This window comes from Vreelandella sp. ssv, from assembly GCF_059448525.1.
In genome coordinates this window covers 3109085-3224427 of the sequence record NZ_CM182545.1, presented here as the reverse complement: position 1 = coordinate 3224427, position 115343 = coordinate 3109085, and the positions used below count along the sequence as shown (strand labels likewise).

Below are 115343 nucleotides of genomic sequence, written 5' to 3'. Positions count from 1 at the left end.
TCAGGTCTCTAACTCTCGGGGAGCCATTAGCCAGCCTGACGATTTGGACGGTCTGAAAATCCGCGTTGTCGGTTCGCCGCTATTCCAAGATACCTTCTCAGCACTGGGTGCCGACCCCACCCAAATGAGCTGGACCGATGCTCAGCCAGCGTTGACGACAGGTGCGGTAGACGGCCAGGAAAACCCGCTTTCTGTGTTTGACGTGGCACGTATCGATCAAGTCGGTCAGGCGCATTTAACGCTTTGGAACTACATGAATGATCCGCTGATTTTTGCCGTCAATCAGCAGGTATGGCAGTCACTGGATGAAGAGCAGCAAACCATGCTGCGTGAAACTGCCAAGGAAGCCGGTGAGTGGGAAATCGCCATGACCCGTGAAGAAGAGAGCGCGCGTTTAGCCGCGATCCAAGAGCGCGGCGTGACGGTCACCGAGCTTTCAGACGAGCAGTATCAGGCGTTTGTAGAAGCCACCCAGTCAGTTTACGAAAAATGGGCACCGCGGATTGGTGAAGAGGTCGTAGAGGCTGCACAAACCGCCATCGACGCGCGTTAATTACCTTTGATGTTCTAACTCCCGGCCTTAAAGGGCTGGGAGTTTTTTTGCTGAGAGGTTGCCATGAAAGGCTTTCCTGATGCACGCCCCGAACGCTGGCTGGGCGCGCTGGCGTTAATCATTATCTCATTGATCAGTCTGGGTAATGTTATTACCCGCTATCTGACCGGCGGCTCTTTTTCGTTTACTGAAGAGTTTTCTGTATTTTTGTTGGTAGTGCTGACTTTTGCGGGTGCCTCGGTGGCGCTTCGGCGTAATCGGCATATTCGCATCGGTTTTTTGGAGCGCGCATTGCCGTCCAAGTACCGCCGTGCGCTGATTATTTTCCAAGCGCTATGCAGTGCCATTGTGCTGGGCTTGATCACTTGGTACGGCGGTAAAATGGCTTGGCAGGAGTATCAATGGGAGTCGCTTTCACCGGGGTTGGGGTTACCTCAGTGGTGGTATTTAGTCTGGTTGCCCGTGCTCTCTGCGGCCATGTTATGGCGCTTGTTCCAGCAAACCGATGACCGTTTGACGGGGAGGCTCACTGATGAGCCCTGATGTATGGATGATTCTGGCCTTCGCAGGTTTGCTGGTTGCGGGTGTACCGGTGGCATTTTCATTAGCGCTTTCCGGGTCCGTTGGCATCGTGCTGGGTTTGTCACCGGATATGCTCGCAACCTTGGGCACCAATACCTATAACAGTATTGCCAAGTACCCGTTGATTGCGATTCCGCTGTTTATTTTAACCGGCCTTATCTTTGAGCGTTCCGGCGTGGCGCTGCGCCTGGTGCGTTTTGCCCAGGCGCTGATCGGCCCACGTCATGGGGGCTTAGCACTGGTCGCGGTGTTGGTATGTATGATTATGGGCGGCATGAGCGGCTCAGGCCCTGCTGATGCCGCGGCGGTGGCGATGGTGATGCTGCCCAGCATGACCAAGGCGGGCTACCCGAAACCGTTTTCCGCCACGCTGATTGCCGCCTCTGCCTCGACGGCGATTCTTATTCCGCCTTCAGTGGCGCTGATTCTTTATTCGATCGTGGTGCCGGGCGTCGATTTGCGTGCCCTGTTCGCCGCAGGCCTGTTTCCCGGTATTTTGGCGGGATTGGCGTTATTGGTGCCTGCCATGATCGTCTCCAAGCGATACGGCTGGGAGGGCGGCACACCGGTAGAGGGCGCTGAACAACTCAGTGTGCGCAACACTTTTAAACAGGCGATACCGGCGCTGTTTGCCCCCGTGCTAATTTTGGGTGGCTTGCGCTCGGGCTTGTTTACCCCGACTGAAGCCGCCGTCGTGGCTGTCGCGTATGGCGCAATTGTTGGGCTTTTTTTAACTCGCGAGCTGTCATTACGAGATTTATGGGAGCTATTGGGCGAGGCCGCGATTATCTCCGGCGTGGTGATGCTGATTATCGCTCTGGCGGGTATTTTTGCCTGGGCGGGCACCATGTTGGGCACTTTCCGCCACTTGGCGGAGTGGATCATTAGCCTGACCGATAACGGCGTGCTGCTGCTAATTCTGGTGATGCTGGCGGTGCTGGTGGCAGGAATGTTGCTGGATGCGATCTCGATTTATCTGATCATGATGCCGATCTTGATCCCCGTAATGCAGCACTTTGAATGGAACCCGGTGTGGTTTGGCATTCTTTTGGCAATGAACATTGCCATTGGCCAGTTCACCCCGCCCGTGGCGGTCAACTTGATGGTGACCACCGAAGTAGCCAAAATTCGCTTGGAGCAAACCCTTGGTTGGGCGCTGCTGTTTGTGGTGGCTATGGGCTGTGCCCTGGCCCTGGTTGCTCTTTTCCCCGCTATTGCGCTGTGGCTGCCTACCATGTTGGGCTATAACGTTTGATGTGCTCAGTGGAAGGGGGCTCATTACTTTGGCTTTTTGTGAAACTGTCTTCGCTCAGAAGAGTTTGCGCGCGTCGAGCAAACAGCGAATATCATTATTCCCCATGCCAAATCGGTATAGGCATTAACGCTAACTAAACGTTACCGACCGCTAAACTACTATCTAATGAAGCGCGAATGCGTTTTAAATGTCGGTAGATTACGACGGTCGTTCGCCAAGCGCGCTTTTTTTCGCTATAAACTCTGTTTTTCGCTAAAGTAGTGTTAGCAGGCGCCAAATTAGCTGCTTGTAACAGATTGTCTAAGAAGCAGATTATCTGAGGAATGGAATGTCTTGGAAACGTTTTGGAGCAACCCCACCTGAGGGAACGGTTTATCAGGTGAGACCAAAACGGATTATGCTCAAGCATCAAGTACGCTCATAACATCAATATAAAGAGGTGTGTTCATGAAACGCCACGCATTTTCTACTGCGGCCTTCTCCGGTGCGCTACTCGCTGCCGCTGCCTTTGCCAGTCCGGCCATGGCGCAAGAAGACGAACAGTTCATTACCATCGGCACTGGTGGCCAAACCGGCGTTTATTACGTCGTAGGCCAGTCGATCTGTCGTTTAGTGAACCGTTTGGAAGAGGCAAATATTAAGTGTAATGCACCTTCCACTGGTGGTTCTGTCGCCAATATCAATGGTATTAAGTCTGGCGAACTGGATATGGGTGTCGCGCAATCCGATGTCCAGTATCAAGCTTACAACGGCACGGGAAATTTTGAAGGCGAACCCTATGAAGAACTGCGGGCTGTATTCCGCGTTCATGGCGAGCCCTTGACCCTGCTAGCGCGTGCTGATTCAGGTATCGAGACTCTCGATGATTTGGAAGGCAAGCGCGTCAACATTGGTAATCCGGGCTCCGGCCAGCGCAACACCATGGAAGTGGTGATGGACGCCAAGGGCTGGACTGAAGATACATTCTCTCTGGCATCTCAGCTTGATGCTGCCGAGCAAGCGGCGGCACTGGCCGATAATAACGTCGATGCCATGGTTTATGTGGTGGGTCACCCTAATGGCTCCATTCAAGAAGCGACCACCACCGTTGATGCTCGTCTGATACCGCTGAACGACGAAGACATTCAAGGTATTGTCGATGAATACCCTTACTACTCTTCCTCGGTAATCCCGGGTGGTTTGTATCGCGGAAATGACGAAGATGTCGAAACCTTCGGTGTGGCGGCGACCTTTGTCACCACCGCTGAAGCTGACGAAGAAGTTATCTACCAGACCGTTAAGGCGGTTTTTGACAACTTCGATCGTTTCAAGCGTTTGCATCCTGCCTTCGAGAATCTTGTGCCGGAAGAGATGGTGACTCAAGGGCTTTCCGCACCGTTGCATGAAGGTGCGGCGCGTTACTACCGTGAACAAGGCTGGATCGAGTAATCCAGAAGCCTAAGGTGTTACTGCCTTAGTAAGAAATGCGCGGTTACCTCAGGGTGCCGCGCATTTTGGTTTAGAATGTTAATAGGGCATTTCGATATGGCAATGATGCGTCAATCGACTCGGAGCGGGGCAGGCAGATGACAGACGATAAGAACAGGCCTTCGGGAGCCGGAGTAGACTTGGAGGATATGGTCGCCTCCAGCGATACGGGAGCCCGCAAACCAGCCGGCATGCCCGGGAAGCTCTTGGTAAGCATTGCGGCTGTGTGGTCTCTTTTTCAATTATGGATAGCATCGCCAGTGCCCTTCATTCTGGGGTTTGGCGTATTTAGTGCCACTGAATCCCGCTCTATTCACTTAGCCTTTGCGCTTTTTCTAGCGTATATGGCCTATCCGGCACTCAAGCGCTCGCCTCGTGATCGTATTCCGATTCAGGATTGGGTACTTGCATCGGCAGCGGCCTTTTGTGGCGCTTACATGTTTATGTTTTACGAGCAATTATCCCAGCGTCCCGGTGCACCGATACTGCAGGACGTTATTATTGGTATAGCTGGGATACTGCTGTTACTTGAGGCGACGCGGCGAGCGCTTGGCCCCCCGTTAATGATTGTGGCCTCCATTTTTCTTCTCTATAGCCTGGCTGGCCCTTGGATGCCGGGTATTCTTTCCCATGGTGGAGTAAGCCTCTTCGGCTTGATTAATCACCAGTGGTTGACTACTCAGGGGGTCTTCGGCATAGCTCTCGGGGTATCAACCAGTTTTGTGTTTTTGTTTGTGTTGTTCGGTGCCCTGCTCGATAAAGCGGGTGCTGGTAATTACTTTATCAAAGTGGCGTTTTCGTTACTGGGTCACTATCGCGGTGGACCAGCAAAAGCCGCCGTGGTCGCGTCGGCCATGACCGGTCTGATTTCCGGCTCCTCGATTGCCAATGTGGTAACCACCGGTACCTTTACGGTGCCGATGATGAAACGCGTTGGGTTTTCCGCGGAAAAGGCGGGTGCTGTCGAAGTGGCGTCATCGGTCAATGGACAGATTATGCCTCCTGTAATGGGGGCTGCCGCTTTTTTGATGGTCGAGTATGTGGGTATCTCTTATGTCGAGGTGATTAAGCATGCCTTCCTGCCCGCGCTGATTTCGTATATCGCGCTGGTCTACATTGTTCACCTTGAGGCCCTAAAGGCCAATATGAAGGGGCTTAAGAGCAGCAATCCTCCTAAGCCACTGGTCAATAAAGTGATCGGTTTCTTGGGTGGGTTGCTACTCATGATGGTGACCGCGTTGGCGGTCTATTACGGTCTTGGCTGGCTCAAACCGGTGTTGGGCGAGGCAACACCTTGGGTAGTAGGCGTGGGGCTAACGGTCATTTATGTTGCACTGCTCAAGCTGGCGTCAGGTTACCCCGAGCTTGAACTCGATGATCCTAATGAACCGATCTATTCGCTGCCGCAAACCAAACCCACGGTGTTGGTGGGCTTGCAGTATATCCTGCCCGTCATCGTGCTGGTTTGGTGTCTGATGGTCGAACGTTTGTCGCCAGGACTTTCGGCTTTCTGGGCCACTGTTTTCATGATTTTCATTATTCTTACCCAGCGCCCCATCACGTCAATATTTCGCGGACGCAGCGATATGAAGGCGGATCTGCGTGAAGGCGCGATGGATCTTTGGGATGGGCTAGTCACTGGTGCTCGCAATATGATCGGCATCGGTATTGCCACGGCCACCGCCGGTATCATCGTCGGTGCCGTATCCCAGACGGGGGTGGGCTTGGTGCTGGCCGAGGTGGTGGAAACACTGGCCATGGGCAACTTGATGCTCATATTGCTGCTTACCGCAGTGCTTAGTTTGATTCTCGGCATGGGACTGCCTACGACAGCAAACTATATCGTCGTATCGGCACTACTGGCACCGGTCATCGTCAACTTGGGTGCTGAAAATGGCTTGCTGGTGCCATTAATTGCGGTCCACCTGTTCGTGTTCTACTTCGGAATCATGGCCGATGTTACCCCGCCGGTGGGGCTGGCCTCCTTTGCGGCGGCAGCAGTATCAGGTGGTGACCCCATTCGAACCGGCTTCCAGGCGTTCTATTACAGCCTTCGTACCGCGGCGCTACCGTTCCTGTTCATCTTCAATACTGATCTGCTCCTCATCGATGTGACCTTCCTCCAGGGGGTACTGATCTTTGTGGTGTCGACCATCGCCATGTTGATCTTCGCCGCCGCGACCCAGGGCTTTATGATTACCCGCAACCGCTGGTATGAGTCCATCGTGCTGCTGCTGATTGCGTTCACGCTGTTCCGTCCCGGTTTCTGGATGGATATGATTCATGATCCCTACGAGTCGATTCCGCCCGCACAATTCGTCGAAGCGTTAGGCAATGTGGACGAAGACTCCACTCTGCGCTTGCAGATTGCCGGTCTGGATGATTATGGCGATCCCATGACCACTTATATGACCCTGCCGGTACCTGAGGGAGAAACAGGCCAGGAGCGACTCGATAATCTGGGCATGGAGCTCTTTATTGAGGATGGCACGGCAACCGTTGATATGGTGACCTACGGCAGTCAAGCGGCAGAGCTGGGTTTCGACTTCGATCAAGAAATCATCGAGGTGTTGGCCCCCGTCGACCGCTGGACGAAAGAGCTAATGTGGATTCCGGCCTTCTTGCTCTTCGGGTTGATTGTTTTGATGCAGCGTCGACGTCGTGATAACACGTCAGCCACTGCCACCGCATGAAGGAGAGTGCCATGTACAGCAAGATCATGTTGCCGGTGGACCTTAACGAGGAGTCTTCCTGGTCGAAGGCGCTGCCCACCGCCCTGACGCTATGTCGAACTTTCGGTGCCTCGCTGCATGTTGTCACGGTACTGCCGGACTATCGAATGCCGATGGTGGGCTCCTACTTCCCCAAGGACTTCGCCAAAAAAGCGCATGCAGCGGTCGGTGATGCGCTTCACGAGTTCATCAAGACGAATGTACCCGACGACATTCATGCGCAAAGCGTCATTGTGGATGGTTCACCTTGGGAGGCCATTATCAAAGCGGGTAAGAAACTGGACGTGGATCTCATCGTCATGGCCTCACACAATAAGCGTAAGTTTGTCGACTATGTGCTCGGGCCCAATGCAGAGCACGTTGTGCACCATGCCAAAATGTCGGTGATGATTGTAAGGTAGCTTATAGTAGAGTCACATTAGCGACGAAAACTCCGGGCAAATTGCTCGGAGTTTTTTTATGACGGGCGCATAAGTTTGGCCACATAGGTTTTTACTAACGCAGCAATTAAATTGGCGTTTTGAGTCCTTCTCGTGGATTTTTTGTACGCATAACCTTTCAGTCAAAGCCTCGGGGCTTCAGGTCAGCTACATTAAGTGAGTATTAACAAATAACGTTAAGCCATTAAATTGGCATTACTATATTAGCGGGTAACGAGTGTTGATGGATTAGAGGTAAATCCTGAATCCAGGATCTATATCAGGAACAACAGGAGTGATGCCATGAATGCGGCTACAACAAAAACAAACCACCATTCAGATCAGCCCAGCGTTAAAATTACTATTAATAAGGTCGGATTGGATCGGCCTAGAGCTTGGTTGGCCGCGGGTGTAGAAGATTTTCGCCGAGCAACGGTGGTCAGTCTTTCATATGGCATGTTTTGGGTTGGCTTAAGTATCGCCATCACCTTTGGTGCATTTACGTTGGGGTACTGGTATTGGCTCCTGCCCATGATTGCCGGCTTTATGTTTATCGGGCCCTTGGTCGCGGTCGGTTCGTATGGCATCAGCCGAGCCTTAGAACGAGGGCAAGTACCGAACCTGGGAGATGCATTCGGAAGCTGGAGGCCCCACGCCGGTCAATTGGCGATGATGGGGGTTATGATGATGATCTTCTTCCTGGCCTGGATTCGTTTGGCAACCCTGCTGTTTGCCCTGTTTTTTGGATTCGAAGTTCCTAGTCCCGCCACCCTTTACACTTCTCTACTCACTACCTCAGAAGGCTTGGGCATGCTTGCCGTTGGAACAGTGGCAGGCGGCATTTTAGCATTCGGTGCGTTTGCTATCAGCGTTGTAGCGATTCCCACACTGATGGATCAAGACTTAACCTTTATGGAGGGCATTGAAGCCAGCGTACGCTGTGTGGCGCGTAATTTCCGCGTGATGCTGCTGTGGGCGGTAATTTTAACACTGAGTGTTTTAGTGGGTGTGATGACGTTCTATATTGGTTTGGCGCTAATTTTGCCAGTGTTAGGCCACGCCAGCTGGCATGCCTATGAAGAGTTAGTGCGTTTTGAGCCCTTCGAGAAAATAAAGCCGTAACCCGATTGCAAACAGTTAATAACGCTTCGATTACGAAAAAAACAGTATTGAGCCTGACCTGTTTAAGTAGATAGCGTAACCTTTATGCTGTCTTCTTTTATTCCTGGGCGTTTGAGCCAGCGAGTATCCTATCGTGAGGTGCTGACTGTGAAAGCGTTGTTAATGGGGTGGGTCGTGCTGATGTTCAGCATTCCCCTAACGGGGCTTGCTAAAACAGCCGTCGATTTAGACGTACCAAGCGGGCCTGTGATTTTGACTGTGGGCGGTAACATTGGCCTTACGAATGTTGGCAATGAAGCGCAGTTTGACCGCGCAATGTTAACGGCTTTACCGCAGCACGAGTTTGAAACCAGCACGCCTTGGACTGAAGGCATTAACCACTACCGTGGGCCTTTGATGCGTGAACTGCTGGCAAGTTTGAACGCTGAAAGCGAGGCGGTACATGTCACCGCACTGAACGGTTACGAAGCTGAGATACCGGTTAGTGACTTTGAAGAGTATGAGGTTATTTTGGCCCTGGAAAAAGACGAGAAAGCGATTCCGATTCGTGAGTATGGTCCTTTATGGGTGCTCTATCCTTTTGATCAAGATGAAGCGCTGTTAAGCGAAAAAATTCGCTTTAGAGCGGTGTGGCAGGTTATGCATATTGATGTTCGCTAGCGCTTCAACTGCACAGGCCTCCAGCCTGCTGCGTTATCCCCGCCGTTTTAAGCTCGTTACCATCGTTGCGGTATCGCTTTTTGCCGCGGCGTTGGTCGTCGCTACCCTAGCCGCCTGGCGGCAGGAAAATCTTACTCAAAGCCTGCGTGAAGATACCGCGTGGGTTGTTTATAAGCTGGATCGTGATGCGGTACAGCTCTTGAACCATCTACTGGCGGTGACGCGAGAACCGCTAACGCCCGCGGCACACGATGAACTTAACCTTCGATTTGAACTGCTTTACAGCCGGATCACGCTGCTCAATGAGGGGGAGGTCAGTACGCTGTTGCAAGAGATCGATACTGCCCGAGAATTATTGGGTCAAATCCAGCAGCAGCTTGATGTGTTGGATTCAATGCTTGATCCCTACGTTGAGCGTGATCCCACTGGAGAGCTTAATCAACTGCCGGTGACAGCCCTTGAAAATGAGCTACAGGGGCTAACGCGACTAACTGAACGCCTGGTGATTGCGATTAACGGCTATTTGGCAGAGTCGGCGACCGAAGAGCGCGCGCAACTCAGCCTGCTATACAAACTGCTTATGTCGCTGATTATTGGTATGAGCTTGGCCGCTTTTCTGGTGATTGCTTTCCTGGTGCGTGAAATGCGTGAAAGTGCAGCAATAAGGCGGGAGCAGGAGCAACTAGGTCGACAGCTGGACGTTACCGCTAAACAAGCTCAGGCCGCGAATCAAGCAAAGTCAGACTTTCTCGCCATGGTGAGCCACGAGATCCGCACGCCGCTAAACGGCGTGATCGGCATGAGTGAGTTATTACGTGAATCGTCGAGTCCCGCTCAGGTAGAGGATTACGCCCACACGATTCACGATAGCGCCAATCAACTGCTGGCAATGATTAATGAGATTCTTGATTTCTCTAAAATTGAAGCCGGTCACTTAACGCTGGAAACATCGCCTACGGCACTCAAGCCGCTCATCGACAGCGTGATAGTACTGTTTGCGCCCAGGGCAAAAGTCAAAGGATTGGCCTTAACGGTTGACGTTGACCCGCTAGTGCCAGAATGGGTGTTGGTCGATGCAGGCCGTCTGCGGCAGATATTGCTTAACCTCATCGCGAATGCAATCAAATTTACGGACCGCGGAGAGGTTAGCGTAAAAGTATCCTCTACGGTGGAGCAACTGTTATTTGAGGTGATCGATACTGGCTGTGGCCTGAGCGTTCAGCAGCAGGAGCGTCTATTTGAGCCTTTTCAGCAGGCCGATGAATCAGTGGCACGCCGCTTCGGCGGAACGGGGTTAGGGCTTGCGATTTGCAAAAGGCTAAGCGAAGCCATGCAGGGGCGCCTGGGCGTTAAGAGCCAAATTGGCCAGGGAAGTACTTTCTGGTGCGAACTGCCTTTAGTCGTCACTGACCCGGTTTCAGCGTCACTGCCCTCGGTCCCCAAGCGCGACTTTTCGGGCACAACGTTACTATTGGTAGAGGACAACGCCGTTAACCGCAAAGTTGCGATTGGCTTGTTGTCGCGCTTGGGCTGCAATGTCGTATGGGCCGAAAATGGCCATGGCGCCTTGGCGATGGCTCAGTCGATGCAGGTGCATCTGATCTTTATGGATATTCAGTTGCCCGATATGGATGGGCTGCTGGTTACTCAGCGTTTGCGTGAACAGGGCGGCTGGTTGGCCAGTGTGCCTATTGTTGCCATGACCGCGGGAGGCGCCGAGGATGATCGCCAACGCTGCCTAGCGGCAGGTATGGATGATTACATTACCAAGCCGCTGTCGACTTCGGCGTTAAGTGACGTACTCGCATTGCAGCTATTTAATACCTCAGATACCGCTGATTTACCCACATTAGCGGTGACACAAACGCTAACCGGCAGGCAGCCACTGCTGAATGGCGATACCCTTGCCATGCTTAAAACGACGCTAGGTGAGACGAGCCTGATCCAACTGATCATGCTTTACCATCAGCAAGTCAGCGATTACTTTGCGCAATTGGCAGCCTGCCTAACAGCAACCCCTTTGACCTCAGAGCAGGAAAATCAGGTCGTGCGGCTTGCGCATCAGCTGCGCGGAGAATCACTTAGCATGGGGACCGACCAGCTTGCTGAGCTGGCGAAACGGCTTGAGACATTAGCCAAGGCAGAGCTTACCAGCGCTAGCCAACTGGATGAGGCTTTCAGCATGCTTAGGCTCTCAGCCGCGCATACCCATACCGCACTGGAGAGGTGGTGTCGTGACCACTTATACCGTTGAAAAGGGCATTATCACTGCGGCTAGTCAGCATCCAGACGCTTCCGACGCAGCAGCTGAGCTAGCTCAGGCCTTATGTCACGAGCATTTGGGCTTCGTACTGTTCTTCTGCAGCGCGGAGTATGATTTAGCCGCGCTAGCGGACGCGCTGGAAAGCAGCTTTCCCACCACGCCGCTAAGTGGCTGTACGACGGCTGGGGAAATAACCCCAGAAGGCTACGACCGCGGCTCTATTGTGGCGATTGGGTTTGATCGTCGTCTGTTTGCCATTGAATCGGCGCTGATTGATGATCTGGATCATTTCGGGCTGGCCAACGCTCAGCCGCTGGTCGATGCGCTATTGGAGCGTTGCCGCCAACGTGCCATCGCGCCGATTAATGAGCACAGCTTTGCGCTGACCTTATTGGATGGCTTATCCAGCCGTGAAGAGCAGGTGCTCGCCACCTTGGATGCCGCCTTAGGCCGCATCCCCAGTTTTGGCGGCTCGGCGGGCGACGACAATCACCTTAGCCATACCCATGTGTATACCGCTGGACGCTTTCATACCCGTGCGGCGGTGGTGGTGATGATCAACACCCGGCTGCCTTTTGAAGTGTTTTCAACTCACCACTTAATGCCATTGGCCCACAAACTGGTGGTGACCGAGGCGAACCGCGAGCAGCGGCGGGTGATTGAACTCAATGGTTTGCCCGCCGCCCAGGTGTATGCCGAGCTTGTAGGCGTTGCGCCTGCGCAGCTCAACACTGGCATTTTTGCCCGTTATCCACTGGCCGTTCGCATCGGGGGGCAGCACTATGTGCGCTCTATTCAGCGTGTTAATAGTGACAGTAGCTTGAGCTTCTACTGCGCGGTGGAAAACGGCATTGTGTTGACGGCTATGCAGCCAACACCGCTACTCGATGATCTCAAAGTAATGCTTGCTGGCGTGAGCGGAAGGCTGGAGGCGCCGAGTATGATTATTGGCTGCGACTGTTTTCTGCGCCGCATGGAACTCGAGGCGTTACAACAGCTGGACCAGGCGTCGCAGCTGCTGCGTCAAGCAGGCGTGGTGGGTTTCAATACGTACGGCGAGCAGCATCACGGCATGCATGTGAATCAGACGTTTACGGGGGTGGCGTTTGGGTCTCTTCCAGCTAACCACAAACTCTGACGGGGCGGATATCGAGGCGCTACGGGAAGAGAACCGTCGCCTGCGTAAAGTATGCCAAGCGCTCATGGAGCGGGTGGAAACTGGGGGTGACATTGATCCCGCTCCCTATGCAGCGTTTGAGCGCTCAGTGTTACTTGCCGAACAGGTGCGTGAACGCACCGACGCGCTGCACCGTACCTTAGACGAACTAAGCCAAGTCAATACGCGCTTACTGGCCGCGAAAGCCGAAGCCGAAGCGGCCAACCTATCCAAAACGAAATTTCTGGCGGCGGTCAGCCACGACCTACTCCAGCCACTCAACGCCGCTCGGCTATTTGCCAGTGCTTTAGAAACCCACTCGCTTCCTGACACCTCACAAGCCCTGGTCGGCCATATTGGCCGCTCGCTGAAGGATGTCGAAGGCTTGATAGGAACGTTAGTGGATATCTCGCGCTTGGATGCTGGCGTACTCCACGCCGATAAAGCGCCGTTCGCGGTGAGTACGCTATTAGATGTGCTAGCCGAAGAGTACCGCCAAGTGGCGGGGGTGCGAGGTCTGGCACTGCACTACGTGCCCTCCAGTGCGGTGGTCGAATCGGATCTGGCGCTGCTGGCGCGAGTGGTCCGCAACTTTTTAAGCAATGCGGTGCGTTATACCGAGCAAGGTCGAGTACTGCTGGGCTGTCGGCGACGGCAGAATGGTCTGGAAATTATAGTGGGCGATACTGGCCCTGGTATCCCCGAGCAGCAGCGGGAAGCGATCTTTCTGGAGTTTCGCCGCGCCAACCAGTCAAGCAGCGCCCATAGCCGCGGATTGGGGTTGGGGCTAGCCATCGTTGACCGGATCAGCGCCATGCTGGGACAGCCGATCTCGCTCACCTCTCGCCCTGGCGCGGGTGCGCTATTTTCGATCACCGTACCTTATGCAACGGTCATTCCCCCCGAAGTGGCGAGCACTCGTTTCACTCCGGTTGCAGAGGACCCATTAAGCGGTTGTGTCATTTGGGTGATTGATGATGACCTGGCAATTATAGAAGGCATGCAGGCGCTGCTGGGCAGTTGGGGGTGCAGAGTGCGCGCCGCTGCCACGGTGAGTGCATTGGAGGCCGCCAGCGACGGTGAGCGCCCAGGGGTGCTGCTGGTGGATTACCACTTGGGCGACCACCGTGAAACCGGTATTGACCTGGCCGCGCGACTGCAGCGCCGTTATCCAGGCCTCGCAGCGGTGGTGATTACTGCCAATCACGAGGCGGAGATTAAGCGGGTAACCCGTGAAGCGGGTATGCACTGCTTGCTCAAACCGCTAAAGCCACTGCGGCTGCGCATGCTGCTAGCCACACTGCTCAATAAAGCCTAACGAGTGCGGTTAGCCCGGTAAAAACTCAGATCCTCTTCACCTGCGATAACAATCGCGTGAACTCGGCTAGTGGCATTCAGTTTGCGCAAAATCGCCGAAACATGGGTCTTAACGGTGGTTTCGGCAATTAACATCTCCCGGGCAATATGCTTGTTCGACATACCTGTTGTCATACAAGCCAGCACCTCTAGCTGCTTATCGGTCAAACGCGCCAATCGCTCGCTGGTTGATGAAGTGCTGGTCACCGGCGGCTCCGAGGAAGCGCGCGGTGCAGGGCGACGCATGACATCGGGCGGCAAATAAAGCTGGCCTTCAAGAATCTGCGTTAACGCCGCCAGCAGCGTTTCCCGGGGTGTGGATTTGGGAATATAACCCACCGCGCCAAGGGTAATGGCATCGAGTACCAGTTGGCGCTCTTGATGCGCAGATACAATTGCCACCGGCAACCAGGGAAATGTCTCCCGCAGTGTTGTCAGCCCCTCTAACCCCTCCGCATCCGGCAGGCTCAAATCCAGCAGCAGTAGATCTAACTCTGTGTGTGCTTCAATCAGCGTTATCGCATTAGTGAGGCTCTCCGCTTCCAATAGCTGGCTGCCCGCCAAGCCCCCGCTAATCACGGTTTGTAGTGCGTCGCGGAACAGCGGGTGGTCATCGGCCACTAACAGGGAATACATGGCGTCTCCTACCAAGGGATGAGGGTAAATCCTGCCATTGGGCTATATCGCCTTTTGCTTTAGTGAACAACACTGTCAAAGCATCTTTAATAATCATAATACTCAGGAGCATGACAATGATCTACGCCAACCCTGGTGACGCCGGTTCACTGGTGTCATTTGAAAAACGCTATGGCAACTACATCGGTGGCGAATTTGTCGCCCCGGTCAAAGGCCAATACTTCGACAACATTAGCCCAGTCAATGGGCATGTATTTTGCGAAATCCCCCGCTCGACGGCTGAAGATATCGATAAAGCGTTGGACGCGGCCCACAAAGCGGCACCTGCCTGGGGGAAAACCTCAGTCCAAGAGCGCAGCAATATTCTGCTGAAAATTGCCGACCGCATTGAGCAAAATCTGGAAATGCTTGCCGTCGCGGAAACTTGGGATAACGGTAAAGCAGTACGCGAAACCATCAATGCCGATATTCCATTGGCCGTCGATCACTTCCGCTATTTTGCAGGCTGCCTGCGCTCCCAGGAAGGCACCGCGGCGGATATTGACGCCAACACGGTCTCTTATCACTTCCATGAACCGCTGGGTGTGGTGGGACAGATTATCCCCTGGAACTTCCCGATTCTGATGGCTGCCTGGAAACTGGCACCTGCGCTGGCAGCGGGCAACTGCGTGGTCTTGAAGCCTGCGGAACAAACCCCCGCATCGATTCTGAAAGTGATGGAAGTGATTGGCGATCTGTTGCCACCTGGAGTGCTCAATATCGTCAACGGCTTTGGTGCAGAAGCGGGTCAGGCACTGGCCAGCAGCAAGCGTATCGCCAAAATCGCCTTTACCGGTTCTACGCCTGTCGGTTCGCATATTCTGAAATGCGCGGCGGAAAATATCATTCCTTCTACCGTAGAGTTAGGCGGCAAATCCCCCAACATCTACTTCGCTGATATCATGAACGCCGAACCGACGTTTATTGATAAAGCGGTAGAAGGCTTGGTGCTGGCGTTCTTTAACCAGGGCGAAGTGTGTACCTGCCCCTCGCGCGCGCTGATTCAAGAGAGCATGTACGACGAGTTCATGGCCAAGGTGATCGAGCGCACCAAAACCATCAAGCGCGGTAACCCGCTGGATACCGATGTACAGGTAGGTGCCCAAGCTTCCCAGGAGCAGTTCGACAAGATCATGTCCTACATGGATATCGCGCGGGATGAAGGTGCTGAATTCCTTACCGGCGGCAATAAAGAGACCATGGATGACAGCATCAACAGCGGTTACTACATTCAGCCCACGCTGCTGAAAGGTAACAACCAGATGCGCGTCTTCCAGGAAGAGATCTTTGGCCCGGTGGTGGCAGTCACTACCTTCAAGGATGAAGAAGAAGCCCTGGCGATTGCCAACGACACCGAGTTTGGCTTGGGCGCAGGCGTTTGGAGCCGCGATATCAATGTCGCCTTCCGCATGGGCCGAGGTATTCAAGCCGGTCGCGTGTGGACCAACTGCTACCATCAATATCCCGCCCATGCGGCCTTCGGTGGCTACAAAAAATCCGGCGTTGGCCGTGAAACTCACAAGGTGGCGCTTGAGCACTACCAGCAAACCAAAAACCTGCTGGTCAGCTACGATATCAACCCGCTGGGCTTCTTTTAACGCCTGACGTTGTGTAGCTCAATAGCCTCCCAGCGCTGTTTGCCGGGAGGCTTTTTTGTAGCCCCGAATTGCCTAGCTAACATTTTTTAATCAGTCGTTCCTAACCAGCGGCGCGACATACGCTCGGCGTGGGTAAGGTTGTTGACGACCGCTAATTTGCCAGCTTCGCGCTTAATGCCCGCGCGTTTGATTTTCAATGCCATGCGTGGCGGTAATCCCACAAACATTACCCCCACGCCTTGCCCACCTAGTTCACGGCGCAGTGTATCCAGCGCCACCATCGCAGTGGTATCCAGGCTGGGCACATCACGCATATCCAAAATGACGATTCTCACGCTGTGATCAATGATCCGCAACGTGGCGATGGCTTTTTCTGCGGCGCCAAAAAACAGTGGGCCGCTAATTTTGTAGAGCGCTACTTCTGGCGGGAAGTGTTCGCCAGTGGTGGGTGAGGCAAGGCGCTGGGTCGTGGTTAGCTGCGCCATCCGGCGTATAAACAGCGCTGCGGCCAAGCCAATGCCAACGGCCACGGCGATCACCATGTCGAAGATCACCGTCAGTGCGAAGCAGATCACCAGTACCCAAACATCGCTGGCGGGGGCGCTCTTCAGCGTGTGCACAAAATGCCGCGCTTCACTCATGTTCCAGGCAATAATAAACAGCAGTGCGGCCAAAGCCGCCATCGGTACATACCCTAGCACGCCTGCCAGTGCGACGACGGCCAGCAGCACCACTAATGAGTGCACCAGCGCAGCGATCGGTGAAAAAGCGCCACTTTTGATATTGGTTGCGGTGCGTGCCAGTGCGGCCGTGGCGGTAATGCCACCAAAGAAGGGCACCACCAGATTGCCGAGGCCTTGGCCAATCAGTTCGGCGTTGGGGTCATGGCGGGTGCGGGTCAGGCCGTCGGCGACGACGGCGCACAGCAACGATTCAATCGCAGCGAGTAAAGCAATCGCCAGCGCTGGGCCCAGCAGTGCTTGAATCAACGCAAAGTCGAGCTCAAGCGGTGTGCCATCTGCATCAGGGAGATGCCAAGGGGCCACAAAGCTCGGCGCAAAGGGAGGAATGCCGCTGCCGCTTTCACCCTGGAACTCCCAGCTAAACCGCGAGGCGATGGTATCGACCTCAACGCCACCCATTAGCAGCAGCGAGGCCGCCAGCGTGCCCACCGCTAAACCGACCAACGGGGCAGGTACGGGGGTATTTAAGCGCGGCCAAATTAACAGCGTTGCTAAGGTAACAAGCCCGACGCTGATCTCCGCTAGCGAAAGCGTGGGTAGCGCTTGGCCAATCAGGACCAGGTTGGCTATGGTGCTGTCGCCCAGCTCGACCCCCGTCAAGCCCAAAAAGTCCGGCAGCTGTAACAGTGCAATCACCACGCCGATGCCCGCCGTAAAGCCAAGAATCACCGGGTAAGGGACATACTGAATGAGGCTGCCTAGTCGCGAAATCCCCAGCGCGACCAAAATAGCGCCTGCCATAAAGGTGGCAATCAGCAGCCCACCCAAGCCATGATTGGCAACAATCGGGAAGAGAATAACCACAAACGCAGCGGTGGGGCCGGAGATGTTAAATCGTGAACCGCCGGTTAGCGCGATAATCGCCCCTGCCACAATGGCTGTATAGAGCCCATGTTGGGGCGGTACCCCAGTGGCAATCGCCAGCGCCATGGAAAGCGGCACGGCGACAACGCCAATCGTCAACCCTGCCATCACGTCACGCTTAAATTTACCCAGCGAATAACCTTCACGCCAGGCGTTGAGTAACGCACTGCCAGGAATCGGGAAAGCGTATCCCGAAGGTCGATGTGCGCGGGACATGTGGCCAGCCTCCTAAGCATCAGGGAAATCAGTCTATTACGCTACTCCTACCCTGGAGTTCTCACAACAAGGCGTTAGTCGCGCAGTCGTTCACGCACAAAAATCCCGGCACAGGGGCCGGGATTAGGGGGGGTAACGTGGAGGCCGTTACATCTGCGCGTCTTCAGGCGGCTCGCCAATCGTGCCGGGCATCGCCTGCACATGGCCCATCTGCTGACCCGCCAGGGTGAGGAAGTGAAGATGGCGCTCGTATTCGCAGACCAAATCACCAATCACCTGACCACGGGTATAGCCGTTGAGATCCTTGTCCTGCCCACCTTCAGCCAAGTACACATCCAAGCGTACATAGAAGTCGTCGTCAGCCGGGATAAAGCTGGGAGTGCGCATGCGATGCGGACAAACTTGGTAAACAAAGCTGGTGGCTTCGCCAAAATCGACTTGTAGCGTCAGGTTGGCTAGCGTTTCACCCTCAACGTGCTCTTCGGTCACGTTGGCGGTTTGGCCACGGCTTTCAAGCTCCTGGGCGAACTGCGTCATCGCAGGGCGAATCGCATGCTCGATGGTTGCGGCCGCACCAGCGCGGTTAGAGGTATCCAGGGCGCGATCCAAACGCTCTTTCCAGTCGCCGCCAGGAGCGCTACCGGCAATCATGCGGCGTGCATCGGCCTTACTGCCTTCCATTTTCAGGGCTTTATACATGCCCACCATGACCGCAAAAATGACCAGTGAGAACGGCAGTGCGGTAATGACCACGGCACTCTGCAGTGCATTTAAGCCACCGGCCATCAGCAGCGCAATGGTGATCAAGCCGATCATCGCTGACCAGAAAATGCGTAGTTTAACCGGTGCATCATGGTTCACATCGCTCAAAATAGACGTGAAGTTGGCCAGTACCAGCGCACCGGAATCCGCTGAGGTAATAAAGAACACAATACCCAGTACGGTGACGACTGCCGCGGTGAGGCCGACGTAAGGGTAGTATTCAAGCAGTGTATAAAGCGTGGTTTGCGGGGTGTTTAGCGCCTGTTCGCCTAGCTCCACAACGCCTTGATTAGCGACCAATTCAATACCGCTGTTACCGAATACCGACATCCATACCATCATAAAGGCCAGCGGAATAAACAGTGCGCCGGCGACGAATTCACGAATAGTACGTCCACGTGAGATACGGGCCAGGAATAGACCGACGAAAGGCGTCCAGGCTATCCACCAGCCCCAGAAGAAGATCGTCCACCACATCTTCCACTCTTGTGCGCCCTCATCGGCAAAGGCATAAGTGTCAAAGCTGGCGCCTACAAAGCCCGATAGATAATCACCGGCGTTATTGACCACTTTATCCAGTAACACCAAAGTGTCGCCTGAAAAGAGTACAAACAGCATCAGCGCCAATGCCAGCAGCATGTTGAACTCTGATAAGCGGCGAATGCCTTTCTCAACCCCGGTCACCACCGAAATCGTTGCTAAAATGACCACCAGAACAATCAACATCACCTGCACGGTGAGGTTTTCCGGTACACCGAACATATAGGTGAGGCCGTAGTTAAGCTGCATTACCCCAATGCCGAGACTGGTAGCAATGCCGAATACGGTGGAGATAACCGCGGTTATATCGACCGCGTTACCAATCGGACCGTGGATACGTTTGCCCAGAATCGGATAGAGCGCGCTGCGAATCGCCAGTGGCAAACGGTGACGATAGCTGAAGTACGCCAGCGCCATACCCATCAACACGTACAGCCCCCAGCCAGAGAGCCCCCAGTGCAGATAGGTTTGAACGACGGCGTTACGCATCGCTGCCTGGCTTTCCGGGGTTAAATCCGGCGGTGCCAAGTAGTGAGCCACCGGCTCGGCAACGCTAAAGAACAGCAGGTCGATACCGATACCCGCAGCAAACAGCATGGCCGACCATGAGAGTAGCGAAAACTCAGGCCGAGAGTGATCAGGCCCCAGGCGAATGCTGCCAAAGCGCGACATCCCAATGGCAATAACGAAAACCAAGTAAGCCACAATGGCGAGCATGTAGTACCAGCCAAAGGTTTTGCTCACCCAGGCAAGCCCGGCGTCGAAAAAATCGCCAGCTTGCTCGGTAAATAGCATGGTCAGCACTAGAAAGATAAGTATGCCCGCCACACTGCCGTGGAAAACCACGGGATTGAGGCGGTCGCGGGAGGGAAGAATAGGGTTGTCTTTCGCCATGCAGGCGGACTCCTGTTTTGAAGGTGATGGTTAAGACAAGGTTTTATTTTGAATGAACGTTCAAATAAAATACGCGATTAAGCCTTCCCCTTCAAGTTAACCTCTCTTTTTGTGTGATCAATAAGCGTAGTGTGAGCGGTGAGAAAAACGCAAAGACGGACGCAAAAAAGCCCGGCAAGCCGGGCTTTCACACTAACGTTTAAAATTAATTAACGCTTATTCACTATCGACGCTGTTTTCATTGTCACCGTGGTGCTCGCGTGTGCCGTGCTTACCCCGATACTCTTCATGGGCTTCGTGCATGGCATTGCGCAGTGCTTCCTGCTCTTCATCAGAAAGGATCTCGGCGACCCGCTCGTGGTGCTCTTCACGCAGCGCGTGCATGGCTTCACGATGCTCAGCGTGAGCCTCGTTGAGCTCAGCCTGCTTCTCTTCAGAGATTTCAGCGCGCTGATATACCTCTTGGCGACGCTCCTCCATGCGCTCTTCCATACGCTCGCGATCAAAGCCTTGACCTTCATGGTCACCGTGGCTATCCGCTTGAGCGGTAAGCGCTAGCGGTGCAATAGCTATAGCCAGCAGGGCCGGGGCGAACAGTTGGCGAATTGATAGTTTCTTAGCATTTGAAATTTTCATTAGTTCTCTCCTGATGAGTTGACGATGCCAGTATCACCAGGTGGCGTGCAAACCGTTTGCAGATAGTGTGCAACAATCATGATCTTATTGGCTTGTTGCAGGTCGTAGTCGGTAGGTGAGGGGTCACCTAGTTTTCAAGGAGAAGCATAATGTCGCGAACCGAGCTATTTCGCGTGTGGCAACAGCGTTGCGCGTTGACTCACCTACGCCGAGTGACTGGTCTGGGGGCACTTGCCTTACTACTGAGCGGGTGTAGCGCTTCGCAGCACGTTAGCCAGGGTGAACCTGCGATTGAAGGCAATGCTCTAATTGAACCCCAACCCTTTACGCGTCTGGCGCCTGCCACTTACACGCCCGAGGCGTGGCCTCAGGCATTGAACGCTGACGTTTATCTACCCACCACGCCGGCCAATACGCGGCGACCCGCAGCGTTAATAGTGCATGGCGGCGGCTGGCGCAACCGCACCCCGGCAGATATGCAAAGCATCGCCGAGCAGTTGGCGGGGCAGGGCTATGTGGCGGTGAATATCGAGCACCGCTTTGCGCCGGAGTATCAATTCCCTAGCCAGTTGCATGACTTGCAGCAGGCCATGGCCTGGATTCACGCCAATGCCGATGAGTGGCAAGTGGATACCGATCGCATTGTGGGCGTTGGCTTTTCATCAGGTGCCCATCTGGTGAGTTTGCTGGCACTGGCAGGCGTAGAAGGACCGTTGGCTGAGCCATACGGTGGTGAGCAGAGCCGTCTGGCTGCGGTGCTGGCCGGTGGCCTGCCCAGTGATTTGCTCAAATTCGAGGATGGGCCGCTGGTGGTTGATTTTATCGGCGGCACCCGCGCAGAAGAGACCGAGACGTATCAGTTAGCTTCGCCTGCCTGGCAGATTACCCCTCAGGCGCCGCCGTTCTTCCTATTCCACGGAAAATGGGATCAATTGGTGCCGGTGGATCACGCCACGGACTTCTATCAAGCCCTGCAGGACAACAACATCGAAAGTGAACTCTACCTGCAGCGCTGGCGCGGCCACTTCGCTAGCTTTTTACTGCGCGGTGGCGCCATTGATGCAGGCATCGCTTTTCTCAATCGGCAGGTCGACCTCTAACCCTCCGGCTGATACTTATAGCCGACACCATATACCGAGCGGATGATTTCCAGTTCGGGGAGCGCTTCGTGGATTTTCTTGCGCAGTTTTTTGATGTGGCTGTCCACGGTGCGCTCTGAAACGATGCGGTTATCTCGGTACATGTGATCCATCAGCTGTTCGCGGCTGAAGATGCGTCCCGGTGCCTGCATCATTACGCGCAATAACTGAAACTCCACCGCGGTCAGGCCCAGGTCCTGCCCGTGGGCGAGCGCTTGCCAGCCATCTTCGTTTAAAACCACGGGGGCGTTTTGCACTTCACTGGGTGCCTCGGCTGCCGCTTGGCTGCGGCGCAGTACGGCTTTGACCCGAGCGACGACTTCACGAGGGCTAAAAGGCTTGCAGATATAATCATCGGCGCCTAGCTCTAGCCCCAGCAAGCGGTCGACCTCTTCTACCTTGGCGGTCACCATGATGATGGCAATGGCGGGCCACTGCTGGCGAATTTCCCGGCTCAAAGTGAGGCCATCTTTTCCTGGCAGCATGATATCGAGCAGGACCAGGGCAGGGGAGTGCTGCTTCATCCACGGCATCACTTCATCACCGTGGCCCAGGGTCGTCACCTCAAAGCCATGGGTGGTTAAGTAGTCCGCCATTAAGCGGGCAATCTTTGGTTCATCTTCGACAACGAGCAAAGAGGCAGCATGAGACATAGAGGTAGACTCGCTTAGCAATGAACGGAAAAGCATGGCTTAAAACTGTTTTATAAACATTCGTTCTTAAACAATTGTTTTGAAAAATATCAGACTGGGGACAACAGGGGAAAGCGCAGTGTCCAGCGCAGTCCACCTAGTGTTGAGGTGGAGGGCGTCAGCGTTGCGCCGTGGGCATTGACCAAAGCGCTTGCAATGGAGAGGCCCAAGCCACTGCCGCCGCTAGCGCGGTTACGCGACCCTTCCACTCGATACAAACGCTCGGTTAAGCGTGCCAGCTCTCCCTCCGGTACTCCCGGCGTACTATCTTCCCAGGTGACCACTGCCATTCCTTGTTGCTTCGTGAGCGTGACGCGGAGCTCTCCCGGCGGCTGGGTGTAGGCGCAGCTATTATCCAGCAGGTTGTTCCAGAGCTGGCGCAAGCGCTGGGCATCGCCACGAATCATGATGCCAGGCTCGATCTGTTCGGTCAGCGTCAAACCGCTGTCAACTAACCAGCGATCGGCGTCAGCCAGGCGGCTAGCCAGGCAGTCGCTAAGGTCCATCGGTGCTAGCTGTATATCCAGCGCGCCCGCGTCGCTTTGGGAAAGCAGGCGTAAATCTGCCACTAAGCGCTCTAGCTGACCCACTTCTTGGGCGAGTGAGCCTAGGTTCTCCTGATTCAGGGGCCGAATGCCATCCTGCATGGCTTCGATCTCTCCTCGCAGTACCGCCAGCGGCGTGCGCAGCTCATGGGCCGTATCTGATACCCAGCGGGCGCGGGCATCTCGGCTAGCTTCCAGCGTGGCGGCAAGCACATTGAAATCCCGCGCTAAGCGCGAGAGCTCGTCGCGGCCGCGTTCCGGTAGCCGGGTGTGGTAGTCGCCTTCGGTAAGGCGCAGGGTAGCGCCTGCCAGTGCTCGGGTACGACGTCCTAGCCACCAGGATAGCCCGCCTGCCAATAGCAATGAGGCAACGCAGAGTGATATGACGATAAGCACCAGATTACGCTGCTGGCGCTCCAGAAAGCGGCTCTCCATGCGCTCCATCATTTCCCGCGGCGGCCGGAATCCCAGCGACCCGATAGTGTTTTCACCGCTGCGCAGCGTTAGCCAATGCCAGTTGCCTGAGTTTTCGCGCCCGCTATGGGGTGGCACCACAAAGCGCCCATCCGCTCCGCGCAGACTGAAATCCCGTGCTTCGCCGAGCGGTGAGGGTCGGTCGCGATGCTCTTGGCCCAATTCAAAACGAACAATAAACGGCCAACGTTCCGGTGACTGCTCCAGCCACTCCCAGCTCTGTTGAGTTTCCCAGCGTGTGACAAGACCATCTGCCAACAGCGTGGCGCGGCGCTCCTGAGCTTGGTTGAGATAGTCGAGAAAGCCACGGTCAATACTGTAGGAGACGGCCAGAAACATACTGGCTGAGATCGCCACATTGACGCTAAGAATAATCACAAACAGCTTCAGGCCCAGCCGGGAGGGCCGCCATTGGCGTATCGCAGTGAGCACTGCCATTAATGAGCTCCCTCTTCTTGACTCGATTTGTTGTCGCTCAATTTGTTGCTGGGTGATGGCTGACGCGGGGCACTAAGCCGTTCGCGAACATTCTCCATGCCCAGGTAGAGGCAAGGCACCAGAATTAACAGGATAGCCGTAGCGAACAGCATGCCAAACCCTAGCGAGATCGCCATAGGAATCATAAAGCGCGCCTGCCGCGAGGTTTCCAAGATCATGGGTGCCAAGCCCAAGAAGGTCGTCAGCGTGGTCATCATAATTGGCCGTAAGCGGCGGGTAGCGGCTGCCACGATGGCACCCCGGGCATCCATGCCTTCGCGGCGTTTACGGTTAGCGTAGTCAATCAGCACCAGCGCATCGTTAATCACTACGCCAGAGAGCGCGAGCATGCCCAGCAAACTGATAATCGAAAGCCCGAATCCCATAATCATATGGCCGGCCACCGCACCGACAATGCCGAAGGGAATGGCGGCCAACACCAGCAGTGGCTGCAAATAACTGCGGAACGGAATGGCGAGCAGGGCGTAAAGGGCAGCAATCATCAACCACATGGAGGTCTTGAGCGTGGCCAAGTTGTCGGCGGTGTCCTGCTGACGACCGCCCATGCTCACCTCAAGCCCTGGCCAAGTGGCTTCAAGGTTGGGGAACACCTCCTCCTGCAACGTTGCCAGTACCTGGTTAATGGCCAGATCGCTTTCCGAGTCGGCGGTGACGGTAATAATCCGTCGCCCGTTGATGCGCTCAAGGCTGCTCGAGGCCTGACTGATGGTAATGTCGGCTACCCGCGAAAGTGGCACGCTGAGGCCATCAGGGGTGCGCACCGGCATGCGGTAGAGCTCATTCAGGCTGTCGCGATTGTCGTTGGGCAGTCGAACCTCAACGCTGATTTCGCTGCGCCCAACGTACTGTTCAAGTGCCGTAGCGCCTTGAAGAGGCCCGCGCAGCGCTTCAGCTAAATTGCTACCTGTGAGCCCCAGCGCGCGGCCTTCGGCAGAAAGACGCATCTCTAACTGTGGCTTACCGTCGCCCAGGCCGCTGTCGATATCGGTGAGCCCATAACCGCCCAATGTTTCCGCCAAACGTTCGGCGGCGGCTTCCAATACCTGCGTATCCGGATGGGAAAGGCGCAGGCTGAGCGCTGCGCCGCTGCCGGGGCCGCCGACGTCTGCCTCAAAGCGCACTGACTGAGCACCGAGCAAGTCACCGGTTAGGTCGCGCCACTCCCGGGCGATGCGCGACGGAGGCCACGCTTCCAGGCTCTCGCTGGCAATATCCAAACGCACTTCCAAACTTTCGCCATCTAAGCGGCTGCGTGTGCTACTGAAGCTAAGTGTCTCTTCGCGCTCGCTGAGGGCATCGGCGGCGTCGAGCAACTGTTGGCTCAGCTCACGACTAACACTGATATTGCTGCCAATGGGCAGCGTTACCGTTGCCTGCACCTGATCCGATTCGACCCGTGGCATCAGGGAAAAGCCCAAACGCCCGCTCATTGCCCAGGAGAGGGCGATCAGCAGAATGGCGATGCCCAGCGAAATGCTCAGCAGGCGCTGGTTCAGCGCGCGTTGCAGGAACGGCTCGAACTGACGATAGGTGAAATGGTGCAAGCCACCCTGGAGGCGCTGGCGAAGTGATTCAAGCGGACGCTGCCACGCCGGGGTTTGGCGCGGTTTTCGGCTATGCGCCAAGTGGGCGGGCAGTATGACGAGGGCTTCCAGCCAGGAGATCACAAAAACGGTCACCACCACCACCGGCACGGTGGCAAAAATCAGCCCTAAAAAGCCGGGTAAAAACAGCAGCGGCAAGAAGGCGACAATATTAGACAGAATGGCAAACGTGAGCGGTGTGGCGATCTCGCTGGCGCCTTTCACCGCCGCATCGCGCAGTGAATAGCCCTCTTCGCGGTAGCTGTAGATGTTCTCGCCGACAATGATGGCGTCATCCACCACGATGCCCAGGGCGATAATAAAGGCGAACATCGACATCATGTTCAGCGAGACGCCGATCCAGGGCAGAAACAGCATGGCACCCAGAAACGCCGTGGGAATACCCAGCGTGACCCAGAACGCCAATCGCGCCTCTAAAAACAGCGCCATCAGCACTAAAACCAACGCCAGTCCCATCCAGGCGTTTTTTAGCAGCAGACTAAGGCGGTCTTCGTAAATTTCCGAACTGTCGCGGGAGATAGCCAGGCTGACGCCTTTCGGCATCCCTGCGCGCAAGCGTTCAAGTTCACCGTTGACGGCTTTTGAAATACTGGTCGGGGTTTGATCACCGATTTGGTACACATCGACGGAGAGACCGGGTTGGCCGTTATAGAACTCCTCACGATCGGTCTCGGCAAAGCCGTTGCTGACCCTGGCGATCTCACCGAGTGTAATCGGAGCGCCCTGAGTGCTGGTGAGTATCGGCAGTTCAGCAAAGGCTTCAGCGCTATTGCGCCTCCCTTGATAGCGAATGAGCCACTCGCCTTCGGCCGTCGTTAGCTGGCCACTGGCAAGGTCAAGCGCCTCTTCGGCTATGCGGCTAGCCAACGCCTGATGGTCGAGACCAAAGCGCTCGATGGCCTCTTCATCCAGGTGGACTTGAATCTCCCGCTCACGGTTGCCGGAAAGCTCAGCGCGGGAGATGCCCGAGGTGGCTTGCAGCTCGCCGCGTACATCTTCAGCCGCGTCGTGGAGGGCCTCTAGGCCGACCTGGCCATAAACCTGCAGGCTGAGCACGCTGCGCGAGCGTCCCGCCAGGGTGAAACGCGGTGGGTCGGCGGCGCTGGGCAGCGTAGTGATAGCGTTAACTGCCTGCTGGATATCCTGATAGGCGCGCATCACATCAATGCCGTCAATCAGCGTGGCGCTGACGATGGCGCTGCCTTCGTTGGCTGTGGCGGTCAGCTCGTCAATGCCTTCGACATCGGCGATCGCGGCTTCCACCGGTAGCAGCAGGCTCTGTTCAACATCTTCCGGCGTGGCGCCAGGATAGCTAATCGTGACCTGAACGACTTCGGTGTTGAATTCGGGGAACACTTCCTTCTTAATCGCCAGCGAGGCCATTAAGCCGCCAACAATAAACAGCACCATCAGTAAGTTGGGTGCTACTCCGTGGTCGACCATCCATGCCAGTGGGCCACGTGGCACTTTCATGATTCGTCTCCCGGTTCATCTCCAGCTTGGGCCGGGGTGTCGTTGGGCCGGCGAATGCGCACTAGCTGGCCTTCTCTAGGCTGAGCCAAGCCCGCGGTGACAACCTGCTGGCCGGCTTCCAGACCACTACGAATCAAAGCGTTATCTTCCCCGCGATAGGCCAGTGTGACGGGAGTACGGCGCAGGCGATTCTCTTCGTCTACCCGCCACGTTACGTCACCGGGACGAAGCGCAGCAGAGGGCAGCGATATGAGCGGCTCTTGAATATCGGGATGAAAGGAGGCGCGTAATACATCGCCCAGGCGCAGGGCAGGGCCGTCGGTCTCTAGCGCCAGCGGATCGTTCACCGCGATAAGTAGCTGGGCTTGCAGGCCATTCTCTTCCAGGCTGGGCAACATCGACAACAGCGTGCCTTCACGTGCGGCGCCTTCGGGCCAGCCGCGGCTGGTTAATGTCACGCTGCTGCCCGCTTCCAGCCACTCCATCCACTCACCGGGCAGTGAGGCGCGCACCCAAAACTGCTCAACGCCCACCAGGTGTAATACCTCGGTGCCTTGACTGAGCAGACTGCCTGCGCCGACCAAGCGTTCCTGCACCATGGCCCGCCAGGGGGCGGTGAGAGTTGCGCGCTCTACATTCAGTGCTGCCTGATCGCGCGCCACGCGTGCCTGGGTGAGTTCAGCTTGTGCTTGGCGCAGCTGTGGTTCACGCAACACCAAGGCTTGGCGTTCGGCGGAGAGTTGGCGACCAAAGGATTCGTATTCACTGCGGGCGCGCTGCTGCTCTGCCTGCTCTAAAGCGAGTAGCGCCTGGGCATTAGCCAATTGCGCTTGGGCATCTTCCAGCGTCAACGCTAAGTCAGCTTGATCAATAAACGCCACGGCGGCGTCCCGCTCGACGACTTGGCCGGGCACAACGCCATCAGCGAAACGCTCTAATTGACCTGCCACTCGGCTTGCCAGCATTGCCTCTTGCTCCGCCTCAACGCGACCAAAACCGTAAAGATTTGGCGCCTGAGTGCTCGCGGTCACGGACATTACGTCTACCATTGTAGGTAGAGGTTCCGGCGGCGTTGTGCGCACAATGCGGGGTGGCTGCGATATGATCCACCAAGCCAGCACAAGGGTGCCAACAAGTATCGATAACGCAGCCACGGCACCTAAACGAACGCGGCCTCGTTGATAAGACGAGTGAGGGGAAGATAAACAGCGTTTTGGTGTCATTGCCGCGCGTCATCCGTTGGCTAGGGCGAAAAATCCAGAAAAATAAGCGTATGATGCTAGCATCACGCATTGTTAAGCAGCCATTAGTCAAATAATGTGCAAATAACATGCAATCAACATTTACTTGGCACTCACTCGCACAACTTTTTACTTACTGGGCTTTTACTTACATGGCTTTCATTCACTTGCTCATAATAGACTGACTGGTCTACTTTAATCGTATGAAAAATAATGTAACCCGCGACAAACTAATTGATATTGGTGCCCAGCTGATTAGTCAGCAGGGCTACAACGCGACGGGTATTAATGCCGTTTTAAAAACCTGCGGTGTGCCCAAAGGCTCCTTTTATCACTACTTCTCCAGCAAAGAGGATTTCGGACTGGCGGTGATCGAGCGCTTTGCGGCGACTTATGACGAAACACTGGTGGCACTGCTGGAAGATAGTGAGACGCCGCCACTTGAGCGCCTGAAACGGTATTTTGCGGCAGGTCGTGACCATATGCACGAGTGCGATCATGCCACGGGCTGCTTGATTGGCAACCTTGGTCAAGAGCTTTCGGGCCAGAGCGACACCTTCCGTGATGCGTTAAACCTCGTGCTTCAACGCTGGGAACAGCGCTTCGTGCGCTGCCTGCAGGATGCTCAGGTACGGGGTGATATTGCCAGCCACACCGCTCCCGAGGCGCTCGCCAGCTTTATTCTAACCGGTTGGGAAGGTGCCATTCTGCGTGCCAAAACGCTTAAATCCGTCGAGCCGATGGAGCAGTTTGAAACGATCCTGTTTCAGCAGGTATTAGCCCGTCCATCGCCATAACCTGGCGATGGACAAAGAGCCTATCAATTTTTAGCGCTTTTCTAGGCTTAAAAACCTTCCAAGACCAGTTTGCCGATCGTGCGGTTGCTCTCAATAAGGGCGTGCGCACGCGTTAAGTTCTCGGCGTTAATCGGGCCTAACACCTCACCCAAGGTGGTTTTTAGTCGTCCGTTATCGACCATGGTCGCCACCTCTGTGAGCAGATCATGCTGCTTGGCGAGATCGTCAGTGGTGAATAACGGGCGGGTAAACATCAGCTCCCAATGCAGCGACAGGCTTTTCATTTTGAGCTTACGTACATCGATCAGCTCCGGGTCATCAATAAGAGCCAGTTTCCCCTGGGGCTTGAGAGCTTCAATAATGGCATCAAAGTGGTGGCCCGTCTGGTTAAGGCTGATCACCATATCCACCCCGTCAAAGCCCGCCGCTTTAAGTTCTTGATCAATTGGCTGGTGGTGGTTAATCATCGCGTCGGCGCCTAGCGACTTCACCCAGGCCTGGCTTTCGGGCCGAGATGCCGTACCAATGACGGTAATATCGGTGAGTTGCTTCGCGAGTTGAACCAGTATTGAGCCCACTCCCCCCGCTGCGCCAATCACCAATAGGCTTTTGCCTTTTGTATCGCGCATGCCCAGCTCTAGGCGGTCAAACAGCAGTTCCCAGGCTGTAATGGCAGTTAAAGGCAGAGCAGCGGCTTCAGCATCAGACAGACTTTTCGGTGCCAGGCTGGCGATGCGCTCATCGACCAGTTGAAACTCAGCGTTAGAGCCCTGGCGCGCAATATTGCCCGCGTACCAGACCCGGTCGCCCGGCTGAAAACGCGTAACGGCGCTGCCAACAGCATCCACGATGCCTACCGCGTCAAATCCCAGTACACGCGGCTCGCCGGTTTCCGGCAGGGCACTGTTGCGCAATTTGGCATCAATGGGGTTTACGGAAATGGCGCTAACCGCAACGCGAATATCGTGAGATTCTGGCGTTGGGATAGGTAACTCAATCTCTTGAAGTGCATCAGGATGATCAATAGGCAGGCTTTGGGTAAAGGCAATCGCTTTCATGATGGTGAGTCTCGTGAGTTTAGGTTGCGCCATCATGCCTGGATGTCGTTTTGCTAAAAAGAGGGGTAATCTTGCTAACAGTTTCTAATAAATTTTGAAAATAGCAGGCCCCAGGGGGTTTAATGCGTGTCGATGATCTAAAGGTGCTTATCTATGCCGCCGAGTACGGCAGCCTTTCTGCCGCTGCGCGAGAGTTAGCGATTACCCCAGCGGTAGCCAGTGTGGCTATCAAACGTTTGGAAGACGCGCTAGGCACGCGGCTATTGGTGCGCTCCACCCGCAGTTTGCGACTAACCACCGCGGGCGCACTCTACCTTGTGCACGCTAAAGCGGCACTCAACGCACTCACCCAAGGCGAGAAAGAGCTCCATCGCGAGCGTCAAGAGATTGCTGGTGAGCTCAGCCTTGCCATGCCTTCCGACCTGGGTCGCAATGCGTTGCTGGGCTGGTTGGATGCTTTTATGGCCCAGCACCCGCAGCTGCATTTACGCCTGAGGGTAAGTGACCGCGTGAGTGATCTATTCCGTCAACCCGTAGAAATTGCTCTGCGTTACGGCGTGCCGGAAGACTCCAGTCTCGTCGCACTGCCGCTTAAAAGCGATAATTGCCGCGTTGTGTGTGCCTCTCCTGACTATATTTTGCGCCACGGCAGGCCCGCTTGCCCCGACGATTTACGTCAGCACAACTGTCTCTGTTTCGTGCTCGGTGATCGTGTCCATAACCAGTGGCAGTTCGGGAGTGACAATATCAGCGTAAAAGGCAATCGGGTGAGCGACGATGCCGAGTGTGTGCGGCGCTGGGCAGTGGCTGGCGAAGGCATTGCTTACAAATCCCAGCTAGACGTTGAAGAAGATCTTCGAAATGGTCGCCTGGTGGCAATGCTGGAAGAGTTTCCCAGCGAGCCAACGCCGCTCTACCTGGTATGCCCGCATCGCCTCTCATTGACGCCTGCCGTGATAGCGTTAAAAGACTTTCTTATCGAGCGGTTAAAAGAGTACAGCGCGCTAGCGACTGACGTCAGGGTTTAACATCAACTTGTATTGCGAATTACTGATATAGGCGTTTATAACAGCGCTACGCGACAACATTGTGTTATTTACAATGCCAGCAGACCAGGAGATCACCATGTTTCATGGGTTTGAAAAACAGGCGCGCCACGTTAATGGCGTCGAGATCGCTTTTAGAATGGGCGGTAGCGGCCCAGCACTATTACTGCTCCACGGCCACCCGCAGACCCATGTGATTTGGCACAAAGTAGCGGAAGCGCTTGCCCAGCATTTCACCGTTATCGCAGCGGATCTGCGCGGCTACGGCGATAGCAGTAAACCCGACGACGACCCCGAGCACCTTAATTACGCCAAGCGCGCTATGGCGAAGGACATGGCTGAGCTAATGAGCTCGCTGGGGTTTGAGCGATTTAAAGTGTTGGCCCATGATCGAGGCGCGCGGGTCGCCCACCGATTAGGGGTTGACCACGCTGAGCGAGTAGAGCGCATGGTGTTGTTGGATATCGCCCCCACGCTTGCCATGTATCGCGGTACCAACGAGGCCTTTGCACGCAGCTACTGGCACTGGTTCTTCCTGATTCGCCCCCAGCCGCTGCCGGAAATGCTGATCCAGAGCGATCCTGCCCAATACCTAAAAAGCGTGATGGGTGCCCGTAGTGCCGGTATGGCGCCTTTCTCTACAGAAGCGCTGGCCGAATATGAGCGCTGCCTGTCGCTTCCCGGTACCGCCACCGGTATTTGCGGCGATTATCGCGCCAGCGCTTCCATCGATTTAGTTCACGATCAGGCAGATATCGACGCTGGGGTAAAACTCACCTGCCCGATAAAAGTGATGTGGGGCGCAGAAGGCGCCATTGAAGCCTGCTTTGATGCGTTAAGCGAGTGGCAAAAAGTCGCCACCGATGTAGAAGGCAACGCACTCCCTTGCGGCCACTACATCGCCGAAGAAATCCCCGAAACACTACTTGAGGAAGCGCTGCCGTTTCTATACTAGCAAGGCTGACAATAGGGTTCAGATAAACCGGTCATAGCCTGGCGTCAGATCGGTTAATTTATTTACGACTTTAACGCTCAATACCGCTAACAATAAGCGCTGCATTGACGCCACCAAATCCGAATCCGTTGCACAGTACATGCTTAGTGGCGTGCGTCTGAGAAGTCGCCGTGACGAAGGTTAAATCCTGCATATCATCATCGCAGTGCTCAAGATTGATGGTGGGCGGAAGGTGCTGGTTATTGAGTGCCAATACAGAAAAAATACTCTCTATGCCCCCCGCTGCGCCTAACAGGTGGCCTGTAGCCGCTTTCGTGGCCGAAATAGGGATGGCGGGCAAGCGCTCGCCGAACACATTACGCAGCGAGGCAATTTCAGCCCGGTCGCCCACGGGCGTCGATGTGGCGTGGGCATTGATATGATCAATAGCATCAGTGGTAAGGTTCGCCATGCTAAGCGCCGCTTGAATTGCTGCTGCTGCGCCGGACCCATCCTTTGGGCCTGCCGTTAGGTGATAGGCATCCGCGCTGGTGCCATAGCCACTAATTACCGCTAGCGGCGTTGCTCCCCTTGCGACCGCATGGTCAAGCGTTTCGATCACCATAACGCCAGCGCCTTCTCCCATCACAAAACCGTTGCGGGCTTTATCAAAGGGCCTCGAAGCACGCTCAGGGGCGTCTGCCTCCGTGGAAACGGCCTTTAAGGCGTTGAAGCTGGCGAGTGAAAGCGGGTCAATACATGCCTCGGCGCCGCCGACGAGGGCAACGTCGGCTTCTCCACTGCGAATAATGCGCATACCGTCGCCAATTGCCTGCAGGCCTGCCGCGCAAGCCGTTACCGGGCATCCCAGCGGGCCTTGAAAACCATAACGAATGGACAGATTGCCCGCAGCCAAATTGGCTAGAAAGGCAGGCACTGTGAAGGGTGACAGTTTGCGATAGCCGCGCTCAACAAGGGTTTTTTGGGCTTGAGTAATGGTAGGGAAGCCGCCAATGCCAGAGCCAATGATGGTGGCCGTTCTGCGTTTTTGAACCTGCTCAACGGGAAACCAGTTGGCCTGTGACAGTGCCTCTTGGGCTGCAGCCAATGCGTAAAGGCTGAACAAATCCATTTTACGCTGCTCTTTGGGATCGGCTATGCCATCCAGGTCAATACCGCCGGTGGGGTCGTGGTCAATGCTCGGTACTACCCCAGCAATTTTGATCGGGATATTGCTTGTGTCGAAGCGGTCAATGGTGCTGATGCCAGACAGGCCCTTTATCAGTCGATCCCAACTTATATTGACGCTGTTTCCTAACGGGCTGACCATTCCCATACCGGTAATCACAATAGGTGAGTGCATAGTGACTCCTGAGTTTTTGATATGGTCACCCTAGCAATGGGCAATATATGATCAAGATAATATTTAGCTGACGAGGTAGATATGCCTTACCCCAAAAGCCATAAATCGAAAACCAAAGAGCGCATTTTGGCTTCGGCGACAGAGTTATTCAGCCGCAATGGGTTTCAAAAGGTATCGATTGGCCAGATCATGAAGCTAGCCAAGATGACACACGGCGCTTTTTATGCACATTTCGCTTCAAAAGAGGCTCTTTACAATGAGTCGGTCCGACTGACCATTGATAACAGCCGGGCGGCTAGACTGGTAAAAGGCCCACTTTCGTTACAACACCTAACCGAATTAGTCGCCAACTACTGCAATCTCCAAGAGTTGGAAGCTAAGCATAGGCCGGGGCCTGAAGCGGTACTGTTCAATGAAATAGGCAGTGAAAAAGCCGAAATCCGCACCCTGTTTGAAGCGTCATATATGAGTATGAAAAAGATGCTTGAAACGAGGTTGATAGCGCTGAGTAAGTTGAAACAACTCCCCTTTGCCCATGACAGAAAGGCGATTGCGGATAAGTCCCGCGTAATATTGGCCTCTTTGGTAGGGGCCGTCGCCATTGCCAAAAGTTTGCCGGGAGAGGCGGAACGTAAGCAGGTGTTGATGGCAACACAACGCCAGATTTTACTGATGCTCGGGGTCAGCGAAACTGAGGCAGAGCACATGATGCAAGAACATTAATTCGGCCATCTTCAAATGGGGCTTCCGAGATATTGCCAGAGCAGGCGTTGCCTTTTCTTCTCGACGCCGGATAGGCGATTCGGGAGACTGACCAAGACGAAGCGGGTAAAAAACTGGATAATGGGCCGCAATTCGCCTACTGCCCACCACTAGGCACACTCATTGCCCCGGATGCCCGCTCATGGAAATCAAAGTTAACTATCTCGACAACCTCCGTCTGGAGGCTAAGTTCGACGATTTTACGGTTATCTCCGACCAGCCAATTCGCTATAAAGGCGACGGCTCGGCACCAGGGCCGTTTGACTACTTCCTGGCGTCGTCTGCCATGTGCGCAGCCTACTTCGTGAAGGTTTACTGCAACGCCCGGGATATTCCTACCGAAAATATCCGTCTTTCCCAGAACAATATCGTTGACCCGGAAGACCGCTATAAGCAGATATTCAAAATCCAGGTTGAGCTACCGGAAGATATTTCTGAAAAAGATCGCCAGGGCATTCTGCGCTCCATTGACCGCTGCACGGTTAAAAAGGTGGTTCAGACCGGCCCCGATTTTCAGATCGAGACGGTAGAGAACATAGACGAGGATGCCCAGGCGCTATTGATGGGCGCACCAGAAGGCAGCAGCACCTATATCGAAGGTAAAGACCTGCCGCTGGAGCAAACCATCGCCAATATGAGCGCTATCCTGGCTAACCTCGGCATGAAGATCGAGATCGCCTCCTGGCGCAATATCGTGCCTCACGTGTGGTCGCTGCATATTCGCGATGCGGCCTCGCCGATGTGTTTCACCAACGGCAAAGGCGCGACCAAAGAGAGCGCGCTCTGTTCGGCGCTGGGCGAGTTTATTGAACGCTTGAGCTGCAACTTCTTCTATAACGACCAGTTCTTCGGTGAAGAAATTGCCAACAGTGAATTTGTTCACTATCCCAATGAGAAGTGGTTCAAACCGGGGCCGAATGACGAGCTGCCCGCCGAGATTCTTGACGAGCACTGTCTGGCGATCTATAACCCGGAAGGCGAGGTATGCGGCTCGAACCTGATTGATACCAACTCAGGTCGTGAAGACCGTGGCATTGTATCGCTGCCGTTTGTGCGTCAATCCGACGGCGAAACGATCTACTTCCCCTCTAACCTGATCGAAAACCTGTTCCTCAGCAACGGCATGAGCGCGGGTAACACACTGGTAGAAGCCCAGGTGCAGTGCCTGTCGGAAATATTCGAGCGGGCGGTGAAACGTGAAATTCTCGAGCAGGAGCTGACCCTTCCGGATGTGCCACAGGAGGTGCTGGCAAAATACCCCAGCATTGTTGAAGGCATTAACGCTCTGGAAGCCCAGGGGTTCCCAGTGCTGGTCAAAGATGCCTCCATGGGCGGGCAGTTCCCGGTGATGTGCGTCACCTTGATGAACCCTCGCACCGGTGGCGTGTTTGCCTCCTTTGGCGCCCACCCAAGCTTTGAGGTGGCGCTGGAGCGCAGCCTGACCGAGCTGCTGCAAGGCCGCAGTTTCGAAGGGCTGAATGACCTGCCATTGCCGACGTTTAACTCACAAACTGTCTCCGAGCCCAATAACTTTGTTGAGCACTTTATCGACTCGGTGGGCGTGGTTTCCTGGCGCTTCTTTAGCGCCAAGCCCGATTTTGAATTCAGCGAATGGGACTTCTCCGGCAGCAACGATCAAGAGGCCGAGACGCTCTTTGGCATCTTTGAGGAACTGGGCGCCGAAGTGTACATGGCGGTTCACGAAGACCTGGGCGCACCGGTCTGCCGCATTCTGGTGCCGGGCTACTCTGAGGTGTACCCGATTGAAGATCTGATTTGGGATAACACCAATAAGGCGTTGGATTACCGCGAGGATATTCTCAACCTGCATCGCCTCGACGACGATCAGCTCACCGACCTTGTCGAGCGGCTGGAAGAGAGTCAGATGGACGACCATGCCGACATTATTACCCTGATCGGCATTGAGTTTGACGAGAACACCGTGTGGGGCCAGCTAACGATCCTGGAACTGAAGTTGTTGGTCTATCTGGCGCTGCAGCGTCATGAAGAGGCACTGGATTGTGTGCAAATGTTCCTGCAGTACAACGACAACACCGTCGAGCGAGGCCTGTTCTACCAAGCGGTAAATGCAGTGCTGGAAATTGTGCTGGATGATGAGCTGGAACTGCACGATTACTTATACAATTTCCAGCGCATGTTTGGTGAGGAAACCATGGCAGCTGTGGTTGGCTCGGTAAGTGGCGAAGTGCGCTTCCATGGATTAACGCCGACTAACATGCAGTTAGAAGGTCTTGAGCGCCATCAACGTCTGATTGATAGCTACAAGAAGCTCCACGCTGCTCGGGCGTCGAAGGCCGGTCATTAAGCGTTAACCAAGACCAATGACAATTAATCTGCTGGTGCGACGGCACCAGCAGGATGGCTTTGATGACCATGAAACGGTAGTTAAGGGCTTTCTATGAAGCATAGAATTATCTTCGCAATTCTCATGTCGTTTACGCTATCGCTGATTATGTCTGCCTGGGTGACCTATGTGAATATTGGTATGCATGCTGACTTTATTGGCATTTGGATGCATGCATGGCTGTTGGCGTGGCCAGCCGCAGGGATCATCGCGTTTATCAGCGGTCCCTTTATCCATAAGTTAGCCCACCGCATTGCTGAGAAGATCTAACGAGCCATCGGATAGGCGCTTACAAGGAGTTATACCTAGCTTGATACAACACTCAGCGCGGTGACGGTCACTAGTAGCAACTCCATACTTATTTTCTGAATAATGCTCAGTCTTGCCTTTAGAATAGCAACGCCAAATAGGGTGGCCGTGACGGGTTCGACCATGGCCACCATGGAAGCGAGCGCTGGCGTTGGACGTTTTATCCCCGCGATATACAGCACAAAAGACACGCCTATCAGCGTTAGGCCGCTGGTGCTAATGGCATACAGCTTGGTTAACAGCACCACACCCACCATCACTAGCTTGATCAACATACTGATGGCACCTGCTATATTTCACCTTCCGTCCTTGAACAGTAAATCCTAGAAGAAATAGGTGTTTGATCACATTCTCTTTACTGAGTGAGGCTCTTGGTCTGCTTCCTGAAACCTAGCTTTTAACCCCGCAAAAGTAGTCGCTGTAAGCCTTGAGCGAAAGCCTCCTGGCCTAGCGCCGCTTTAGCCAAAGAACCAATAACACACCAAAATGGCGGTGGTGATGCCTGCAGCGTCAGCCACCAAGGCGCAGCCCAAACCATGACGAATACGGGTAATGCCGACGGCGCCAAAATAAACCGCCAGCACATAAAACGTGGTTTCGGTGCTGCCCTGTAGGGTGGCAGCGAGTAGGCCGGGAAAACTATCGACACCAAAGGTATTCATGGTTTCGATCATCATGGCGCGGGAACCACTGCCGGAAAGTGGCTTCACGAAGGCGGTGGGTAGTGCGTCTACAAAGCGGGTATCCCAACCAACCCCTTCGACCAGCCAGCGGATACCGCCTAAACCAGCATCAAGCACGCCACTGGCACGGAGCACGCCGACGGCCACTAGCATGGCAATCAAGTAGGGTAGAAGAGTAATGGTGAAGCTCAGTCCCTCTTTTGCGCCTTCGATAAAGGCGTCATAGACTTTCACTCCGCGCAATGCCGCTACGATTAAAAACATCATGACGATGCTAAATAGCGTCAGGTTGCCGACTAATGTAGAGGCCGCCGCCAGCGCTTGGGCAGACATACCCGCCAGTGTGGTGATCAATAGCCCCAACGCTAGGGCAGCCGCCACTAAATAGGCCAATACAACGGGATGCCAGAGCTTTAATCGCTGCATCACCGCCACCGCCAAAAGCCCGGCCAGGCTAGAGGCGCTGGTTGCGAGCAAGATCGGTAAAAATACCAGTGTGGGGTCGGCAGCCCCCTGCTGGGCGCGATACATGAAAATGGTGACGGGCAGCAGGGTGAGCGACGAAGTATTAAGCACTAGAAACAGGATTTGTGCGTTGCTGGCGGTCTCACTGCTGGGATTAAGACTTTGCAGCGAATGCATCGCTTTGATACCAATCGGCGTGGCGGCGTTATCCAGCCCGAGAATGTTGGCCGCGAAGTTCATGCTGATCAGTCCCATAGCGGGATGGCCGCGAGGTACCTCCGGCATCAATCGGCAGAACAGCGGGTCGAGCACTCGCCCAAGCAGCCGTATCAACCCTGCCTTTTCGGCAATTGAGAGAAACCCCAGCCACAGCGTCATGGTGCCGAGCAGCACCAGAATAATATCGACGCTTACGTCGGCCATGTCGAACAGCGATTGCACTAGGCGGGCAAACACTTCGCTATCCCCACCCACCAACCACTGCCAGAGCGATGCCGCAAAGGCCGCGATAAAAAAGCTTAACCAGATTCCGTTGAGCATGGCGGGAGAGCATCCTGAGCAGTGAAGCGATAGGTAGTTAAACAGACAATGCCGCTTATCCTAACCAATGAATGCCCGCTCTCGCTAACACGACAGGGAAAGAATAGGTTGCGCTGTTTATAGCAGAGCAGACCCTGACTCAGTATTGAGCCACATCCGTCTACACATTAACGCGCTCCTGGTAAGTATTTCGGCTATTTACTTGGTCATTGCATTTCGGCCGGGCGCAACAGCAGGACCGCTAGCGGCGGCAGAGTCAGCTCGACGCTGGCGATTTGCCCATGCAGGGGAGAATCTTGGGCAGTGAGCCCACCCAGGTTGCCCATGTTGGAACCGCCATAGCACTCGGCATCGCTATTGAGTCGCTCTTCCCAATCACCGGCAAGCGGCACGCCCAAGCGATAACCCATACGTGGTATCGGCGTCATATTGGCAACGACCAGCAGTGGTTCACCGTTAGCACTCCAGCGCAGCCAGGCAAAAACGCTATTGGTGTTGTCATTACCCACGACCCAGGTAAACCCGCGGGGTTCACTATCGCATTGGTGCAGGGCGGGTAGCTCGACGTAGCAGCGGTTAAGGTCGCTGAGTAAACGATGGACACCGGCATGACGGGCTTCGGCGAGCAGTGACCAGTCCAGCTCACGGTCATGGCTCCACTCACGCCACTGCCCGAATTCACAGCCCATGAACAGCAGTTTCTTACCGGGTTGCGACCACATAATGGCAAGATAGGCGCGGAGATTGGCGAACTTCTGCCACTCGTCGCCAGGTAGTTTGCCGATCAATGAGCCCTTGCCGTGTACTACCTCGTCGTGGGAGATAGGCAGCACATAGCGCTCGGAGAATGCGTAGACCATCGGAAAGGTCATGTCATGGTGCGAATGAGAGCGGTAAATGGGATCCTTAGCCATATAGGCCAGCGTGTCGTGCATCCAGCCCATGTTCCATTTGTAGGCGAAGCCCAGTCCACCTTCACTGGTCGGGCGGGTAACGCCGGGCCAGGCGGTTGACTCCTCGGCGATCACAATCGCGCCTGGCACTTCATCGTCGATGACGTCATTGAGGTGGCGCAGAAAGTCGATCGCTTCCAGGTTTTCGTGGCCGCCATAGCGGTTGGGAATCCATTCGCCTTCATTACGGGAGTAGTTACGATAGAGCATCGAGGCAACGGCATCGACGCGCAGTGCATCGACATGGAAGTGTCTCAGCCAATGCAACGCCGAAGCGAGCATAAAGCCATGCACTTCGCGACGCCCCAGGTTATAGATATAGGTGTCCCAATCTTGATGGAAACCCTCAAAAGGATGCTCATATTCGTACAGAGCGGTGCCATCAAAGCGTGCCAAGCCATGGGGGTCGGTCGGAAAGTGAGCCGGCACCCAGTCGAGAATCACCCCCAAACCCGCTTGATGGCACTGATCAATAAAGTTAGCAAAATCAGCGGGTTTTCCAAAGCGGGCACTGGGCGCAAATTGGCTCAGCGGCTGATAACCCCAGGATCCGCCGAACGGGTGCTCCATGATTGGCAAGAGCTCGACGTGGGTGAACCCCATTTCCAGTACATAGGGGATCAATTGTTCGGCCAGATCATGCCAGCTGTAGAGTTCGCCGTTATCGCCCCCGTGCTTACGCCAGGAAGCAGCGTGAACTTCATAGATGCTGATTGGACGGGAAGGATCATGGGCCTTTTCCCGCTGGGCGATCCATGCATCGTCATGCCAGATAAAGGGCGTGGTATCGGCCACTACCGACGCGGTAGATGGTGGAGCTTCAGTAGCCAATGCGACGGGGTCGGCCCGGAGGCCAATGCCCCCGTTAGCCTCGATAATCTCATATTTGTATGCTTCTCCCGGGCCCAGGCGCGGTACGAATATCTCCCACACCCCGGCGGCGATACGCAGGCGCATGACGTGTCGCCTGCCGTCCCAACTGTTGAAATTACCCACCACGGATACGCGTTGGGCATTCGGTGCCCAGACCGCAAAGCGCACACCATCAATGCCTTCCACCGCCATAGGCTGGGCACCCAGGCAGTGCCCCAAATGCCGATGATTGCCTTCACCTAGCAGGTAGAGATCCATTTCGCCCAGCAGCAAGCCGAAACTATACGGGTCCTCGGTTAGCTGTTCGCCTTGGGGCCAGCGAATTCGCAGCAGATAGGGAGCCGCATGGGGTAGCCGCGCAGCGAATAAGCCGGGGATTTGCATACCCGTCAGACAACAGCGGACACTGCCACCTTCGCGGTCGAGAACATCAACCCCCACTGCGCCAGGTAGGAATACCCGTAAGAATTGCCCTTTCCCATCGCTGTGAATGCCGAGAATGGCGAAGGGATCGCGATGGGTTCCTTGCGCTAGAGCCCCGGCGTCTTCCTCAGTCAACCACAAGCTGCGATCCAGAAGGGGTCGGGTGTGAATAGCATCATTCATGTGGCTCTCCTGGTCTGAGTTGTTCGATGAGGGCGGCTAGGCCTTGCAATGGCACACCCAGCCATTCTGGGCGATTGGCGGCTTCGTAAGCGATTTCGTAAGCTGTCTTTTCCAGCACAAAAAGATCCACTGCCGCAGCGGCTCCGCTGGCTTGCTTCCACTCGTGGGGCATGTCCATGGTGGCCAGCCAATACGCGTTGAGAAAGGCTTGGCGCCCTTTGAGTAGATACTGATCCACCACCGCGTGGCTGGTCTCGGTGTTCGCAAGGGTGCTTTCATTCTCGCTGGGACGGGCCTCTTCCACCTTGGCATAGGCGTAGTCGAAGGAGCGCAATATGCCAGCCACATCGCGCAACGGGCTATCTTTTGCACGACGCTCTTCCAAGGGCCTGGCCGGTTCGCCTTCGAAATCGATAATGTAGGCATCATCATGGGCTACCAGTACCTGACCAAGATGCAGGTCGCCATGGATGCGGGTGAGCAGGCTGCCTTCGGCGAGCGCCGCCATCATCTTGATAGCGTCCATTAGCGTGGTACGGCTACCCAAAATGATATCGGCGAGCCGCTGTTCGGCTTCGCTGGCAGTGTTCTTGTGTTGCTCGAGCACGTTTAGCGCTTCCTCAACACGCTGCGTCACGCGTTGTGTCCAGTGCTGCACATGGGAGGGACCGGCGACTTCGGGCGAGAATGCTGGGTCGTCGGTGGGCGTCGCCAGCACCATATGCAGCTCGCCCAGTCGACGCCCTAAGGTAGTGGCAAACTTTTCCAACTCCTCGAAGGCGCCATAGCGGACGTCGGCTTTTGGCTCGCTTGCTCGTTCATCGTCCGCCACCGCTTCACGAATGGCACGTTCCAGCTTGTTGCGCGTCCATGACCAGGCATCGCCCTGGTTGTCGATGAAGCCTTGCAGAATCATGAGCGTTTGCGTGGAGCCCTGTTCAAGCCGGGTGACTACGCCGTACAGGGGCACGGTATGCATAAAGCTCCGTTCAGTCAGGTAGCTACCGATCTCCGCTTCGGGATGAATACCTGGCTCCAGACGTCTAAACAGTTTGAGCACTAATTGATGATTGATGATCACCGAGCTATTGGATTGCTCGGCACTCTGCTGCACCACCTCGGGGTGCTCGGGTAGTGTCAATTCGGCGAAGGCAGCGGTTGGCAAGAAATGGATTTCTCCTTTCTCATAAGGCAGCACGGTGCCTAGGCGCATGCCTTCTAATACGGCCAGTGTAAAGGCATCCAGGGTGACCGCATCGGTGAGTAGCCCGACTTCGTGGAAACGACGAACCCTGGCCATGGCGAGCTGTTGCGGTAGCGGATTGCTCTGCTCATCCTCGCCTAGGAAAGCCAGCGGTAACTGATAGCGCTCGCTCCCTTTGTCATGTTTGACCTCCAGTTCGCTAAACAGCAGTGAATGCCCGCTGTGCTCAAGGCTGGCAGTGGCGTGTAAATGGACCTCTTCAATGCGTGCCTGTTTGGCAGCGAACCAGCGCCGCTTGGGCAGGTAGTTGGGCAGCGTCTCGCGTTCGAGTAAACGCCTGGGCGTCTCCTCAAAAATCTCATGAAGGCGCTTTTTGATAATTAGTGTGACGAAATCCGGCATCGGCTCGGGCACCGGCACATGCCACTCCGGCATGGCGGTAGCGGGGGCGAGTAAGAACCAGAAAAAACCGTAGGGCGGAAGCGTCAGTAGGTACGCCAGTTTTCCCACCGGTGGAAAAGCACTTCCGCCGACCATTTCGACAGGCACCTGACCCGCGAACGCGGAAAGATCGAGCTCCACGGCCTGAGCGCTGCTGGCCACGTTGGCCACGCACAGCAGTGTTTCCGTTTCACCGTTATCGAGCGTCATCTCACGCAAATAGGCGAGAATATGCCGGTTGGAGGGGTAGAGTGGCCGCATGGTGCCGCGGCTGAAAGCGCGGTGCTGACTGCGAACTGCCAGTAGCCGTCGCATGTTGCTGAGTAGCGAGTGCGAGTCGCGAATTTGGGCTTCGACATTGACCGTCTGGTAACCGTAGAGCGGGTCCATGATCGGCGGCAGCACCAGCTTTGCCGGGTCGGCTCGGGAAAAGCCGCCGTTGCGATCCACTGACCACTGCATCGGCGTACGCACACCGTCACGGTCGCCGAGATATATATTGTCGCCCATGCCAATTTCGTCGCCGTAATAGAGCACCGGCGTGCCCGGCATGGAGAGCAGCAGGCTATTGAGGAGCTCGATACGCCGCCGGTCGCGCTCCAACAGCGGCGCTAAACGACGGCGAATGCCCAAGTTGATTCTCGCGCGTCGGTCAGCGGCGTAGTGATTCCAAAGGTAGTCACGCTCCTTGTCGGTGACCATTTCCAGGGTCAGTTCATCATGGTTGCGCAGAAAAATTGCCCACTGGCAGGTGGCCGGGATTTCAGGTGTCTGGCGCAGAATATCCGTGATGGGGAAACGGTCTTCCTGGGCTAGGGCCATATACATGCGCGGCATTAAAGGGAAGTGGAACGCCATGTGGCACTCGTCGCCGTCGCCGAAGTAGGGGCGGGTGTCCTCGGGCCACTGATTGGCTTCCGCGAGCAGCATGCGGTCGGGATAACGCTCGTCTATTACAGCGCGGATTTTTTTGAGTACCACATGGGTTTCCGGCAGGTTCTCGTTGTTGGTGCCTTCGCGCTCGACCAGATAGGGAATGGCATCCAGACGCAGACCATCGACTCCCATGTCGAGCCAGTACTCCATAACGCTGATCACCCTGTCGAGCACCACAGGGTTATCGAAGTTGAGATCTGGCTGGTGTGAATAGAAACGGTGCCAGTAATAGGCACCTGCAACCGGATCCCAGGTCCAGTTGGATGATTCAGTGTCGAGAAAGATGATTCGCGTGCCGGGGTACTTTTGATCGGTATCCGACCAGACATAGAAGTCGCGTTCCGGCGACCCTGCAGGCGCCTGTCTGGCGCGCTGGAACCACTCATGCTGGTCGGAGGTGTGGTTGATGACCAGCTCGGTCAATACCCGCAGGCCGCGTCGGTGCGCCTCGGTGATAAAGCGCTGGGCATCCTCAAGCGTGCCGTAATCGGGGCTAACGCTGGTATATTCGGCGATATCGTAGCCATCGTCGCGACGCGGCGAGGGGTAGAACGGTAAAATCCAGATCGTGTTGACACCCAGGCTAACGATGTAATCGAGCTTTTGGATAAGCCCTTCAAAATCGCCGATACCATCGTCGTTGGCATCGAAGAAGGCCTTAACATGGACCTGGTAAATCACGGCATCTTTATACCAGAGTGGGTCGTCGAGGAAATCCATCGCCTCGACGGCGTGTGTTTCGCTGCTGGCATCCATCATTGGCTTACCCTCTCTGTTTTCATCGGTAGATAACAATCCACATCAGCTAGTCGGCTTCCCCGCCACTGCCATTGCTAGTAAACCGGGCGAATACGCCAAATGGCGAACGGCATAACGGCGGGCTCCAAGCGCATCGACTGCCATTTGCCATGCCAAGTCCATTGACGACCACTCATCAGATCCTCGCCATGAAGTGCCGCCTCATCGGGAAGGCCAAAAAGCGCCATGGGCAACGCAAATGCACCCTCCTGAGGCTCGAAGGGGTCAAGATTGACGGCGACTAATATGGCTTCATTGCTTAGCGAAGCGCGTTTGGCGAAGAGGAGTAAGCGGTCGTTGTGTACCACATGAAAGGACAAGCCAAGGTGGCTATGCAGTGCCGGATTCTCGCGCCTGATTCGGTTGAGCTGGGCGATCTCATAGATGATATTGCCGGGGGCGCTATAGTCGCGCAGGCGGAGCTGGTACTTCTCTGAATCGATGTACTCCTCCTTACCGGGCACAGGCGCGCCTTCGCAGAGCTCAAAACCTGAGTACATGCCCCACAATCCTGATCCCATAGTGGCTAGCGCCGCGCGAATCAGGAATCCTGCCCGCCCAGACGATTGCAAAAAGTAGGGATTGATATCCGGTGTATTAACGAAGAAGTTGGGCCGATAGGCGTCGCGCAGGGGCGACTCGTTGAGTTGTGTGAAATATTCGGTTAACTCTGCCTTGGTATTGCGCCAGGTAAAGTAGGTATAGCTCTGCGTGAAACCCAGCTTGCCCAGGCGCAGCATCATGGCCGGGCGGGTAAAGGCTTCGGACAGGAAAATCACTTCGGGGTCACGGCTGCGAATATCGGCGATTAGCCACTCCCAGAAGGGGAGTGGCTTGGTGTGCGGGTTATCAACCCGGAATATCTTCACCCCTTCATCCACCCAGCCTTGCACCACATCACGCAGTTCAAGCCAAAGCGAGGGGATAGCCTCTTTGGCGTAGAAGTCGACGTTGACAATATCCTGATATTTTTTAGGCGGGTTCTCGGCGTAGCGAATCGAGCCGTCGGGCCGCCAGGAAAACCAGCCTGGGTGCTCCTTTAGCCAAGGGTGATCCGGCGAACACTGGATAGCGAAGTCGAGCGCAATCTCTAAACCATGTTCGGCGGCAACATCCACCAGCTCGTGGAAATCCTCGCGGGTGCCGAGTTGCGGGTGGATGGCGTCATGCCCACCCTCGGAGCTGCCGATGGCGTAGGGGCTGCCTGGATCGTTCGGCCCGGCTTTAAGGCTATTATTAGGCCCTTTGCGATACGCCCGACCGACAGGATGGATAGGCGGGAAATAGAGCACGTCAAAGCCCATGTCGCGGATTAACGGTAGCCGCCTGTGGACATCCTTGAACGTGCCGTGGCGATTGGGATCGTCGGTTTCCGAGCGGGGGAATAGTTCGTACCAGCTGGCAAAACGCGCTTTAAGCCGTTCTACCTCGAGCGGATAGAGGGCGTCGCTTCTGGTTAAATGCGGACGAGTATCCGCTTCGTGCATCAATCTAGTCGTTTCATCATCTAATAGCAGCGCGACGCGGTCAGCATCATTTTTTGCCAGCCGACATTGTTCAAGGAGGTCAGCCAGTGATTCGTAAAGCGCTCCCTCGCTACGCTCGGCGGCTTGCGCTACCAGTCGCCTGCCTTCTTCAAGTTCGAGCCCGATGGGAACCCCTGCCTGGTGTTTCTTGGCAAGTTCGTAGTGATAAGTGGCATAAACATCCCACCAGGCTTCAATAATAAAACCATGGCGGCCCACCCGCTGAGGTGTGAAACTTCCTTCCCATATATCCAGCCCCAGAGGGGCGACCTGGCACATGGCAGTGCGCTGTTGCCGCCCCTCATCGTCGTGCCAGCAGATGGCGGCTGCCAGCACATCATGACCGTCGGCGAAGATGGTAGCTTTAACCACCACCGTTTCGTTAACGATGGCTTTGGTCGCAAAGCGTCCCTGGTCCAGGGAGGGGGTGACGGATTCAATGGCAATGCGCGGGGCATAGGTGGCCGCCAGACCATGGCTGGGGTTCTTCTCTTGCGCCGGGAGAGTCCCGGACGTGGGAAAGACAGGTGAACTCATCGCATGTTTCTCCTTGCGGCGTGAATACAACAGCGAAGGTATCCGCGCCGCCCTAGGTAACGGCGCCTTTGGCGTGCTGCACTAGCTCTAGCAGGGCAAGTGAGCGACCTTTCATCACATGTTCCTCACCAAAGGCGCGCTGGAAAGGGACTTCTTCAATGGTTTGGCTAGTGTCGAGGCGGCATAACCATCCGCTACCACTCGGTGCATCCGGTAACTGAAAAGCAACGGCCTCGTGATGCGCATTGAAGATCAGCAATAAAGTGACATCTGCACCTGCACGGCGTATGCCGGAAGGCTGTGCGCGGCCATCGAGTAATAGGCCGAGTGTGCGTGCCTCGGCATCTTCCCAGCGCTCGATATCCATTTCGGCACCATCCGGCGCCAGCCAGGTCACTTCCTTGAGTCCCATTTCCTCGTTGTACTCACCGGAAAGGAAGCGTCCACGCCGCAGGATGGGGTAGCGCAGCCGAAGCGCGATCACCCGTCGCAGGTATTCGATCATAGCGTGGGCGTCACCATCGAGATTCCAGTCCACCCAACTGATCTCATTATCCTGGCAATAGGCGTTATTGTTGCCCTGCTGGGAGCGTAATAGTTCATCGCCCGCTAGCAGCATCGGCGTGCCTTGGGAGAACAGCGTGGTGGCGATGAAGTTACGGATCTGACGTAGCCGTAATGCCTGGATGTCTTCATCGTCAGTAGGGCCTTCGAAACCATGGTTCCACGATAAATTGTGATCATGGCCATCCATATTGTCCTCGCCATTGGCCTCGTTATGCTTATCGTTGTAGGCCACCAGGTCGTAAAGGGAATAGCCGTCATGGGCAGTCACGAAATTGACCGAGGCGAAAGGCCGCCGACCACGACGCTTGAAGAAATCTGCCGACGCCATCAGCCGGGTTGCCAGCTCCGGCAATTGCCCTTCATCTCCCCGCCAGAAAGCGCGCACAGTATCCCGGTACCGATCATTCCACTCTGCCCACCCAGGAGGAAAGCCACCCACCTGATAGCCGCCAGGACCGCAATCCCAAGGTTCGGCAATCAGCTTAACCTGGCTGAGGATAGGGTCTTGTCGGCAGGAGTCGAGAAAGCCGCCACCCTCATCGAAACCATGGTGTTCGCGGCCAAGAATCGTCGCCAGATCGAAGCGGAAGCCGTCGACCCGCATCTCTGTTGCCCAGTAACGTAGCGAGTCGGTGACCATCTGCAACACGCGCTGGTGACTCAGGTTCAGGGTGTTGCCGGTGCCGGTGTCGTCGATGTAGTAACGCGGTTCGTCGGGCATCAGCCGATAGTAGGAGGCATTGTCGATTCCCTTAAACGAGAGGGTGGGGCCTAGTTCGTTGCCTTCAGCGGTGTGGTTGTAGACAACGTCGAGAATCACCTCAAGATCGGCGGCGTGATAGCGCGCCACCAATTCTTTGAACTCATGGATGCTTTCACCCGAGAGATAGCGAGAATGGGGTGCGAAAAAACCTAAGGTGTTGTAGCCCCAATAATTGCGCAGCCCCTGGTCTAAGAGGTGCTGGTCATCGACGAAAGCATGGATCGGCAATAGCTCCACCGATGACACTCCAAGCGAGCGAATATAGTCGATCACATCGTTGACCATCAGCCCTGCAAAGGTGCCGCGTAGCGCTTCAGGGACCGATGGATGGCGCATGGTGTAACCGCGAACATGGGTCTCGTAAAGAATGGTGTGATCCCAAGGCAGCTGTACCCCTCGCGAGCGCCCCCAGGTGAAAGCGGGATCGATCACCTTACAGCGTGGCATGAACGGTGCGCTGTCCCGTTCATCGAAACTCAGATCACCATCGGGATGGTCGATGGTGTAGCCGAATAACGCTTCATCCCACTTCAGTTCGCCGACGATTTGCTTGGCATAGGGGTCGAGCAGCAGCTTGTTAGGGTTGAAGCGATGGCCTTCTTCCGGCGCGTAAGGCCCATGCACGCGGTAACCATAGAGTTGGCCGGGGCGGGCGTCGGGTAGGTAGCCATGCCAGACTTCGTCGGTATATTCGGGCAGTTCGACGCGCGCCAATTCCTGTTCGCCGGTTTCATCAAACAGGCACAGTTCGACTTTGGTTGCATGGGCTGAGAACAGTGCAAAATTAACCCCTAGCCCATCCCAGGTCGCTCCCAGGGGAAACGACCAACCCTCGTGAACGCGTGCCTGCCGCATAACACTGGGGGATTCATCGGTGGCAACGGTGCTGTCGCTGTCCCGCGAGGCGTGGCTTGTATTCATCGCATTCGTCCTGGAGCCATTCGGCCATTCGAGTGTTTAGCTACGGTCAGTCGTCTTGGGGGGATTGATTTTCGATGTCGCTGGTGCTGCCTTTGTCGCTGTCTTGGCGTCTGGCTTTGACGTCTTGGCAGTTTTACGTTGTGTCTGGACGCTGCGGGCCTTCTTGTCAGGCGGCTGCTTCGGAGTCGCCGTGTTGCCCGTTTCGTCGGATGTCTGAGGCGGTTGTTCGCGATCCTGTAACGGCGCTTCCGCTTCTTCTTCCGACTGTTCAGCGGCGACAATCTTCATTGCCCTATCCCAATGGCGCTGTTGTTGTCCCTCTGGACGTCCTTCGGCTTCCCAAATGCTGTAGGCCAGTTGACGTACGCGCTCTTCGTCAGTCATGTCAGCTCTCCCTCTTTAGCAATATCACTGTGTGGCTATCTCTCTGCTTGGTACATAACTCTGCTTGGCACATACCGATGCTTGGCTATATCAATGTGCTGGACTGGCTCCTCCGGTACGGTCAAAGGCGTTTTGAACACGCAGGAAAACACCCCCGGGAAGTTCGGCGAGAAGAGTGGCGATGGGGATGCCATGGAGACCCACTTCAATGGTGGTCTCGGCCAAGACGCCCTGCCATAGACCAGGTTCCGCCGGCAAGCAAGTGTCCCCCCAGCGTTGCGAGGGGATATGCGGTTGCTCGGCTTCGCCCAGCAGATCGGTGGTCAACCGGGGGACTACCACCAGCAATTGGTAGCCGGCGTGTCGACGGGTAAAGGCCAGCACGTTTCCAGCATGGGCGCCGGTCGCTGAAAGGGGGTGGTAATCACCGTGGGTGAACAGCATGGGGTAATGGTGGCGTAAGGCCAGCAGCCGGGCGATGAAGGCTTGCTTTATACATCCATCGCGCCAGGTTAACAGAGCTGATTCAGGCGTCAGGCCCTCATCCAGCGACGCTTGGCGCAAGGCATGATCTACAGGGAGTCGATTGTCGGGGTCGACCAGACTGTAGTCCCAGAACTCCCCCCCCTGGTAGAGGTCCGGCACACCGGGTACGGTGAGGCGTAACACTGTTTGCACCAGGCCGTTAATGGCGCCCGGCAGATCCAGGGCGCGCGCTGCTTTAGCAATAGCGTCGCGTAGTGGGGGCGTGGTCAGTAAGTCTTCAAGAAAAGCGCGGGAAGCCGACTCATAGGCCTCGTCTGGCCATAGCCAGTGGCTGCGTAACTTGGCTTCGCGCAGCGCCTTTTGCTGCCATTGGCCAAGCCGCTGGGCAAAGGTTTGCATCTCTTCGGTGTCGAGCGGATCAAGTGTCGGTGACCAAGCTCCCAATAGGATCTGGTAAAGAATCAGTTCATCGCCCGGTGAGGGCGCGAGTCCATCGGGCAGCGAACGCCGCAGTGGTTCTGCCATTCGCCGCCAATGCTCGACGTGGGTGGCAAAGTGGATGGCCTGCTCACTAAGGGCTGCCAGACGAGCGCGCACATCCTCGCCACGTTTGTGGTCGTGGGTCGCAGTCGTCACCATGGTATGGGGGAAGTAGCGGGCACGCCACGCGTTTGCCGCGTGGAAATGCTCGATAGAGTGGTAGAAATTCTCGCCATCAAAGCCCACATCATTACGCGAAATCAACACCGCGCTGCGGTACCCGGCAGTATCCTCCACCGCCTTGGCGGCGACGGGTGAGGTCAACTGCTGGAAGCGCATAATGGCGCGTAGTCTCAGTTGGCGCTCTTCATCATTAGCGCAGTCACGCGGCGCTTCACCGCCCAGCCAGCCCTCTATTGCTTCAAGCACCGCCGTATCTGGTGGACTTAGCTCCTGACGAGCGCCGAGCATGGCCTGAGCGAAGAAGGGCTCATCGGCATCGGGGCGTCCAGTATCGTCGGCATAACAGCGATAGATCGGGAAATGGACGATTAATGCCTCAAGCGCTCGGCTAATCGCCGCCAAGGTAATATCACGACTCTCCAACCGGGCGCGGGCAACCGCATGCAGGGCACGGGCACAGGCCGTGAATTCGCTGGACAGCAGTGAAGTGAGTATCTCTCGCCGGGCGAGATGCACTTCTGCAGAAAAATCTGGATCACGGCCACTAACCTCATGCCATAGCTGACGAAGAAGTGCGGTGCTGGCGGGATCGTGTTGTATTCCCGAGGCCTCGTTCATAAATTCGTAGCCGCTGGTGCCGTCCACGCCCCAGTCGTGGTGTAACGTTTCACTATTACCCAGGATCTTTTCCACATAGAGGGCGACATGGCCCGATACATCGCCCTGTACAGCGCCCGGTCGTGTCTCCTGCACAGCATCCAGGCGCTGGCGCAGTCTTAAGCAGTAGCCCCGCGGGTCGGCAAGTCCATCAATATGGTCGACCCGAAGGCCGTCGACCCAGCCTGCTTCAACTAATCGTAACGGCAGGGCGTGGACGGCGTCGAAGACCTCTGGGTCTTCGATGCGCAGCCCGCCAAGCTCGGTAACATCGAAGAAACGCCGCCAGTTGATCTCATCAGACGCGGTGCGCCACCACGCTAAACGGTAATGTTGGCGCTCAAGCAAGGTATGAAGCCGAATGGCACCGTTGGGGCTGGCGCCGTTGAATAGCGCCAGAACGTCCTCAAGAGACTGCCGGGCAGTAGGTGATTCCATCACCTTGCTTAGCTGAGAACGCGCATCGCCTGCGGCGGTATAGGCATCGTCTTGCTGCTGCAGGGCATCGAAAAAAGCTGCCTGTTCGTGCACAGCGTTGTGTTCAGCAAAGCGCAGTATGTCGCCGTAATGACGCGGATCGATGGGGAAGCGGTGTTCGTGATAGTCGACATGGAAGGCGCCTGTTTCAGGGTCGTGGCATAGCACCAACTCACCTGATTGCAGCGTCTCGACATAAGGCTCCCCTAAAAACGGCACGAGCAGCTTACCGGCAAGCAGTGGGTCGGGGGAGTGCCAGTCGATATCAAAGTAGCTGGCATAGGGGCTGTCAACACCCCAGGCTAGCACCTCCTGCCACCAGCGGTTTTGCGAACCGCCCACGGCCAAGTGGTTGGGGACGATATCAAGAATAAGCCCCATGTCGTATGAATGAAGCCTTAACACGAGGCGCTCAAGCGCGGCCTCGCCGCCTAACTCAGGGTTGATACGTGTGGGGTCGATACCGTCATAGCCGTGGGGGGAGCCAGCACGCGACGCCTGCAGCGGGGAAGCGTAGATATGACTGATGCCAAGGCTTGCGTAATAACTTACCCAGTGTTCGGCATCCTCTAAGGTGAAGCCGCTATGAAACTGTAGCCGCACGGTAGCGAGTATTTCACTCATGGTTATGCCCCTGAGTCGTATTAGACTGTGAAGACTCACGGCGAGCTGACACCTTGCGCGCGCGAACAAGCTCCGCAAGCCGCTGACGGACTTCGTCTGAGGCCAGCAGTTGGTCCGCCTCGGCTGCCCAGCGCCGACGCCAGTTAGGGTGCTCATCCACCGTGTTGGGTAAATTGGCCTGCTCCTCCAGGCCCAGAACATCCTCCATGGGGAGTAATATCAAGGGCGCGGGAGTGCTGCCAAGATGGCGAGCACAGGCGTCGAGTACCTTCGATGCTGGGATGTCCGCCGCTTCCAGCGTTTCGGTGGTGGGCGTAACGCCAAGCAAGCCCAGCGTGCTGGCCAGCTTGGCGCGCTCCCGGCGCCGAGCAAGCTGTTCGCTGTCAGCACTTTGCGATGCCTTGAGCAGCCCTAGTTGGCTGCGCCATTCGATGTCGCGCCCCGCCCACCAGCCCGCCACTGTTGGCAGGTCATGTGTTGAGGTGGTGGCCATTGCCTTGGGGTTCCAGTCGTTGGCGGCAATATAGTGGTGCTCTTCATCCTGCTCGAACCAAAGCACCTGCATGCCCAATATGCCGCGTGCGGCGAGATGATGGCGAAAGCCAGGGGCAACGGTACCCAGGTCTTCACCAATCACGATGCCGCGATACCGCCAGGACTCCAGTGCCACCAAACGCAGCATGTCGTCCAGTGGATAACTCAGATAGCCGCCCGTAATGGGCGAAGCCCCATGGGGAACCAGCCATAAGCGCATCAGGCCAAGAATATGGTCGATCCTAACCCCGCCAGCATGGGTGAAGGCGCTGCGCAACATGTCGATAAAGCTACGAAACCCGGAACGCTGCAGGCCATAAGGCGAGAACGCAGCCAAGCCCCAGTCCTGGCCTTGGCCATGAAACAGATCGGGCGGGGCGCCAATGGAAACACCTTCTAACATGTCTTCTGGGCGGCTCCACGTCTGGCTTCCACCGCCATCGGCACCCACCGCCAAATCAGCAATCAGCCCGATTGCCATGCCGCTCTCGCGGGCCACGCGTTGCACACGGGCCATCCCAGCGGTCGTTATCCACTGTAAAAAAGCATGAAAACCTATTTCATGGGCACGAGCCTCGGCGAAACGGGCTAATTCGGGGTTGGCAGGGTCGCGCAATTCTGGGGGCCATTGGCGCCAGTCGCTGAGCCCAATTTCCTGATGTATGGCTTCGAAGCGGCAATGGTTTTCCAACAATTCGCCCCCCGCCCGACGAAATTCTTGCATCTCCCGACGCAGGCAAACGTTGGCTTCATCTTCACGAGCCATCAAATCATCGTAAAGATAACGTAGCCACGAGAGCTTGGCGTGTGACGCCTCGGGCCAGTCGATTAAGTCGTGGGCTTCCAGGCGGCGTAGCTCTTTCTGCAGTCCGTTACGGGCCTGAGCTTCGTGGACGCGGGGTTCGCCAAACAGGGTTTCGGCAGCGCTATAAAGCACGTTATATAGGAGACGTGTGGAGGGTGAGTAGGGGCTATAGCGTCCGGTATCGGCGCTAAACATGGCATGGGTTGGGCTGATGGCCACGGCATCCGCCCCTTGTTCGGCGGCACGGATGACGCAATGCTCCAGTGCTAAAACATCACCGATCCCGCCATCACCAGGACGGCGCAGCGCGTAAAGCTGTGCCGCTAAACCCCACAGGCGTGGAGTGGTTTCACCGCAGGCATCGCGTGGGGAGTAGCACTGGTGCGGAGCGACGGCCAGGGTCAATTCGGTATTGGCGATGTGTAGCCGGTGATAGCCGATGTCCGCCACGCCAAACATAGCTCCGTCATTGTCGAGGACTCCCTCTACACAACCCCCTTGTTCAAGTTGCAATGTAAAAGCGGTGCCGGGGGGCAGCGGTGAAGGCAGCGTGATGGGAGTATCACGGTCAACGGCGATCAGCGGTGGCCACTCTGCGGGGCTTTCCGGCGCATGCAAACGCTGTAGGCGTTGCAAACTTTCGTCCATGGCGGACTCACTGTCGGTAGAAAAGCCGAGTATTTCCAGCAAGGTATGCTGAACCTGCTCAGATAGCTGGCAAGGCTCGCCCTCGCTATTTTCCCATTCGAGCAACAATCCAGCCGCTTGTGCGAGTTGCCTCAGCTTATCTTTCATGCGCTTAGCTCCTCGTCACCAGGGTTTTGGCATAACCATGCGGCTGCGGCGCAGGGCGGTAACCGGCCACTCTGGGCAGCCGTCGCTACCCCTTCAGCCGTTTCATGGAGTAGCTGGCCTACCCCCAACCCAGAAGAGGTAGCCGGGTGTTTATCCAGGTTGATGACGATGACGAGTTGGGTTTTGTCATTCATCTGCCAACGGGCCACCACCGCTTTATCACCGACCTCGACAGCGCCTAGCGCTACGGCACCTTGCAGACGCGGCACAATATGCTGATGGCGCACCGTTAGCAGGGTGCGATAACGCTCCAGGCAGGCAGCATGGGGGAGCATTTCCCGCACGGCGAAGTCAGGAATTGAAGCTTCAAAGGTCGTTAGGGCGTTGGGGTCCGGTATGCGCTCGCGGCTCTCTTCGTCAAGAAAAGCGCTGAAGTCGGCAAACTCTGCCCGTCGCCCTTTGCGAACCGCTTGGGCAAGCTCCTCATTATGTTCAGTGAAAAATAGAAAGGGCCGTGTGGACCCCCACTCTTCACCCATAAACAGCAGCGGCACCATCGGCGAAAGCAGGAGTAGGGTCGTGGCTGCCGCCAGTGGTTCGGGATCGGTAAGTACGCTCAGGCGCTCGCCGAGGGCGCGGTTACCGATCTGGTCGTGATTCTGCAGAAATGCCACAAAGGCCGTGGGAGTAAGATGAGTGCTGGGCTCTCCTCGGGTGTGGCCATGGCGCGAGCGCTGGCCTTGAAAGATGAACCCTTCGCTCAGGCAGCGGGCTAACCGAGACGTAGCGTTGTCAACGAAGTCGCTGTAATAGCCTTCCTGCTCACCGGTCAGCAATACATGCATAACGTTGTGCCAGTCGTCATTCCATTGAGCAGTAAATTGACATTGGTTGAGGAGACTGGCGGTGTTGCCTTCGTTCTCCAGGACAAGATGAATATGCCGTTCGGGGGCGATCTGATGGCGTATTGTCTCGGCTAGTTCGGCTAGGAAATCCTGCTCGCTGATGGCGTGGACAGCATCGAAACGCAGGCCATCCAAACGATACTCCTCAAGCCACATCAAGGCGTTATCAATGAAGTAGCGGCGTACCATCGGCTGGCGAAAGTCGATAGAGGGCCCCCAGGGCGTGACCAGATCCTCGCGGAAGAAAGCGCCAGCGTAGTTTGCTAGGTAATTTCCGTCGGGGCCGAAGTGGTTGTAGACCACATCAAGAAACACCATGAGACCGATGGCATGGGCATCGTCGATCAATGCTTTAAGGTCGTCAGGGCTGCCATAGGAGGCCTCCACCGCGTAGGGGAGCACACCGTCGTATCCCCAGTTTCGTGCACCGGGAAATTCCGAGACCGGCATTAATTCGATGGCGGTTACACCCAGTTCAGCAAAATAGGACAGATATGGGCGAACGCCATTGAAGCCGCCGAACGTGCCGACATGCAGTTCGTAAAGCACGGTTTCGTGCCAGGGACGTCCCTGCCAGTCGGTGCTTTTCCATGCGTAGTGTTCAGGATCGATCACGACGCTGGGGCCATCTATATCACCCGCTTGGGCTCGGGCGGCGGGGTCGGGCACTAGACTGCCCTGCTCATCGTCCTCGTCGTCGTTCTCAACGAATATACGGTAGTGGTAGCAAGCGCCATGTCCACAGACCACCTCGGCCGTTAAGCAGCCGTCGTCAGCCTTAACCATCGTGGCGCCAGGCAGGCCCTCGACCTCCACGTCGACCCGGCTAGCACCCGGGGCCCAGAGCACAAACCGGGTCAGATCCTCACCCATTACCTGGGCACCGAGGACGGGTTGAAAGCTATTTTTGCGTAATCCGTTCTTTTGCGGCTTGGTACTTTGGAGTTGAGGCCTTTCAAACATCCTTTGTCACCTCCCTCATTAGGCCACTCTTGCCTCGCTCTCAGCCTGTTTAAGTGCCTGTAAGTAAAGCTTGCTATAGGGAGCGATGGACTGCTTCCAGTGGTAGCGTCCCGTCATCGCCGCCCCGCGCATGGCATTGAACAGATCGGTCGACTTATACACCGCGAAGGCGCGCTGAATGGCATGCATGTAGCTGGCGAACTGCATGTCGTCGAACAGAAAACCGGTGACGCCATCCTCAATGGTGTCGGCTAGACCGCCGGTGCGGTGGGCGATCGGTAGTGAGCCGAAACGCTGGGCATACATCTGGCTCAGTCCGCATGGTTCGAACCGTGAAGGCATAAGCAGGAAATCACTTCCGGCGAACAGGCAACGAGCCTGATACTCGTCGAAACCGATGTAGGCCGTGATGGCGCCTGGAAAACGAATGGCTAGCTTACGCAGGGCTTCCTCGACATGATGTTCTCCACAGCCCATAAAAACGATTTGGCCGCCCGCATGAACAATGGCCTTCGCGGCCTCGATGGTTAAATCGAGCCCTTTCTGATGCACCATGCGCGAGATCACAGCAAATAAAGGACCCTGGCTGGGGGTGAGTCCAAAATGGCGGCGCACATAATCCGCATTGGCCCCTTTGCCGCGCCAATCGTTAGACGAGAAGGCTTGGATCAAGTGACTATCGGTGCGCGGATCCCAGGATTCGTCGATGCCGTTAGGAATGCCGCTTAGGCGACCCTGCTCGGCTTTGCAGCGAAGAAGGCCGTCGAGCCCGCAACCAAATTCCGGTGTCGTGATCTCCTGGGCGTAGGTCGCACTGACGGTGGTCACTTGTGAGGCGTAGACAATGCCCGCTTTCATAAATGATAGATCGCCGTAGTATTCGACGCCTTCGATATGAAACGCCTCTTGGGGAATGCCTAGCACTTCAAGACGCGAAGCGCTAAATAACCCCTGGTAAGCCAGATTGTGAATAGTGAACACGGTTGGCATTGGCTGCCCTTGCCAGTGCAGATAAGCCGGTGCCAGTCCGCATGCCCAATCGTTGAGATGCAGTAGCTGGGGTTGCCAGTCAAGATTTGCCTTGCCCAGAGCGATATCGGCCGCCGCCCGCGAGAGTCTGGCAAAGCGGAGGTCGTTATCGCTCCAGCCTACATCCTGGCCATCGCCATAACCGCTTGAGCCGGCGCCATAGGGAGTACCTCCACGCTCATAAAGCTCTGGGCAGAGCAGTACATAAACGATCAGTCCGTCACGGCAGGTTAGCTGGCCAATATCACACGCTGGTAATCCCGCAAAAGCAGGTAAATGGCCAACGGTCGCAATGGCATAATCGGACTGAACCATTTCTCGATAAGCAGGAATCAGTACACGCACATCGTGATGTGCCGCCAGTGCACGAGGAAGCGCCGAAGAGACATCACCCAAGCCACCGACTTTAACGAAATCGGTAATCTCAGTGGTAACAAATAAGATACGTTGAGATGTGTCGAGTTTATCTTTATGGCAACGACCAATAATGTCGTAATTTCGATCGGTTACCGATTGATTTAAATAGTGTGGTGGCGTTGCTTGGTTATAACTAATAGGAGTGACTTTGAGTCTAGAACCCTCTTTTTTATCACTCTCTGACCTGCTCTCTTTCGATATGCTTTTAACGTTAGTTACCGCATCCCCAGCCACATCACCCATGCCCGACCTCCCTGGATTACCATGGTCAACATTGTCTGACTATATAGCTCATTATTAACTAGCAATTTCCCTTCAACTCCTTCGGCTACCCTGCCTCTGGGTTATACATCGGAAATCACTACTTAAGAACTATAGTTTAGCGATCATAGGTTAGCTAAACGAAAGGAAACCATAACTTAAATCAATTAACGTGTTAAATAAGGCTTGAAGGTGTTCGGATGATACAGTGCTGGAGCGTTTAAAAAAAGATTAAATGCTTTGGCTTTAAAGGGTTATTTTCGAATTTTAATAAAAGATAAAGTGCGATTTTTGTATGCGAATTTTGTTGAGGTTTTATTTCTTTTAGTAAGTTGAGTGGTTTTTAATAGGCGTAGACGACTGCTTTTACTTGCTTATTAAGCATTTAGGTGAGTTGAGAGAGAGGCAATACGAAAAAGCATCGCCCCGCAGTATTTATGCCGACAGTGAAAGAAAAAATAGAATCAGCGGCGGAGAGAGTAGCGAGAGAATAAACCCGCTGACCACGGCAATAGGCACACAGGCCACACCGCCGTGCTGCTGAATAACGGGCAGAGTGAAATCCATAGAGGTGGCGCCACCATAGCCAATCGCCAGTGCGGTGTGGCGATGAATTACCAGCGGAATCAGAATAAACGCCAGCAGTTCCCGGGCTAGGTCATTAAAAAATGCCACGCTGCCCATCAACGGCCCTAGCTGGTCGCCAATTAAAATAGCCGAAAGTGAATACCAGCCAAAGCCCGACGCCATGGCCAGCCCTTCGTTCCAGCTAAGTGAGAGCAGCGGAGCGGCGACTAACCCTGCCAGTAAAGAGCTGATCGCAAGGGTAACCGCAATTGCTAGCCCCATACGATTGAGCAAGATTTGCTTGAGAGGCATACCAGAGTTGCGCAACTGACAACCAATTAACACCAGCAGCATATAAAGTACCCATTCGGCGAGTAAATCTGCGGCATTAAAAAGCCCTTCACCTACCAGGGGGCTTACCATCAGGCCGAAGAGAACGCCGCCCACCACCACTGCTACCAACAGCAGTGATCCTCGCATGGCGGCGAGCTTGCTGGTGGGAGCGTTTTTCACCACCGGCGAGTTACCTGCTTTTAAGGTCAAACGGGACGATAACCACCACAACGCTGCTAAGTTAAATACCGCAGTAATGCTAAACAGCAGTAGCGCGTTGCCGCCCAAACGCGAAAGCTGGCTTGTCAAATTTTCAAGCCCGGCCAAGCTGACGCCCATAAACAGCAGAATCAAATATACCGAGGCATTGACGGCCTGATTTATCAGCTGCTGTAACTGCGGGGAGCGCACCCGAACCAGATAGCCGAGTACTAGGGGTAGCAGAACAATCAATAAACCCGAAATCATTTAGGGCGTCGTGCCCCCGTTTGGGTTGAAGTTGGTTAATGTCAGCTGCGTTTCACGGCTACCCTCTTTCTGGTATAGGGCTGAAAGAATCAGACCGGGCCAATCAGGGTGAAAGCTAAGTTGCAAAAGACGGTCAGGCTTCTCAATATCAATCAAGGTCACCTGCAGTACTTCAAACTCACCGGCAGGCACGCGGATGGTTGCAGGTGCGTTGTTATTCGTGTCGTCATCCGTGCCATTAACATAGTATTGAAAGTGCTCATCCCGGCCTTTTTGATCAACGAACTTAATCTCGCAGGGGGCGCTTTTAGTGCAGTTTTCGTGCCCCGCCCGGCGCGATAAATCAAACAGAGCCGTTTGCCGATCTAAGCTTGGAATATCACTTTCGTTCAATTCATAGCGATCACCGACACCTAACACTGAGTAGCTACTATTAAAGAAAAGCGCTTGGGTATTATCTCCATCCACTGCAAAACGGCTGGACTCCTGGCCGCGTGCCACGGTAATGGAAAAACGCATGTCACTTAACCAGTGGCTACCTTCGTTAGTGAGCTTATGTGTGATGGTCGCTCCCGGCCAACCTCGCACTTCAAGCCGGTATTGGGCCTCAAAAGGGCGTGGGTCGTTTAGTGTGTCTGCCGCTAAGGCCATGCCACATAGACAAAAGGCGGCAAAGCCAAACCCCATGCCCGCAAGCGCGCGGCTAGGTAGTCGTGCGAAAATATTGACCAAGGGGCTTTCCTCCATAAAAACAGTATCTTCCTAAGAGCCTTAAAGCCTGCACTTGGTTCCCAGCGCACTAGTATAGCCGGAGAAGGGCGTCAGTAGCCCGCGTCCGGATTGATGGTAGCGAGTTTTTCTCCCGCTTCAAACGAATGTAAGTAAGAGATGACTTGGTCGATAGCGTCATTAAGCGGTGTCGGTGCCGCCATATGCGGTGTGACAATCACCTTGGGGTGCTGCCATAACGGACTGTGTGTCGACAGAGGTTCCACCTGAAAAACATCCAATAGTGCCCCCCGCAAGTGGCCTGGCTTGTCAGCGCTGCCCAGCGCGTCCAGCAATGCCTGTTCATCAATCAAACTGCCCCGGCCTGGATTGATCACGCTGGCGCCGCTGGGCAATTGGGCCAATCGCTCAGCGTTGAGGATATTTTTAGTCGCTTCCGTGTCAGGCAAAATTGTAACTAAGCTTTGCACCTGGCCTAGCAGCTCGGTTAGCCCGTCATCGCCGTGAAAACAGTGCACGCCGCTAATTTGCTTGGGGGATCGGCTCCAGCCGAGTACCGGGAAGCCGGCCTGTTGCAACGCGCTGGCCACAAAACCTCCAATAGCGCCCAGGCCGAGCACGCCTACCGGCCACTGGGACTTTTCGACTACCGCTTGGGGTTGCCAGGTAGCGCTTTGCTGTTGTTCCGCGTAACGATCCATACTGCGATAAAAGTGCAGTACGCCATATAGGGCGTAATCCGCCATTAGGTCGCCCATGCCTGCGTCGCGCAACTTTACGATGGGGACATCGCGTGGCAGACCTGGTGTTTTCAGCAGGTAATCTACCCCCGCCCCTAAGTTAATGATGCCTTTCAGTTGGGTTTGTTCTTGCAGTAGATGCGCAGGCGCTTTCCAGACGGCGAGGTAGTCGGCGTCTTTGCGCTCTTCCGCTGGCGCCTCGCTGGTCAGTACGGTGGCCTGGGGTAGTGCTTCAGAAAGCGCTGCTTGCCACTGCGTAGCCTCATCAATATGTACAACAATTTTCATTGTTTATCTCCCGCTAAGGTGGTTGTCCATGTTAGCTATGATGAGGAGCGTAAAAGACGGCTGCAAGTGATTTAGCAATGAATTAGTTAGCATACCTCCTCTTGTTTGCCTCGCAAATTAGCGTGTTAGCAGCGTTTTTGGACGTCGGTACTAGGGGGCATATCTGAAAAATGTCTAACAACATGTCTTCAAATTAAACGTTCAAAGTTTAGGCTTACTAACAGCATCTTTTTTGTCACGCCTTCTCTTACAAAATATTAATAATATTCCCGCAGAACGGCGCTCAAACAAGGTCGCGTGGAATCTCTTCGTCCCAACTCTTGGAGAAAATGCGGCTATCGCCTTCGTAGGCATCCATGGTCGCCCGCAATCGAAAGCTTGTGGCGTTGGATGTCATCAAAGTGCGGGTCATGCTACGTACTTCCCAGTCGCCGCGTCGGAAACTACGCTCCCACTCGGTCCAGCCGCTGAGGCTGTTGTAGCTCCCGTAGGCGTAGCTATAGCGCTCGATGACCCGTGACGAGAGTTCTAGATCGATAGCATCGAGACGGAAAGTGCCTTCGTCATTGATGACTTCAAGTGTGGTTTGATCTTTGGCCAAATCGCGTATCACGCGCCACGTTTCCTGGCTTGGCTGTAATAAGGTTACCGCCAGGGGCGGAGCGCCCTCCGGCAGGCCGAATGGGGTAAGCGCGGCTTCTTCCTGAGGCCGGGGCTCACGGCTTGGCAGGATTAGCTGGCAGCCAGCAGGATGTACGGTCAGTCTGACGGGAACGGGCGACGGCCAGGCGAGCGGCCAGTAACTGGTTGACAGCGAGAGCCGCATAGCGTGGCCCTTAGGAAACTTCTGCGCGATGTGTTTTAGCCCTACCCGAACACGATAACGTTTACCAGGCTCAAGATGTTGAGGGAATTCGTCACTATCACGGTGTGTCAGGTTGAGCAGGCCATAGGAAATCCGGGTCGCTTTGTCGTCGTCGGCAATATCGCTGAGCCGAACCGCTACCATCGCCACCGGCTGATCGGCTTCTATATCGAGCTCGACAACGGGTTGGCCGCAAATCTCGATGTCTTGATCGAGTCGTGGTGTCTGGAATATCAGTGCCCCCCCGTCTTCGTCACGTTGATCGTGAGGCAGGTCCGGTGGCGCGTTATAAGAACACCATTTGCCAGCAAACAGGCCTACTGATAGCGGCGAACGAATGGTAAGAGGTGTATCGTCGTTGGCTACAAACGCTGCTTGTCCTCGGGGTACAGGCAGCAAGTCATGGCCACTGGTAAGACGGAAATGCTTTGGTTCGATATACGGTGATGGCCAGCTCGGTTCGGTAATCCAGCGGCCCGGTCGTTCCTCATAACGGGCCGATGGCGGAACCGAATCCTGCATCCATACGCGCAGCATGGGCTCATCCATGATGCCCGTTTCCTTGCCTTTCAACCAATAGTCCCACCAGCGCAGCGTTTCCTGCAAAAAACCGATGGCTGGGCCCGGAACGCCAAGGTGGGGATACTTATGTGACCAAGGGCCCACCAAGCCCTTACGGGGCACGTCGAGCCCCGCGAGCAACCGAAATACAGCATTACAGTAACCATCGGCCCAGCCGCTAACGGCATACACCGGGCAGCGAATGCGTGAAAAATCCTCACAGACTGAACCATGCTTCCAATAGTCGTCGCGGCGCTGATGTTGGAGCCACGTTGCCAGCCAAAGCCCGCTATGTTCCAGGCGCTCCATCCACATATCCCGCCAGCGGTCACCGACCAATTGCGGGTCGGGTGGGCAAGTATTGGCATCGAACATGGTCGAGGCCCACGACAGGTTATCACCCAGCAGGCAGCCGCCCATGTGGTGGACATCGTCGGCATAGCGATCATCGGTGGAGCATAGCGTGATAACCGCCTTCAACTCGGGCGGCTGAAGTGCGGCGATCTGCAGGCCGTTGAATCCGCCCCAGGAGATGCCGATCATGCCTATGTCACCGGTACACCAGGGTTGCTTACCCAGCCACTGCAGAATTTCGACGCCATCGTCGAGTTCCTGCTGCAGGTATTCGTCAGTCAGCACTCCGTCCGATTCGCCGCTACCGCGCATATCGACGCGCACCCCGGCGTAACCGTGGCCAGCCCAATAAGCGTGCGTCTGGGCGTCGCGCATGGCTGTCAGATCGCGCTTGCGATAAGGCAGGTACTCGAGGATGGCCGGGACCGGGTCGCTTTCCGCATCCACCGGGCGCCAAATGCGGATGGCCAGCCGACAGCCATCGGCCAGGGTGATCCAGTTTTCCTCTTCCTGCACGTTGCGCGGGAAATCGCTGACGATATGCATGGATCTACTCCTTATTGTTAACGCGACGCAACCTCGTCAGCTGATGATGTCTTCGAAGGCGAAATGCAACTGCTCGGCCAGCCGCGCATAGTTTTCTCCCAGCGCGAGATCGTCGTCTGCGCCCATCCACACGTAAGCCAGGGCGTAACTGTAGCTGTCTTGCTCAGGCAAAGAGGATAAACGCATACCGGCTTCGACTTGTAGCGCGATCACGGTGCCGGGAAAAGCCTTCTGCAGCGTTGCGATCTCCTCGGCACTGGGAACTTGGCTGACAGTGGCATCGCTGAAGAATACCCGGTAAAAAAACTTTCCGGCGACTTTAAAGGCCCCTTGCCGGTGCGGCATGTCAGGCAACTGCCCCAGAGCCAGATCCACCGTCACTTGCTGATGGCTGACCCCGTCGACCTTTTCAAATAGGTCACAATGCGACTGCGCGACGCGGGTATTGATCTCCAGCAGCCAGATACGGTCTTGCACTTCATCCCAAAAGTATTCGATATTGAAGGCCGCATTGTCATAGCCGATATGAGCCATGATCTGTCGCGTGAGATCCTGCATCTTGGTTTGAATGGCAGCGGGAAGGAGCGACGGATAGCGATAGTAGAAAAAGCTCAACACCTGTGGATAGCGAATCGAATCGACAATGCCATACGGGACAACATCACCCTGGAAGACGTAGCCCTCGACCGTACACTGCCAGCCACCGATGATCTCTTCCGCCATGCAGTAGCCGCCATCGACCGAGCGGATGTTCTCAGGCAGGTTAGCGTGCTCCAGTACGTAATTAAACGGCTCTGAAATCGTCCCGATGCTCCCACATAGCCGCTCTACGGCGTAGGAGAAGTCTTCGGGGCTTTCAATGCGAAAGCCCAATCGTGAGCCTGACGATTTGATCGGTTTGACGAAGAAGGGCATATACAGCCCGGCCTCGCCTATCCGTTGAAGGGCTTCTGGGTCGAAAGGATCAAAGGTGGTAAAGCGGGGGATGTAATCGCCTATCACCTCCTGCTGAACGAGCCGACTCCAGTACTTGTGCTCGCATTTGAGTAAACTTTCGAGACTGGTAGACGGCGTGCCGATTCGCTCACAGAGCAGCGGCAGCATGGTTGAGACGGGGAAATCCATATAGCCTACGATGGCATCAATAGGCTCACCAAATGCTTTCAGCTGGGTTTCGGCTCTGGCCAGCATGTCTTCGATAGGAAAGATTTCCGTCTCATTGACTTCTGCTGGTTCGATCACACCATGGAACCGATAATGTTCAGCCCCACGTAAATGCGCAATCCGTTGACGATTAAGTTCATCCAGCCCGACAACAAAAATATTCCGATCGCTCATGATCGCCTCCTGGCCAAAGCTCGGTTTTGTCAGCCCCAGCACCCAGATTCAGCGGTAGTAAAGGGTAGAGGCTTGCCTGTCCTGGACGACAGGTTAAGCATGAGGAAGTCCGTTTATTGAAGTATAGCGGCTTAACATTGCTACGCTTGGTTAAACGAATAAGAGAGCAGGAAGTGGACTGCTCTGCAGGAGATGTTTCGTCAGGCCGAGGAATCTTGATTAATCTGGCAGGGGAAGTTTCCAACTGTTATAAGTAAAATGTTGCAAGCGAAATGCTAGATTAAAAATCACGCGATACGACATTATTGCCGCTATCGGCAATGATTCAGTGTCCCTCAAAAGCGTCGTTAGGCGACGAAAGGGATATGGCCTCTCCCATTTTTTCCGCATCCGGTCACCTCGTGGCCATCGGCGGTGCAGAGGACAGAACCTCTGGCCTTGAAATCCTCAAGAAGGTCTTTTCCCTAGCTCCTGAGGGTTATCAGGAGGTTGCGGTCATTGCCACAGCCAGCGGTATCCCCGACCAGGTTCTACCCGAATACGAAGAGGCCTTCCTACGCCTGGGTGCACGTCACGTTCATTCGCTGAGTATCCAGGACCGAAAGTCGGCAACTGATGCTGAAACGGTGCGTTTGATCGAGCAAAGCGGCCTCATCTTCTTTACCGGCGGCGACCAGCTGCGGCTTACCAATGTCCTCGGCGGCTCGCCAGTTCTGAAGGCTATCCGCAAACGCTTGCAGAACGGCGCGGCGGTGGCCGGTACCAGCGCTGGGGCAGCGGCCATGCCGGGCACCATGATTTACAACGGTGCTGCCGCTGATGCCCTGCGCAAAGGTGGCGTCAACCTAACCTTCGGCCTGGGTTTCGTCGATGACCTGGTCATTGATAGCCACTTTCTTGAACGCGGGCGCTTCACTCGGCTGATGGAGATCGGCGCCAGCAACCCCGAACACCTGGGGGTGGGGCTGGGTGAAGATGCCGCGGTGATTATTCACCCCCACGGTATTCTTGAAGCCCTCGGTTCAGGACATGTCATTCTGATCGATAGCCGAGATTTGGCGAGTTCAAACATCGCCGACCTCGCCATGGGGGAACCCGTGGCCGTCGAACATATGGTCTTCCACGCGCTGGTTAGCGGCCACGGCTTTGACGTTGAGGCTCGACGCTATCTCGTCCCCCACGAACTTGTCGCCATTCTCGCGGAGGGGCGATGAATATTCTTGAACACCGGGCGCTACGCGGCCCGAACTACTTCAGCCGCTATCCGGCCATTTTTATGCGCCTCGACATTGGTGAGCTTGAAGAGCGGCCGAGCGACCTGGTGCCTGGTATCGTTGAACGGTTGACCGCGTTGCTACCGACCCTACATGAGCACCGCTGTTCGGTGGGCCATCCAGGGGGCTTTCTGGAGCGGCTGGAACGCGGCACTTGGGCTGGCCATGTCGTCGAACATATTGCCATTGAGTTGCAGAACCTGATCGGCTTCTCGGTGGGTTATGGCAAGACCATTGACAGCTATGACGCCGGTATTTACAGCGTAGTCTACCGCTACCGCGATGAGGCCTGTGGGCTGGCCGCCGGTGTCGAGTCAGTCGACCTTGTCGAGCGCTTGTTTTGCGGCGAAGCGATTGATTTGCCGGCCATCCTTGCCCGCCTCAGAAAGGTGCGTGACGATCACATGCTTGGCCCTTCCACGGCGGCCATCGTCAATGCCGCTACTCAGCGTGGCATTCCCCATACGCGTTTGAGTGAGGAAAACAGCTATATCCAGTTCGGTCACGGCTACCGCCAGCAGCGCATCCAGGCGACGGTGACCTGCCATACTGACCTTATCAGCTACGGTATCGCCGACGATAAGAAGTGGACCAAGCAAGCCCTCGGCGATGCCGGAATTCCAGTGCCCCAGGGGCGGGTGTGCGGTTCGTTCGACGAGGCGCTAGATGCCGTTCGCGCCATCGGCTACCCCGTCGCAGTGAAGCCGGTCATCGGCAACCATGGCCGCGGGGTGAGCACCAATATCCAGGACGATCAGGCGCTGTGCGATGCCTTCAATATTGCTTCGCAACGCAATCCGTCAGTGATAGTCGAGCAGCACATTCGCGGCGAGGATCACCGCCTGTTAGTCATTGACGGCAAACTCGTCGCCGCCGCGAGACGCCGTCCGGCCCATGTGGTGGGCGACGGGGTGGCGACACTCCAGGCACTGGTCGACGAGGAAAATCGCGATCCACGTCGCGGTGTCGGCCACGAGAACCTGCTAACCCAGATTCAGTTAGACGAGCAGTCGCTAGGTCTGATCGGCCAGCAGGACCTGACCCTGAAGAGCGTGATTCCGGTCGGCGAAATCGTCTTTCTCAAGGCCACGGCAAACCTTAGCACCGGGGGCACGGCGACGGACGTCACCGACGATGTCCATCCGGAAGTGCGCTACGTAGCTGAGCGCATCGCACGACTGGTAGGGCTGGATATCATCGGCATCGATCTGCTGGCCGAGACCGTGACTCGGCCGTTGGAAGAGCAGTCTGCCGCCGTGGTTGAAGTGAATGCCGGTCCCGGTTTTCGCATGCACCTTTCGCCTACCCACGGGGAGGGCCGTGATGTAGGTCGCCCGGTGATCGACATGCTGTTCCCCGACAGTGAATCAACCGGGCGTATTCCCATTGCCGCGGTGACTGGCACCAACGGCAAGACCACCACGGTGCGGCTGCTCTCTCACCTGCTGCGTCAGGCGGGACGCAATGTCGGCATGGCGTGCACTGGAGCCATCGAGATAGACAATCATGTCATCCTGCGCGGCGACTATAGTGGCCCCCAGGCGGCAAAGATCGTGCTACGCGAACCCACGGTCGAGTGTGCCGTGCTGGAAGTCGCCCGCGGCGGCATCATGCGCCGCGGCCTGGGCTTCGACGAGTGCGACGTGGGCGTACTGCTTAACATTGCCAGCGACCACCTGGGCGAGCACGATATCCATACGCTTGATGAGCTGGCGTGCTGCAAGACGGTGGTGATCGATGCCGTCCGTCAGGGCGGTACGGCGGTGCTCAATGCCGATGACCCCCGCGTGCTGGAAAGCCAGCAGTGGGCTCGGGGTGAGGTCATCTTCTTCACATTGAACCCTAACTCCCGCCCCGTTCGTCAGCATGTCCACGATCAGGGTGTCGCTTTTACAGTCCACAACGAGCGTATCGTGATGCGCCAGGGCCATGTTGAAGCCGAGGTGATCCCGGTGGTGGACGTGCCGATCACCTTTGAAGGCCATGCCCGCTTTAACGTGGCTAACGCCCTGGCGGCCAGTGCCGCCGCCTATGCTATGGGTCTTTCGATCGCCGATATTCAGATGGGCCTGCAGACCTTCAACCCCACCCCCGGTCAGAACCCTGGGCGTACCAACCTCATCGATGCTGACGGCATGAAGGTGCTGATCGACTATGGTCACAATGTGCCAGCGCTTGAAGCTCTGAGCGAACTGGTCGGATGTATTCCGGCCCGCCGACGGATCAGCGTGGCCAGTGCCCCAGGTAATCGTCGCGATGAGGATTTGTTCACCTTGGGTACCGTGCTTGCCAAAATGCACGACATCGTCATTATCTATGAAAACGATGCCCGTGGACGCCCCCCGGGGGACGCCGCCCGCCTGCTGCGCGAAGGCGCTGAGTCAGTCTCGGCCGGCTGCCGGATAGAGGTCATCATGGAAGAGCAGCGGGCCGTCGATCGGGCCTTCGAAGAGGCAAGGGAAGGCGACCTTCTAGTCTTGCTGATCGATGACGTCGAGGTCGCCATTGAGCGTATCAGAGGGCGTCGCTTCCAGACAGCCGCTTCTATGACACTCGGCGGAGAGCAACCATAATGGTCCCTGAAGCCCAGAATGACCGGCTGCTGACCCTGCTGCGGGTCGGTAGCATCTACGCCCCGGAACTGCTTGGGGCCACTGATATCCTAATCGCTGATGGTAGGATCGCGGCCCTGGGGCGTGATATCGAGATCCCAGTAGGCTGGTCAATCCGAGTAGTGGAGGCGCGCCATCTCACCGCCGTCCCTGCGTTTATCGACCAGCACGTTCACGTGACCGGGGGTGGCGGCGAAGGTGGCTGCGGCACTCGCTGTCCAGAAATAACCGTCCATGAGATCGCCTCGATGGGAATTGGCACGGTGGTGGGGGTGCTGGGAACCGACAGCATTAGTCGTTCCCCAGACGATCTGCTGGCCAAGGTACGTGGGCTGAAAGCTGAGGGTATATCGGCCTACATGTACACCGGTGCGTATCGCGTCCCGCCTCCCACCCTGACCGGCGATATTCAGCGCGATCTGGCCTGGATACCCGAGGTTATTGGTCTGGGCGAAATCGCCATCTCTGATCATCGATCTAGCCAGCCACGCCAGGATGAAATCGAACGGATCGTCAGCGACACCCGCGTAGGCGCCATGCTGTCGGGCAAACGGGGTATTTGCCATTTCCATCTTGGCGATGGAAAGCGGGGTCTGGAACCACTGCGCAGGTTGCTATCTGAGACCGAGATCCCCGCCGATCAAGTGATTCCCACTCACGTGAATCGTCACCCTGCCTTGCTCGAAGAAGCGGCGGACTATGCGTTAACGTTCAACGCCAGCGTCGATGTCACCGCCTTTGAAGACGCTGGCGATGGTCTGTCGGGTTTTGATGCCGTGTCTCGCCTACTCGAGCGCGGCGTACCGTCTGAACTCATCACCATGAGCTCCGACTGCAACGGCAGTTTGCCCGAATTCGATACCCAGGGGACCTACCTGGGAATGAAAGTCGCCAGAAACACGTCACTCATTGCCGATTGGCAGCGCTTGGTGCATGAAGGAGTATTGCCTCTTGAGTCAGCCTTAGGCTTGATTTCCACCAGTGTCGCAAGAGTCCTCGGTTTACACGCCCAGAAAGGACGTTTAACAATTGGATTCGATGCTGATGTGACGCTACTCGACAATGAACTTCAGCCGCAGCAGACGTATGTCGCGGGAAAATGTGTCTATGACTTGAGCCGAGTGGAAGGATAACCGTCTTAGTAGTAGCAAGCTGGCTAAGCCTAAATAATGATGTCCTATGAACTTTTTATTATAAAGCCTTTGACCGCTAACCAAGGGTGGGTGCTAGTATCGGGTCAAGACGACATTGGCGGGCCTGCTGCAACGGCAGCAGATGCAACCCCGACGCCTGATCGGTGGTGGCCAGGTCGATCCTGTGGCCCAGCGTTGTGTGCCTAACAGTAGGCAGCACGTTGGTTCTTGGTGATCCTTAATGGCGAGTTGCCCGATGACCCAGGTTTCCCTACCTTTCACGCGCGAAGAGTATGCTAACCGCCTGTGGAAAGTGCGTGCTGAAATGGCTAGTCGTGGTATTGACGTATTGATCGTCAGTGACCCTTCCAATATGGCTTGGCTAACCGGCTACGACGGTTGGTCGTTTTATGTGCATCAGTGTGTACTGGTGGGCCTTGAAGGCGAACCGGTATGGTTCGGGCGGCGCATGGATGCCAACGGCGCCCTGCGCACCTGCTGGATTGATCCCGACAACATTACCTACTACCCGGATTACTATGTGCAAAATCCGGATATGCACCCGATGGAGTATCTGGCGCAGTCGATCATGCCTGATCGGGGCTGGCACTTAGGTGTAGTAGGTATGGAGATGGATAACTACTATTTTTCTGCCAAGGCGTATCTGAGTCTGCTGAAAGAGCTGCCCCATGCACGCTTTATGGATGCCAACGCGCTGGTCAATTGGTGTCGGGCGATCAAATCGCCCCAGGAAGTCGCCTATATGCGCATTGCCGCCAAAATCGTGGAAGGCATGCACTCGCGTATTCTGGAAGTGATCGAACCCGGCCTACCGAAGAGCAAGCTGGTGTCGGAAATTTATCGCGTCGGCATCGAAGGCTTTGTGGATGAGAACGGCAAGGTATTTGGCGGTGATTATCCTGCCATCGTGCCCATGTTGCCCACCGGTAAAGACGCCGCCGCGCCGCATCTGACCTGGGACGACACGCCGTTTCGCAAAGGGGAAGGCACTTTCTTTGAAATTGCCGGGGTGTTTAAACGCTACCATGCGCCCATGTCGCGCACGGTATTCCTGGGCACACCGCCGACGGATTTTATCCGCGCGGAATCAGCCCTGTTGGAAGGCATCGAAAACGGCTTGGCAGTGGCCAAACCGGGTAATCGCACGGCGGATATTGCCATGGCGCTGGGTGCGGCGATGGATAAATACGGCTTTGACCGCGGCGGTGCTCGCTGTGGTTATCCCATCGGTATTTCGTACCCGCCCGACTGGGGCGAGCGCACCATGAGCCTACGCCCCTCGGATGACACTATTCTGGAACCGGGCATGACGTTCCACTTTATGCCGGGGCTCTGGGAAGAAAACTGGGGCTTGGAAATTACCGAAAGCATCTTGATTACCGACGATGGCTGCGAAACCCTGGCCAATTTTCCGCGCCAGCTGTTTGTGAAGTAGTGCTGATATAGCTGCCCGTAACATAAAGGATTTTTTTCATGACGACGATGCGACCAAGTCCCATTTCCGCCACCGTTGATTTTGATGCCGATGGCGTGCAGCACGGCTTCTTAAAGCTGCCGATCTCTACCGATGAGTCTGCTTGGGGCGCGGTGATGATACCGGTGACCGTGGTTAAAAACGGCGAAGGCCCCACGGCACTGCTGACCGGTGGCAATCACGGCGATGAATATGAGGGCATCACCTCGCTGCTGAAACTCTCATCAACCCTGAAGGCAGAAGACGTTACCGGTCGCGTGATTATCGTGCCGTGCATGAACACGCCAGCCGTCATGGCGGGCAAGCGCACCTCACCTATGGACAAGGGAAACCTCAATCGTAGCTTTCCCGGCGACCCTAACGGCAGCGTTACGCCGCAAATTGCCGACTACTTCACCCGCGTATTGGTGCCAATGAGCGACGTGGTGCTCGACCTCCATTCGGGCGGCCGCACGCTGGATATTCTGCCGTTTGGCGCGTCGCACGTATTGGATAACAAAGCGCAGCAGCAGTCCGCACTGGAAGGCGCGAAAGCCTTCGGCGCCCCTTACGCTATGGTGATGTTTGAGCTGGATGCGGAAAAACTCTTCGACACCGCCTGCGAGCGCCAGGGCAAAGTGTTTGTCGCCACTGAGCTTGGTGGCGGCGGCACTTCCACCCCACAAAGCATTGCCATTGCCGAGCGCGGCGTGCGCAATTTCCTGATTCACTACGGCTTGGTAGAAGGCGAAGTGGAAATGCCTGAAGGTGGGCAAATGTATCTCGATATGCCCGACGCCAGCTGCTACGTACAGAGCCAGCGTTCGGGCGTGTTAGAGCTGTTGGTCGCGCTGGGTGACGAGGTGAAAAAAGGCCAAACCATCGCCTATGTCTACGACATGACCCGCAGCGGCACCGATCCGGTTGCCTATAAAGCGGAGCGCGACGGCATTTTGATGGCCCGCCGCGCGCCCTCGCTCATCAATATGGGGGACACCCTGGCGGTGATTGCCGATGTTGTCGAACGCCTGGAGGCGTAGCTCCCGGCATGATGAAACTTGACCGCTATGATCTGAAAATTCTCGACATCCTCTCCCGCGATGGACGGATCACCAAGTCGAAACTGGCCGAGGCGATCAACCTCTCGGTCAGCCCCTGCTGGGAGCGGGTAAAACGGCTAGAAAAAGCCGGTGTTATCCAGGGCTACAGTGCGCGTATTGATAGCGAGGTATTGGTGCCGCGCAATCCTGTCTGGGTGCAGATCGAACTTAAACAACACAACGCCGAAAGCTTCGCCCGCTTTGAAGCGCTGGTGATGCAAACCCCCGAAGTCACCGAGTGCGTCGCGGTGGGGGGCGGCGTGGATTACTTGGTGAAGTTTGAAGCGCGCACCATCGATAGCTACCAGCGCCTGATGGATAAGTGGCTAGTGTCCGAGGCCGGTATCGAGCGCTACTTCACTTATATCGTTACCAAAACCGTCAAGCGGGTACCCATCGGTATCGATATCGACGACGTGCTTTAAATCACTTCTTTCAGCATTGTGGTTAGCCCACCAAAAAAAAGCACTGCCAAACGTCTTTTGACAAAAAAAGTCGCGTAATAAGCCTCGATTTTCAAAAACACTTCGTGGCTCCTCTCCGTTAACCTGGGTGCATTCAACGGCAAGGCAATGAGCTTGCTGACAATGCCACACAGTGACTGCAGTGCTCGGTTAACCAGGCTGCATTAAGGGGAGGTTTCCATGACCACACTATCGACCACGCTTGCCAAGCGCCTGGAAGATCCGCGTCTGTTCCGGCAGTACGCCTATGTGAACGGTAAATGGACCCACGGCGAAGGCGGTCGCGAAGAAGCGGTTTACGATCCTGCCACGAATGAAGCCATTGGCCATATCCCGCTACTGGAAGCCGAACAGATTACCGCAGCGGTTGATGCTGCTGAAGCGGCGTTTGTTCACTGGCGTGCGTTGCGCGCCGACGAACGCTGCGAGCGCTTGCTGGCTTGGTACGACCTCATTCAAGCCAACCGTGAAGACCTTGCCACCATCATGACATTGGAGCAGGGCAAGCCGCTGCCCGATGCCCGTGGTGAAGTCGAGTACGGTGCCAGCTTCGTGCGTTGGTTCGCTGAAGAGGGCAAACGCACCTACGGCGAGACCATTCCTAGCCATATTCCCAATGCGTCTCTTGGCACCATTAAAGAGCCGGTGGGCATCGCAGCGATGATTACACCTTGGAATTTCCCTTTGGCGATGATCACTCGCAAAGCGGCAGCGGCACTGGCGGCGGGCTGCCCGGTGATTGTTAAACCTGCCAACGAAACGCCTTACTCTGCGTTGGCGCTGGCAGAGCTTGCCGAGCGCGCAGGGATTCCGGCGGGCATTTTTAACGTGGTGCTAGGCGACCCGGCGGAAGTCTCGAAAATCCTCTGCAGCGAGTCGCGTATTCGGGCGTTGTCGTTCACTGGCTCCACCCGCGTGGGCCGCCTACTGATCGAGCAGAGCGCCAACACCGTCAAGCGCTTATCGTTGGAACTGGGCGGCAATGCACCGTTTATCGTCGGGCCGGATATGGACCCGAAAGAGGCTGCCTTCGCAGCAATCGACGCCAAGTTCCAAACCGCGGGGCAGGACTGTTTGGCAGCCAACCGCATTCTGGTGCACGAATCCATCCACGATGAGTTCGTTGAGCATTTCAGCGAGCGTATGGCGGCACTGACGGTGGGTAATGGCTTGCAGGGTGAGATCGATCTTGGCCCGCTGATTCACCGTCAAGCGGTTGAGAAAGCGGCGGCGATTGTTGATGACGCCATTTCCAAAGGCGCCAAGATGATCGGCGGTGATCAGAGCCAGGCACCGGGTGAGAACTTCTTTATGCCGGTGATGCTGACCGGTGTCACGGCGCAAATGAAGGTATGGCGGGAAGAGAATTTCGCCCCGGTTGCCGGTATTACCGCTTACAGCACCGACGATGAAGTGATTGAAATGGCCAACGACACCGAGTACGGCCTGGCCGCGTACATCTATACCCACGATATTCGCCGCATCTGGAAGCTGATGCGCGCCCTGGAGTACGGCATGGTCAGCGTCAACTCAGTGAAGATGACAGGCCCGCCGGTGCCGTTCGGTGGTGTGAAGCAGTCCGGCCTTGGTCGTGAAGGCGGCGCCACGGGTATCGATGAGTACCTGGAAACGAAATATTACTGCCTGGGTGCGCTGGGTTCAGTCTCTGGCAGCTAGTCATCGAGTCGAAAATAATTTAAAACATCCTCCCCGTAATGCGGGGAGGTTTACCGTATAGAGAGAACGCTATGAGCTTGCATCAGGATTTGATCGAACGTGATCGTAAAGTCACATTCCACGCCTCTACCCACCTGCGCGATTTCGCCCAAGGCGACCTGCCGGGCCGCGTGATTACGGGTGGTAAAGGCATCAACATCGTGGATAAAGATGGGCGTGAATTTATCGACGGCTTTGCCGGGCTATACTGCGTCAACATCGGCTATGGCCGCACCGAAGTTGCCGAAGCGATCTACAAGCAAGCACTTGAACTCTCCTATTACCACACCTACGTAGGCCACTCTAACGAGCCACAGATCGAGCTTTCCGAGCGTATTCTAAAAATCGCCGGTATGAACATGTCCAAGGTCTACTACGGCATGTCTGGTTCTGACGCCAACGAAACCCAGCTCAAGATCGTGCGCTACTACAACAACGTGTTGGGCCGTCCGCAGAAGAAAAAAGTTATCTCGCGCATGCGCGGTTACCACGGTTCGGGCATCGCTTCCGGTTCATTGACTGGCTTGAAGGCATTTCACGACCACTTCGATCTGCCGATTGACACTATTCGTCATACCGAAGCGCCGCACTACTACCTTCGTGCCGCCGAACAGCACGGCATGACCGAGCTTGAATTCTCTGCCTACTGCGCCGACAAGCTTGAAGCGATGATTCTGGAAGAGGGCCCGGATACCGTCGCCGCCTTTATCGGCGAGCCGGTTCTCGGCACAGGCGGTATCGTACCGCCCCCGGAAGGCTACTGGGACGCTATTCAAGCCGTGCTGGCGAAGTACGATGTGCTGCTGATCGCCGATGAAGTGGTGTGTGGGTTTGGCCGTACCGGCTCCGATTTTGGCAGCCACCACTACAACATGAAGCCTGACTTGGTCACCATTGCCAAAGGATTAACCAGCGCCTATCAGCCGCTTTCAGGCGTCATTGTTGGTGAGAAAGTCTGGCAAGTGCTGGAGCAGGGCACCGGTGAGTACGGCCCCATCGGCCACGGCTGGACCTACTCCGGCCACGCTTTGGGCTGCGCCGCTGGGCTTGCCAACCTGGATATCATTGAGCGTGAAAACCTGGTGGGCAACGCCGCTGAAACCGGTGCTTACTTTCAGCAACAGCTAAAGACCAATTTTGAAGGCCATCCGCTGCTGGGCGACATACGTGGCGTTGGTTTGATGGCGGCACTGGAGTTCTCTCCGGATGCCAAGCAGCGCCTGCATTTTGACCCTGCGCTAAAAGTGGGTCCTCGTGTAGCCGCCGCGGCAATGGAAGAGAACCTGATTGCCCGTGCCATGCCTCAAGGAGATATTCTCGGCTTCGCGCCCCCGCTAACCATTAACCGTGGTGAAGTGGACGAAATGGTTGGTCGCGCCAAGCGTGCAATTGACCGCGTCACCGATGAGCTGGTGCGTTCCGGTGATCTAAAAACAGGCCAGCAAGAGGCAGCTTTTACCGTTTAAATAGTCTGTTTTAGCCGCCTAATCGCCGCTGCCCCGTGCCGCGGCGTTTTTGTTTTTGAAGGGGACAGCTATGCTTAATACCCTTATGCTGAATTCAGCCGTAAGCCATTTGATAGTCAAGGAGTAGCCAACGATGCAACCGGTATTAGCCTTTGATGTATACGGCACACTAATTGATACCCAGGGAGTCAAGGTTGAGCTAGAACGGCGCTTGGCGGATGCGTCTCAAGCCGGTGAGTTTGCTCGCCGTTGGCGCGAAAAACAGCTTGAATACAGCTTTCGTCGCGGCCTGATGGGCGCTTACATCCCGTTTTCGGCATGCACCCTCGAAGCGCTGATATTCGTTGATAGGGCGCTACAGACCGGCCTTTCGGAGAACGACCGCGATCACCTAATGTCGGTGTATGGAGAGCTTTCTGCCTTTGAAGATGTGGTGCCCGCCCTCGACCAGTTCCGTGATGCAGGCATCCGCTGCGTGGCGTTTTCCAATGGCACGGCGGATGCTGTCACTAAGTTACTGACTCGGGCTGGTGTTGAGAGCCATATGGATGATGTGATCAGCGCTGACGAAATCAAGCGCTTCAAGCCTGACCCTGCCGTGTACTCCCATCTGCGTAGCCGCTTAGAAACCCGACCAGAACATACCTGGCTAGTTTCCAGCAACCCCTTCGATGTGATTGGCGCCACCCATGCCGGGTTACGCAGTGCTTGGATACGGCGTAGCTCTGATGCACCCTTCGACCCCTGGGGAATCGAACCCGATATGACGGTCACCGATCTGGAAGCATTAGCTGAACGTATTATCCGCTAGGTTGTGAACCGACGTAGACAGGCCGCATAATGACGCACGCTTAACGATCTAGGATTCAAAAATGTCAGAGAAAATTTACTGTGTCGCCGGTTTTAAACCCAAGCCAGGTAAAGAAGAAGCGGTGTTCAAAGCGCTTCAATCATTAGAGCCTAACACCCATCGCGAAGATGCCTGCATTCACTACACCGTAACGCGTCAGATCGATAACCCTTTCGCTCAAGGCACCAGTTACCCGATTGTTTTTCACGAAATTTGGGCCAGCCGTGAAGAGTTTGAAGCGCACTGCCAGCGCAAAGAGATCCAAGACTTTTTTGCCAAGCACGTTGAATCACCCGATGGTGACATTGAAGATGCCAACGTGTGTGTTTACACCGATGAGCCATGGAATTTTGACGCGCCCAAGGTATAACCCTAGCGTGTAGAATAGGCCCACTAGCTAAACGAATAGCGACCCGGAAAAAGGAGCCAACATGACCGATAAAAAGATGAACGTCGAAAGCTTTAACCTGGACCACACCAAGGTCAAAGCCCCGTACGTGCGTTTAGCCGACATCAAAGAAGGCCAGAACGGCGACCGCATTCACAAGTACGACCTGCGGATCTGCCAGCCCAATAAAGAGCACATGGAGATGCCCGCGCTGCACTCGCTTGAGCACTTGATGGCTGAGCTGTCACGCAACCATACTGATAAAGTGGTCGATATCAGCCCCATGGGCTGCCAAACCGGCTTCTATATCGCGATGATTAATCACGACGACTATAACGATGTGCTGACTATCATCGAACAGACGTTGAACGATGTGCTCGTTGCTACCGAAGTGCCCGCCTGCAACGAATTGCAGTGCGGCTGGGCTGCCAGCCACAGCTTAGAAGGCGCCCAGGAGCTTGCGCGCAATCTGCTGGCTAAGCGCAACGAGTGGACTGAAGTCTTCGCTTAAGCGTTATGTAACATCATAAGCGCAGTGGCAAAACGCCTCCCTCGTGACACATGTCGCAAGGGAGGCTTTTTATTGTCTATGCAATAACGAATGGAAAACGGCCACCAACGGTGGGATGCTTGCATCAGGCACGAATTTTCTCACGGATTGGGCATTGATATGCTGTGGCACACTTGGCTGTTATATCTTACCGCCTGCTTTGGCTTGTCACTCTCGCCAGGGCCAAATGGCCTGTTGGCGCTGACCCATGGGGCCATGCATGGTAGCCGCAAAACGCTGTTTACCATCGTTGGCGGTGCAACAGGCTTTTTCCTGATTATTGCCCTGTGCATGTTTGGGATTGGTGCGTTGCTTAAATCATCGGTGGTATGGCTAACGGTGCTGAAATGGGTCGGTGGGGCCTATCTTGTTTGGCTGGGTATTCAAGTATGGCGTTCACCGCCGATTACAGCCGAAATTAACGAGAACGCAAGCAGGGCGAGCGGGTGGCACCTTTATCGCCAAGGCATGCTGGCATCGATTACTAACCCCAAGGTGCTGCTGTTCTTCAGCGCTTTCCTACCTCAGTTTATCAACCCACAGGGCAGCTTAATGCTGCAATTTTTCGTGCTGGCAGGCACCTTTGTGGTGATCGAATGCATTGTGGAAGGCCTGCTCGCCAATATGGCTAACCGCATTCGTCACTGGTTAAAACGCGTTGGCCGTGGATTCAACCGCACCTGCGGCGGTATCTTCGTTGCGATCGGGGCTGCGTTGCCGTTAAGGGCGTGAGTTCATTTTGCGGCGTGGGAACGTGCGATAAATAACGATTGACTTCCACTTATAATGCCCCAATAAACTCGGTATAACCCATTACCTTAGGCGCCCATGTTCCTCCTGATCTCGATTGCCACGCTTTCGATCGCTCTGTCATTTCTGTGCTCTATCCTCGAAGCAGCCCTGCTCTCAATTACGCCCAGCTACATTGCGAAGCTAAAAGAAGAGAAGCCAAAGCTACACGCCTCGCTGACGAAACTGAAAACCAATATTGACCGGCCACTTGCGGCTATTTTGACGCTCAATACGATTGCCCACACCGTGGGTGCAACTGCGGTGGGTGCTCAGGCGGCTGTTGTGTTTGGTGAATCGTCCATCGCTATTGTTTCGGCGGTGATGACGATGCTGATTTTAATCATTTCGGAAATTATTCCCAAGACCATTGGCGCAACGTACTGGCGCGGCTTATCCCCTCTTCTGCCACGCTTGTTGAAACCGATGATTTTGGGCCTGCTGCCTTTCATCTGGATGTCGGAGCAGATTACACGCCGCTTGGGCAAATCGGAGCACGATGTCGACCTGCGCGATGAAATTAAAGTGTTAGCCCGTGTGGGCTTGGAAGAGCAAGTACTGGATGCAGACGAGTCGCGCACCATTATCAATATGCTCAACTTGCACGATATCGTCGTGAGCAAAGCGATGACACCACGCACCGTGTGTGTAACGGTACTGCCAAATATGACCGTATCAGACTTTGATAGGCAATATGGCAAAGCACCTTTTACGCGCTATCCGGTAATGGATAACGGCGAGCAGGCGTTTGGCTATGTGCATAAAGCCGATATGTATCATGCAGACGATGCTAAAACGATGCGCGAGCTGATGCACCCGATTGGTAGCGTGGATGTTTCCAATAACGTCGAGCAGGTGTTTACCTCCATGCTCAAAGACCACCTTCATATGCGGGTGGTCTACGACGAGCATGGCACCTTTGTAGGCTTGATTACGCTTGAAGATATTATCGAAACCATACTGGGTCAGGACATTGTCGACGAGACTGACAATGTAGCCAATTTGCGGCATTACGCGAAACAGCAATGGATCAAGCGTGTTAAGCGGGATGATAAAAACGCTAAAACGGCTGAGTAATCCTTTTACCGCTGATAGATGTGAAGCGGCGCTCTCGGGCGCCGTTTTGCTATTTTAAGTTCAGCCATCGTGAGGCTTTTACGCCCCTGGCGTAGGCTTGGCAACGTGAGTGAACGTTACCTTAAGATTCGCTGTCTTAGCGCTAAATGATCTATAGTGAAGGCGTTGAAAGTCAAATAAGATATTAGGGTGTTAAACGCCCGTTAAGGAGGAAAACATGTCATTACGCATCAATGCAGTCGTGCCCGATTTTGAAGCGGAAACTAGCCAGGGGCCGATTCGTTTTCACGAGTGGATTGGCGACAGTTGGGCGATTCTGTTTTCGCACCCTAAAGACTTTACCCCGGTTTGCACCACGGAATTTGGTGCCGTTGCACAACTAAGTGCGGAGTGGAAAAAACGCGGTACCAAAGTGATTGGTGTTTCCGTGGATGGCGTTGAAGATCACAAACGCTGGAGTAATGACATTCAAACCGTCAGTGGCAGCGAGGTTGATTTTCCGATTATCGCCGATGACGGCCTAACGGTGTCGAAGCTCTATGACATGTTGCCGGAAGATGCCTATCTGCCTGATGGCCGAACGCCTGCAGATAGCGCAACGGTTCGCTCCGTATTCATTATCGGCCCGGATAAACAGTTGAAGCTTTCGATGACTTATCCTATGACCGTAGGGCGCAACTTTTCGGAAATTCTACGTGCCCTCGATGCGCTGCAAACCACGTCGAAACACGGTGTTGCTACCCCTGCCGATTGGACCATTGGACAGGACGTGATTATTCCGCCTAGCGTTTCGGACGCGGACGCTAAACAGAAGTATGGCGAGTACGAAACGGTTCTGCCGTACTTGCGTAAGACGCCGCTGCGTTAATCGAGTGGTGTAATGAGCTAAAAGCCAGCGCCGATGCGCTGGCTTTTTTATAAGATCAGCGCGGAGCCGCCAGCGCTAACTGCTCAATAGACGTTGATACACTGCGTGCTCCGGTGAGTATCTCATTGACGATGATCTCAATTTCCCCGACGCTGTCCTGGCTGGATTTACCCTGTTCCACGACTTGCTGCATGGCGTGGGTCGTTTTTTCTACCAGCGCACTGTTCTCTTTCAGCACTCGGGAAATGTCCTCTACCGCTTCGCTAGAGCCTTTGGCTAGTCGGCGTACTTCATTGGCAACGACAGCAAAGCCGCGGCCCTGTTCGCCTGCTCGGGCTGCTTCAACGGCGGCATTAAGCGACAGCAGGTTGGTTTGATTAGCGATTTGCGCGATGGACGCGGTAATTTTATTGATTTGATCAGCTTGCTGATTAAGAGCGGCGATGAGCTGCTGAGCTTCGTTAAGTGTTTGCGTAGCTTGCGCTGAGTCCTCAAGTATTTGTTTTAGGTGGGTTAAGCCGCTTTGCGCTATTTTTTCAGTTTGTGTTGATGAGGTTTGTGCCGTATGGACGGTTACTTGAGCGGCTTCTGAGGCTTGAACTGAGCGCGTAATATCGGTAGCAAACTTGACGACTTTGATGATTTGTCCCTGTCCATCGTGGATAGGGTTATACGTAGCTTCTAACCAAATGCTATTGCCACGGGCATCAATTCGTTCGAATTTACCCTGCATAAACTCACCGCGGCTTAAACGCTCCCAAAAATCCGGATGTTGCTGATAAAAAACCACCGGACAGAATTTACGGTGATGGGTGTCGCGTATTTGATCAATGGAATAGCCCATTGTTTGCTCAAAGTTACTGTTTGCATCCAGCACATGCCCATCGGGAGTGAACTCAATCACTGCCATCGAGCTGTCCAGCGCCTGAAGAATCGCCCGTTCCCTAGCCGCATTCTGATGTTTTTCGGTGACATCGCTAGCCACCTTTAAAATTTGTATAACATTGCCACGGCGATTTTTAATCGGCAGGTAAGTCGCCTCTAGCCAAATTTCCTCACCTTTGGAATTTAAGCGTCTGAAACGCCCTTGCTGGCTCTCTCCGGCGGCCAAAGTTTGCCAAAAAGCCGTATATGCAAGCTGATTGGTCTCTTCCGTAAAGCAGAACATGCGGTGATGCTGACCCACAATTTGCTCAAGTGAATAACCTACGGCTTTCAAAAATAGCGGGCTCGCCTCTTTGATAACGCCATGAGGTGTAAACACAATACAGGCAGTGTGTTGCATTAGGGCGCTATGGTGAGGTGAGGAGCTGCGAAAGCTTAGCATTGATGCAATGTCTCTTGCGTATAGGATTTGTATAACCCTTGAATCATAATCGACATGCAACTTAAAATCACTTTTTTGTAGCAACATAGCGTAAAAAGTTATTTAGAAAATGTCGTGATTTTTAATGGGAAGAGCGGAAACAAAGAGCGATTGCTTGAAATGGCATGGCGTTAATCGTCCGGATCGCTGTTAGGCGTTTGGCGTGAAGCGGGGTGGTGGTCGCCGATTTTATGTAGCAGGTCAAACTGGCGGGCACAGTGTCGGCAAGCCGGGCACATTGTTAAGTGAACCCTAAGGGCCATTTTTTCACGCAGCGATAGCGCTTTTTCCTGCTTTAACGACATCAACCCCGTGGCTTCGCGGCACATGAGCATAACAAGCTTCTCCAAGCTAATTTAACCAACCATGATCCAAGCACTCTCTTAACCGTAAGCGCGCACGGTGTAAGATGACCCAGCAGTTAGTTTCAGTAATGCCGGTTTCCTTACAGATATCTGCAGTGGAAAGTCCCATCAGTTCACGCAGCGTGAATACGCGAGCGATGCTGTCGGGTAAGGCGATCAAGCAGGCGTCAAATACCTGCCAAAAACGCTGATTTTCCAATACCTGTTCCGGCTCACCCCAGTGGCTGGGGCGGGCAGTGGTCTGCCAGTGGCCATCGGATTGGAATAATCGATCAAGAGTGTCGTCATCTAAGTCCTGGTCTAACGGTTGCCAAGTGCCTTGACGGCGTTGTTGGCGTAGTTGATCCAGAATTTTGTATTTTAAAATGCCAAAGACCCATGTTTCGAACTCGGAGCGCCCTTCAAAGGTGGCGCTTTTCTCAAATGCCGTCAGTAACGTTTCTTGTACAGCATCTTCAGCGGCGGTGGCATCACGCAGTTGTAGCCGCGCAAAAGCCACTAGTCGTGGCCGTAACTGGGTGAAGTGAGCGGCAGCTAAGGTGGCGGTGAGTGGCACATTGATCCCTTGCGTCAATGCCTTCTACCCAGTCGGGCTAATGAAGGCGGTCATTATTTTATTCCTTGGGTGCTAGTGCGTTAAAGTACGTGTTGATAGCACGTTAGACAATAATGTGTCGTTCCGCTTTATGCCTTTCTGATGATTAACCGAGTTAATGCTGTCCATGGAAAATACGTTGTTACTAGGGTTTTTGGGCAGCTTAACCGCCGGGTTGCTCACTGCTGTCGGCGCGCTACCGGTGCTACTAGGCAAAACGCCTAGCCGTGGCTTTCGAGATTTGGCATTAGGGTTTGCGGCGGGGGTAATGCTGGCAGCATCCTTCTTTTCGCTGATTATTCCAGCGCTAGACGCTGCGGAAATCTATTATTCCGATGGCCCTGTGCCCGCCGCGATTGTTTGTGCGGCTATTTTGTTAGGGATGGGCGCGATTGCGCTGCTCAATGAGCATTTGCCCCATGAGCATTTTGCCCAGGGCCGTGAAGGGCCGGAGGCTGCATCACTTCGCCGGGTGTGGCTGTTCGTATTTGCGATTACTATCCACAACCTGCCGGAGGGGATGGCAGTGGGCGTCGGCTTTGGGGCCAATGGGTTAGAGGGCGGCATGCCGCTGGCTATTGGCATTGGCCTGCAGAATATGCCAGAAGGGCTGGCCGTCGCGGTCGCCTTGATGGGCGAGGGCTACTCAAAGTGGCGCTCCTGGTCCATTGCGGCGCTAACCGGCCTAATCGAGCCTGTTGGCGGGCTATTTGGTGCCAGTATCGTCAGCGTTTCCCAGATACTACTGCCTTGGGGTCTGGCGTTCGCCGCCGGTGCCATGCTGTATGTCATCAGCCACGAAATCATTCCTGAAACGCACCGCTGCGGCCACCAGAAAAAAGCCACCTTCGGTTTGGCGATGGGCCTGGTGATTATGCTGTTCTTGGATGTATGGCTGGGGTAATCGCACGTTAACCGATGACATCCGCGCCACCGTGAGGCCCCGATTGATGGCACAGGCGGTGATCGCTTAGCACATCAATGATATGGCATTGACCAATATTGTTTCCCGCACACTGGCTGATCATGCGCTTGAGTTCATCGCGAACTGCAGTGAGCCGCGCGAGTCGAGCCTCGACCTCGGCAAGGTGACGCTTTGCCAGCGTATCGACCTCTTCGCAAGGCATATCGGGATGGTCCGCCATTTGTAAAAGCTCCCGCACCGCCTCCACTGAAAAACCAAAGTCTCTTGCATGGCGAATAAACGTTAATCGGCGGATAGCGGCAGGGGTGTACCGCCGCTGATTACCTTCGTTGCGCGGTGCTGAAGGCAGTAGCCCAATCTGTTCGTAGTAGCGCACCGTTTCCGGCTTGCAGCCTGATTCGCGTGCCAACTCACCAATGCCAATATAATGCTCAGTGGCAGGTGGCTTAGGGTTTTGATCTTTCATTACTTGAACCTCTAGTGACTTCAGGTATTACGCTGATCCTAAGATAGACGAACTTGGAGCAAAGAGCGATGAGTGCTACCACACCTGCTAAAAAACCGTCAGTAACCTACTCGCTGGCCACCCTACGCGTTCAGGGCATGGACTGCGGAGGCTGCGAGCGAAAAGTCGAAGCAGCGCTAACGCGCTTAAGCCATATTCAAGAAGTCTCCGCGAGTTCCGTCACCGGCTCCGTGCGATTAACCGCGCCAGAGGGCAAAGCGCTGCCGCATGCCGAAATTAAGTCGACGCTTAAGGCTTTGGGCTACCAGGTGATTGATGAGACGGTCGACACGTCTGAATCGCAAAAAACGCCGCCTTGGTGGCAGTCGCCAAAAGGGCGTTTGGTGATTGTTAGCGGTGCGTTGTTGGTGGTTGCCTTAGGGCTTAAGTTCGCCTTGCCTACCCTGGGGAGTTGGCCTTTTATCGCCGCGACAGTCGTTGGCCTGGTGCCGATTATTCAGCGTGCGTGGCAGGCGCTGAGGATGGGCAATCCCTTCACCATCGAAATGCTGATGAGCATTGCTGCCCTGGGGGCGCTGGCGATAAACGCCGCCGCTGAAGCGGCGGTAGTGGTGTTTCTATTTGCAGTGGGGGAGATGCTGGAGGGGGTCGCCGCTGCTCAGGCGCGCCGCAGTATTTCGGCGCTGTCAAAGTTGACACCTTCAACAGCGCGGTTACTGGAGCAGGGCGAAGTGCGTGAGATTTCCGCCGCCTCGCTCCAGCCCGGCCAGCGTGTGCAGGTGCGCCCCGGCGACCGGCTGCCCTGCGATGGACGAATTATGGCTGGCAACTCTTCGATCGATGAGTCGCCGGTCAACGGCGAATCGGTGCCGCGGGAGCGTGGCGTAGGTGAGACAGTGTTTGCCGGTACCATCAACCTAGATGGCGTACTTGAGGTCGAGGTGACCCAAAGTGCTGAAAATAACACCATCGCTCGGGTAATTAAGCTAGTGGAAGAGGCACAGGCGGCGAAAGCACCGGTGGCACGCTTTATTGACCGCTTTGCGTTTTACTATATGCCGGCGGTCGTCGGGGTGGCATTGCTGGTCGCGATCATACCGCCGCTGGTGTCGACGATGCTGTGGTCTGAGTCCATCTATCGCGCCCTAGCGCTTCTGCTCATTGCTTGCCCCTGTGCGCTAGTCATCTCGACCCCCGCAGCGATTGCCGCCGGGTTATCGGTGGGTGCTCGCAATGGCCTGTTGATGAAAGGCGGCGCGGTACTTGAGCAGTTGGGTAAACTCAGGCGGGTTGCGCTGGATAAAACCGGCACGCTAACCGCAGGAAAGCCCACTGTGACAGATGTGGAGAGCCTTGAAGCTGGTAGTCATCTTGATAAGAACCGTCGCGATGAGATAGTGCGTCTTGCTGCCGCTCTGGAGCAGAGCTCAAGCCATCCTCTTGCCGTGGCAATCAGTGATTATTATGACCGGCAAGATGGGGCTCCGATGCTGACTGTGCAGAATGCCCGTGCGTTAGCGGGGCAGGGCGTTGCCGGGCAGGTAGAAGGGCGTGAGTTAATGCTGGTGAGCCCGCGCTATCTGAAATCTTTTACCCAGCACACCAGTGAGATAGAAGCGCGCATTGCGTCGCTGGAAGCGGATGGCAAAAGTGTCGTGGTGCTGATAGATAACGAGCGCCCTTTAGGGCTGATCGCCCTGCGTGATGAGCCTCGTGAAGATGCTCACAAGGGCCTCCAAGCGTTAGAGCGCTTAGGCGTTCAGGTCGTGATGCTTAGCGGAGACAACGCCCGCACCGTGGCCGCCATTGGTGATCAGCTAGGCATTGAAGCAGAAGGCGAGCTTATGCCAGAAGACAAAGCCCAGCGTGTGCGCCAGTGGCAGGCGCAAGGGCTTGGCCCGGTGGGCAAGGTTGGAGATGGTATTAACGATGCGCCGGCGCTCGCGGCGGCAGAGGTAGGTATTGCGATGGGCAGCGGTACCGATGTGGCGCTGGAAACAGCGGATGCGGCCTTGCTGAAAAATCGGGTCAGCGGTATTGCCGAGATGATCGCGCTTTCCCGGGCCACCATGCGCAATGTAAAAACCAATGTGGCCCTGGCGCTTGGCTTCAAAGCGCTGTTTTTGGTCTCAACGGTGCTAGGCATCACGGGGATGTGGGTTGCGGTAATGGCGGACACTGGGGCGACCGTGTTGGTCACCCTCAATGCACTGTACTTATTGCGTTACCGCTTTAATGACGTTGGCTAGAAAGAGTCGATTAGTGGCTCTGAACGTACTCGACCAGCGCCTGGGCGAAGGAGTCGGTGCTGCCAGTGCCGCCCATATCGGGGGTGACCATGTCGCGGCGGGTTTCCAGTACGGTACGAATACCCTGGCGGATGGCGTCACCCTTTTCATTCATGCCCAGATGATCCAGCATTTGCGCAGCGGCCAGCAGCAAGGCGCAAGGGTTGGCGATGTTTTTGCCTTCGATATCCGGTGCAGAGCCGTGTACAGCTTCAAAGATCGCCGCTTTTTCGCCGATGTTCGCCCCTGGGGCGAGACCCAAGCCGCCAACTAAGCCAGCGCAAAGGTCAGAGAGAATATCACCGAACAGGTTGGTGGTGACCATCACATCAAACTGATGCGGGTTCATCACTAACTGCATGCAGGCGTTATCGACGATCATCTCTTGGAATTCGATCTCGGGGTACTCTTTGGCGATCTCCCGCGCTACGTCCAAGAACAGCCCAGAGCTGGTTTTGATGATGTTGGCTTTATGTACCGCGGTGACTTTTTTGCGGCCGTTGTTTTTGGCCAGCTCAAAAGCGTAGCGCACAATACGCTCGGAGCCCTTGCGGGTGACTTTGATTACCGAAATGCCGGTATTGCCGTCATCGATCATCTCCTGACCGTCGGAAAGATACGCACCTTCGGTGTTTTCGCGCACGGTGATCATATCAATACCGTCGTAGCGCGAGCGGGTGCCGGGGAAACTAATGGCCGGGCGCACGTTGGCATAAAGGTCAAAGTGACGGCGCAACTGGACGTTAATTGAGGAGAAGCCCTTACCAATTGGCGTGGTCAGCGGTCCTTTAAGCGCGATACCGTATTTCTCAATGGCATCCAGCGACTCTTGAGGAATCAGCGTGCCATGCTTTTCAAGCGCGCCTAAGCCAGCGTCAATGTGCTGGTAGGTTAAGCCGCAATCTAACGCGTCGAGTACACGCAGCGTGGCCTCCATAATTTCAGGGCCGATGCCGTCGCCCTTGATGACTGCAATAGATTGGCTCATTTACTGCTCCTCCTTTAATCGGCAGGGGTGTTCGACAGAAAGCTGTGAGACACAAAACCATGCCGCTTCAACGTGATAGTTGGGACTAAGCGAAAGTCGTCATTTACGAGTAATGGTACGCCATAATAGATCATCTGGGCACCCTGCGAAGGGTTTAGCAACGGGTGCAGAAGGGCAAAATTACTGCTAGAATCTCGCCGCTTATACCAGCGTGATGTTGATTCGCGTTCTTCTGGCAGCAAGGCATAATAGTAATGATCCTTTCAAATTCAACACCGGCACGACCCACTTCAGGGCTGATGACTCCGCCCTAGGTTTCCCCTCCCTATGCGAGACGCCTCGGCACGTTCATTGCGTTGTCTCGGCGTTGCGGAACGCTATTGCCACTCTTCCGCCGATGGGCGGGCCGAACATTTGATTGCTTCAGCACTGACTCATTGGTCTTTTATTGCGCGCTATACATGTGTCGCTGCGTTGCGTTAAAGGTTTGGATTGTCTCGTTGTCATTCTCTCAATCTCCAACCAGGACTCCCGAATGTCTCTTTTCAGTAAGCATGAGTGGTTTTCCAATATAAAGGGCGACACGCTCTCGGGAATTGTTGTCGCGTTGGCGCTAATTCCCGAAGCTATCGCTTTCTCGATTATTGCCGGCGTTGACCCTAAGGTTGGCCTCTATGCCTCTTTTTGTATTGCGGTAATCATTGCGTTTACCGGTGGTCGTCCTGGCATGATTTCTGCCGCAACAGGTGCCATGGCACTGCTGATGGTAACGCTGGTTCGTGAACATGGCCTTGAGTACTTGCTAGCCGCCACGCTGCTGACGGGTGTGCTGCAGATCATTGCGGGCTACCTGAAGCTTGCTGAACTCATGCGTTTTGTATCGCGCTCAGTGGTGACAGGGTTCGTTAACGCGCTGGCGATTTTGATTTTTATGGCACAGCTACCGGAATTGACCGACGTCACCTGGCACGTTTACGCGATGACGTTGGCGGGCCTGGGCATTATCTACCTGTTCCCCTATTTACCTGTGATCGGCAAATCAGTTCCCTCGCCGCTAGTGTGCATTGTGGTGTTGACCGTGGTGTATATGGTCAGCGGTATGGATATTCGCAGTGTGGGCGATATGGGCGAGCTACCCGATACACTCCCGGTTTTTCTGTGGCCAAGTGTGCCGCTCAACCTCGAAACGCTATGGATTATCTTTCCCTACGCATTAATGTTAACCGTAGTCGGCCTGTTAGAGTCGATGATGACCGCCACCATTGTCGATGATCTCACCGACACGCCGAGTAATAAAAACCGAGAGTGTAAAGGACAAGGTATTGCCAATATTGGCTCAGGCCTAATGGGCGGTATGGCGGGCTGTGCCATGATTGGTCAATCGGTGATCAATATTAAATCCGGTGGCCGTACGCGCCTTTCAACGTTAATAGCAGGTGTTGTGCTGCTGTTGATGGTTGTTTTTTTAGCCGATTGGGTATCGCAAATTCCCATGGCGGCGTTGGTCGCAGTAATGATTATGGTGTCGATCGGTACCTTCAGCTGGGAATCGATCCGTGACCTGAAAAAACATCCACTGAGTACCAATATTGTCATGCTGGCGACCGTGGCGGTCACGGTTAGCACGCATAATCTGGCGATCGGCGTGTTTGTCGGTGTGCTGCTTGCCTCGCTGTTCTTCGCCAACAAGGTCGGCAACATTCTCTACATCGGCTCACGAATGATCGAGGCTGATAAGGAGCGTGAGTATCAGGTGGTCGGCCAGGTATTCTTCGCCTCTTCCGAGCGTTTTACCGCCGCATTCGATCTCAAGGAAAGCATCGAAAAAGTGACGATTGATCTTTCCCGTGCTCACTTCTGGGATGTGACAGCCGTGCAGGCGCTGGATCGGATCGTGATTAAATTCCGTCGTGAAGGCACTGAGGTAGAGCTTGTTGGCTTAAGTGAGGCCAGCGCGACGGTAGTGGATCGCTACGCGGTACACAACCACCCCGAGGCTGTTGAAAAGCTCATGGGCGACCAGTAATTAAGTCTTAGACTTAATAGCTCACAATTTTTACAACCGTCCTTCTCCTCGTGAGTTGGGCGGTTTTTTTATGCCCATAAAGCGAAAAATGCTTTATCTAATAATGCTAATGTTGCAATGCAGTTCTATGCTGGTAGTCAGGTTGTTACCTATGCACTGACTGGAATAGCGCGAGGAGCCTGCAATGAACATGCCCATGCTGGAAAGATCGCCTATCGGTTTTGACGAAGCCTCTCCCTCCCATCGTTTTATTGCCGAATTATTATCCCAAGCGGATATTCAGCTTGATGGCAGCCGCCCTTGGGATATGACCTTGAAAGCACCCGGGGTTATCGATAGCGCCCTTTCGCGAGGAAATCTGGGTCTTGGCGAAAGCTATATGAAGGGTGAATGGGACGCCGAACGGCTTGACGAGCTGTTTTACCGATTAATGCGTGCCAAGTTAGGGCAACGTATCAAGCCTACCCAGCTGGTTTATCACTCCTTGCGGTCGCGGCTACTGAATCGCCAAACGGCTAAACGGGCGTGGGAAGTAGGCGAAAAGCATTACGATTTAGGCAATGACTTCTACGCTGCCATGCTCGATCAGCGCATGACCTACACCTGCGGTTACTGGAAAAATGCTAAAACGCTCGATGAGGCGCAGGAAGCCAAACTCGATCTAATCTGCCGTAAACTTCAATTAAAACCAGGCATGCGGGTACTCGACATCGGCTGTGGCTGGGGTAGTTTCATGGCTTACGCAGCCGAGCATTATGGAGTCGAGTGCGTGGGGCTTACGATTTCCAAAGAGCAGGCCGAATTTGGTCAGCGGTTGCTCAAAAAAGGTTTGCCGGTAGAGTTCCGCTTGCAGGACTATCGCGAAGAAACCGAGCAGTTTGACTGCATTGCCAGCATAGGAATGTTTGAACATGTCGGTCATAAAAACTACCGCGAGTATATGAGCGTCGTTAACCGTTGCTTAAAAGATGATGGGCTGTTTTTGCTGCATACCATCGGCAAAAATTTAAGCAATACGGCGACTGATCCATGGATTGATAAGTATATTTTTCCCAATGGTGAATTACCCACGTTAGGGCAAATCGCAGAGGCGACTGAGGGACTGTTTGTTATTGAGGATGTGCATAACTTTGGGGCTGATTATGATCGCACGCTAATGGCCTGGCACCATAATTTTGAGATGCACTGGACGACCTTTAAAGCGCAGTTCGGTGAGCGCTTTTATCGCATGTGGCGCTATTATCTGCTGGCCTGCGCAGGGGCTTTCCGCGCCAGGGAAATCCATCTCTGGCAATTGGTGATGAGCAAGCATGGGGTACTTCAGGGATACACCCGCGTTAGCTAACCTCTTGCTCTGGCAACAGCTTGCTGGGCACCCAACGCAGAAACACCACCATACCAAATAGCTCTACCAGTGATTGAAACACAATCACTGCGACCGCTGCCTGCCAGGCACTCGGTAGCGTCAGGGCGACAGGCAGCATCACAAAGGAGTTACGCGTACCAAAACTAAAGGTGAGGGTTCTAGCGCTAGCAGGTGACAGTTTAAACAGCTTCCCCAACCCTTTACCTAACAGTGCCGCAAAGAGTAAAAAACCGATAAAGATAAATACCACCTGAACCAATATCTGACTAAGCCCCAACACGGTGTTGACCTGAGTGGCGGCGATAATAAACACCACTAAGGCCAATAAAGGAACCGGCAGTAACCCCAGCTTATGCACAATGCGGTTACCCGTTTTGACATTTAAGGCGGCGTACTCGGTTATCCCCGCGAGTACTAGTGGCACAAGGATAAGGCCTGTAAACGCGCTGAACAGCTCAGCTGAGAACGTTAACTTTAACCACTCACTGCCTAAAAACAGCCAAAGATAAACAGGTAGCGTGACCATCTGCACCAGCAGCAGTAGCGGGGTGGCAGCCATCGCTTGCGCTGTATCCCCCTTGCCTAAGTGCGTGAAAGTGATAAACCAGTCGGTACAGGGCACTAGCAATACCAGTAAAACGCCTGCCAACACTGCTGGCGAGAGCGGTAGCCAAAGTACCACAAGGGCTAAAAAGACGGGAATGGCAATAAAGTTACCGACTATCAGCGCTGTCATAAAGCGTTTGTCGGCGAAGCTACGGGCAATATGTAGCAAGGGAATTTGTGTAAAGGTGGCATAAATCAGTGTGCCCAGTAGTGGCCATAGCCATTGTTCAAGCGGCTCGGCGAATCCCGGCACCTCGATGCCTACTGCTAACCCCATCATAATAAAGATCAGGTAGAGCCAAGACTGGTGCTGTTCCACCTTATCGCGCATGCTGGCTAACCCTGTGACCGACTATTGTGGTGATAAGAGCAGTAGGGCTCTTCAGCTAACGAAAAAGCGCTATGCGCTCACCCACGAAGGCTGCGCCCAGCCAAAGTGGCAGGCTGACGAGAATATACAGCAGCGCAATACCGGGCTTGCCTAACTGAATCAGATACAATGTCTCTAAGCTAAACAGCGAAAAAGTTGTAAAGCCGCCGCACAGCCCTGCGATCAGTAAGGGTTGCCTACGCGCTAGGGCACTGTGAGGTGAACGCGAAATAGTGGCGGCTAGCCAGCCGATCAAACAAGAGCCCAATACGTTGACGATCAGTGTTCCCCAGGGAAAATAACCCCCTAGTGCTGCCTGCGATAATAGTGACACAGCGTAACGTAGAACGCTGCCTACACCGGAGCCGACACCGACTGCAAAGTAAGCTTTCCAGGGACTCACAAGGCTATCCCCGGCAGCGACGAACCTGACAATATCCAGCCAAGCGATACCATCACAAGGCCAAGCAGTAGGGTGGCGCCAATATTAACGCTGGCGCGCTTCGGCTGACCGCTCTGCCATAGTTCAAGGGTTTGTAAGCTAAAAGAAGAAACGGTGGTATAGCCCCCCAGTAGCCCGACGACCGTAAACAACCAAATGGGCGATGCGATACTAGGTAGGCCTTGGGTACCCAGCAGCCAGCCTGCCATAAAAGCGCCGCTGGCATTAACTAACAGTGTGCCCCAGGGGAACGCCTTGCCTAAATAGCGGGCCATTAGGTTGGAAACCGCAAACCGCCCCATACCACCCAGCGCGCCACCTAGTGCCACGAACAGTGCGTTTGTTAAGCCATACCCCATGCTTTTCCCCGTAGGCACCCGATCATCAGACCACTAAGTGTAACATGCACTTTTATGAACAAAGCTCGGTAAAAGGTGTTTTAGGGTGTCGCGAGCCAATCAGTTCGTGTAGAAAAGGGTGAAAATTTAATGACAATGTTGATACACCCGCTCAAGGAGAAGTAACCATGTCTGATCGCGTGTTGGCCGCTATCGATAGTTCTCAGTTTTCAGAAAGTGTATGTGATTACGCGGCGTGGGCCGCTAAAGCGCTGAATGCTCCTCTTAGTTTTATCCATACCGTAGATAACCATGCCCAGGTCGCTGAGCCAGACTTAACCGGTAACCTTGGCCTGGGCACTCGAGAGCACCTGTTGGAAAAACTGTCAGGCATTGAGGAGCAGCACGCAAAGGTCTCCCGTGAGCGCGGCCGCCTGTTATTAGAGGCCGCCAAGGAGCGTGCTATCAACGCCGGTATTGCTGAGCCACAGTGCATGCAGCGCAACGGCACCTTGGTGGAAACGCTAGTGGAGAGCGAAAAAGAGGTGCGTTTGCTGGTAGTCGGCAAGCGTGGCGAAACGGCGCACCAAGCCAGCGGGCATCTAGGTTCCAACTTAGAGCGAGTGGTGCGGGAAATGCACCGGCCGATCCTTATGGTGCCCAAACAGTTTACGCAGCCGCGTAACGTGATGATGGCATTCGATGGCAGTAACACCGCGCGTAAAGGCGTGGAGATGCTGGCCAAAAGTCCGTTGTTTGAGGGCGTCACCTGCCACGTTGTGATTGTTGGGTCGGAAACCGCCGAAAACCGCTCCCAGCTAGCCTGGGCTCTGGAAACGCTGCGCGAGGCCGACCACATCGCCGAAGGGGCGATTCGCGCAGGCGACGTAGAAGAAACGCTGCGCACTTATAAACAAGAGAACGGCATTGATATGCTGGTGATGGGGGCCTATGGCCACTCGCGCATACGCCACCTGTTAGTGGGCAGTACCACCACTACAATGCTACGAAAAGCGCAGTTGCCGGTACTAATTTTGCGTTAATCCACGTGGAAAAATGCCGAAGGTAGAGCAGGGTGTGCAATATTTGTCTTTGACACGCCTGCTGGCGACGTAGATTAAGTCCCTGGTTACACATCGCCAGCTAAGGGTCGGATGACCTCTGGGATTACAGCGTCAGCTCAGCTTCCTTGGAAGAGGGCGCCCTTGTCGATGATTGGGCAGCAAGGTTGATACCGGCGATGACCGCCTTTAGCGATGCGCTTACGGTGTCGCTATCTTCGGCCACTGCACAGAGCCGCTGACCATCAATATTGAGCTGGACGAAGGCAATGGCATTGGCTTCGCTGCTGGCGCCGAGAGAGTGCTCACTGTAATCGATAATCCCAACGCTGCTACCGGAGTAACGTTGCCATGCATCGGTAAATGCGGACATCGCGCCGTTGCCCTTGCCTGAAAGGCGCAACGTTTCATTACCCTGTTGCAGCGTGACTTCAATGCCTTCCTGTTGTCCTTTTGAAAGCCGGTAGTCGACCAGCGAGAGTGGTGCTTCTTGAGTGAAATTGTCGAACATCACCTGGCGGATCATTTCGCTGGACAGTTCGCTGGCGCGTTTTTCGCTCTCCTGCTGCACGTAAGGAGCCAGGGCCAGCATCATCCAGCGCGGAAGGTTAATGCCGTAATCGCGCTCAAGCAGAAATGCCATGCCGCCTTTGCCAGACTGGCTATTAACACGAATGACTGCCTGATAGTCGCGGCCTATATCATGAGGATCAATCGGCAAATAGGCGACTTGCCACGGTTCATCGGGTTTCTGGTGCTTGAGTGATTTGCGGATTGCATCCTGGTGGCTGCCCGAGAAGGCGGTGTAGACCATCTCGCCCACCCAAGGGTGACGCGGGTGAATCGTAATCCCCGTGCATTCGTTGACCACCTGAATGATTTCGTCAGGATTAGAGAGGTCCAACTCCGGGTCGATGCCCTGGCTATAGAGGTTCATCGCCAACGTGACGATATCCATATTGCCAGTGCGCTCGCCATTGCCCAGCAGGGTGCCTTCCACCCGCTCAGCACCGGCCAGCAGGGCGAGTTCGGCAGAGGCTACCGCACCACCGCGGTCGTTATGGGTGTGCACTGAGATAATCACGCTGTCGCGGCGGCTGATGTGCTGGCAGAAGTACTCAATCTGGTCGGCGTGATGGTGTGGCCCGGCTACTTCCACGGTGGTGGGCAGGTTGAGAATGCATTTGTTTTCCGGCGTTGGCTGCCAGACGTCCATCACTGCTTCGCAGATATCCAGGGAAAAGTCGATCTCGGTACTGGAGAAGCTTTCCGGGGTATATTCAAAGCACCACTCGATATCGGGGTATTGATCGGCGTAGGTTTTGACCCAGGTGGCCCCCTGTACCGCGATATCCATAATGCCGGCGCGATCCATCTCAAACACCCGCTCGCGCTGAATGGTGGAGGTGGAATTATATAGGTGAACAATGGCTCGCTTGGCGCCTACCAGCGAGGCAAAGGTCTTTTCGATCAGATGTTCGCGGCACTGCACCAGAACCGCAATAGTAACATCGCCCGGAATTTGATCCTCTTCGATCAGCCAGCGCACGAAGTCGTAGTCGGGCTGGCTGGCGGAAGGGAAGCCTACCATGACTTCTTTAATGCCCACTTTAACGATCTGATGCCAGAAGCGCTGCTTCTGCGCGACGGTCATCGGCTCAAGTAGCGCCTGATTACCATCGCGTAGGTCTTCGCTCACCCAGGTAGGCGCGTGATCAAGTTCACGATCCGGCCATTGGCGATTAAAGGCTGGCACACGGGGCGCAGGACGATATTTGCGATGATCGAAAGCAGACATAGAGCTCTTCCTAAAGGGTGGTCTTCCTAAGGGGGATGGCGTTATGGATATTGGCTGCTTGTGGCAGCCGTAGTGTTTGATTCGCTGCTTTTGACAGTTTTCTTAGTTTACGGGGTTTTCCACGCTAGGTTCTTGCGAAGATAAGGATGTTAAGGCAATAATTGGCAGGAAGTTTCTTTAATGTTTGTTATTTTGGCAGGAGCTGCTTGTCATGTCGGTATCGCCACTGGTGTTGGATCGTTTTGATCGTCATATCTTAGATATTGTCCAGCAGGAGGGGCGCATCAGTAACCAGGAGTTAGCCGATCGTATCGGTCTTTCGCCTTCACCTTGTTTGCGCCGCGTACGAGCTTTGGAAGAGCACGGCTTAATACTGCACTATCGTGCCGAGGTTGACGCCCGCCAATTGGGCTATCAATTGATGGCGCTGCTGCATATTTCCATGGATCAACACACGCCGGAGCGCTTCGATAATTTTGAGCGCCATATTCGTGAGATCCCCAACGTCATCGAATGTCTCATCATTACCGGTCAGGCGGCGGATTTTCAGCTCAAGATATTGGTGCGTGATATGGATGATTACCAGCACTTGCTACTGCACGTTATTAACCGTATTGAAGGTGTGACGGGCGCGCATACCAGTTTTGTGCTTCGGCGAGTCTTTGAGCACCGTCCGGTGCCCACGGATCGGCTGTAATCGGCTAAATCTATCTGGGATAGTCAAAGGGAGATAAAGCGGTTTAGACTGCTTTTTTTAAACTTATCAGGAGTTTGCACTATGAAAATTCAACGCCATGATACGAAAGCCCGTATGAGCCGTGCGACTATTCATCAGGGTGTGGCCTATCTGTGTGGTCAAGTGGCTGGCCCAGAGGCCCGCGAAGGGGATATTACCGCACAAACGGAAAGCATGTTGGCGCGGGTGGATGCATTGCTAAAAGAGATTGGTTCAAGCCGTGAGCAGCTGCTCAGCGCAACGGTTTACCTAAAAGAGGGCAGCGACGTTGCTGCTATGAACGAGGTATGGGATGCCTGGGTGCCGGCAGGTTACGCTCCGGCGCGCACCTGCGTGTGCGCACCGCTCCCCTCAGATGAACTCAAAGTGGAAATTACCGTTACTGCTGCGGTTAGCAGCTAACGGTTTATTTCCCGGGCTTTTCCACCGGAAAGCGGGTGTCGCGCAGGCTATCTTTGATCTTCTTGAGGTGGGGTAAGAAGTCTTCACCACGCCTCAAGGTCACTCCAGTGGCCAGTGCATCAATCAGCGTGAGCTGGATCACTCGCGAGGTCATCGGCATGTAGTGATCGGTATCTTCGGGTGTAGCAACTTCAAGCGTGGCGGTACACTCGTTAGCCAAGGGCGAGTGGGGGGCGGTAATGCCGAGTACTACCGCCCCTGCATCGCGGGCGAGCCGGGCGATATCGACTAATTCCCGGGTGCGACCCGTGTAGGAAATAATCACCACCACGTCCCCGGTATGGCAAGCCGCGGCGACCATGCGTTGCATCAGCACATCGATGTAGGCCATTACCGGCAGATTGAAGCGAAAGAATTTGTGCTGAGCGTCTTGCGCCACCGCGCCGGAGGCACCTAACCCAAAGATGTGAATCTGTTTTGCTTGAGTAAGGTAGTCCACCATGCGCTCGATGGCAGCCATGTCGATTTCTCGTTGAGCCTCATCAAGGGCGGCAATAGTGGCACCAAAGATTTTTTGGGTGTACTGGGTGGCGGTGTCGCCAGGCTCCACGGCCCGGGTAACGTAGGGCGTGCCACCGGCGAGACTCTGGGCTAGCTTTATCTTGAAATCGGGGTAGCCTTTGGCACCGAAGTTGCGACAAAAACGATTAACCGTGGGCTCACTAACGCTGGCTGCTTGAGCAAGGCTGGCAATGCTAAGACTCGTGGCAACCGTGGGGTCCTCAAGAATTACATTGGCAACTTTACGCTCCGAGCGATTGAGTTCTTCTAAACGTTCGCGTAAGCGGTCAAGTAAGTCATGAGCCATTAACGGTCTCCATGTGAGTAGTAGAAAAAAGCGGTTTCCATTCGCTGCACCAAGTGAAAAATGCTTCGGCAGTCAGGGGGCGGGCATAGAAGTAACCTTGCGCGGCTTCACAGCCAATAGAGCTCAAATAAGCCGCCTGGGCCGATGTCTCAATCCCCTCTGCCACCACATCGCAGCCTACGCTGTGCGCAAGCTGGGTAATAGTGTGCGCCAGTTGGCGATCAATTGCGCTGGTCTCTAGATCCATGACGAAGGCTCGATCAATTTTCAGCGTCGAGAAGGGCAGCGTTTTAATGTACGCCAGCGATGATTGGCCGGTACCAAAATCATCGATCGCCACCGCGATATTCATATCGGCCAATTGAGCAAGCTGCTGGCGCGCGTGATTCATATCACTCATTAGCCCTGACTCGGTCACTTCCAGGGCTAAGAAACACTCGGGAATCTGCTGGCGCTCAAGACGAGTAAGAAGTTGCTGAGCAAAGTCCTTACGCGTTAACTGGCGTGCGGCCACATTCACTGCGATATGAAAATCGTCATCGAGCAGCCCACGTGCACGCCACACTGTAATGTGGCGCATGGCTTCATCCAGCACCCAGTCACCAATTGAGAGAATATCACCACTGGCTTCTGCTAGCGGAATAAACTCGCCGGGAGAGATAAGCCCGAACTCAGGGTGCTGCCAGCGCAGCAGCGCCTCTGCGCCTAGAATCTTGTGATCGGCCAGCGATAATTTGGGCTGAAAGGCGAGCGACATTTCGCCTCGTTCGATGGCGCCGCGAATCGCCTGCTGAATATGCAGCTGGTGGCGCTGCTTCTCCTCAATCTCTGGTGTATAGCGTTGGACGAGTACCGTCCCCTGGGGCGGCAGTGCTAACGCAGCCATGTGCACCAGCCGATCTGCCTCAAAATGGCCTTCTTCGCCGCTGACCCCGATACGTGCGCTGAGCGGCAGCAATAGTTCATCAAGCGCCTGGTCCTGTTCAAAACATGCCAGCAAATGGTTGGCCATTTGTAGCAGTTTTTGTGGGTCGGCTGTGGTGGTTATCACCACTAGCTCGCTACCGCCCCATAAACCCAGTAGACACGCAGGGCTGAGCTGTCGGCGAAGTCGTTGGCTGATAAAACGGAGCAGCTGGTCGGCGACCCGATAACCGTGTAGTCGTACCACATCGTCTAACTTATCAAGCGCAATAAAGAGTAGCCCAGTCCCCGAGGCTTGAAGGGCGGCTGCTTGCAGCGCTTGGTTTAGTCCTCGTCGATTAGGTAGCTGGGTTATCGGGTCGGTTCGGGACTGGCGGTCTAGTTCCTGGGTGCGCTTGGCGACCATCAGCTCTAACGTATCGGCCTGCCTATCGCGTACTTGGTAGCGGTGCTCAATGTTTAACGTATTGCGTATACGCTGGAGGACTTCATCTTGCTTGAACGGTTTGGTAATAAAGTCACGAACGCCCATGGCTAGGGCGCGCTGGCGGGTCATATCATCAATTTGCGCAGTGAGCACAATAATCGGGGGCATCTGCTCTTCAAAGTGATCTCGTAACTCTTCTATTACCGCGTAGCCGTCTAAGTGCGGCATGCGGATATCCAGCAATAATAGGTCTGGCATCTGCTGCTGACAGTGGGGAAGTACTTCACGTGGGTCATTGATGCCGTGAACATTCTCGAAGCCATACTCGTCGAGCAGGTCGAGCATCAAATCAATATTAACCGTGTTGTCATCGACAACGAGCAGGTGTTTTTTAGTAAGGCTCATGGCGCCTTCCTTGGTACAGCATTCGAGAACTGGTTAAGTGTACGGCCAAGCTGTTCGATATCGATAGGTTTAGTGAGGTAATCGTCAAAACCGGCGGCTAAGCCATAGCGAAGATCTCGCTCCATGGCATTGGCTGACAGCGCAATCACCGTGATCTCTTGGAGTATCGGATCTTGCTGCATCTCTGCGAGAGCCTGGTAGCCGTTCATACCCGGTAAATGAATATCCATTAGCACTAAATCAGGCGGTGAGTGACGCATGATTTCAAGCCCTAATTCAGCGCTGGCCACCGTCTGAAGCTGTATATGGGTAAAATCTTCCATAATGTCTTCCATCAGCCGCTGGTTCGTGGGGTTATCTTCGATATACAGCAACTGAAAAGCCTGTTTGCTATCGTTGATAGTCTCGACGACTTTACTAGGGCCCACGTTTTCTGACGGCGAACTCTGCGCGGCCAGGGGTAACGTAAACCAAAACGTAGACCCTAAGCCCGGCGTACTATCGACCCCAATGCGGCCCTGCATTCTTCCGATTAATTCGCGGGTAATGGCCAATCCAATGCCGGTGCCTTCTACGGCTTCGTGCTCTGCACCAAGGCGATTAAACGGTTCAAATAGTTCGTGTTGGCGCTCAGCTGGAATCCCTCTTCCGGAGTCGGTCACGCTGATAAGTACTTCATTGTCCAGTTGCTTAACGGTGATCTCAATAGTGCCGCAGTGACTGTTATACTTAATCGCATTGGAAAGCAGGTTAAGTAGAACTTGTTTGATGCGGGTGTAATCAGCGCTTACTTGAATGCTTGTCGGCGTTGGCGTGCGGGTTAACGTAATACCCTCTGCCTCAATATTGGCCTCTAGAGTATTACAAGTATCGTTGATGACATTGGCGATCGCGATGGTTTCAATCGATAACGTCAGGTGGCCTGCTTCGATTCTAGCGAGATCTAACACTTCATTGATTAAGCTCAATAAATGTTGACCACTTTTCTCAATCTGGCCTATTTGACGATGCTGTTTTTCGCTCAGTGGGTCACGACGCCCTTTGGCCAATAGCTGTGAAAAGCCAATGATGGCATTGAGTGGCGTGCGTAACTCATGGCTCATTGAAGAAAGAAATTCACTTTTAGCTTGGTTGGCTTTTTCAGCTTGATCTCTGGCCTTTGCTAGATCCTGGGTGACTTGTTCGCGCTCAGCCATTTGGCTGTACAGGTTGATTAGCAGTGCGCAGGTATCAGTGAACGGCTGAAGCCAATCTAGCAGCGCTTGGTTTAACGGCTGCTTGCTGTTGGCAATGGCGTACATCCCGATCAATCGTTCACCGCTGAAAATGGGGACACCAAGATAGTTGGTTAGAATGGGGTGCCCAAGCGGGAAGCCGCCGCGTCTGAGGTGGCTATAGACATCATTGGTCATGATCACTTCACCATACGCAAAGACGTTGCCAAGCAGCGATTTGGGATTAGTGAGAGTCATATCACCGCTACGCAGCCGTTCCATCAGGTCACGTGAATCTTCACTCCAGGATAGATCGGTAATTGCATGAATTTTAAGCGCATTAGTGGTGTCGGTAGGCATCACTTCACCAATCAGCGCGTAGTCACTGTCGGTAAGCTCGCGCAGTGCCTCCATTAAGAAGGTCCATAGCCGTTTTCCCGACATTAATGCCTGGTAATCGGTAATCCCCTGGTGGAGAACTTTGAGCAGGTTCTGCTCTTTACGCATTCTGCGGTTGGCGTCGTAAACGTCGGATAAATCCGTTAGCACGCCCAAAAACTCCGCTACTTCACCGTGGTCGTCGTGAATGACGCTAATGGTAAGGTGAACCGGAATTTTACGCCCATCTTTATGCAGTGCCTCAATTTCACGGCCACGGCCGATGATATTAGGTTCGCTCCCCGCAATATAACGGGCGATAAATGAATCGTGCCTTGAGCTAATGTCGGGAGGGGTGAGAACTGAAACATTTTTCCCGAGCAGCTCGCTCTCCTCATAGCCCAGCAGATTAAGCGCAAAGGGATTGATGCCAATAATGAGACCCGCATGATCAGTACGCACCTTGGCCGTTGAGCTTTTGGTAAATAATGCCTCAAAACGGCGCGCCGTATGGGTCAGGTCCACCTGTAACTTATGTTGGCGAAGCAGCTCTTCTACTTGGCCAGCCAAGCTGCCCAGTAGCTTTAAATCACGCTCGCTGAAGTGGCGAGGCTGGCGGTCAATAATGCACAGCGTTCCAACTGCCATGTCATTGAGTGGCCTTAGTGGGTAACCCGCGTAAAAACGGATGTGGGGCAGGCCGTCAACGAGTGGATTGTCTCTAAAGCGTTCGTCATGCAGCGTATCTTCAATCACCAGAGGGGCATTATGAGCGATAGCATGGGCGCAGAATGAGAACTCGCGATTTGTTTCACATGTTTCAAGCCCTTGGTGAGATTTAAACCATTGGCGCTCTTTATCCACTAAAGAGACTAAGGCAATCGGCACATCAAACAGGTCGCGCGCCAACTGCGTCATACGCTCAAAAGCCCTCTCTTCGGGGGTGTCGAGTACCTGTAAAGCATGCAAGGCCGCCAGGCGCTGTGTTTCATTATCGGGAGTGTCTGGGGCTTGCATGATCGTTCCAAGGCGATAAATTAATAAAACATACCATACAGGCGCTATACCAATGGATAACTAGATATCGGTCGTTACCATATTAGCTTTAGCCCATTCCCATAAGTTTCATTAGCCAGCGCCGGTAAGGAGGATAAATCAGGTGACTAGGTGAGCGTTTTGATTGATAAAAAACGCCCCGTAAATGGCTAAAACGCTCAAAGCCATGATGTCCGTGATAAGCGCCTATGCCACTCTCGCCTACCCCACCAAAAGGTAAAGAGGGGACGGCGTGATGAAGCAGTGTGGCATTGAATACCAACGCTCCCGAGTGAGTCGATTGCAGCAACTGTTGCTGTAAACCTTTATCGTGGGTAAACGCATACAGTACTAATGGGTGGGGGCGTGCATTCACAAAGCTTATGGCTGCCGGTATATCACTTACCCCAATTATCGGTAGGCAGCGTCCAAAAATTTCTTCACGCATCATCTGCAAACCTTGATGGGGGTCGATGATCAGCGCGGGGGCGTGAGTGCCGTGATCAATGATTCTGCAGCCATGGTCATGCGCCTCTTGCAGCAAGGCATTGAGCCGCTCTTGATGAGCTGCATTAATGGCATGAGTGTCCGCATGATCGTTGGGGCGCTGCTGTTGAATAGCCTCACTTAAGGCGTTAACCAGGGCGCTAATATGGCGGCTCTCTACCAGCACGTAGTCGGGGGCGATACAGCTTTGTCCGCCGTTCATGCCTTTGCCGAAAATAATCGCCGCGGCGGCTTGGTCTAGGTCGACATCGCCCGCCACAATAGCGGGTGACTTACCACCCAGTTCAAGTGTTGTGGGGGTTAAGTTCACCGCCGCAGCTTGGGCCACTTGTCGCCCCACCTCTGTGGAGCCCGTAAATATCAAGTGATCAAACGGTAAGCTGCTGAAACGACGCGAGACCTCAACGTCGCCTTCCACTACTTGAAGCTCTTCGGGGGTAAAGTATTGTGGCACCAACTGCATGAGCAAAGCGCTAGTGGCAGGGGTCTGCTCGCTAGGCTTTAGCATGACCACATTGCCCGCTGAAAACGCATCCACTACCGGCAATAGTGCCAGGCTCCACGGGTAGTTCCATGGTGAGATCACTCCGACAACGCCCAGCGGTTGAGGCGCAATGCGGGCCCGAGCAGGCAGTAGTCGCCAGGGCATGCTGACCGCCCACGAACGCATCCAGCGCCATAGGTGTAGCCTAGCGTGCCGAATAGCGTGAAGCACCGCGTTGATTTCAGCCATGCGTATTTCCACATCGCTTCGCTGACCAAAATCCGTTTGAATGGCCCGGATAATCTCAAGCTGATGATGTTTGGTCATACGCGCGAGGCGGGACAGGCGGTCACGTCGAACCGTTAACGTTGGATAGGGCATTTGACCAGCAGCTTGGCGTTGCGTCTGAAAGTCACCCATTAAGTCGCTCGTCATGGCCTCTCCTATGCCGCTATCGGCGTGGCGTGTTAGGCAAAGCAGTTGGCGCGCTGCTCTGCGCTAGGTCGGTGCTAGTGGCTAGTGTAAAGTGGCGTTGGCAATCTTCATGGCGTAACCCGACACGCTCTGTTGGCCGACACTCTTAGGGAGATGCTATGTCGTTACACCCTCTTTCGCTTACTATTCTACCCAATATGGGGGCTGTCACGGCAAGCCAGTGGAATGCACTGGTAGATAACGATCAGCCCTTTTTACGTCATGCATTTTTAAACGCACTGGAAGAAAGTGGTGCCGTCAGCTTGGCGACGGGCTGGGAACCTTGTCATCTGAGTGTATGGCAAGGCGAGCAGTTAGTTGCAGCGATGCCGATGTATCGAAAACATCACTCCTACGGTGAGTATGTGTTTGATTGGGGTTGGGCGGAAGCACTAGAACGCGCCGGTGGCCGCTATTATCCCAAAGCGCTTAGTGCTGTGCCGTTTACCCCGGTTCCAGGCATGCGCACACTAATCGCAAAGCACGCCGATGCCAGAGCCGTGCGCGCTCTACTGGCCGGGGCATGGCGTGAACAGTGTGAAAGCCTTGATCTGTCTAGCTGGCACTTGCTGTTTGCCAATGAAGCTGACGTCACCGCCTGGCAGGCCCAGTGCCCTGAGCTGATCAGTCGTGAAGGCGTCCAATTTCAGTGGCGTGATCGTGGCTTCGGCGATTTTGATGGCTTCTTAGCCAGCCTCACCTCAAAGCGACGCAAAATGATCAAGCGCGAGCGTCGTTTGGTTGCCGACCAAGGCCTAAAGGTATCGCGTTTGGAGGGACATGCCATCACTTCCGCTGACATGGCCCACTTCTATCGCTGCTATGCGATGACCTACCATGAACGTGGTCGCCCGCCTTATTTAAACCATGACTTCTTTGAACGCCTGCGCGAAACCATGCCGGAGGCACTTGTGCTGGTACAGGCCCATGTTGAAGATCGACCTGTGGCCGCCGCGCTCTATTTCCGCGGTACAAGTACGCTCTATGGCCGCTACTGGGGTAGTGAAGTCATCGCGGACTGCCTGCATTTTGAGGCATGTTACTATCAAGGCATTGAATACTGTTTGCAGAATGGTTTAACGCTGTTTGATCCGGGAACCCAGGGCGAGCACAAGCTGGTCCGCGGATTTGCTCCACAGCGAGTGCGCTCGCTGCACTATATTGGTCACCCAGGGCTTTCCGCCGGAGTCGCTCAGTTTTGTCATGAAGAAGGCGAGCATGTTAGCGCCTACCGCGACGCAGCCCATCAAGCGCTCCCATTTAAGTAGTCATTTAAGCTTTCATTTAAATGATGCACGGCTCGCTGGTGTTGCGCCTTGATGGCATAATGCGCGCCAATCAGAGCGGCTATTTGCAATAGCCGCTGTTTTAAAACGTCATTTTTACATTCAACCTAGTCGATACGTTGTATGAGATAGGTTGTAAGAGATAGGTTCTTGGAGAGCAGTGATGCGCAAATGGTTAGTGATGGCATTGCTCGCCGTGCTGGCACTGCTTCAATACGAACTGTGGCTAGGTAACGGCGGCTGGAGCGATTTGCAGCACGTAGAGCAGCGGGTAGCGGTGCAGGAAGCGGCCAATGTTCCCATGCGCGAGCGCAATGCGCGGCTGGCGGCTGAAGTGACGGATTTAAAAACCGGTTTAGACGCGATTGAGGAACGGGCGCGTAGCGATATGGGCATGGTTCGTACCGATGAGCAGTTTTTCTGGGTGCCAGGGGTAGCGATCCAAAATGAGCTGCTTGGCATCAATGCAGGGTTGGTTGCGCCCCCGGAGCCATCGCAGTGAGTCACACTTGGTTAATTGTCCCCGCCGCAGGGCAGGGCCGCAGAATGGGTGCCGATAAACCTAAACAGTACTTACCTCTGTCCGATGAACAGCCGGTGCTGGCGCATACGCTGGCAAGATTGCACAGCGCTTTCCCTGACGCCCGCCTAGTGCTCTGTTTAGATGCCGATGACCGCTGGTTTTCGCCGCACTGGGTGCCTTTCACCGATTGGCAGCGCGTGCCAGGGGGCAGCGAGCGGATGGACAGTGTCTTGAATGCGCTACACGCCATGGCAGCCCAGGATGATGATATCGTGATGGTGCATGATGTGGCCCGTCCCTGCATTACTCAGGCAGATTTGAAGGCGTTATACCAAGCCGCTGCCGCCCATCCTGCAGGTGCGCTATTGGCGATGCCGGTAGCGGATACCATGAAGCGCGCCGACAAGCAGGGCTTGAGTGCGCGAACCGAGCCTCGGGACGATTTATGGCACGCCTTAACACCGCAAGGCTTTCGCTATGCCCTGCTGCGGCGTGCCCTGGAAACCGCCCGCCAGTTGCAAACCTTGGTGACCGATGAAGCGTCAGCGGTTGAAGCGCTAGGCGAGAGCCCGCAATTAGTCAGCGGCCGTCGCGACAATCTGAAAATTACCCACCCAGACGACTTAGCGCTGGCAGCCGCCATAATGGCGGCACAAGCCGCTCACACGCCTGACAGGTTTTAATCACTAGGAGCTAAGAAATGCGTATCGGCCACGGATTCGATGTACACCGTTTCGGCCCCGGCGATCATCTAATGATCGGAGGCGTTAAGCTGCCGTTTGAACACGGTTTCGTCGCCCATTCTGACGGTGATGTGCTGCTCCACGCTGTTAGTGACGCATTGTTAGGTGCCTGTGCCCTGGGCGATATCGGCCATCATTTTCCCGATACCGATTCTGCGTGGGCGGGGGCCGACAGCCGTGAGCTGCTGCGCCATGTCGTGTCGCTTATAAAGGGGCAGGGCTATGGGGTAGTCAATATTGATGCCACGCTAATGGCCCAAGCGCCAAAAATGGCGCCCCATATTGAGACAATGCGGAAAGTAATTGCCGTCGACCTAGGCATCGAGCTTGGTCAGGTCAATGTTAAAGCCACCACTACCGAACGATTAGGTTTCACCGGGCGCGGTGAAGGCATTGCTGCTGAAGCCGTCGTGCTGCTTAACTGCTCTGAGGCGCTCAATGATTAACATGCCAGAATGGCAGCGCTGTTTGGATGCTCAATTCGGTTCTCCTCAACCTGGCCAGTACCGTGCCAAGCCGGAAGACTTCTGGGTCGACGAGCAGCTTGATTTTACCCCCGAGGCACACGGTGAACATCTGTGGCTACGAGTTGAAAAGCGCAATCAAACCACGCTAGATGTCGTCAAGACGTTAAGTCGGCTTTGCGGCGTAACGCCCCGGGATATTGGTTACTCCGGCATGAAAGATCGTATTGCCGTGACCCGTCAGTGGCTGAGCGTGCATTTGCCAGGGCGCGATGCGCCGCCTGAGTTGGAGCAGTCACTTAATGCGCTGGGGGTCACCGTTGTTGATCAGGCGCGCCATCCTCGCAAGCTAAAACGGGGCGTTCACCGCACTAATCGTTTTGTTTTACGACTGAGCGGCGAGGCCATTACAAGCGACGATTTTGTCAGCCGTTGGGAAGCCCTTTGCCAGCATGGTGTGCCCAACTATTTTGGCCCTCAGCGGTTTGGTCACGAAGGTCGTAACCTGCAGCGTGCCGAAGCATTACTTAACCGAGGTTGGCGCAAGCGCGATGATCGTCAGGGTATGATGCTCTCTACGGCGCGCAGTTTTTTGTTTAACGAACTGCTCAGTGCGCGGATTGCGGATGGCACTTGGTCTCAGCCGCTGGCGGGCGACACATTAATGCTAGACGGCACGCAAAGTGTGTTTCGAATTGACGCCACTGATGCAACGTTGCAGACCCGCGCCACGGAGCTGGATGTGCATCCCACCGGCGTGCTTTGGGGCATTGGTGAAGCCGATCAGGGCGATGCTTCGGGTTATGAGGCTCGTTTGCTGCAGCAATACCCTGGGCTATGCAGTGGCCTTGAGCGCAGCGGGGTCAAACAGGCGCGCCGGGCACTGCGCATGCGGCTACTGGAACCACAGCTTGCTTGGGAGCCTGCTGCCGTTCGGCTTTCGTTCGCGCTGCCGCGGGGCAGTTTTGCCACCGCTGTGCTGGGTGAACTTATGCTGGCAGACTGACGTTGGTGGACCGAAAGTAGTGAGCGGAAAGTAGCTGATCTGATTCAGCTGTCATCACCGAGAGCAGCATACAGAAAAGTTAGTAAAAGAGAGGGATATCAGCGGCTGTGTTTCATGCTTATGCTTTTGCGCTCACGTCTCTTGTGGCCATATCTCTTGTACTTACGACTCTTGTGCTTATAACGTTTGTGTTTAAGAACAGGGAGACCCACTATGCGGCGACTGCTGCTTTCCAATGATGATGGTGTGCACGCGCCAGGCTTACGTGCGCTGCACGATGCGCTGTTGGCGCATGCCAATATTCGCGTAGTGGCCCCTGATCGAGACCGTAGCGGTGCCAGTAATTCGCTTACTTTGTCACGGCCACTCTCGCTGACGCCGCTGGATAACGGCTTTTATAGTGTCGATGGCACGCCAGCTGACTGCGTCTATTTAGGTGTTCACGGCGTGTGGGATGAAAAACCCGATTTAGTGATCTCAGGCATCAACCATGGCAGTAACCTAGGCGACGATGTGCTCTATTCAGGGACGGTCGCGGCGGCGATGGAGGGGCGCAATTTAGGTATGACGGCGATTGCTATGTCGCTATGCGGTGAGCGCCACTTTGACACCGCCGCAAAAGTGGCTGCCACCTTAATTGGCGCTGCCGATCAGCTTTCGCTGCCGCCGCGTACGCTGCTTAACGTGAATGTGCCAGACCTACCCTGGGAAGACATTAAAGGCGTCAAAGTAACGCGGCTGGGCTACCGGGGGCCAGCAGAGAAACCTCTGGCGGTGCAGGACCCTCGCGGGCGCACGCGCTACTGGATTGCGCCAGTAGCAGCTAACGCCGATGACGGTGATGACACCGACTTTGCCGCCGTTGAGGCGGGCTATGTATCGATTACGCCCCTTCAAACAGATTTAACTCGGCACCCCGCCCTTAACGATGTGCAGGAATGGTTGGATGTTTTTGCCTGATATCTCCCCCGGCGAGCTGCGTGGTCGCGGCATGACCTCCCAGCGCACGCGTGACCGTATGGTCGAGCGTCTTATGCAGCAAGGCATCAACGATGCCCGCGTGCTAGAGGTGATGGCCAGCGAGCCACGACATCTGTTCGTAGATGAAGCGTTGGCCCATCGTGCTTACGAAGATACTGCTTTACCGATTGGCTTCGGCCAAACGTTATCGCAGCCGTTCATCGTGGCGCGCATGACAGAGCTTGTGTTGCGCGCGGCACCACGAAGAGTATTGGAACTGGGGACGGGGTCCGGCTATCAAACTCTAATACTGTCTCGTTTAGTAGAAGAGCTTTACTCCATTGAGCGCATTGGTGCACTGCACGAGCGTGCGGCAGAGCGGTTACGTCGGCTAGTGGCGCCCGCGACGCTTGCGGTGGCGGACGGCGGCTATGGGTGGCCCGAAATTGCCCCATTTGATGTGATTTTGTTAACCGCTTGCGCTCAAACGGTGCCAGCATCGCTATTAGATCAATTGAGTTACGACGGGGTGCTAATCGCCCCGTTGGAAGACCCCGATGGCAGCCAATGGCTTACTCAGGTAAAGCGCATTGGCAGTGCCTTTGAAAAACGGCGGCTTGAGCCCGTACGTTTTGTACCTTTACTACAAGGAGTAGTGGATTGAAGCGGCAACCCTTGGGGATATTTTTACGAGGCGCAGGGATGGGCGCCGCCGACGCGGTACCCGGCGTGTCAGGAGGGACCATTGCGTTTATTAGCGGTATTTATGAAGAGCTGATCAATACAATTAAGCAGTTTGGCCCCAGCGCCATTGGTGTATGGCGTCAAAGAGGTTGGCGAGCGCTAAGCCTGCATTTGAATCTTGCGTTTTTAGTACCGCTATTGGCGGGTGTAGCAGTAAGCCTGTTTAGCGTTGCGCACCTAGCCCTATGGTTAATGGAAGCGCATCCACTATTGCTGGATGGGTTCTTTTTTGGTTTGGTGGCCGCCTCTGCGTTGGTCGTAGGTCAGGCGAGTAACGGCTGGAAAATATGGTATTTGCTACCGTTACTGGTCGGGCTATTGTTGGCTCAGGCGCTGCCAGGCATGATGCCGCTGGTGCTGCTGCTGGGCAATGAAGCATTGGTCCTGATGGTGGCCGGTTGTATCGCCATTAGCGCTATGCTGTTACCGGGAGTGTCAGGCAGCTTTTTATTGCTGACAATGGGGCTCTACGGCACCATCATGGGCGCCATTCGTAGCCTGGATTTGGGCATCATTATTCTGTTTGGAATGGGTTGCGTGGTCGGCTTAGCGGCGTTCTCAAGGCTGTTGTCCTGGCTGTTGCGACGCCACCATACGTCCACCATGCAACTGCTACTAGGGTTTATTGTCGGTTCGTTACCGGTTCTTTGGCCTTGGCGTGAGCTGTTACGCTATCAAATAGGACCAGAAGGGCAAATGATCCCACTGGAATACCGTTATTTGTTGCCTGCTGACTATGCCGTATTGACCGGTGCCTCGGCACAAGTCGCTGGCGTTGTCGCACTAATGGCCGTGGGGGCACTGATTGTCGTGTTACTCAACCGGAACGCGGATCGCCGGCCAATCGATACCCAGCTTGGCGCTGAAAAGGAGTAAGGTTTATATGTGTAAACATTATAGTTTTAAAGTACTTATGATGTCAGCGCTGGCATTAGCAATGACTGGCTGCGCCAGCCAACAAGGTGGAAGCCCTCAGGTGCGTGATTTAAGTCAAGCGCGCCAGGCGGTAGAGAATTCCCCACAATATACGGTTAAAGCGGGCGATACCCTGTATGGCATTGCATGGCAGCACAATTTGGATTACCGCCAACTGGCGGCAATGAATAATATTGATGCGCCTTATCAGATTCGCCCTGGTCAAACCATTGCTTTGCGAGAAGGTGCCTCAACGGGGCCCGCAACCAATAGCCAGTCTGTTGCTAATAACTCCAGCAGCGGCGCCGTCGCGACCGGGCTGAATCCCCAGGCGGCCTCTGTAGCGAGTGATGATCAGGAGTTAGACTGGCTGTTGCCCGACGAATCAGCCATTCAGCGCAACCAACGCCTGACGGCTGAGCGAGATGCTGTAGAGGCTACAGAACAAGTGGCAGGCTCTACAGAGAGCAATACCGCCCCGACGCCAGAACCTGAGGTGATAGCGGCTGCCGAGCCTGAGTCTGTCGTTCAATCTGAACCTGCTTCAAAGCCGCAGCCAGTATCAGAACCTGAACCACAGGCCGAAGCTGCTCCTGTGACACAAAATGCCAGCGTTGATCGCTCTACCCGAACCTATACCCCCGCTGAAACGATCAATTGGCAATGGCCTGCTAATGGCAACGTGGTCGGGGCATTTGGACAGGGCGATAGCATCACTGCCGGGATTGATATCACTGGTGAAAAGGGGCAACCTGTTAAAGCGGCAGGGCCTGGAATCGTGGTCTATGCAGGCAGTGGTGTAAGGGGCTATGGCAATCTCATTCTTCTCAAACACAACGACCAATTTCTGAGTGCGTATGCACATAATGATAGCTTAAGGGTCAGTGAAAATGACGTGGTAGAGGCTGGCGAAGTCATTGCCACGATGGGGGATAGTGATGCAGAGAATGTCAGATTGCATTTTGAGGTGCGCCGGGATGGCCAGCCTCAAGATCCCATGGACTTTCTGCCTTCCCGCTAGTTCACTCACCGCTAGAGTGAGGGGCCGGCGTTGCACTTGGAAGTTGCCCGAATCGCTGTGTTCGAGCGTCATATAACAATTGTCACATAACAATATGGTGTGCGTCATAGAGTGCACACCTTTGACTTTCTAAATGGCGGGTAGGTGATAATCGAGGGGTAAGGCCATGAGTATGTTGGAGAAAGATCTACAGGAGGTTGACCTGGATGCTGCTGAAGAAGCGCTTGATGATGCCGATGACGACGTCACTGGTGAAGAAGATGCTTTTGAAAAAGCGCTAGGGCGTGAGGATCGTCAATCGACCCAAAGCTTGGATGCAACGCAAATCTACCTCAACGAAATTGGCTTTTCGCCACTCTTAACGCCAGAAGAGGAAGTTTACTACGGCCGGTTAGCGCGTAAGGGCGACCCTTTAGGCCGTTCGCGGATGATTGAGTCCAACTTGCGGTTAGTCGTTAAAATTGCTCGTCGCTACCTCAATCGTGGCTTAACGCTGTTGGATTTGATCGAAGAGGGTAACCTGGGTCTGATTCGCGCGGTGGAAAAGTTTGATCCTGAGCGCGGCTTTCGTTTTTCGACCTATGCGACCTGGTGGATTCGTCAAACCATCGAGCGTGCGCTGATGAACCAAACGCGGACGATTCGCTTGCCGATTCATGTGGTTAAAGAGCTCAATATTTACCTGCGTGCGGCACGTGAATTGACCCAGAAGTTTGACCATGAAGCCACCGCCGAAGAGATTGCCGACCACCTTGACAAACCGGTTGAGGTAGTCAAAAAGATGCTCGGACTGAATGAGCGTGTGTCGTCAGTTGATTACCCCATGGGGGGGGAGAGCGATAAGCCGCTGATAGACACTTTAGCTGACGATGAGGTTCAAGGGCCTGAAGCGCGCTTGGTGGATGGCGATGTTAAAGAGCACGTTGATCTCTGGCTGGATGAACTTAGCGAAAAGCAGCGTGAAGTCGTCGTGCGCCGTTTTGGTTTGCGCGGCCATGAATCGGCAACGCTTGAAGAAGTGGGCGCCGAAATCGGTTTAACCCGCGAGCGGGTGCGCCAGATTCAAGTCGAGGCACTCAAGAAGCTGCGTCGTTCGCTGGAAAAACAGGGGCTTTCTTTGGAAGCACTGTTTGAAACTTAAGCACATTGAGACGCAAGCGCACCACGGGCGAATATAAACGCGCCTTACCTCTAAGCCGGGCAAGTACTATTAGGTGCTTACTCGGCTTTTTATCGCTAAATGTTTATTAATAAACGATTATTGACGATCACTAGTAAGTGAGAAAGCCCATGCGCCCCCTTGTGGCCGATATTGACCTGGACGCCCTGCGCCATAACTATCAATTGGCGTGCCGCTGCGCGCCACAAAGCCGCACAGTCGCTGTGATCAAGGCCGATGCGTATGGTCACGGCGCACTGGCCTGCGCTCAAGCGCTAGCGGGCGACGCTCCCGCATTTGCTGTTGCCTGTATCGAAGAGGCCCTTACCCTGCGTCAGGGTGGCATTACCCAGCCTATTGTACTGCTTGAAGGCATATTCAGTGTTGATGAGCTAGCGCTGGTGGACACTCACGGTTTTTGGATCGTGGTGCACACTCAGTGGCAGGTTGATGCACTGTTGGCAGCAACGCCGCGTCAGCCTATTCCAGTATGGTTAAAAGTTGACTCAGGCATGCATCGCCTGGGCTTTGCCATCGACGAGGCAGCCTCTATTTGGCGTCAGCTTAGCGCTGCCCCCAGTGTGGCGACGCTCCATCTCATGAGCCATTTTGCCAGCGCCGATTCCCGCGATAACCACTACTTCAACCAGCAATTAACCCGGCTGCAGGGGCTTGCCAACGAGCTAGAAGCCCCGCTGTGTCTGGCCAACTCACCGGCTACCCTGGCGTGGCCGGTCGCCCACGGCGACTGGAACCGGCCAGGTGTGATGCTCTACGGTAGCGACCCTTTGGACGTTGCCAATGAAATCACTCAGCAACTGCAGCCAGTAATGACCCTGCGCTCGGAAATTATTGCTCTGCGGGAGCTAGAGGAGGGCGAACCCGTTGGCTATAGCGGCCGCTGGCGTGCGCCGCGGCGCTCACGCATTGCTGTGGTCGCTTGTGGCTATGGCGATGGCTATGACCGTCATGCGGTGGACGGCACGCCGGTGCTGGTCAATGGTCAGCGCTGTGCGATAGCCGGTAAAGTCTCGATGGACATGCTCACGGTGGATGTAACCGACGTGCCCGATGCCGCGATTGGCAGCGATGTCGTTCTATGGGGTAAAGCCAGCAACGGCGAGATACTGACGGTGGATGAAGTGGCCCGCTACTGCGATACGATCAGCTATACGCTCTTAACAGGGGTACTGCCCCGTGCGCCGCGGCGTTATCATGGGCGTTCTGCTTAAACGGTTGTTTCTATGTCGAAATCACGTTATCCAAGCTCATTCGCCCACCCACGCTACTGGCCCACTTGGCTTGCTATCGGTGCTATGTATGTTGCCGCCTGGTTGCCCTGGCGGCTAAAAATGGCCATTGGCAAAGGGCTTGGTCTGCTCGCATGGCGCTTTGCCAAACGGCGGCGACGTATTACAGAAGCCAACATAGCGCTGTGCTTTCCCGAAAAGAGCACCGAACAACAGCGCCAGCTAGTCAAAGATACGTTTATTGCCAATGGCATTGGCCTGATTGAAACTGCCACGGGTTGGTGTCGCAATGGCGAAAGCCTGCGCCACCGAGTGGCTTACATCGGTGAGGAGCACATGGCTCGCGCCGAGGCGCAGGGTAAGGGCGTGATCATTGTCGGCGTTCACTTTTCGTCGCTCGATTTAGGCGGTGCCCTGCACGCGCTATTTTTCTCTGCTGACGCGGTCTATCGCCCGCATAACAACCCGCTGTTTGAACGCTTTATGACCCGCGCTCGTGGGCGTAATTTTGGTGTTGCCATTGATCGTTATGACCTGCGTGGCGCAGTGCGTCAGCTCAAAGCGGGTCGCATGGTATGGTACTCGCCAGACCAGGATTTTGGTCGCGATGTCAGTGTGTTTGCGCCGCTGTTTGGTCAGCAGGCCGCGACTATTCGTTTGACGGCCAAGCTTTCGCGTATGACAGGTGCGCCGGTCGTGCCCATGATGTTTCATCGCAACCCCGATAATGCAACCTATACGATTGAAAGCCTGCCTGCTCTAGAAGGTTTTCCGAGCAACGATGAGGTCGCTGATGCGACCCAGGTCAATCAGTTTATTGAGCAGGCGATCCGTAAGCACCCCGAGCAGTACCTATGGCTACACCGACGCTTTAAAACTCGCCCTGAAGGCGAACCAAGCGTTTATTGATCACAAATACGCGCCATAAAAAAAGCCAGCGTTTGCTGGCTTTTTGGCGTTCCGAGACGGCTGTTAGTCCAAATTACGGGAGTAAAAAATCTCCAGCATCTCTTTGCGCAAACGGCTTTCAATGTCACGTGCTTCTTCAAAGGTAATATCACGGCGAGATGTGCCGAACAGGTAGTTATCCAGCTCGAAATCTTTAAGCAGCATCTTGGTGTGGAACATGTTTTCCTGATACACGTTTACATCCATCATCTGATACGCATGCTTGGTATCTTCAGCAAGGTAGTCTTGAATGGAGGTAATGCCGTGATCGATAAACAGCTTTTTGCCATCTACGTCACGGGTGAAGCCGCGTACCCGATAGTCCATGGTGACAATATCGGAGTCGAAGCTGTGAATCAGGTAGTTCAGCGCTTTTAGCGGGCTGATATGACCGCAGGTGGAAACATCGATATCGAGACGGAAGGTGCTAATGCCGTTATCAGGGTGCGATTCAGGGTAGCTGTGCACCGTGACGTGGCTTTTATCTAAGTGCCCAACCACCGTTTCTGGCAGTGGTCCGGGGCCCGGTTTAATTTGCTCCGGCGCCGCCTCGTCTAGCTCATGTTCGGCAATCAATATCGTCACGCTTGCGCCATGGGGCTCATAGTCCTGGCGGGCGATGTTCAGCACATGAGCGCCGATGATATTGGTGACGTCTTTAAGAATCTGCGTCAAACGTTCGGCGTTGTAGAGCTCATCGATATAGTCGATATAAGCCGCACGCTGCTCTTCGGTTTTGGCGTAACAGATGTCGTAAATGTTGAAGCTCAACGAGCTGGTCAGGTTGTTAAACCCGTGGAGTCGGAGATTGTCTGTCACGTCCGAACCTCCCTGTGGCAGATGAAGACACCCCGACGAGCCAGCGCCGGAACCGATAAGACGTTGCCACCATCGCTGCGGCATAACCCTGTAAGATTCAGCAGAGCAGTCACGACGCAGTTAAAGGCGAAACAAGCGGGCGTATTATGCCCTTCCAGCCGGTGGGTTGCATCCGACTGAGCTACTTTTTTTGCCGCCGTGGTTAGGCTAACGGCAAGAGGAGGCGAGAGTGCCACGCGCAGGGCGCGTAAAAAACGGCTCAAGCCTCGATAATCTCAAAAGAGTGAGTGATCTCTACGCCGCCATTAACGAGCATGATAGACGCGCTGCAGTACTTTTCAGCGGAGAGCTCAACGGCACGCTGAACCTGCTTCTCTTTGAGCGCACGCCCGGTGACCACAAAATGGACATGGATCTTCGTAAATACAGACGGCACTTCATCGGCGCGCTCGGCGTCCAGCTCTGCGACACAGTCAGTGACATCGGCGCGCGCTT

At 55.0% G+C, this 115343-nt stretch carries 93 protein-coding genes (2 of these 93 running past the window's edge); 52 read left to right on the top strand and 41 right to left on the bottom strand.

The window, feature by feature from the left end:
* The 11 genes from AC5TBW_RS14615 to AC5TBW_RS14565 all read left to right on the top strand — a co-directional run.
* Positions 1–553 carry the 3' portion of a DctP family TRAP transporter solute-binding subunit gene (locus tag AC5TBW_RS14615; protein ID WP_495509265.1) on the top strand. It extends 458 nt beyond the left edge of the window, so 553 of the gene's 1011 nt are visible here — the last part of the coding sequence; the start codon falls outside the window, past its left edge; the stop codon is at positions 551–553.
* A gap of 63 nt (positions 554–616) precedes the next feature.
* Complete coding sequence (locus tag AC5TBW_RS14610) at positions 617–1096, top strand: TRAP transporter small permease (protein WP_495509264.1); 480 nt, start codon at positions 617–619, stop codon at positions 1094–1096.
* Positions 1086–2390: a TRAP transporter large permease gene (locus AC5TBW_RS14605; protein WP_495509263.1), complete on the top strand. Its 1305-nt coding sequence runs from the start codon at positions 1086–1088 to the stop codon at positions 2388–2390. Before AC5TBW_RS14610 ends, AC5TBW_RS14605 begins: the two co-directional genes overlap by 11 nt.
* Positions 2391–2837: 447 nt before the next feature.
* Positions 2838–3818, top strand: coding sequence for a TAXI family TRAP transporter solute-binding subunit (locus tag AC5TBW_RS14600; protein ID WP_495509262.1), 981 nt, complete (start codon positions 2838–2840; stop codon positions 3816–3818).
* A 137-nt stretch (positions 3819–3955) separates the two neighbouring features.
* Positions 3956–6550: a TRAP transporter permease gene (locus AC5TBW_RS14595; protein ID WP_495509261.1), complete on the top strand. Its 2595-nt coding sequence runs from the start codon at positions 3956–3958 to the stop codon at positions 6548–6550.
* Positions 6551–6561: 11 nt separating this feature from the next.
* Positions 6562–6990: a universal stress protein gene (locus AC5TBW_RS14590; protein ID WP_280104407.1), complete on the top strand. Its 429-nt coding sequence runs from the start codon at positions 6562–6564 to the stop codon at positions 6988–6990.
* A gap of 321 nt (positions 6991–7311) precedes the next feature.
* The gene (locus AC5TBW_RS14585; protein ID WP_495509260.1) at positions 7312–8130 is read left to right on the top strand and encodes a DUF2189 domain-containing protein; all 819 of its coding nucleotides are present in this window, start codon (positions 7312–7314) and stop codon (positions 8128–8130) included.
* A gap of 84 nt (positions 8131–8214) precedes the next feature.
* Positions 8215–8790, top strand: coding sequence for a putative pterin-binding protein (locus tag AC5TBW_RS14580; RefSeq protein WP_495509259.1), 576 nt, complete (start codon positions 8215–8217; stop codon positions 8788–8790).
* Positions 8780–11044 (top strand): hybrid sensor histidine kinase/response regulator, encoded by a 2265-nt coding sequence (locus AC5TBW_RS14575; protein WP_495509258.1) that lies wholly within the window; start codon positions 8780–8782, stop codon positions 11042–11044. Before AC5TBW_RS14580 ends, AC5TBW_RS14575 begins: the two co-directional genes overlap by 11 nt.
* A complete protein-coding gene (gene nosP, locus AC5TBW_RS14570) occupies positions 11025–12191 on the top strand; it encodes a nitric oxide-sensing protein NosP (RefSeq protein WP_495509257.1) in 1167 nt (388 codons plus the stop codon). Before AC5TBW_RS14575 ends, nosP begins: the two co-directional genes overlap by 20 nt.
* The gene (locus tag AC5TBW_RS14565) at positions 12160–13527 is read left to right on the top strand and encodes a hybrid sensor histidine kinase/response regulator (protein ID WP_495509256.1); all 1368 of its coding nucleotides are present in this window, start codon (positions 12160–12162) and stop codon (positions 13525–13527) included. The genes nosP and AC5TBW_RS14565 overlap by 32 nt, the downstream gene beginning before the upstream one ends.
* Here the strand turns inward: AC5TBW_RS14565 and AC5TBW_RS14560 are convergent.
* A complete protein-coding gene (locus AC5TBW_RS14560) occupies positions 13524–14201 on the bottom strand; it encodes a response regulator (RefSeq protein WP_495509255.1) in 678 nt (225 codons plus the stop codon). The two genes, AC5TBW_RS14565 and AC5TBW_RS14560, sit on opposite strands and share 4 nt — an antisense overlap.
* A gap of 116 nt (positions 14202–14317) precedes the next feature.
* Here AC5TBW_RS14560 and exaC point away from each other — a divergent pair, with 116 nt between their 5' ends.
* Entirely contained in the window at positions 14318–15838 is a 1521-nt protein-coding gene (gene exaC, locus AC5TBW_RS14555) for an acetaldehyde dehydrogenase ExaC (RefSeq protein ID WP_495509254.1), read from the top strand.
* 86 nt (positions 15839–15924) lie between these two features.
* Here exaC and dauA read toward each other — a convergent pair whose 3' ends face one another.
* The 3 genes from dauA to AC5TBW_RS14540 form a co-directional block, all read right to left on the bottom strand.
* A complete protein-coding gene (gene dauA, locus AC5TBW_RS14550; RefSeq protein ID WP_495509253.1) occupies positions 15925–17661 on the bottom strand; it encodes a C4-dicarboxylic acid transporter DauA in 1737 nt (578 codons plus the stop codon).
* 147 nt (positions 17662–17808) lie between these two features.
* Positions 17809–19857 carry a choline BCCT transporter BetT gene (betT, locus tag AC5TBW_RS14545; protein ID WP_495509252.1) on the bottom strand — a complete coding sequence of 683 codons (2049 nt, stop codon included), beginning with the start codon at positions 19855–19857 and terminating at the stop codon, positions 17809–17811.
* Between the two features lie 216 nt (positions 19858–20073).
* Positions 20074–20493: a hypothetical protein gene (locus tag AC5TBW_RS14540; protein ID WP_495509251.1), complete on the bottom strand. Its 420-nt coding sequence runs from the start codon at positions 20491–20493 to the stop codon at positions 20074–20076.
* A gap of 149 nt (positions 20494–20642) precedes the next feature.
* Here AC5TBW_RS14540 and AC5TBW_RS14535 point away from each other — a divergent pair, with 149 nt between their 5' ends.
* Complete coding sequence (locus tag AC5TBW_RS14535; protein ID WP_495509250.1) at positions 20643–21593, top strand: alpha/beta hydrolase fold domain-containing protein; 951 nt, start codon at positions 20643–20645, stop codon at positions 21591–21593.
* On the opposite strand, the gene AC5TBW_RS14530 is transcribed toward AC5TBW_RS14535, so the two are convergent.
* From AC5TBW_RS14530 to AC5TBW_RS14515, 4 genes are all read right to left on the bottom strand, one after another.
* Complete coding sequence (locus tag AC5TBW_RS14530) at positions 21590–22285, bottom strand: response regulator (RefSeq protein ID WP_495509249.1); 696 nt, start codon at positions 22283–22285, stop codon at positions 21590–21592. The genes AC5TBW_RS14535 and AC5TBW_RS14530 overlap by 4 nt on opposite strands.
* Positions 22286–22374: 89 nt before the next feature.
* On the bottom strand, positions 22375–23781 hold the full coding sequence (locus AC5TBW_RS14525; protein WP_495509248.1) for an ATP-binding protein: 1407 nt from the start codon (positions 23779–23781) through the stop codon (positions 22375–22377).
* Positions 23781–26918: an efflux RND transporter permease subunit gene (locus AC5TBW_RS14520; protein ID WP_495509247.1), complete on the bottom strand. Its 3138-nt coding sequence runs from the start codon at positions 26916–26918 to the stop codon at positions 23781–23783. Before AC5TBW_RS14520 ends, AC5TBW_RS14525 begins: the two co-directional genes overlap by 1 nt.
* Positions 26915–28141: an efflux RND transporter periplasmic adaptor subunit gene (locus tag AC5TBW_RS14515; protein ID WP_495509246.1), complete on the bottom strand. Its 1227-nt coding sequence runs from the start codon at positions 28139–28141 to the stop codon at positions 26915–26917. The genes AC5TBW_RS14520 and AC5TBW_RS14515 overlap by 4 nt, the downstream gene beginning before the upstream one ends.
* Positions 28142–28362: 221 nt before the next feature.
* Between AC5TBW_RS14515 and AC5TBW_RS14510 the strand changes: the two genes are divergently transcribed.
* The gene (locus AC5TBW_RS14510) at positions 28363–28956 is read left to right on the top strand and encodes a TetR/AcrR family transcriptional regulator (protein ID WP_495509245.1); all 594 of its coding nucleotides are present in this window, start codon (positions 28363–28365) and stop codon (positions 28954–28956) included.
* Between the two features lie 47 nt (positions 28957–29003).
* Here the strand turns inward: AC5TBW_RS14510 and AC5TBW_RS14505 are convergent, their stop codons facing one another.
* Positions 29004–30014 carry a zinc-binding alcohol dehydrogenase family protein gene (locus AC5TBW_RS14505; RefSeq protein ID WP_495509244.1) on the bottom strand — a complete coding sequence of 337 codons (1011 nt, stop codon included), beginning with the start codon at positions 30012–30014 and terminating at the stop codon, positions 29004–29006.
* A gap of 122 nt (positions 30015–30136) precedes the next feature.
* On the opposite strand from AC5TBW_RS14505, the gene AC5TBW_RS14500 reads away from it, so the two are divergent.
* Together AC5TBW_RS14500 and AC5TBW_RS14495 are read left to right on the top strand one after the other, a co-directional pair.
* On the top strand, positions 30137–31042 hold the full coding sequence (locus AC5TBW_RS14500) for a LysR family transcriptional regulator (RefSeq protein ID WP_495509243.1): 906 nt from the start codon (positions 30137–30139) through the stop codon (positions 31040–31042).
* A 97-nt stretch (positions 31043–31139) separates the two neighbouring features.
* Positions 31140–32015 carry an alpha/beta fold hydrolase gene (locus AC5TBW_RS14495; protein WP_495509242.1) on the top strand — a complete coding sequence of 292 codons (876 nt, stop codon included), beginning with the start codon at positions 31140–31142 and terminating at the stop codon, positions 32013–32015.
* 70 nt (positions 32016–32085) lie between these two features.
* Here AC5TBW_RS14495 and fabF read toward each other — a convergent pair whose 3' ends face one another.
* Positions 32086–33357, bottom strand: coding sequence for a beta-ketoacyl-ACP synthase II (gene fabF, locus AC5TBW_RS14490; RefSeq protein WP_495509241.1), 1272 nt, complete (start codon positions 33355–33357; stop codon positions 32086–32088).
* 81 nt (positions 33358–33438) lie between these two features.
* On the opposite strand from fabF, the gene AC5TBW_RS14485 reads away from it, so the two are divergent.
* From AC5TBW_RS14485 to AC5TBW_RS14475, 3 genes are all read left to right on the top strand, one after another.
* Positions 33439–34080 (top strand): TetR/AcrR family transcriptional regulator, encoded by a 642-nt coding sequence (locus AC5TBW_RS14485; RefSeq protein ID WP_495509240.1) that lies wholly within the window; start codon positions 33439–33441, stop codon positions 34078–34080.
* Positions 34081–34261: 181 nt separating this feature from the next.
* A complete protein-coding gene (locus AC5TBW_RS14480; RefSeq protein WP_495509239.1) occupies positions 34262–36445 on the top strand; it encodes an OsmC domain/YcaO domain-containing protein in 2184 nt (727 codons plus the stop codon).
* A gap of 93 nt (positions 36446–36538) precedes the next feature.
* Positions 36539–36754, top strand: coding sequence for a DUF2798 domain-containing protein (locus AC5TBW_RS14475; RefSeq protein ID WP_495509238.1), 216 nt, complete (start codon positions 36539–36541; stop codon positions 36752–36754).
* Positions 36755–36789: 35 nt separating this feature from the next.
* Here AC5TBW_RS14475 and AC5TBW_RS14470 read toward each other — a convergent pair whose 3' ends face one another.
* From AC5TBW_RS14470 to AC5TBW_RS14395, 16 genes are all read right to left on the bottom strand, one after another.
* Positions 36790–37074 (bottom strand): EamA family transporter, encoded by a 285-nt coding sequence (locus AC5TBW_RS14470; protein WP_495511973.1) that lies wholly within the window; start codon positions 37072–37074, stop codon positions 36790–36792.
* 177 nt (positions 37075–37251) lie between these two features.
* Positions 37252–38481: a nucleoside recognition domain-containing protein gene (locus tag AC5TBW_RS14465; RefSeq protein ID WP_495509237.1), complete on the bottom strand. Its 1230-nt coding sequence runs from the start codon at positions 38479–38481 to the stop codon at positions 37252–37254.
* 206 nt (positions 38482–38687) lie between these two features.
* Positions 38688–40913: a 1,4-alpha-glucan branching protein GlgB gene (gene glgB / locus AC5TBW_RS14460; RefSeq protein WP_495509236.1), complete on the bottom strand. Its 2226-nt coding sequence runs from the start codon at positions 40911–40913 to the stop codon at positions 38688–38690.
* A complete protein-coding gene (gene treS / locus AC5TBW_RS14455; protein WP_495509235.1) occupies positions 40906–44253 on the bottom strand; it encodes a maltose alpha-D-glucosyltransferase in 3348 nt (1115 codons plus the stop codon). The genes glgB and treS overlap by 8 nt, the downstream gene beginning before the upstream one ends.
* Positions 44254–44327: 74 nt before the next feature.
* Positions 44328–46355 (bottom strand): alpha-1,4-glucan--maltose-1-phosphate maltosyltransferase, encoded by a 2028-nt coding sequence (locus AC5TBW_RS14450; protein WP_495509234.1) that lies wholly within the window; start codon positions 46353–46355, stop codon positions 44328–44330.
* A 52-nt stretch (positions 46356–46407) separates the two neighbouring features.
* Entirely contained in the window at positions 46408–48606 is a 2199-nt protein-coding gene (glgX, locus tag AC5TBW_RS14445; RefSeq protein ID WP_495509233.1) for a glycogen debranching protein GlgX, read from the bottom strand.
* A gap of 36 nt (positions 48607–48642) precedes the next feature.
* On the bottom strand, positions 48643–48990 hold the full coding sequence (locus AC5TBW_RS14440; protein ID WP_495509232.1) for a DUF2934 domain-containing protein: 348 nt from the start codon (positions 48988–48990) through the stop codon (positions 48643–48645).
* A gap of 90 nt (positions 48991–49080) precedes the next feature.
* Positions 49081–51897 (bottom strand): malto-oligosyltrehalose synthase, encoded by a 2817-nt coding sequence (treY, locus tag AC5TBW_RS14435; RefSeq protein WP_495509231.1) that lies wholly within the window; start codon positions 51895–51897, stop codon positions 49081–49083.
* The gene (gene malQ, locus AC5TBW_RS14430; protein ID WP_495509230.1) at positions 51890–54031 is read right to left on the bottom strand and encodes a 4-alpha-glucanotransferase; all 2142 of its coding nucleotides are present in this window, start codon (positions 54029–54031) and stop codon (positions 51890–51892) included. The genes treY and malQ overlap by 8 nt, the downstream gene beginning before the upstream one ends.
* Complete coding sequence (gene treZ, locus AC5TBW_RS14425; RefSeq protein ID WP_495509229.1) at positions 54028–55899, bottom strand: malto-oligosyltrehalose trehalohydrolase; 1872 nt, start codon at positions 55897–55899, stop codon at positions 54028–54030. Before treZ ends, malQ begins: the two co-directional genes overlap by 4 nt.
* 18 nt (positions 55900–55917) lie before the next feature.
* Positions 55918–57588, bottom strand: a complete 1671-nt coding sequence (gene glgA, locus AC5TBW_RS14420) for a glycogen synthase GlgA (RefSeq protein ID WP_495509228.1) — start codon at positions 57586–57588, stop codon at positions 55918–55920.
* Between the two features lie 453 nt (positions 57589–58041).
* Positions 58042–58974: a LysO family transporter gene (locus AC5TBW_RS14415; RefSeq protein WP_495509227.1), complete on the bottom strand. Its 933-nt coding sequence runs from the start codon at positions 58972–58974 to the stop codon at positions 58042–58044.
* Positions 58975–59721, bottom strand: coding sequence for a hypothetical protein (locus AC5TBW_RS14410; RefSeq protein ID WP_495509226.1), 747 nt, complete (start codon positions 59719–59721; stop codon positions 58975–58977). It abuts the gene before it with no gap.
* 74 nt (positions 59722–59795) lie between these two features.
* Positions 59796–60731 carry a 2-hydroxyacid dehydrogenase gene (locus AC5TBW_RS14405; RefSeq protein WP_495509225.1) on the bottom strand — a complete coding sequence of 312 codons (936 nt, stop codon included), beginning with the start codon at positions 60729–60731 and terminating at the stop codon, positions 59796–59798.
* 283 nt (positions 60732–61014) lie between these two features.
* On the bottom strand, positions 61015–63057 hold the full coding sequence (locus tag AC5TBW_RS14400) for a CocE/NonD family hydrolase (RefSeq protein WP_495509224.1): 2043 nt from the start codon (positions 63055–63057) through the stop codon (positions 61015–61017).
* A gap of 36 nt (positions 63058–63093) precedes the next feature.
* Entirely contained in the window at positions 63094–64395 is a 1302-nt protein-coding gene (locus AC5TBW_RS14395) for an ATP-grasp domain-containing protein (protein ID WP_495509223.1), read from the bottom strand.
* Between the two features lie 365 nt (positions 64396–64760).
* On the opposite strand from AC5TBW_RS14395, the gene AC5TBW_RS14390 reads away from it, so the two are divergent.
* The 14 genes from AC5TBW_RS14390 to AC5TBW_RS14325 all read left to right on the top strand — a co-directional run bounded on the left by AC5TBW_RS14390 (position 64761) and on the right by AC5TBW_RS14325 (position 80156).
* Entirely contained in the window at positions 64761–65609 is an 849-nt protein-coding gene (locus AC5TBW_RS14390) for a cyanophycinase (RefSeq protein ID WP_495509222.1), read from the top strand.
* Entirely contained in the window at positions 65606–68242 is a 2637-nt protein-coding gene (gene cphA / locus AC5TBW_RS14385) for a cyanophycin synthetase (protein WP_495509221.1), read from the top strand. Before AC5TBW_RS14390 ends, cphA begins: the two co-directional genes overlap by 4 nt.
* Complete coding sequence (gene iadA, locus AC5TBW_RS14380; protein WP_495509220.1) at positions 68242–69414, top strand: beta-aspartyl-peptidase; 1173 nt, start codon at positions 68242–68244, stop codon at positions 69412–69414. The genes cphA and iadA overlap by 1 nt, the downstream gene beginning before the upstream one ends.
* A 256-nt stretch (positions 69415–69670) precedes the next feature.
* A complete protein-coding gene (gene doeA, locus AC5TBW_RS14375) occupies positions 69671–70870 on the top strand; it encodes an ectoine hydrolase DoeA (RefSeq protein ID WP_495509219.1) in 1200 nt (399 codons plus the stop codon).
* 38 nt (positions 70871–70908) lie between these two features.
* Complete coding sequence (gene doeB, locus AC5TBW_RS14370; RefSeq protein ID WP_495509218.1) at positions 70909–71928, top strand: N(2)-acetyl-L-2,4-diaminobutanoate deacetylase DoeB; 1020 nt, start codon at positions 70909–70911, stop codon at positions 71926–71928.
* Between the two features lie 8 nt (positions 71929–71936).
* Positions 71937–72413: an Lrp/AsnC family transcriptional regulator gene (locus AC5TBW_RS14365; protein ID WP_495509217.1), complete on the top strand. Its 477-nt coding sequence runs from the start codon at positions 71937–71939 to the stop codon at positions 72411–72413.
* A gap of 219 nt (positions 72414–72632) precedes the next feature.
* On the top strand, positions 72633–74129 hold the full coding sequence (locus AC5TBW_RS14360) for an NAD-dependent succinate-semialdehyde dehydrogenase (protein WP_495509216.1): 1497 nt from the start codon (positions 72633–72635) through the stop codon (positions 74127–74129).
* Between the two features lie 71 nt (positions 74130–74200).
* Entirely contained in the window at positions 74201–75634 is a 1434-nt protein-coding gene (locus AC5TBW_RS14355) for an aspartate aminotransferase family protein (protein ID WP_495509215.1), read from the top strand.
* Positions 75635–75767: 133 nt separating this feature from the next.
* A complete protein-coding gene (locus AC5TBW_RS14350) occupies positions 75768–76445 on the top strand; it encodes a haloacid dehalogenase type II (protein WP_495509214.1) in 678 nt (225 codons plus the stop codon).
* A 61-nt stretch (positions 76446–76506) separates the two neighbouring features.
* Positions 76507–76854: a putative quinol monooxygenase gene (locus tag AC5TBW_RS14345; protein ID WP_126951146.1), complete on the top strand. Its 348-nt coding sequence runs from the start codon at positions 76507–76509 to the stop codon at positions 76852–76854.
* A gap of 61 nt (positions 76855–76915) precedes the next feature.
* Positions 76916–77383, top strand: a complete 468-nt coding sequence (locus AC5TBW_RS14340) for an S-ribosylhomocysteine lyase (protein WP_495509213.1) — start codon at positions 76916–76918, stop codon at positions 77381–77383.
* Between the two features lie 159 nt (positions 77384–77542).
* Positions 77543–78154, top strand: coding sequence for a LysE family translocator (locus AC5TBW_RS14335; protein ID WP_495509212.1), 612 nt, complete (start codon positions 77543–77545; stop codon positions 78152–78154).
* Positions 78155–78250: 96 nt separating this feature from the next.
* On the top strand, positions 78251–79288 hold the full coding sequence (locus AC5TBW_RS14330) for a CNNM domain-containing protein (RefSeq protein ID WP_495509211.1): 1038 nt from the start codon (positions 78251–78253) through the stop codon (positions 79286–79288).
* A 217-nt stretch (positions 79289–79505) separates the two neighbouring features.
* Positions 79506–80156: a peroxiredoxin gene (locus tag AC5TBW_RS14325; protein ID WP_495509210.1), complete on the top strand. Its 651-nt coding sequence runs from the start codon at positions 79506–79508 to the stop codon at positions 80154–80156.
* A 55-nt stretch (positions 80157–80211) separates the two neighbouring features.
* Here the strand turns inward: AC5TBW_RS14325 and AC5TBW_RS14320 are convergent, their stop codons facing one another.
* The 3 genes from AC5TBW_RS14320 to AC5TBW_RS14310 all read right to left on the bottom strand — a co-directional run bounded on the left by AC5TBW_RS14320 (position 80212) and on the right by AC5TBW_RS14310 (position 82443).
* The gene (locus AC5TBW_RS14320; RefSeq protein ID WP_495509209.1) at positions 80212–81483 is read right to left on the bottom strand and encodes a methyl-accepting chemotaxis protein; all 1272 of its coding nucleotides are present in this window, start codon (positions 81481–81483) and stop codon (positions 80212–80214) included.
* A gap of 170 nt (positions 81484–81653) precedes the next feature.
* A complete protein-coding gene (locus tag AC5TBW_RS14315) occupies positions 81654–81857 on the bottom strand; it encodes a zf-HC2 domain-containing protein (protein WP_495509208.1) in 204 nt (67 codons plus the stop codon).
* Positions 81858–81873: 16 nt separating this feature from the next.
* Positions 81874–82443: a sigma-70 family RNA polymerase sigma factor gene (locus tag AC5TBW_RS14310; RefSeq protein ID WP_495509207.1), complete on the bottom strand. Its 570-nt coding sequence runs from the start codon at positions 82441–82443 to the stop codon at positions 81874–81876.
* A gap of 166 nt (positions 82444–82609) precedes the next feature.
* Here AC5TBW_RS14310 and AC5TBW_RS14305 point away from each other — a divergent pair, with 166 nt between their 5' ends.
* Positions 82610–83386 (top strand): ZIP family metal transporter, encoded by a 777-nt coding sequence (locus AC5TBW_RS14305; RefSeq protein WP_495509206.1) that lies wholly within the window; start codon positions 82610–82612, stop codon positions 83384–83386.
* Positions 83387–83393: 7 nt separating this feature from the next.
* On the opposite strand, the gene AC5TBW_RS14300 is transcribed toward AC5TBW_RS14305, so the two are convergent.
* Positions 83394–83873, bottom strand: coding sequence for a MerR family transcriptional regulator (locus AC5TBW_RS14300; RefSeq protein WP_495509205.1), 480 nt, complete (start codon positions 83871–83873; stop codon positions 83394–83396).
* 68 nt (positions 83874–83941) lie between these two features.
* Between AC5TBW_RS14300 and AC5TBW_RS14295 the strand changes: the two genes are divergently transcribed.
* Positions 83942–86122 carry a heavy metal translocating P-type ATPase gene (locus AC5TBW_RS14295; protein ID WP_495509204.1) on the top strand — a complete coding sequence of 727 codons (2181 nt, stop codon included), beginning with the start codon at positions 83942–83944 and terminating at the stop codon, positions 86120–86122.
* A 10-nt stretch (positions 86123–86132) separates the two neighbouring features.
* Here AC5TBW_RS14295 and AC5TBW_RS14290 read toward each other — a convergent pair whose 3' ends face one another.
* Positions 86133–87149: an isocitrate dehydrogenase gene (locus tag AC5TBW_RS14290; protein WP_495509203.1), complete on the bottom strand. Its 1017-nt coding sequence runs from the start codon at positions 87147–87149 to the stop codon at positions 86133–86135.
* A gap of 535 nt (positions 87150–87684) precedes the next feature.
* On the opposite strand from AC5TBW_RS14290, the gene AC5TBW_RS14285 reads away from it, so the two are divergent.
* Both AC5TBW_RS14285 and cfa read left to right on the top strand, forming a co-directional pair.
* A complete protein-coding gene (locus tag AC5TBW_RS14285) occupies positions 87685–89175 on the top strand; it encodes a SulP family inorganic anion transporter (RefSeq protein WP_495509202.1) in 1491 nt (496 codons plus the stop codon).
* A gap of 184 nt (positions 89176–89359) precedes the next feature.
* A complete protein-coding gene (cfa, locus tag AC5TBW_RS14280) occupies positions 89360–90520 on the top strand; it encodes a cyclopropane fatty acyl phospholipid synthase (protein WP_495509201.1) in 1161 nt (386 codons plus the stop codon).
* On the opposite strand, the gene AC5TBW_RS14275 is transcribed toward cfa, so the two are convergent.
* Genes AC5TBW_RS14275 through crcB form a run of 3 tightly spaced genes read right to left on the bottom strand, consistent with a single transcriptional unit; the run spans position 90513 to position 92318 of the window.
* Positions 90513–91478, bottom strand: a complete 966-nt coding sequence (locus AC5TBW_RS14275; RefSeq protein WP_495509200.1) for an arsenic resistance protein — start codon at positions 91476–91478, stop codon at positions 90513–90515. The genes cfa and AC5TBW_RS14275 overlap by 8 nt on opposite strands.
* A gap of 55 nt (positions 91479–91533) precedes the next feature.
* Positions 91534–91920, bottom strand: coding sequence for a fluoride efflux transporter FluC (locus tag AC5TBW_RS14270; protein ID WP_495509199.1), 387 nt, complete (start codon positions 91918–91920; stop codon positions 91534–91536).
* Positions 91917–92318: a fluoride efflux transporter CrcB gene (gene crcB / locus AC5TBW_RS14265; RefSeq protein WP_495509198.1), complete on the bottom strand. Its 402-nt coding sequence runs from the start codon at positions 92316–92318 to the stop codon at positions 91917–91919. The genes AC5TBW_RS14270 and crcB overlap by 4 nt, the downstream gene beginning before the upstream one ends.
* Before the next feature lie 167 nt (positions 92319–92485).
* On the opposite strand from crcB, the gene AC5TBW_RS14260 reads away from it, so the two are divergent.
* Positions 92486–93340 carry a universal stress protein gene (locus tag AC5TBW_RS14260; RefSeq protein WP_495509197.1) on the top strand — a complete coding sequence of 285 codons (855 nt, stop codon included), beginning with the start codon at positions 92486–92488 and terminating at the stop codon, positions 93338–93340.
* Positions 93341–93464: 124 nt separating this feature from the next.
* On the opposite strand, the gene AC5TBW_RS14255 is transcribed toward AC5TBW_RS14260, so the two are convergent.
* Positions 93465–95156: a 2-isopropylmalate synthase gene (locus AC5TBW_RS14255; RefSeq protein ID WP_495509196.1), complete on the bottom strand. Its 1692-nt coding sequence runs from the start codon at positions 95154–95156 to the stop codon at positions 93465–93467.
* Between the two features lie 211 nt (positions 95157–95367).
* On the opposite strand from AC5TBW_RS14255, the gene AC5TBW_RS14250 reads away from it, so the two are divergent.
* Together AC5TBW_RS14250 and AC5TBW_RS14245 are read left to right on the top strand one after the other, a co-directional pair.
* On the top strand, positions 95368–95853 hold the full coding sequence (locus tag AC5TBW_RS14250; protein ID WP_495509195.1) for an Lrp/AsnC family transcriptional regulator: 486 nt from the start codon (positions 95368–95370) through the stop codon (positions 95851–95853).
* 81 nt (positions 95854–95934) lie between these two features.
* Positions 95935–96294 carry a RidA family protein gene (locus AC5TBW_RS14245; protein WP_495509194.1) on the top strand — a complete coding sequence of 120 codons (360 nt, stop codon included), beginning with the start codon at positions 95935–95937 and terminating at the stop codon, positions 96292–96294.
* Positions 96295–96298: 4 nt separating this feature from the next.
* Here AC5TBW_RS14245 and AC5TBW_RS14240 read toward each other — a convergent pair whose 3' ends face one another.
* The 4 genes from AC5TBW_RS14240 to AC5TBW_RS14225 all read right to left on the bottom strand — a co-directional run bounded on the left by AC5TBW_RS14240 (position 96299) and on the right by AC5TBW_RS14225 (position 102971).
* The gene (locus AC5TBW_RS14240; RefSeq protein ID WP_495509193.1) at positions 96299–97162 is read right to left on the bottom strand and encodes a MurR/RpiR family transcriptional regulator; all 864 of its coding nucleotides are present in this window, start codon (positions 97160–97162) and stop codon (positions 96299–96301) included.
* Positions 97152–98918 carry a GGDEF/EAL domain-containing response regulator gene (locus AC5TBW_RS14235; protein ID WP_495509192.1) on the bottom strand — a complete coding sequence of 589 codons (1767 nt, stop codon included), beginning with the start codon at positions 98916–98918 and terminating at the stop codon, positions 97152–97154. The genes AC5TBW_RS14240 and AC5TBW_RS14235 overlap by 11 nt, the downstream gene beginning before the upstream one ends.
* A complete protein-coding gene (locus AC5TBW_RS14230) occupies positions 98915–101527 on the bottom strand; it encodes an ATP-binding protein (RefSeq protein ID WP_495509191.1) in 2613 nt (870 codons plus the stop codon). The genes AC5TBW_RS14235 and AC5TBW_RS14230 overlap by 4 nt, the downstream gene beginning before the upstream one ends.
* Before the next feature lie 88 nt (positions 101528–101615).
* The gene (locus AC5TBW_RS14225; RefSeq protein WP_495509190.1) at positions 101616–102971 is read right to left on the bottom strand and encodes an aldehyde dehydrogenase family protein; all 1356 of its coding nucleotides are present in this window, start codon (positions 102969–102971) and stop codon (positions 101616–101618) included.
* A 158-nt stretch (positions 102972–103129) separates the two neighbouring features.
* Between AC5TBW_RS14225 and AC5TBW_RS14220 the strand changes: the two genes are divergently transcribed.
* The 12 genes from AC5TBW_RS14220 (at position 103130) to lpxL (ending at position 113990) form a co-directional block, all read left to right on the top strand.
* Entirely contained in the window at positions 103130–104278 is a 1149-nt protein-coding gene (locus AC5TBW_RS14220) for a GNAT family N-acetyltransferase (RefSeq protein WP_495509189.1), read from the top strand.
* 181 nt (positions 104279–104459) lie between these two features.
* A complete protein-coding gene (gene ftsB / locus AC5TBW_RS14215) occupies positions 104460–104798 on the top strand; it encodes a cell division protein FtsB (RefSeq protein ID WP_495509188.1) in 339 nt (112 codons plus the stop codon).
* Positions 104795–105502 carry a 2-C-methyl-D-erythritol 4-phosphate cytidylyltransferase gene (gene ispD / locus AC5TBW_RS14210; RefSeq protein WP_495509187.1) on the top strand — a complete coding sequence of 236 codons (708 nt, stop codon included), beginning with the start codon at positions 104795–104797 and terminating at the stop codon, positions 105500–105502. Before ftsB ends, ispD begins: the two co-directional genes overlap by 4 nt.
* A 17-nt stretch (positions 105503–105519) precedes the next feature.
* Positions 105520–106008: a 2-C-methyl-D-erythritol 2,4-cyclodiphosphate synthase gene (ispF, locus tag AC5TBW_RS14205; protein WP_495509186.1), complete on the top strand. Its 489-nt coding sequence runs from the start codon at positions 105520–105522 to the stop codon at positions 106006–106008.
* On the top strand, positions 106001–107032 hold the full coding sequence (gene truD, locus AC5TBW_RS14200; RefSeq protein ID WP_495509185.1) for a tRNA pseudouridine(13) synthase TruD: 1032 nt from the start codon (positions 106001–106003) through the stop codon (positions 107030–107032). The genes ispF and truD overlap by 8 nt, the downstream gene beginning before the upstream one ends.
* Positions 107033–107245: 213 nt before the next feature.
* Positions 107246–107992 (top strand): 5'/3'-nucleotidase SurE, encoded by a 747-nt coding sequence (surE, locus tag AC5TBW_RS14195; protein WP_495509184.1) that lies wholly within the window; start codon positions 107246–107248, stop codon positions 107990–107992.
* Positions 107979–108656: a protein-L-isoaspartate(D-aspartate) O-methyltransferase gene (locus AC5TBW_RS14190; protein ID WP_495509183.1), complete on the top strand. Its 678-nt coding sequence runs from the start codon at positions 107979–107981 to the stop codon at positions 108654–108656. Before surE ends, AC5TBW_RS14190 begins: the two co-directional genes overlap by 14 nt.
* Positions 108653–109612 (top strand): DUF368 domain-containing protein, encoded by a 960-nt coding sequence (locus AC5TBW_RS14185; protein ID WP_495509182.1) that lies wholly within the window; start codon positions 108653–108655, stop codon positions 109610–109612. Before AC5TBW_RS14190 ends, AC5TBW_RS14185 begins: the two co-directional genes overlap by 4 nt.
* A 7-nt stretch (positions 109613–109619) precedes the next feature.
* Complete coding sequence (locus AC5TBW_RS14180) at positions 109620–110672, top strand: peptidoglycan DD-metalloendopeptidase family protein (protein ID WP_495509181.1); 1053 nt, start codon at positions 109620–109622, stop codon at positions 110670–110672.
* A gap of 166 nt (positions 110673–110838) precedes the next feature.
* Positions 110839–111813 carry an RNA polymerase sigma factor RpoS gene (rpoS, locus tag AC5TBW_RS14175; protein ID WP_495509180.1) on the top strand — a complete coding sequence of 325 codons (975 nt, stop codon included), beginning with the start codon at positions 110839–110841 and terminating at the stop codon, positions 111811–111813.
* Between the two features lie 149 nt (positions 111814–111962).
* Complete coding sequence (gene alr, locus AC5TBW_RS14170; RefSeq protein ID WP_495509179.1) at positions 111963–113063, top strand: alanine racemase; 1101 nt, start codon at positions 111963–111965, stop codon at positions 113061–113063.
* Positions 113064–113075: 12 nt separating this feature from the next.
* Positions 113076–113990: an LpxL/LpxP family Kdo(2)-lipid IV(A) lauroyl/palmitoleoyl acyltransferase gene (lpxL, locus tag AC5TBW_RS14165; RefSeq protein WP_495509178.1), complete on the top strand. Its 915-nt coding sequence runs from the start codon at positions 113076–113078 to the stop codon at positions 113988–113990.
* A gap of 63 nt (positions 113991–114053) precedes the next feature.
* On the opposite strand, the gene speD is transcribed toward lpxL, so the two are convergent.
* Positions 114054–114848: an adenosylmethionine decarboxylase gene (gene speD, locus AC5TBW_RS14160; RefSeq protein ID WP_240717244.1), complete on the bottom strand. Its 795-nt coding sequence runs from the start codon at positions 114846–114848 to the stop codon at positions 114054–114056.
* A gap of 259 nt (positions 114849–115107) precedes the next feature.
* Positions 115108–115343, bottom strand: partial view of an OsmC family protein gene (locus tag AC5TBW_RS14155; protein WP_495509177.1) — the 3' portion only. Its footprint extends 184 nt past the window's final position; 236 of the gene's 420 nt are visible here — the last part of the coding sequence; the start codon falls outside the window, past its right edge — the gene reads right to left on this strand; its stop codon occupies positions 115108–115110.

Excerpts from the sequence above, each read along its gene's own strand:
- AC5TBW_RS14610 (WP_495509264.1), top strand. The coding sequence starts at position 617 with ATGAAAGGCTTTCCTGATGCACGCCCCGAACGCTGGCTGGGCGCGCTG.
- AC5TBW_RS14605 (WP_495509263.1), top strand. The coding sequence starts at position 1,086 with ATGAGCCCTGATGTATGGATGATTCTGGCCTTCGCAGGTTTGCTGGTT.
- AC5TBW_RS14600 (WP_495509262.1), top strand. The coding sequence starts at position 2,838 with ATGAAACGCCACGCATTTTCTACTGCGGCCTTCTCCGGTGCGCTACTC.
- AC5TBW_RS14595 (WP_495509261.1), top strand. The coding sequence starts at position 3,956 with ATGACAGACGATAAGAACAGGCCTTCGGGAGCCGGAGTAGACTTGGAG.
- AC5TBW_RS14590 (WP_280104407.1), top strand. The coding sequence starts at position 6,562 with ATGTACAGCAAGATCATGTTGCCGGTGGACCTTAACGAGGAGTCTTCC.
- AC5TBW_RS14585 (WP_495509260.1), top strand. The coding sequence starts at position 7,312 with ATGAATGCGGCTACAACAAAAACAAACCACCATTCAGATCAGCCCAGC.
- AC5TBW_RS14580 (WP_495509259.1), top strand. The coding sequence starts at position 8,215 with ATGCTGTCTTCTTTTATTCCTGGGCGTTTGAGCCAGCGAGTATCCTAT.
- AC5TBW_RS14575 (WP_495509258.1), top strand. The coding sequence starts at position 8,780 with ATGTTCGCTAGCGCTTCAACTGCACAGGCCTCCAGCCTGCTGCGTTAT.
- AC5TBW_RS14560 (WP_495509255.1), bottom strand. The coding sequence starts at position 14,201 with ATGTATTCCCTGTTAGTGGCCGATGACCACCCGCTGTTCCGCGACGCA.
- exaC (WP_495509254.1), top strand. The coding sequence starts at position 14,318 with ATGATCTACGCCAACCCTGGTGACGCCGGTTCACTGGTGTCATTTGAA.
- dauA (WP_495509253.1), bottom strand. The coding sequence starts at position 17,661 with ATGTCCCGCGCACATCGACCTTCGGGATACGCTTTCCCGATTCCTGGC.
- betT (WP_495509252.1), bottom strand. The coding sequence starts at position 19,857 with ATGGCGAAAGACAACCCTATTCTTCCCTCCCGCGACCGCCTCAATCCC.
- AC5TBW_RS14540 (WP_495509251.1), bottom strand. The coding sequence starts at position 20,493 with ATGAAAATTTCAAATGCTAAGAAACTATCAATTCGCCAACTGTTCGCC.
- AC5TBW_RS14535 (WP_495509250.1), top strand. The coding sequence starts at position 20,643 with ATGTCGCGAACCGAGCTATTTCGCGTGTGGCAACAGCGTTGCGCGTTG.
- AC5TBW_RS14530 (WP_495509249.1), bottom strand. The coding sequence starts at position 22,285 with ATGTCTCATGCTGCCTCTTTGCTCGTTGTCGAAGATGAACCAAAGATT.
- AC5TBW_RS14525 (WP_495509248.1), bottom strand. The coding sequence starts at position 23,781 with ATGGCAGTGCTCACTGCGATACGCCAATGGCGGCCCTCCCGGCTGGGC.
- AC5TBW_RS14520 (WP_495509247.1), bottom strand. The coding sequence starts at position 26,918 with ATGAAAGTGCCACGTGGCCCACTGGCATGGATGGTCGACCACGGAGTA.
- AC5TBW_RS14515 (WP_495509246.1), bottom strand. The coding sequence starts at position 28,141 with ATGACACCAAAACGCTGTTTATCTTCCCCTCACTCGTCTTATCAACGA.
- AC5TBW_RS14510 (WP_495509245.1), top strand. The coding sequence starts at position 28,363 with ATGAAAAATAATGTAACCCGCGACAAACTAATTGATATTGGTGCCCAG.
- AC5TBW_RS14505 (WP_495509244.1), bottom strand. The coding sequence starts at position 30,014 with ATGAAAGCGATTGCCTTTACCCAAAGCCTGCCTATTGATCATCCTGAT.
- AC5TBW_RS14500 (WP_495509243.1), top strand. The coding sequence starts at position 30,137 with ATGCGTGTCGATGATCTAAAGGTGCTTATCTATGCCGCCGAGTACGGC.
- AC5TBW_RS14495 (WP_495509242.1), top strand. The coding sequence starts at position 31,140 with ATGTTTCATGGGTTTGAAAAACAGGCGCGCCACGTTAATGGCGTCGAG.
- fabF (WP_495509241.1), bottom strand. The coding sequence starts at position 33,357 with ATGCACTCACCTATTGTGATTACCGGTATGGGAATGGTCAGCCCGTTA.
- AC5TBW_RS14485 (WP_495509240.1), top strand. The coding sequence starts at position 33,439 with ATGCCTTACCCCAAAAGCCATAAATCGAAAACCAAAGAGCGCATTTTG.
- AC5TBW_RS14480 (WP_495509239.1), top strand. The coding sequence starts at position 34,262 with ATGGAAATCAAAGTTAACTATCTCGACAACCTCCGTCTGGAGGCTAAG.
- AC5TBW_RS14475 (WP_495509238.1), top strand. The coding sequence starts at position 36,539 with ATGAAGCATAGAATTATCTTCGCAATTCTCATGTCGTTTACGCTATCG.
- AC5TBW_RS14465 (WP_495509237.1), bottom strand. The coding sequence starts at position 38,481 with ATGCTCAACGGAATCTGGTTAAGCTTTTTTATCGCGGCCTTTGCGGCA.
- glgB (WP_495509236.1), bottom strand. The coding sequence starts at position 40,913 with ATGAATGATGCTATTCACACCCGACCCCTTCTGGATCGCAGCTTGTGG.
- treS (WP_495509235.1), bottom strand. The coding sequence starts at position 44,253 with ATGATGGATGCCAGCAGCGAAACACACGCCGTCGAGGCGATGGATTTC.
- AC5TBW_RS14450 (WP_495509234.1), bottom strand. The coding sequence starts at position 46,355 with ATGAGTTCACCTGTCTTTCCCACGTCCGGGACTCTCCCGGCGCAAGAG.
- glgX (WP_495509233.1), bottom strand. The coding sequence starts at position 48,606 with ATGAATACAAGCCACGCCTCGCGGGACAGCGACAGCACCGTTGCCACC.
- AC5TBW_RS14440 (WP_495509232.1), bottom strand. The coding sequence starts at position 48,990 with ATGACTGACGAAGAGCGCGTACGTCAACTGGCCTACAGCATTTGGGAA.
- treY (WP_495509231.1), bottom strand. The coding sequence starts at position 51,897 with ATGAGTGAAATACTCGCTACCGTGCGGCTACAGTTTCATAGCGGCTTC.
- malQ (WP_495509230.1), bottom strand. The coding sequence starts at position 54,031 with ATGAAAGATAAGCTGAGGCAACTCGCACAAGCGGCTGGATTGTTGCTC.
- treZ (WP_495509229.1), bottom strand. The coding sequence starts at position 55,899 with ATGTTTGAAAGGCCTCAACTCCAAAGTACCAAGCCGCAAAAGAACGGA.
- glgA (WP_495509228.1), bottom strand. The coding sequence starts at position 57,588 with ATGGGTGATGTGGCTGGGGATGCGGTAACTAACGTTAAAAGCATATCG.
- AC5TBW_RS14415 (WP_495509227.1), bottom strand. The coding sequence starts at position 58,974 with ATGATTTCGGGTTTATTGATTGTTCTGCTACCCCTAGTACTCGGCTAT.
- AC5TBW_RS14410 (WP_495509226.1), bottom strand. The coding sequence starts at position 59,721 with ATGGAGGAAAGCCCCTTGGTCAATATTTTCGCACGACTACCTAGCCGC.
- AC5TBW_RS14405 (WP_495509225.1), bottom strand. The coding sequence starts at position 60,731 with ATGAAAATTGTTGTACATATTGATGAGGCTACGCAGTGGCAAGCAGCG.
- AC5TBW_RS14400 (WP_495509224.1), bottom strand. The coding sequence starts at position 63,057 with ATGCATATCGTCAGCGATTTCCCGCGCAACGTGCAGGAAGAGGAAAAC.
- AC5TBW_RS14395 (WP_495509223.1), bottom strand. The coding sequence starts at position 64,395 with ATGAGCGATCGGAATATTTTTGTTGTCGGGCTGGATGAACTTAATCGT.
- AC5TBW_RS14390 (WP_495509222.1), top strand. The coding sequence starts at position 64,761 with ATGGCCTCTCCCATTTTTTCCGCATCCGGTCACCTCGTGGCCATCGGC.
- cphA (WP_495509221.1), top strand. The coding sequence starts at position 65,606 with ATGAATATTCTTGAACACCGGGCGCTACGCGGCCCGAACTACTTCAGC.
- iadA (WP_495509220.1), top strand. The coding sequence starts at position 68,242 with ATGGTCCCTGAAGCCCAGAATGACCGGCTGCTGACCCTGCTGCGGGTC.
- doeA (WP_495509219.1), top strand. The coding sequence starts at position 69,671 with ATGACCCAGGTTTCCCTACCTTTCACGCGCGAAGAGTATGCTAACCGC.
- doeB (WP_495509218.1), top strand. The coding sequence starts at position 70,909 with ATGACGACGATGCGACCAAGTCCCATTTCCGCCACCGTTGATTTTGAT.
- AC5TBW_RS14365 (WP_495509217.1), top strand. The coding sequence starts at position 71,937 with ATGATGAAACTTGACCGCTATGATCTGAAAATTCTCGACATCCTCTCC.
- AC5TBW_RS14360 (WP_495509216.1), top strand. The coding sequence starts at position 72,633 with ATGACCACACTATCGACCACGCTTGCCAAGCGCCTGGAAGATCCGCGT.
- AC5TBW_RS14355 (WP_495509215.1), top strand. The coding sequence starts at position 74,201 with ATGAGCTTGCATCAGGATTTGATCGAACGTGATCGTAAAGTCACATTC.
- AC5TBW_RS14350 (WP_495509214.1), top strand. The coding sequence starts at position 75,768 with ATGCAACCGGTATTAGCCTTTGATGTATACGGCACACTAATTGATACC.
- AC5TBW_RS14345 (WP_126951146.1), top strand. The coding sequence starts at position 76,507 with ATGTCAGAGAAAATTTACTGTGTCGCCGGTTTTAAACCCAAGCCAGGT.
- AC5TBW_RS14340 (WP_495509213.1), top strand. The coding sequence starts at position 76,916 with ATGACCGATAAAAAGATGAACGTCGAAAGCTTTAACCTGGACCACACC.
- AC5TBW_RS14335 (WP_495509212.1), top strand. The coding sequence starts at position 77,543 with ATGCTGTGGCACACTTGGCTGTTATATCTTACCGCCTGCTTTGGCTTG.
- AC5TBW_RS14330 (WP_495509211.1), top strand. The coding sequence starts at position 78,251 with ATGTTCCTCCTGATCTCGATTGCCACGCTTTCGATCGCTCTGTCATTT.
- AC5TBW_RS14325 (WP_495509210.1), top strand. The coding sequence starts at position 79,506 with ATGTCATTACGCATCAATGCAGTCGTGCCCGATTTTGAAGCGGAAACT.
- AC5TBW_RS14320 (WP_495509209.1), bottom strand. The coding sequence starts at position 81,483 with ATGCTAAGCTTTCGCAGCTCCTCACCTCACCATAGCGCCCTAATGCAA.
- AC5TBW_RS14315 (WP_495509208.1), bottom strand. The coding sequence starts at position 81,857 with ATGCTCATGTGCCGCGAAGCCACGGGGTTGATGTCGTTAAAGCAGGAA.
- AC5TBW_RS14305 (WP_495509206.1), top strand. The coding sequence starts at position 82,610 with ATGGAAAATACGTTGTTACTAGGGTTTTTGGGCAGCTTAACCGCCGGG.
- AC5TBW_RS14300 (WP_495509205.1), bottom strand. The coding sequence starts at position 83,873 with ATGAAAGATCAAAACCCTAAGCCACCTGCCACTGAGCATTATATTGGC.
- AC5TBW_RS14295 (WP_495509204.1), top strand. The coding sequence starts at position 83,942 with ATGAGTGCTACCACACCTGCTAAAAAACCGTCAGTAACCTACTCGCTG.
- AC5TBW_RS14290 (WP_495509203.1), bottom strand. The coding sequence starts at position 87,149 with ATGAGCCAATCTATTGCAGTCATCAAGGGCGACGGCATCGGCCCTGAA.
- AC5TBW_RS14285 (WP_495509202.1), top strand. The coding sequence starts at position 87,685 with ATGTCTCTTTTCAGTAAGCATGAGTGGTTTTCCAATATAAAGGGCGAC.
- cfa (WP_495509201.1), top strand. The coding sequence starts at position 89,360 with ATGAACATGCCCATGCTGGAAAGATCGCCTATCGGTTTTGACGAAGCC.
- AC5TBW_RS14275 (WP_495509200.1), bottom strand. The coding sequence starts at position 91,478 with ATGCGCGATAAGGTGGAACAGCACCAGTCTTGGCTCTACCTGATCTTT.
- crcB (WP_495509198.1), bottom strand. The coding sequence starts at position 92,318 with ATGGGGTATGGCTTAACAAACGCACTGTTCGTGGCACTAGGTGGCGCG.
- AC5TBW_RS14260 (WP_495509197.1), top strand. The coding sequence starts at position 92,486 with ATGTCTGATCGCGTGTTGGCCGCTATCGATAGTTCTCAGTTTTCAGAA.
- AC5TBW_RS14255 (WP_495509196.1), bottom strand. The coding sequence starts at position 95,156 with ATGTCTGCTTTCGATCATCGCAAATATCGTCCTGCGCCCCGTGTGCCA.
- AC5TBW_RS14250 (WP_495509195.1), top strand. The coding sequence starts at position 95,368 with ATGTCGGTATCGCCACTGGTGTTGGATCGTTTTGATCGTCATATCTTA.
- AC5TBW_RS14245 (WP_495509194.1), top strand. The coding sequence starts at position 95,935 with ATGAAAATTCAACGCCATGATACGAAAGCCCGTATGAGCCGTGCGACT.
- AC5TBW_RS14240 (WP_495509193.1), bottom strand. The coding sequence starts at position 97,162 with ATGGCTCATGACTTACTTGACCGCTTACGCGAACGTTTAGAAGAACTC.
- AC5TBW_RS14235 (WP_495509192.1), bottom strand. The coding sequence starts at position 98,918 with ATGAGCCTTACTAAAAAACACCTGCTCGTTGTCGATGACAACACGGTT.
- AC5TBW_RS14230 (WP_495509191.1), bottom strand. The coding sequence starts at position 101,527 with ATGCAAGCCCCAGACACTCCCGATAATGAAACACAGCGCCTGGCGGCC.
- AC5TBW_RS14225 (WP_495509190.1), bottom strand. The coding sequence starts at position 102,971 with ATGACGAGCGACTTAATGGGTGACTTTCAGACGCAACGCCAAGCTGCT.
- AC5TBW_RS14220 (WP_495509189.1), top strand. The coding sequence starts at position 103,130 with ATGTCGTTACACCCTCTTTCGCTTACTATTCTACCCAATATGGGGGCT.
- ftsB (WP_495509188.1), top strand. The coding sequence starts at position 104,460 with ATGCGCAAATGGTTAGTGATGGCATTGCTCGCCGTGCTGGCACTGCTT.
- ispF (WP_495509186.1), top strand. The coding sequence starts at position 105,520 with ATGCGTATCGGCCACGGATTCGATGTACACCGTTTCGGCCCCGGCGAT.
- truD (WP_495509185.1), top strand. The coding sequence starts at position 106,001 with ATGATTAACATGCCAGAATGGCAGCGCTGTTTGGATGCTCAATTCGGT.
- surE (WP_495509184.1), top strand. The coding sequence starts at position 107,246 with ATGCGGCGACTGCTGCTTTCCAATGATGATGGTGTGCACGCGCCAGGC.
- AC5TBW_RS14190 (WP_495509183.1), top strand. The coding sequence starts at position 107,979 with ATGTTTTTGCCTGATATCTCCCCCGGCGAGCTGCGTGGTCGCGGCATG.
- AC5TBW_RS14180 (WP_495509181.1), top strand. The coding sequence starts at position 109,620 with ATGTGTAAACATTATAGTTTTAAAGTACTTATGATGTCAGCGCTGGCA.
- rpoS (WP_495509180.1), top strand. The coding sequence starts at position 110,839 with ATGAGTATGTTGGAGAAAGATCTACAGGAGGTTGACCTGGATGCTGCT.
- alr (WP_495509179.1), top strand. The coding sequence starts at position 111,963 with ATGCGCCCCCTTGTGGCCGATATTGACCTGGACGCCCTGCGCCATAAC.
- lpxL (WP_495509178.1), top strand. The coding sequence starts at position 113,076 with ATGTCGAAATCACGTTATCCAAGCTCATTCGCCCACCCACGCTACTGG.